We start from the raw sequence: 109,540 nt of genomic DNA, 5'->3' as shown, positions 1-109,540 counted from the left end.
AACTCCGCCCGAACACGATTGACTTCATGTGCGTCCACACAGTCCTCATGCCCCTGAACACTGCAGGCAGACAGACCTAACGGAGTCCTACTAGTGTGATGCGCCAGAAATCCTGAGGGTTAGTAAGTACCCTGTTGTCATGTCGCATTCGGGGCCTTCTGCTGTGGCGATCGCGTTGTCCGAGGCGGAGCGCGCCGAGTTGGTGCGCCGCACGAAAATGCCGCACCGGCGCTCGGCTGAGAAGGCCCGTATCATCCTGGCGTGTGCTGACGGCATGTCAAACGCGGGTGTCGCACGGCTCGTCGGTGTCCAGGCCAAGACGGTCGGCAAGTGGCGTCGGGCATTCGCCGCAGAGCGGATGGCTGGACTTGAGGACGCCGGCTGGATCGGCCGGCCGAAGGCCGACCTGATCCTCGACGATGCTGAGCGCAGACAGCTGCAGCAGTGGGCGCGGCAGGCCAAGACCGCCCAGTTCCTCGCGTTGCGGGCCAAGATCGTGCTGCGCTGCGCGGAGGGCGGGACGAACCAGCAGGCTGCGGCCGACCTCGGCATCGACAGGTCGACCGTGGACCGCTGGCGGGCCCGGTTCATCGCAAACGCCTCGATGGTCTGCATGACGAGCCGCGCTCGGGCCGGCCGCCTTCGATCCTCCTCGACCAGGTCGAGGAGGTCGTCGTGGCCACCCTGGAGTCGCTCCCTGGACAGGACAGGCACTGGTCACGGGCCTCGATGGCCCAGCGCACCGGCCTGTCGAAGTCGACGATCGGGCGGATCTGGAAGCGGTTCGACCTCAAGCCCCACCTGCAGGACTCCTTCAAACTGTCCACCGATCCGCAGTTCGTCGCCAAGGTCGTCGACGTTGTCGGCCTGTACCACCACCCGCCCGAGAAGGCGGTCGTGCTCTGCGTGGACGAGAAGTCCCAGGTCCAGGCGCTGGACCGGTCCCAGCCGGTGCTGCCGATGATGCCGGGCATGCCCGAACGGCGTACCCACGACTATCTGCGGCACGGCATCACCAGCCTGTTCGCCGCCTTCAACATCGCCGACGGCACTGTCATATCGGCACTGCACCGCCGCCACCGGGCGATTGAGTTCAAGAAGTTCCTGATCCGGATCGACAAAGCGGTGCCCGCCGGGCTCGACGTGCACCTCGTCTGCGACAACTACGCCACCCACAACACCGCCGAGATCAGGACGTGGCTCGGCAAACACCCCCGCTTCCACGTCCATTTCACCCCCACCGGCTCCTCTTGGATGAACCAGGTGGAGCGGTGGTTCGGCATGCTGACCGACAAGCTCATCCGCCGCGGCGTCCACACCTCCGTGAAGGCACTGGAGGACGACATCACCGCATGGATCGACACCTGGAACGAGAACCCGCGAGCTTTCACCTGGACCAAGACAGCCGACGAGATCCTCTACTCCCTCGCCGACTACCTCACCAAGGTCGGAACCACCGGCCAGATAACAGAGCAGAACTAATCCTCAGAATTTCTGGCGCATCACACTAGTCGAGGACGCCCAGCTCGGTGTCGGGGCGGCAGTGCGGGCACGCCGGCACCTGCTGCCGGAGCGCTTCCACCGCCTGTTCCCGGGTCACCGGTCGGCACGCCCGCTCTTCCTAGCCGCCCAGCAGTCACCGACATGCACGGCGTCCACGTTGGTCTTGTTGAGGCCGTACTGGATCAGCCAGTCCGCGGCCCGGGCCTTCCGCGCCACGGCGGCTCGCTGCCGTGCCTCCCGCTGCTCCTCGTCCGCGATCCACCGGTCGATGAGGGCCAGCTCCCAGGTGGCCTGCTGCTCAACGACGCGGCGGACGAAACGCAGCATGTCGAGACGGGCCAGCGGACATGCTTCGTTCAGGTGTTCGATTCTGGTGGCTAGTGTGTCCTCTCAGAGCGACGGGCAGAGGGGCCGGGTGGACATCGAACGCATGACGGTCGACGACCTGCTGGCCCGCCACGCTGTGGATCCGGCCCGCCTGGATCCCGCGCCGGCCGCCCCATCCCGCGCGCAGACGAGGGCCCGATACGCCCTGCACCTGGAGAAGCCGTGTTCGGCCTGCGGCAATGAGGAGGACTGCCGTACCTCCTGCGTGATCGTCTTTCCCGATGCCGGCCCGCGCTGGGTGGACCTGTGCCGGGATGATTCGCTGGCGACGATGCCGCGGTGGACGGGGCCGACCACGATCGAGGGGATCCTCGCCGACCTGCGCTGGGCGGCTGGCACGATGAGCTTCATGGATGAGCCCGGCCGCTACCACCTGCTCCTCACCTCCGCGGGCCAGCCCGTACAGCACGGCTGGTGGGGTCGCGAGGAGACCGCGCGCAGCAAGTTCAGCCGTTGGATCGGCGAGTACAGCGGCATGCCGGCGCCGTGATGCTCGTGGATGACGACGGCTTTCGCCGAGTTCCTGATGGTTCTGCGTCTCGGGGCTGGGGGCGGGTTTGTGCGGCCCTTCCCGGGTCGTGTCGTCGTGCTCAGGTGTGGGTGAAGAGCGGCTGGGTCAGGTCGGCGATGCGGGTGGTGCGTCCGAGCAGGGCGACCTCGCGGAACTGCCATAGCAGGGCGCCGGTCGGGGCGTGGATCACCATGCCCCGTCGCAGTGGCATCTGCAGCAGCGGTCGGCCCTGCGGATCCGTCCGCCAGCGCGGAACGTCCGGATCCGTGAGCCGGCGCAGCGGGATCGGGTGCAGGGAGTGGACCTCGTCAGGGTTGCGTTGCAGTCGTAGCGGGAGCCGCGCCAGTACCACTACGGGTGTGATGACGAATCCCGAGTCGGTGACGTAGTCGTCTAGCTGTCCGGCCACTTCGGCGGGGCCGGCGCAGATGCCCGTCTCTTCGGCGAGCTCGCGCAGCGCCGCCTGTTGCGGGGTCTCGGTGCCGTCGAGCCGGCCGCCGGGCAGCGCCCACTGGCCCGCGTTGCGGCCGCGGGCGACCCGTTTGATCAGCAGCACGTGGGGTTCGTCGCGGTGCGGGTGGAGGGTGAGGCACACGCCCGCGCGACGGGCGTTGGGCGGTGGCGCCGCGGTACGCCGCGGGAAGGCGGCGAGGTTGGCGCGGACCTGCTCCTCCAGCCGGTCCATCCCGCTTCTGGCCGGCTCGTTGGGATCAGGCACCGGCATGTTCCACCTCGCTCTTGGGCGCGTTCTTGGGCGCGAGGAGCTCGCGGTCGATGAAGTCCAGCAGGACGCTCCGCATCCGCTCGGGCGTCACTCCGGGCGCTCCGGTCAGTACCTGGATGGCCAGGCCGTCGGTGAGTGCGGTGAGGCCGAGCGCGAGCTGTTCGGCGTCGGTGTCGGCCCGGAACTGCCCCTGGTGCTGGCCCCGGCGCACGATGCGGACCACGGCCTCGCGCCAGCGGGCGTAGAAGTCGTTGTGGATGGAGCGCAGTTCGGGGCGCAGGGCGGTCTCGGCCCAGAACTGCAGCCAGACCAGCCATTCGTCCCGGACCCGGCCGCCGGCCGGAAGCTGCATGTCGATCAGCCGCAGCAGCCGTGCGTGTGCGCTGTCCACGCTTCTCAGCTCGTCGCTCTGCCGCTCGAAGGCGCTCTCGACGCAGTGCAGCAGAGCGGCGTTGAGGACGTCCTGCTTGGTCGGGAAGTAGTAGTGCACGGCGCCGCTGCTGGTGCCGCAGGCGCGGGCGATGTCGGCGATCCGTACGGCGTGGTAGCCGTGTTGCGAGATCAGCCGCCAGGCGGCCTCGAGGAACTCGGTACGGCGCGCGTCCGTTCGGTCCGGGTCGCCGGGCGTTGTCCCGAGCGGGCCGGCTCCCTGTTCGGCGGGGCCGGGGCCGACCCCGTGCACCAGCCAGTCGACGCTCACGCCTGCGGCCGCTGCGATGGCCGCCAGCTCGCCGGGTGTGAAGCGGCGGTGCCCTTTGAGGGACTTGGACAGTTTGGTCGGTTCGAGGTCGATCCGGGCCGCGAAGTCGCGGTGCGTCTCCGCGACCGCGTCGATGATCCGGCGTACGCGCTCGGCTGTCTCGTCCATGCTGCCGAACCGTAGCGCCTGCGTTGCCAAAATCGCAATACAGCCGGTCGCGGCAGGGTGGCCCCCACCGCGACCGGGATTCGCAAAAGTCCAGCTAATACAACCTATTGACACTCCGCAAAGGGCGGGCTCACAGTGATGCCGACTTACCGACCAATGGATCAGTCAGTTGATTGCGATCTGGGTCGCAACCCGCTGTGGGCCCCCGCTGGGGGCACGGAAAGAGAGCGCTGTGGGATCGACACCGCTGCGCCCGGATGTACACGACGGCAAGGTCGTGCTCGTCACGGGCGGAGGCACCGGCATCGGCCGGGCCGTGGCCATCGACTTCGCCTCCTTGGGGGCCCGCGTCGTGGTGTGCGGCCGCAGGCCCGAACCCCTTCAGAAGGTGGCTGCCGAGATCGAGGCCGCCGGCGGCACCTGCCTGGCCGTGCCCGCCGACATCCGTGCCGAGGGCGGGGTCGAGCGTGTCGTCGACACGGCCCTTGAGGCCTTCAGCCGCATCGACGTGCTCGTCAACAACGCGGGCGGCCAGTTCACCGCCCCCGCCGAGGAGATCACCCCCAAGGGCTGGCGCGCCGTGCACGACCTGGCCGTGGACGCCGGCTGGGCGATGACACGCGAGGTCGCCGTCCGCTCCATGATCCCCAACCGCTGCGGAGCCGTCTTCTTCATGGCGTTCTCCCCGCGCCGCGGCATTCCCGGCATGGTGCACGCCACCGCCGCCCGCGCCGCGCTGGAGAACCTCGCCGCCGGACTGTCGCTGGAGTGGAGCCGCTACGGCATCCGCACCGTCTGCGTCGCCCCCGGAACCATCGCCACCGAAGGGCTTCAGGCCGCGTACGACGAGGCGGATCGCCGTCGCTGGGAGCAGGCCGTGCCGCTCGGCCGGCTCGGCCGCCCCGAAGAAGTGTCCGGCCTTGTGTGCTTCCTCGCCTCGCCCGGCGGCTCGTACATCACCGGAACCACGATCACCGTCGACGGCGGTGTCGACGCCTGGGGCAGCGGACATCCGGTCCCGGCACGGGAAACCGAGGACGCCCCCCACGGCGCGGAGGAGACCCCGTGACGATCCTGACCGATGCGACGGCCCCCGCCGTACGCGACCTGTCCGCGCTCTTCGACCCCTCCTCCGTCGCCGTCATCGGTGCCAGCAACGATGAGACGAAATACGGCAACTGGCTCAGCGTCCAGGCGCTGCGCGGCGAACACCGCCGCCCCGTCCACCTGGTCAACCGCCGCGGCGAACCCGTCCTCGGCCGCGCCGTCCACCGGCAGGCCGTCGACGCCCCCGGCGGCGTCGACCTGGCCGTCATCGCCGTACCCGCCGCCGGCTTCGCCGACGCCGTCGAGGACGCCCTCGCCGCCGGAGCCCGCGCCATCGTCGGTATCACCGCCGGCTTCGCCGAACTCGGTGAGGAGGGCCGAACGCGCGAGGCCGCCCTGGCCAGGCGCATCCGCCGGGCCGGCGCCGTGCTGCTGGGCCCCAACTGCCTCGGCGTCCTCGACACCACCACCGAACTGCGGCTGGCCTCCAACGATATGCCTGCCGGAGGCATCGGCTTCGTCTCCCAGAGCGGCAACATGGCCCTGGAGCTCAGCCGCTTCCTCGAACGCGACCAACTCGGGTTCTCCCGCTTCGCCTCCCTCGGCAACCAGGCCGACCTCACGGCCGCCGACCTCGTGCGCAGCTACACCGAGCACGACGGCACCGAGCTGATCGCCCTGTACTGCGAAGACTTCGGCGACGGCCGCGCCTTCGCCCGGGCCGCCGCCGACGCCGTACGGGCGGGGAAGCCCCTCGCGCTGCTCACCGTCGGCGCCGGCCAGGCCTCCATGCGCGGGGCCCGCTCCCACACCGGCGCGCTCACCAGCGACTCCGGGGTGATCGACGCCGCCTGCCGGGCTGCCGGAGTCGACCGCGTCGCCACCGTCGCCGAACTCGCCCACCTGCTGGGCGCACTGCACCGCAACCGGCGCGGCGGCGGACGCCGCCTCGCCGTCATCGCCGACGGCGGCGGCCACGCCTCGCTCGCCAGCGACGTCGCCGAGGCCCAGGGCCTGCAGGTCCCGGAGTTCGACGACGACCTCGTCGCCGGGCTGAAGGCCGAACTTCCCCCGTCCGCGGGCACCGCCAACCCGGTCGACCTCGCCGGGGCGGGGGAGCAGGACATCACCTCCTTCGGCCGCGTCCTCGACCTCGCCCTCGGCGCCGAATCGGTCGACTCCGTGCTGGTCACCGGCTACTTCGGCGGCTACGGCGGCTATGGCGAGGCCCTCGCCGAGGCCGAGGTCGCCACCGCCCGCGTGATGGCCGCGCGGATCCGCCACCACGGCAAGCCCGTCGCCGTCCACACCATGTACGCCGACGCGCCCGCCGCCGCCGAACTGCGCCGCCACGGCGTCTGCGTCTTCCAGTCGGTGGAGCACGCCGCCCAGGTCCTCGGCCGGATCGCGGACCGGGCCGAGCGGATGGCCCCGCACGTACCGGCCGTGCCCGCCCCGGCGGCACCCGTCATGGCCGACGACTACTGGAGCGCACGCGAACTGCTGCGTCAGGGCGGGCTTAAGTTCCCCGCCGCCCACCTGGTCCGTACGCAGGACGAGGCCGCCGCGGCCGCCGCCCGGATCGAGGGGCCCGTCGTCCTGAAGGCCATGGGCTTGCTGCACAAGTCCGACGCCGGAGGCGTCGCCCTCGGTCTTGCCGACGAGGCGTCCGTCCGCGCCGCGCACGCCGACATGGCCCGCCGCCTCGACCCGCCCGGCTACTGCGTCGAGGCCATGGCCGACACTCGCGACGGCGTCGAACTCATCGTCGGCGTACGGCGCGATCCGCGCTTCGGCCCCGTGGCGCTCGTCGGCCTCGGCGGCATCTTCACCGAGGTGCTGCGCGACGTCCGCCTCGGCCTGGCACCCGTCACCGCCACCGACGCCCGCGCCCTGCTGGAACGCCTCACCGCCGCCCCGCTGCTGCACGGCGTACGCGGCCGCCCCGCGGTCCACCTCGCCGCCGCGGCCCGCGCGATCGAGGCCATCACCAGCGTCGCGGCCGCCCACCCGGAGATCGCAGAGCTGGAGGTCAACCCTCTGCTCGTCACCCCGCGCGGCTGTACGGGCCTGGACGCCCGCATCGTCCTCGACGCCTGACACACCACGCACTCACGCACCCATACACGTACTCGTACTCACGCACCCCAGCAGGGAGAAACACAGATGGAATTCGCCTACACCCCGCACCTGGCCGAGCTCAAGGAACGGGCCGCCGCCCTCGCCGACAAGATCATGATCCACGAGGACGCGTGCGAGATGGACAACGGACTGTCCCCCGAAGTCCACCAGTCCATCCGCGAAGCGGTGCTGGCCAGCGGCCTGCAGGCGATCAACATGCCCACCGAATGGGGCGGCGCCGGACTGAGCGTGCTGGAGCAGGTCGTCGTCCAAGAGGAGCTCGGCAAGCTCACAGGCGCCCTCTGGGACACGGTGTGGAGGCCCGCCAACGCGCTGGCCGCCTGCACCCCCGAGCAGCGCGAGCGCTACCTCATCCCCGACATCCTCGGACAGCGCCGTGACGCCGTCGCCATCACCGAGGCCGACGCGGGCTCCGACCCGCAGGGCATCACCACCACCGCCACCCCCCACGCCGACGGCACCGGCTACCGGCTCGACGGCGAGAAGTGGTTCGTCACCGTCGGCGACGCCGCCGACTTCTTCCTCGTCCTCGCCCTCGTCGGCGACGAGAAGGCCCCGACCCTCTTCCTCGTCGACAAGGACCTGCCCGGTGTGCGCATCAAGCGCGTCCCGCGCTACATGCACACCTTCGTCTACGAGCACCCCGAGTACGTCTTCGAGGGCGTCGAGGTCGCAAGCGACGCTGTCCTGGGCGAGATCGGCGGCGGCTACGACCTCACCCGCAGCTGGTTCACCGAGGAGCGCCTGATGATCGGCGCCCGCACCGTCGGTGCCGCCGAGCGCGCCCTCGCCCTCGCCACCGAGTGGGCCCGCGAGCGCGTCCAGGGCGGGCAGCCGCTGATCGAGCGCCAGCTCATCCAGGCCATGCTCGCCGACTCGGCCGTCGACATCGCCGTCAACCGCGCCTTCGTCCACCAGGTCGCCTGGGAGTTCGACCAGGGCGGCGACCGCAAGACCCTGCACGCCAAGGCGGCCATGGCCAAGCTGTCCGCCTCCGAGGCGGCGGGCCGCGTCATCGACCGCGCCGTGCAGATCTTCGGCGGCCGCGGCTACATGCGCGACTACCCCGTCGAGCGGCTCTACCGCGAACTGCGCGTCGACCGCATCTGGGAGGGCACCTCCGAGATCCAGCGCCTCGTCATCGCCAACGAGATCGGCAAGCGCGGCCTCGGCTTCCTGAACTTCCCCACCAACAAGGCCCCCCAGGCATGACGGGCGCCGGCAGCGTCGACATCCGGCGCAGCGGGGGCACCGCCGTGCTGACGCTGCGCCGCGAGGCCAAGCTCAACGCCCTGTCCACCCACCTCGAACGCGAACTGCTGCGCGCCCTGGACGACAAGGCGGTCACCACCGCGCGAGCCGTCGTCCTCACCGGCGGCGACAAGGTCTTCTCCGCCGGAGCCGACACCGGCGAACTGCGCGAGATGACCCCGGAGGCGATCGCCGCCTACTACCGCGACTGCGGCGCCGTCTACGAAAAGGTCGCCGCGCTGGCGCAGCCCACCGTCGCCGCGATCGCCGGATACTGCCTCGGCGGCGGACTGGAACTCGCCCTCGCCGCCGACTTCCGCATCGCGGATGCGACCGCGACGTTCGGCCTGCCGGAGGTCGCAATCGGCATCCTCCCCAGCTCCGGCGGCACGTACCGCACGACCCGGATCGTCGGCCCGGCCCGCGCCCGCGAACTCGTCCTGCGCGGCCGCCGGCTCACGGCCGGCGAAGCCCTCGGCTGGGGCCTGCTCACCGAGGTCACCGACGACGGCGCGCACCTTGAGACCGCCCTGGGGCTCGCCGAGGAACTGGCCGCGCTGCCCCCGCTCGCCCTCGCCGTCACCAAGCGGGTCATCGACGTGGCGGCGGACTCCCCGCGCGAGGCCTCCCTGCTCCTGGAGCAGCTGGCGTACGCCTCCCTCAACCAGGCAACCCACCCACCGAACGAGGACCCGAGATGACCGTCACCTCGAACTCGACATCCGCCACGCCGACCACGCCCCCCGGCAGCCGCCCGGTCATCGAAACCCGCTCGATCGACTACGTGCCCCTGGCCGAGCGCCACGGCAAGGTGTGGCACCTGTTCCCGGTGTGGTTCGCCGGCGACGCGCACCTGGCCACCGTCGCCACCGGCGCCATCGGCGTGGCGCTCGGCGGCAACCTGATCTGGACGGCCATCGCCGTCGTCCTCGGCTCCGCCTTCGGCACCTTCTTCATGGCCTTCCACTCCACCCAGGGCCCGCAGCTCGGTCTGCCGCAAATGGTGCAGTCCCGCCCGCAGTTCGGGTACGTCGGCGCCCTCCTGGTGTGGATCACCGCGCTGGTGACGTACATCGGCTACACCGCGTTCAACCAGATCCTGGTGGGCCGCACCATGGAGCATCTGGCCGGGGTGCCCAACCCGGTCAGCTACATCGGCTACGCGGTGGTGGGCATCGTGCTGGCGGTAGTCGGCTACGACTTCATCCACCGGGCGTCGCGCTGGCTGACGTACCTCATGTTCGTGGCACTGCTCGTGTTCTCCGTGGGCATCCTCGCGGTGAACCCCTTCAGCCCCGAACAGCTCGACCTGGGCACCTTCGCCCTCGCGCCCTTCCTGGTCCAGTTCTTCACGGCCGCGGTCTACCAGCTGTCCTGGTCCATCTACGTGTCGGACTACTCGCGCTATCTGCCGCCGACGGTGGGCGTGCGCTCCTCGTTCTGGTGGACCTACCTCGGCGCGACCATCGGCGGCGCCTGGATGATGCTCGTGGGCACCGTCGCCGCCGGGCTGTTCCCCAAGGCGGCCCTCGTCGAATCGGTCATCTTTGCCGGTGACGAGATCTTCCACGGGTTCGGCATGACCCTGCTGCTGGTGTCCGTGGTGCCGCTGATCACCATCGGCACACTCAACTTCTACGGCGGCAGCCTGACCCTGCTGTCCAGCATGGACTCGATCCGGCAGATCCGGCCCACCGTGGCCAAGCGGGTGGTCACGCTGGTCGTCATCGGCCTGCTGTCCACGGCGATCGCGTTCAGCTCCGACGAGACGTTCCTCGAGCAGTTCGAGCACTTCCTCGTCGTGCTCGGCTACCTCTTCACCCCGTGGACGGCGATCAACCTGGTCGACTTCTACGTCGTGCGCCGCGGCCACTACTCGATCCGCGAGATCTTCAACCCACGGGGCATCTACGGACGGTGGAGCTGGCGCGGCCTCGTCTCCTACGTCGTCGGCTTCGCCTCGATGATGCCGTTCGCGGTCGTGGGCGACAGCATGGGCCCGCTGGCGAAATGGCTCGGCGGCCTGGACGTCACCATGATCGTCGGCCTGGTCGTCTCGGCGGGGCTGTACCTGCTGGTCTGCCGGTCGCTGGACCTGACCGCCGAGCGGGCCGTGGTCGCCACCGCCGACGAGGGCCTGGACCCGGACGCGCCGGCCGGCACGTCCCCCTCAGCGCACTCCGGGTAAGCGCCGGGTGAGTACGGCCGTCCCCGTGCCGTTCGGTACGCCCATCCCGCAGGCGGAGCCCCACCGGGTGCGCCTGCCAGACGGCGTACGGCTGCACACCGAGGTCCACCTGCCCCCGTCGCCCACGCGGCGCCCACGGCTCCCAACGGTGCTGATCCGCACCCCGTACGACAAGACGCACCCGGACACCCTGCTGCCGGACATCGCGGCCCGGCTGACCGAGGCCGGACTCGCCGTGGTGACGCAGGACGTCCGCGGCAAGATCCGCTCCGAGGGACGGCCGGTCCCCTTCACCGCGGAAGTCGCCGACGCCTGGGACACCCTGGACTGGATCACCGCCCAGCCCTGGTCCAACGGCACGGTGGGCTGCTGGGGCAACTCCTACTTCGGCTTCACCGCCTGGGCCGCGGCCGCGTCCGGCCACCCGGCCGTACGCGCACTCGTGTCCCGTCTGACCACCACCGACATCGGCCAAGAACTCGTCCACCGGGGCGGGGTATTCAGGCTCGGGCCCATGGTGGAGTGGCTGACGTCCACCTGGGCCGGCCGCGCCAATGTCCTGCCCGCCCCCGACTGGTCCCGGCGGCCGCTCGCCGAACTGCTCGACGCCCTGCCCGAAACCGGCTCCCCGCTGCCACCGGCCGAATGGGCCACCACACCGCCCGGCGACGCGCGCTGGCAGCAGCTGGCGTTCGGCGGCCGCGACCCAGGGCACGGACGGATACCCACCCTGCACTGCACGGGCTGGTACGACCTGTTCCAGCGCGGCCAACTGCGCGACTGGCAGCGGGCCCGAAGCTCCGCGAGCGCACCGCAGCACCTGCTCGCCGGCGCCACCGACCACCAGGACGACCTGTTCACCCCGAGCGGGCGCAGCCCCGACCACCTCACCGATCCGGCCGCGCGCAAGGCCATGCTGGACCGCTCACTCAGCCCGGCGACCGACTTCCTGCTGCGCCACCTCAAAGGGGGCGCAGCGGGCGCGCCGCTGCCGCCCGTCCGCTGGCAAAGCTCGAGCGGCAGATGGCATACGGCCAGGTGCTGGCCCCCGCCCAAAGCGGTCAGCGTCCGGCTCCACCTCGTCGACGCATCTGCCGCGGCCACCGGCCCGCACGGCGGAGCGCTGTCCGCACGGCCCGACACCACACCGCACACAGCGTGTTGGGACCACGACCCCGCGAACCCCGTACCGACCACCGACCTCAACTGGTGGCGCCCCCTGCTCGCGCTGCCGGACGAGCGGACGGTGGAACGCAGGCCGGACGTCCTGACGTTCACCGGCCCCGCCTTAGGCGACCCGCTGCAACTGGCCGGCCCGGTCCGGCTGGTGCTGCCGGTCACCTCCACCGCAGCCGTCAGCCACCTCGTCGTCAAGCTCTGCGAGGTGGCGCCCGACGGCACCAGCCGACGCATCCTCGAGGCGCCGTACCGGCTGTCCGGAGCCCACGAGTGGCACCGCGTCCCCATCCACCTCGGCGACACGGGACATCGTGTGCAACCGGGCCACCGGCTCCGCGTCCAGCTGGCCTCCAGCTGCTTCCCCCTCTACCTCCCGCACAGCGCAGGCACCGCGCACCCATGGCGGGCGCGCCGCCCCACCGGCAGCACCCAATGGCTGCTGACCGGCGGGCACGACGGCGCCCACCTGGAGCTCACCGTGCTCCCCAGGCCTACGTACTCCTGAAGGGACGAACGACCCTATGGACACCATCCGCCGTATCGGCGTCGTGGGCGCCGGACTGATGGGCTCCGGCATCGCCGAGATCTGCGCCAGGACCGGGCTGGACGTTCTCGTCGCCGAGAGGGGCCCGGACACACTGGCCGCCGGGCGACGGCGCGTCGAGCGGTCCCTCGCACGCGGCGTCAGCAGCAAAAAGCTGTCGCACGCGGACCGCGAACGGGCGCTCGCCCACGTGCGCTTCACCACCGACCTCGGCGAGTTCACCGACCGGGATCTGGTCGTCGAGGCCGTAGCCGAGACCGAACGGATCAAAATCGACGTGTTCGCCACCCTCGACAAGGTCGTGCAGCGCGAGGACGCCGTTCTCGCCTCCAACACCTCCTCGATACCGATCATGAAGCTCGCCATGGCCACGGCACGGCCCGAACAGGTCGTCGGCATCCACTTCTTCAACCCGGTGCCGGTGCTCCCCCTGGTGGAACTCGTGCCGTCCCTGCTCACCGGCGAGGACACGCAGCGGCGTGCGGAGCACTTCGTCACCGCGGTGCTGGGCAAACACATCATCCGTTCCACGGACCGCGCCGGCTTCGTGGTGAACGCGCTGCTCATCCCGTATCTGCTCTCCGCGGTCCGGAAGCTGGAGTCCGGCTTCGCCACCGCCGCGGACATCGACCAGGCCATGGTGCTCGGCTGCGCGCACCCGATAGGCCCGCTGGCGCTCGCCGACCTGATCGGGCTGGACACGACGCACGCGATCGCCGAGTCGATGTACGCCGAGTTCAAGGAACCGCTGTACTCGCCGCCTCCGCTGCTGCTGCGCATGGTCGAGGCCGGTCTGCTCGGCAAGAAGACCGGCCGAGGCTTCCACGACTACGCGACCGCGTAGGCCTCAGCGGCGGCAGGCCGGCTCTGACAGCAGCGCCGGGTGGTCCGCGACCACCGTGCGGGAGCCTGGAGCGATCTCGGTGAAGCCCCGCGTCCCGGGACGAATGGGAGCCCGCTCGCCGTGAGCGAACCGGTCTGCTACGAGCTGCGCCGGTCGGCCGAGATCGGCCAGCAACTGCTGCGGGACGCCGCCGCCCTGCTCTCAACCCAGGGAAGTTGGCGTTGCTCCCCCGCTTTTCGGTCGCCCCGAGCGGCCGGTAGGACCGTGGGGAGGGCTACGAGGAGAGCACGCGCGCGTGAAGGGCGGTGACCGCCTTGCGCGCCGAGGTGAACGCGCCGTGCTGCCAGGCGTCCGTGTAACTGAGCCAGTCGCCCGCGAAGTAGACACGTCCGGTGGGCTCGTTCAGCGGCTTGTAGCGGGGGTCGTCGGGACCGCCGGGGGTGTCGTGCCAGGCGGCCTCCAGGTGGGGTGTCTGGCGCCAGTGGTGCGAGAAGGAGGACGCGAGCTCGCTGTGGTACTTCTCGCCGTAGATCTTCACGCCCGCGGCCACCGCCCGCTTCTCGCGCTCCGCGGGGGTGAGCTTCGCGTATGAGTCCGCGTCGTCGCCGTAGTTGTAGTAGCCGATCACGACGCCGCGCTCGCCGTGGAACCCGTACGAAGGGTGCCAGATGTGGGTGACGTCCTGATCGGTCTCGGTGATGCCGCCGTAGATGCGGTGGTCCAGCTCCCACCAGCGCGACCTGTACTCCAGGCCGATCTTGGCGGCGGACGACGGCGTGATCGCCTCCAGGGCGCTCTGTACGCCCGCGCCGAGGTTGTGCGGGACCTTGGCGAAGATGTTGGGCGGCAGGGCGCCGATGCAGTAGTCGGCGTCGATGACCTTCGTACGACCGCCCTGGGTGTAAGTGACGCTGACGCCACTCCCCTTGTCGGTGATTTTCGAGACGGCGGCCCCTGTGCGTATCCGGTGGGTCCCTATCGCCCGGGTCAGGGCCTTAGGTATCTGGTCCATGCCGCCCACCGGCTGGAACATCAGCATCGCCTGGTCGAAGCCGAACTCGAAGGAGAAGTAGCGGCCGACCCCGCTGGCGAAAATGTCGGAGGCGGACGGGATGTCGCCGAGCAGCACGCCGGGGGTTCCCGCGGCGGCCGGAACGGTGGTGTATCCGCGGCGCTCCCCGCCCTCGTACGTCAGCTTGTCACCGAGTTCACCGAAGTCCTTGAGGAACTCGATCAGTTTCTCCTGGTCGGTGGCGGTCAGCTCCTTGTCGAGAGCGCCCTTGCCCGCGGCCTTGGCGAGCAGCTCCGACACATAGCCGTAGACGTCGGCCTTGGCGGTCCGGTACCGCATCGGCTTCGTCATGCCGGCCGACTCGTTGAAGATGTACGCGTCCGCGTTGACGTTGGTGAACACCTCTACGGGGACGCCCAGTTCGCGGCAGTAGTCGAGGGTGACCATCCACTGTGCGAGGCGGGCGGGGCCCGCGTTCATGTAGTGGCCCTCGCTGAAGCGGGCCGTCTGTGTGTTGCCGTAGAGGTCGGTGGTCGAATCACCGCCGCGGACCGTGAAGTTGCGGCCGCCGGTGCGCTCTCTGGCCTCCAGGACCGTACAGTCGTAGCCCGCCTTGCCGAGTTCGTACGCGGAGGCGAGCCCGGCGATGCCGCCGCCGATGACGACGACCTTGGCGGCGCCGCGTCCGGTGAGTGTGAAGTCGCTCTGCTTCAGGGGGCGGAAGGGCTGTTCACGCTGGGCGGCCTGCGCGGTGGGGGCGAGCCCGAGGGCGCCCATGGTGGCGAACATCGTGCCCGCGCCGCCCGTGAGGCCCACATTGCGCAAGAACGCCCGCCGACTCGTACCCGAACCGCTCTGAGTCTGTGCCATGCGTCGGACTCCCTCTCGATCTTGAATCGAACGGGGGAAGCGTGCCAATGGCCTGTTACAGCCCATCAGTTACTCGTGTATCCCACGCGTTTCTCTGGGCGCACATGTCTAACGGGCTGGATACCGGTGGGTAGACGCACTGAGGCCGTCAAGGGGAAGACGTCTGTTCTTGCCCGTCATGACCAGTGCGGCGAGTGTGCGCGGATGACCGGCCAGCCGCGCATGACTCTGGCTCCACTCATCAGCTCCCCTTGGAATCGATCATCTAGGCTGGCGTGGTGACTGATGAGCAGGAGCGGGTGCAGCCGTCGGGAGTGTGGGCCACGGCGGTGGGGGTGGCCAGGGTGCGGGCGCTGGAGACCGAGCGGGAGAACGCGCTGTTCCGCGACCCGCTGGCACAGGCTTTCGCCACCGCCGGCGGTTTATGGCCCTCTTCGCCGCCGCTGCCCGATGACGAGGCCGCGCGCCGCCGCTGGCTGGGCGTGGCGTTCTCCATCGTCATCAGGACGAAGTTCCTCGACGACCTGTTGCAGCAGGCCTCCGAGTCCGGGGTCCGGCAGGTCGTGCTGCTCGGAGCCGGCATGGACAGCCGGGCCTTCCGGATGGACTGGCCCGAGGGCACCCGGCTGTTCGAGGTCGACACCGCCGCCCCACTGGACTTCAAGGCTTCGGTGCTGCGCCAGGAGCGGGCCGTCGCACGCTGCGAGCGGATCACCGTCGCGGTGGATCTGCGGGAGGACTGGCCAGGCGCGCTGGCCGCCGCAGGGCACGACCCGGCCGTGCCGACCGTGTGGATCGCCGAGGGACTGCTGATCTATCTGCCCGAGGACGCGGTGGAGCTGCTGCTGGCCCGGATCAGCGCGCAGTCGGCGGCAGGCAGTCGGATGGGGCTGACGTTGGGCTCGCGCGGCGTGATCGAGCGCTTCGGCGCGGATGCCGTGCCGGGATCGGCGGCGTCCATGTGGGTCTCGGAGATGCCCGACGACCCGGTGGGCTGGCTGGCCGGGCACGGCTGGGAGGCCGACTGCCACACCCTGCGCGAGCGCGCTGCCGCCTACGGCCGCCCGATCAGCACCCCGCCGCAGCGCGAGGAGCGGCCCGGCGGACTGATCTCGGCGGCCCGCCGGTAGAGCGCCTCCCGGTTCCCCACCGAGTACGTAAGCACCTGACCGGAGTCAGTTCTCATCGACATTTTCCGGCCCTGTGATCATCAAGTGCTGCCCGGACTCGGTGATAAACGGTGTCGCACGTCAGTTACGAAGCCAGCCCCCCTACTGGCCGAGGTCGTAGACGTGGAATGCCTGGTAACCGTTGTAGAACGAAGGCCCATTCTCGATGTAACAGCGCAGCCCATACTGCGAGGAGTAATCCAAAGACTCATAGTTGGGGTCATCGGCAGCCTTTACGCGCAGCTCAGTCGCTCCCACCCCCTTGTACTCCGTGCCGTACAGGGGTACCCATGCCTGGTAGCCGCCATTGAAGCTGCTGAAATTACAGGGGTATGCCCGCAGCTTGTAGGCGAGCGAATAGTCCAGACACTGGCCGGTCTTGACATTCTGAAGCATCGTCGCGCCGTAGGTGCCGGAGACGGGGTCGTAGCCGACGTTGTAGGCGTACCACGCCTGGTAGCCGTTGGCGATGCTCGCACTGTTGCACGGGTAGATCCGGACACCGTACTGGGCGGAGTCATCGACGCACCCTGCGCCCAAGTCGCTGGAGATGCTGTAGTAGTGGTTGGAGGTGAAGTGGTAGACCTCTGATCCGCTTGTGCCGTAGGCCGACGCTGGCGATGCGCCGAGCAATACCGAAGCGATAATGCTTGCGGCAGCGATGAGTGCCGCGAGCGTTCTACGTACCTTGTGCATGGGATTGACCCTTCCCGCACTGATGACGGTGGCCCAAAAGCAGCCCAGATTGTGGATGGTGTCCGTGGTCGAACAGCGGAGGCATGCCGAGCGACACGGCCTAGATCAATGCTTTTGACGCAGGATGCAAGATCTCAGGCGAGAATCAGCGACGCCGGGCCCTCGGTCTCATGCAGAGCCCCCGATGTCTGTTGTGTGGAGTGCCGATATCGAGGCGCTTGTGGCGCTGGATCGCCGTTGGGTACGAGGCGAGCCGCGCGGCGCCGACCAGACCAGAGCCTATGACGGCTGCGGGCGGCGCGAGGGGTCTGTTTGCACAGTGAAGCGCTCCCTCCAGTGCCGGACTGCACAGCGAGCCCGTTGTTCACCCTGCCCGGACGCGCTGAGCGCCGACAATGTCTACAGCTGACGCCGCGTACGCATCTAGCTGCTCAAGCGTCAGATCCCGCACAGCATCCCCGAGAAATGGACCCCATCCGGCTGCCCGCCCCGGCTCTCCAGCCACCCCGTCAGGACCACGGCCCACTCCTCGTCAGTCATATCCGACTACGCCTGTCACGGAAGCGCGCCTCTATGGATTGCCCATCACCCGCATCGTCCACTTGACCGCCGACCAGTTCCACGAGGACGACAACGGCGCCTACTTCACCTTGGGTCTGCTGCAGGTTCGGGTGACAGGTTCGGTCACGCGGCCTGGAGGGCCGGTGTGGTCATGACGGTCTCGAATTCGACGGGTGTCAGCCGGCCGAGTGCGGCTTGTCTGCGGCGTCGGTGGTAGGTCCTCTCGATCCAGGACACGATCGCGATCCGCAGTTCTTCACGGGTGGCCCAGGTCCGGCGATCGAGGACGTTCTTCTGCAGCAGGCTGAAGAAGGACTCCATGGCCGCGTTGTCGCCGGCCGCCCCGACTCTTCCTATCGATCCGGCCATCCGGTGGCGATCGAGAGCCCGGACGAACTTCCGGGACCGGAACTGCGATCCGCGATCGCTGTGCAGGATGCACCCGTCGACGTGTTCACGCCGGGCCACGGCGTTGTCCAGGGCAGTCACGGCCAGGCGGGACTGCATCCGCGTGTCGATGGAGTAGCCCACGATCCTTTTGCTGAAGACGTCCTTGACCGCACAGAGGTACAGCTTGCCTTGGCCAGTGGCGTGTTCGGTGATGTCGGCGAGCCACAGCCGGTTCGGGCCGGGGGCGGTGAAGTTGCGGCTCACGAGATCGTCGTGCACCGGCGGGCCGGCCTTCTTGCCCCGGCCACGCTTCTTCCCGAAGACACTCCACCAGCGGTTGTCCCGGCAGATCCGCCACGCGGTTCGCTCGGCCATGCCGGCCCCGGCACCACGTGCTTCATCGGCCAGGAACCGGTAGCCGAACTCCGGGTCGTCGCGGTGGGCGTCGAACAGTGCGTTCGCGCGATATGCCTCCTCCAGGTCAGCGTCGGCCACCGGCTTGTCGAGCCAGCGGTAGTAGGGCTGTCTGGCGAGCTTGAGCACCCGGCACGTCACCGTGACGGGCACCCCGTCCACGGCCAGCTCTTTCACGAGCGGGTAGATCCTTTTCCCGGCAGATGCGCTTGCGACAGGTGGGCCGCGGCCCAGACCCCCACCTGGCGCCAGTTCACCCCCTACGGCGCACCTCGCGGTACCACCGTCACCTGGAGCGACAACCGCGGCTTCCTCAACGCCCCCAACGACACCAGCACCGGTCTGACCATCGTCGGAGCCCGCCAGTACGACCCCACCACCGGCCGCTTCATCAGCCTCGACCCCCTCTTCGAAGCCACCAGCCCCCAAGAACTCAACTGGACGACCAGATCGTGGCCGCTGCCATCGCCACTCACTGCCTGGACATCAGCGAGCCGAAGACCGTGCGCGGCATGGAGTCCGGCTACCGCCTCTACACCGCACGGTGGGCGCTGTCCGATCTCCCCGCCCCGGGCCGCCCACCGACCCCCAGGCCCGACCTGGATCGGCAAGCCCCGGCCGATCCCGGCGCGACGGCTGCGCCCCGGGCCCCGGGCCAGACAGCGGGGGAGTGGGAGATACCCCGCCTCCCGCTGAGCTACGACCGGGCCGCCCTCGCCGGTGCGGTGGTGCGGGAGAAGCTGCGCACCACCACCGCCGTGCGGGGCCGGGCGTACGACGTCGTCCCGCACCAGCAGGCGGCGATGCCCGAGCAGTTGCTGGCGTCTTCGGCCGTCGACCCTGAGCACGACGACCAGGAGCCGGAGGCCGAACCTCAGGAGGTGGTCGACATGACGGCACTGCGGGCCTTGCGGGAGTCCCGCACGGACGTGGAAGCCCTCGATCTCACGGCCGAGCGGCTGCGTCACCCTAAGGACGCGTTCACCAAGGCGGCCGACGCCTCCCGCGCTCGCACGGACCGCTACGCTGAACAGGACGATGCCGATGGAGCGTACCCGGTGCGGCCGAACGACCAGCAGGCGCACCGCCCGCAGGAGCCCGCACCGCACCGCGGCCGGGAGGCCGGCCATTGAACGGCAGGCTGAAGCCGAGCCTCAATTGCGGCGGAGGGCCGACCGAGACCGGAGCCCCGGCCGCGGCTACGGCATACGGGCTGAATGCCTACGATGTAGCCCGCGAGGGTACGTACTGCGCGGCAGCGGGTGTGTTACAGCATTTGGGTTCCCCCAGGGTGCGGGACACCGGCATCACCCGGATCGACGCGCCCGCCGATACGGACATCTCCACGCTAGGGCGCCTCGCCGTCGAACCGGTCCTCACCCCGGGCATCCGCGCGGGTCTGGCGCACCTCAAGACCGCGGGCAAGGGATTCACCAGGAACGAGCCCGCCCCGCAGGACACCAGGCCGACCCCCGAGACCGTGGCCGGGGACCAGCCCGTGACCGTTACCAGCACGGCCACCGCCACCGGTGAGAAGGTCACCCAGTCGGTCGCGGACACGACGGCACCGAGCGGGAAGAACCCCAGCCCCGCTCTCCCCATCGCCGGCGGCAAGGGCAAGGGTTCCTCGGTGGCGCGGGGCAACGACCCCACCACGGCGACGGACCCGCGGGACACCGACCGCATCTGCGCCATCTCCCGCAACGACGTCAACGCCCAGGCGTTGCAGCCGACGCCGAACCAGGTCGAGTGGGCCGTCGACATGGCCGTACGCGGCCAGCTGCGCTCCCAGTACCTGCGGCAGGGCGGATACCGCAGCCAGACCGGACTGGGCACGATCGACCCCCAGGGCCTGTTCAAGGTGCCGACGCTGGCGGGCGGTGACGGCAACGGGCGGATCCCGGCGAACGTGCTGCTCGGCATCATGGCGCAAGAGTCCAACCTGTGGCAGGCCGAGGGCGGTTCAATCCCCGGCCAGATGGGCAACCCGCTGGCCGCGATGGACGGCTACTACGGCCGAAAGGCCGTGGAGAACGACCCGGACGCCTACTGGAAGATCCACTGGGACAAATCCGACTGCGGGTACGGCGTCGGACAGGTCACCGACGGCATGCGCCTGGCCGGCCACGAGAAGACGGACGACAACGGGCACAAGGAGAAGGCGCTGGACCCGGGCCTGCAGAAGGCCATCGCCGTCGACTACGCCACGAACATCGCCGCCGCGATGCAGATCCTGGCCGACAAGTGGAACGAGGTCCACGCCGCCGGGCAGACGGTCACCGTCAACAACGACGACCCCTCCATGGTCGAGAACTGGTTCACCGCCGTGTGGAACTACAACCTCGGCTACAACCCGGCCGCGGACGCGGGCAAGAACGCCGGTCACTGGGGTCTGGGCTGGTACAACAACCCGGCCAACCCGCTTTACAAGAAGAGCTGGGGCCATCCGTTCATGGACACCGACGTGGACGGCCCCACCGCGAACAAGGACGCCGCGCATCCGCAGGACTGGCCCTACGAGGAGAAGGTGATGGGCTGGGCCGCCTGGTCCATCGACACCGGCTTCTCCTACGGCACCGACGGCAAGCAGGACTGGCCCGGCGACTCCGGCTTCAACTCCGCGGGTTTCCAGCCCGCCTGGTGGACCAGCAAGGACTACCGCAGCCATGTCTCCCCGCCGCTGGACACGTTCTGCAACACCAAGAACAACTGCGACCCGAACGTTCCGCCGAACTGCCCGAACATCGACTGCTACAAGCAGTACTGGTGGAACCAGCCCAACGCGACCTGGAAGCCCGACTGCAAGAACACCTGCGGGCACGAGAACATCAAGTACCAGACGCTGATCTCGGAGCCCGGCCAGGGACATCGTCTGCAGGACGGCACCCCGGTCTGCAAGGGAGCCCCCTCCGGGGCGAAGGTCGTGGCCTCTGTACCGGACGGCACACCGACCTGGTCCGACTGCGGCAACACCAGATCGGCGGGAACCTTCGGCTTCCGATTCTTCCCTGACTCCGACGGCCACTACGAGGGCAAGGAGGACCTGCACCAGGTCGGCGGCGGTTACGGCGGCCACTACTGGTACGCCCACACCCGCAACGCGGATCACCTCGGCGGCGACGGCGGCCCGATGGCCATCAACGGCGTCTGGACCCTCGGACAGGATCTCGGCTGGGCACGAATCCTGGTGCATCTGCCCGACACCGGCGCGCAGACCAGGCAGGCCAAATACCACGTTCTCAACACCGACAGCACGAGCCCCGCTCGGTCCGTGCAGCAGCGTGCGGGACGCTGGGTGAGCCTGGGCGCCTTCCACTTCACTGGGCGGCCGGCGGTCATGCTGTCGAATGTCACCGACGACGGCACGGCCGACGAGGACATTGCCTGGGGCTCGGTCGCCTTCCAGCCGCTGCCGGACAAGCCGAAGAACGTGGTCGTCGCGATGGGCGACTCCTACTCCTCCGGCGAAGGCGCCTCCGAGGGCGACCGGGACTACTACACGGAGACCAACTACCGCAGCAAGCTCGACGACAACGCCCGCAACGCCTGCCACCGCTCCACCCAGGCGTGGTCGCGTCAGGCCACGATGCCCGGTGCGTCGCAGTCGATCGGTCAGCTGGACGACTCACTGGACCCGAGCATGGACTACCATCTGATCGCCTGCTCGGGCGCGCGCACCTACAACGTTCTGCCCAAGGACGTGGACGACAGCGCTCTGTCGAAGGGCGAGAGCCAGAACGGCGAGGAGCCCCAGATCGACAAGGGCTACCTGGACCAGAACACCACCCTCGTCACGATCTCCATCGGCGGCAACGACTCCCGGTTCTCCCAGATCGTCCAGAAGTGCCTTCTATCCGTCGGCAACGGCAGTTGCAAGGGCGAGACCTTCGACAAGACAGACGACAGCGTCAACGGCCGGGACAAGCCCTTCCTCGGACAGCCGCTGGAGACGGCCGTTCCGGGCCTCATGAACCAGGTCGTCCGACCGGACATCACACGGGTCCTGAAGGAGATCCACAGGAGGGCGCAGAACGCGAAGATCGTCCTGATGGGCTACCCACCCCTGATCTCCGACAAGGGATCGTGCCTGAACATCGGCGTCAGCGGCATGGCCATCGGCCTGTCCGAGGCATCCGCGGCCTGGCTTGACGACACCGCCGACACACTGGCGGCAGCGATGCAGGGCGCGGCCGACGACGCCAAGGCCTCGGGCATCAACGTGTGGTTCTCCAACCCCAAGAGCGACTTCGCAGGCAAGGGCGTGTGCGGTGACCCGGAACAGGTCCACGGCATCGTCAAGACCCTGACCAAGTCCGACGAGCCGATCAAGGACTGGCCGCTCATCAACCAGTACGGCCTGTCGGCCCAGTCGTTCCACCCGAAGATCGGGGGCGCACGCCTGTATGCGAACGCCCTCGAGCGCACGATGGCAGGCATGAGCCTGTAGCCGTCTGAGTACGAGTACTCATGCCCGGCCCGGCCGTCCTGGTGGACAGTGATAGTCGGGCCGGGCCTACGACGATGTGGAGACAGCTTCTGATGAGGGGCGGACAAGCATGAGGACTTTCGCGCGGCGAGCCGCCGGCTCGAAGAGCGTGTGGGGCTCGTTGGCGGTGCTCGTCCTGTTCGCCGTCTCGGGCTGTTCTACGACCCCGGACCGTGCCGTCAGCGACAAGCAGCTGCGCAAGCTCGGGGAGAGCGGCCAGGCGGTGAAGGCCCGGGAGCGGAAGGAGCAACGGCTTCGGGGCGTGGCGCGGGCGTACGCCGATCGCACGCCCCTGTCGCTCGGCCTGGTCGTGGTGCACGACGTGTGCGTACCGGGATCGGGACCGGGCTGGTTCTTCCAGCAGAAGACCGACGACTACAAGGTCGTTTGCTCGATGAACATTACCGCCTACTACGGCGCCGACCCCGGGCACGTGGGCGACACCCTCGACGGGATTCTGACCGCGGGCGACCACGCCCGTTCCGGGCCGGCGGGATCCGGAAGTCCCATACCCTTCACGCATGACGACCACGGCAAGCGGCTCGTCGCCTACTACCGGGGGCACGGCCCAAACCCTCAGGGCCCCAAGGCCTCCGAGCCGACCAGGCTGGCCGTCTTGGGACAGACGCTGACCTGGGACACGACACGCGACGGCGCCCCGCGTCGGCTGGTCGAGGAGCCCTACGCTGGGCTAGTCGACGATCCGCCGGTGTCCCGCGTGGTACGTGACCCGAATACCGCTACGGTCGCCGCCATCCGGAAACGGTACGGCCTGGTGTTCAAGCTGGAACTCCCCTACAGCGACTATTACGGGGTGCTCAAGAACGGTGGCACGCGCACGGAGTGACGGCGGTGCCGGCCGGGCACGGCGTCATCAGCTCCCGCAAGCACGCGCGTAGCCAGACGTGCGGGGGTTGGCGTCGTGGCGGAGGTGTCAGGCGAGGGCGAAACCTCGTCGTGAGGCCCACGACGCCCGCAGCAGGCCGAGTACGAAGCCTGCAAGCAGGAGTTCAAGGAGCAGCTGCGCCGCGCGGCCGAGCAGCAGAGGACCGATCGGGAGGCCCGTCGTCTCGTCTGCGTCAGCTGGGACACCCGGTTCACCGACCAACGGTGGACGGCCATCGAGTCCGCCGGATGGGACGCCTTACAGGACACCCACCCGAACCTGTGCGACGACTGCAAGAAGCGGCCCTGTCCGCCGAACGTCAAGCCGAGCAGGCCGAGTTCGAGGACCAGGCGTACGACCAGGCCGTGACCCAGGTCACCGCGATCGAGCTGTGGTGGCCCTGCGAGGGCCACCCCCTTCACCACGCGCGTCCTGCTCGAAGGGGACGAGGTGTTCACCGCTCCTGGCGAGGACCCCCTCCGGCATGCTGCTGAGCGGGGCTGGACGGTCGACAGGTCGCAGTCGAGTACCCGGTGATACCCGGGGTATCGCTGGGCTTCATCTAGCCGACATGACAGGAGGTTCAGCAGGACTCCGACGGTCTGCTGAAGCACGTCACTTCTGTCTTGGTGGGTGGCAAGGACTACTGCAAGTACCGCTATCAGGACGCTGGTCGTATCGGTTGGTGCCGAGGCCGGTGTCGGGCCGACAGTGGGTGCGGGCGTCTGGTCCAGCCCTGACGGGGCCGCGGTGTGCGCGGCCCCGTGTTGCCGCATGGCAGGGGTCAGGGCCGGGTCATCGTGCGGTTGTGTTGGTGCCGGTGGCCCACAGGGCGCCGCCCTTGCCCGGGCCGCCGGTGCTTTTGTAGACGACGAGGTTGCCGTCGTTCTGCATCATCGCGTACGCGCCGGAGTGGCCGCTGGTCCCGCTGGACCACAACGCCCCGCCCTTGCCCGGGCCCCCGGTGCTCTTGTAGACGACGAAGTTGCCGTCCGACTGCATCACGGCGTACGCGCCCGCATGGCCGGAGGTATGGGCGGACCAGATGGCGGCGCCGTCACGCCGGCGGTACATCACGAGGTTGCCGTCCATCTGCATGACCAGGCGGGTGTAGGTGCCCTGGGTCCACCAGCCGGGCTTGAGGGCGGTGCCGGAGGCGATGGTCTGCGATCGGGCGTAGGTCCCGCTCGACCACAGCGCTGAGGTGCTCGCCTTGCCGTAGACGACGATGTTGCCGTCCGTCTGCACGGTGGCGTACGCGTCCGGTTGGCCGTAGGTGTGGCTCGACCAGAGGGCGCCGCCCTTGCCGGGGCCTCCAGTGCTGGTGTAGACGACGAGGTTGCCGTCCGTCTGCATGATCGCGTACGCACTCGAGTTGCCGCTCGTCCCGGTCGACCAGACCGTCTGGCCGCTGCCACTGCCGGTCTTCAGGCGGGCGACGAGGTTGCCGTCGGTCTGCATGGTCAGCGTCATCGTGGAACTGCTGAGGCTGTGCCCCGCGGCCAGCTGCTGGCCGGGATACATGAAGGAACCGGCGGCGGGTGCGGGGGTGGAGACGGGGATGTGGGGGTCGGCGAGGTGGATGTTCTTGCCGCTGTCCAGGTAGGCGATCTCGCCCTGTTCCTTGTCGACGGCCCAGGTCACGCGGCGGTCGTCGGTTACCGGCCCGGCGGGAAGGTCGGTCAGGTCGCTGGTGGTGGCGGTGTCGGTGTGCACGTCGGTGAGGGTGAGTTTGCCCGCCGTCGTGTCGTGTTCGACGACGATTCCGTCGCCGAGCTGGGCGAGATGGGCGGGTACGGGGACGTCCTTGCCGGTGGCCAGGTCGTGCACGCCGGCCGGGCCCGAGGGCCCGCAGGACCAGTACACCCAGTGCTGGGCAGCGGCCTGCAGCTCACTGGGCACGCACGGGGCGTCGGTAGAGACGGTCTGGACGGTGCGCTGAGTGGTGAGGTCGATCTGGGTCAGCGTGCCCGCCGTGCTCCCGGGGACCCACACGGTGGAGCCGGACAGCGCGGCCGCAGATATCGGGCGGCTGAAGAGCACGTGGCTGGTGCCGCCCGCGTCGGCGTCACCGATGTACTGCTTCTTCGTGGAGCCGCCGTCGTAGACCACGTAGGGGCCCTCGGCGTCGACGAGGGTGCCGCCGGTGGCGCCGGGGGTGACCATCACGGCGGAGTCGCCGGGAGACTGCACGGTGACGGCGTCGCCCTCGGAGTTGGCGTCGGCCCACAGCTGGGAGATGTTGCCGTCGCCGGTGGCGATGGGCGGGTTGCAGGTGGCCGTGGTGTCGCAGTGGGTGGGGGCGAAGGGGGAGCCGAAGTTCTGCTCGGTGCCGTAGGAGGGTGGGGAGCCCGGCTGGACGCTGCGGTCGTAGACGAGGTCCCCAGCGGCGGACGTGCGCCGGACCGTGAACAGCTTCCCGCCTGCGAGGGTCAGCCCGTCGATGGGGGCGGGCATGGCGGGGTCGGAGTCCACGGCGGTTCCCGTCGGGGTGCCCGCGGAACCGGCGGTGAACCGGCGGGCCGCCCAGTCGGTGACCGACGAGCCACCCACGACGACGGCCCCGCCCGGCTCCTGCCTGACGCTGCTGGTAATGACGTGGTCCAGGACCGGCGTCAAGGCCGTTGAGCCGGACAGGGGCATCGTGTAGAGCGGGTAACCGATCGTGTCGTCTGCGCTGGACGGGCCGGTGTGCGACGCTGCGTACGTGATCAGCAGGGAGTCGCCCGCGATGCCCACCTGGTAGAGGGTGCTGGTGTACGTGCTGCCCAGCGGTGCCGGCGGGACCTGGATGGTGTTCTCCGTTCCGCCGGGGGCGGAACGGGACACGACATGGACCTGGCCCCCCGAGGTGGTCCCGTTGGCACCGTACGACGAATACCAGGCGATGTACGTGCTGGACAGCACAGCGCGGGCACCGGAGACCAGCGGCCCCATGACGGGCGTGACCGCACCGGTGGCCAGGTCCACCAGCGCCAGCCGGTTCTCCGTGGTGCCGTTGGTGCTCTCGGTATAGCGCAGTACTACCGAGTTGGCGTCACCGGCCATCACCACAGCCTGCAGTGTGGCGCCCGCAGGCCAGCCCGTGACCGGTGTGTCGGTCTGCTGCCCCTCCGCCACGCCGAGCACGTGAAAGCCCGTCACGGCTCCATCAGCGGCCTTGGTGACCGTCAGCAGGCGTGAGCCGAACGTCCCGACGTAACTCTGGCCAGAACCGGGCTTGATGGTCGTGGTCGTATCCGAGTCCATGTCGTGCAGGTGGTAGCCGTCGGCCGACGGTGTCGCCACCACGTCGGCGCCCGCGCCCCAGTATCCGGGTGCAGGGTTGGCCGTGACCTGCGGTACCGGGAGGTCCGGTCCGCCCGCGTACTTCGTCCAGACGAAGGCGGACTGGTTATCGGACTGGTGCAGGAAACCGCCGGTGCCTGCGAAGACGACGACGTCCTTGGGCGGATTGCTCAGCAGCGCGGCCGGAATGACCGTCTCGCTGGGGCTGTCGGCCGAGGCCGTCGCGGTGGTCAGGGGCAGGGCCCCCGATGCGAGGGCGCATGCCGCGGCAACCGCGATGCATCCGCTCCTCAGGGTGTGCTGGGCCACCCGTTCCTCCTGGGCGTGAGCCGGGCCGGCCCCCGTGCAGGGTGCCCGGTCCGATTGTTGCTTGGCGTGTTGCGTTGTTACTGGTCGGTGTAGTGGTGGACGGGTGGGGCGAAAGCACCGTTGCCGGGGGCGGGGGTGCACACGGCCGGGGTCGGGACCGCGTGGTTGTAGCAGAGGACGAGGTGGCCTAGCCGTCGCCCTCGAGATAACTGGCCGTCATCACCTTCGTGTTGGGGCCGAAGGCGGTGTTGTCCGATTGCTTGACAGTTGCGGCCGGAGCGCCACTGGTGGAGGACGCGGCTCGTACACCGTTCAGAGGCAGTCTGGTCATGTTCTGTGCAAGCGATGCAGAGGTTCCCATGAGGTGACTGCATGTATGAAGAAAGTATTTGCAACAAGATCGCAAAGAAGTGGATGGATGAGGGTGAAGGAGAAAGGAATGTTCATGTAGCAGGTCCCGATGTGGGATTTTTGCTTGCTTGATCTTGAGACGGCTCGGTGTGCGGTTCGTGGTAGCCGGATTGGCTTGGCCTGGTGTTGGTGCGGGACGACCCGCGGTGAGCGGCGGCTGCGAACGGCGGTGGAACGGCTGTGCGGGAACTTGTAGGTCGGGACGTGGGGGAGCGGCCGCGGGAACGGCGGGCCCGCTGCAGCAAAGCGGGCCCCGGCTGTGGGAAAGCCGGGGCCCGCATGACGTGGTTGTCTAGCTGAGTTGTGTGTAGGGCGTCTGGTCGTAGTCGAGTGCGCTGACCTCGGATGGGGGGAGCGCGGTGTTGTAGAGCTGGACGTCGCTGATGTCGGCGTTGGCGTATTCGCCGTAGGTGCCCTGGTAGAGGCGGCGGCCGATCTGGACGGGGCCGGTGGCGGGCCAGGGGGTGCCGGCGAAGGTCTTGGTCGCGGTGAGGGTTCCGTTGACGTAGAGGTTCAGGGTGTTGGTCGGGCCGTCGTAGACGCCGACGAGGTGGGTCCATGTGCCGGTGGTGGCTTTGGAGCCGTAGACGGCGGTGAAGTCGGTGCTTGTGGTGTCGTCGTTGTGGCGGCTGAAGGCCCATTTCTGGGAGCCGGAGGAGTAGTACAGCTGGTAGCCGTTGGCGTTGCCGGCACTGTCGGACTGGGAGACGAAGGTGGAGTTGCTGGTCAGGCTGTTGAGCTTGACCCAGGCGGAGACGCTGAAGCTGTTGTTGTCGGTGGTGGTGCCGTCGGCGGGGTCGGTGTGGGTGCCGGTGGGCAGGGCGCTGGAGGCGCTGGCGGCGTAGCCGGTGGTGCCGTCCAGGCGGAGGACAGTTCCGCGGCTGGAATCGTTGGTCCAGGTGGCGGCGCCGTTGAGGGTGGCGTCGTTGCTGCCGACGGAGTCGGTTGCGGTGGTGCCGGTGGCGTCGTTCAGGGGCCAGGCGGCGCTCGCGGCGTTGTAGTAGCCGACGGTCATGGGCGAGCCGAAGGTGGCCGTGCCGTTGGTGTCGGGGGCGGCGCCGGGGTATTCGATGAGTTCGCCGGCGGGTGTGGTCGTGTAGAGGTCGGGGTAGCCGGCGGTGGTTCCGTTGAGGTTTCCGGGTGAAGCGATGGTCGGGTAGTCACTGGTCGCGAGCGTGACGGGTAGAGCGGTGGCGGCATTGCTGGACCAGGTGCTTGGTGTGCTGGAGGTCCAGCTTTGGGCGTTGGTGCCGTTGCAGGTGTGCAGCTGCAGCTGGGTCCCGGTGGTGGTGGAGGAGTTGGGGTCGTCGAGGCACTTGCCCGACTCGGGGTTGATCAGTGAGTGGTTGGAGCCGAGCGTCCACTGCTGGGCGCCGGTGCCGTTGCAGTTCCACAGGTCGATCGGGGTGCCGTCGGTGGTGCCGCTGTGGGTGACGTCCAGGCACTTGCCGAGCACGCGGATCGAGCCGTCCTTGGCGGGGGTCCAGGACTGGGCGAGGGTGTTGTTGCAGCCCCAGATCTGGATCTTGTTGCCGTTCTGGGTGGCGGAGTGGTAGTCGTCCGCGCACAGGCTGGAGCCGTCTGATGCAGTGAGCCCAGAGGTCAGCGCGGAAGAACTGGGCGCTGTCAGCAATGGGGGCAGACCGTTGCTGTCAGCGGTGAGTGGGAACGTGTAGAGGGTTCCGGTGTTGTTGTCCCGGGCCCAGAGGGTGGGGGTGTTGCCGACGGTTCCGGGTGCGATGAGGGTGAAGTGGGACCAGTCGCCGGTGCCGAGCAGCACGGGTGTGGTGCTGGTGGTGCCGCCGGTGGCCGGGCCGAGGTAGCTGCTGTCCTGCGCGGAGCCCTTGTAAAGCCAGAGTTGCTTGTTCTCGATCGTGATCAGATCGGGGTAGCCGGTTCCGTAGACATCGCCGGGGGCGATCATCTGGGCCACCGAGGACCAGTCGGCCGCGTTGTACGTATCGCAATTGTGGGCGTTGTCCGCCGTGGGAAGGCACTGAGGTCTGTCGAGCGGGCCGTAGACGTCCGCGGTGTTGGTGAAGTGGCCGGCAGTGCCTGAAGAGATGGCCCCGTCGTTTTTGTAGACGTACAGCTTGTCGCTGTTTTTGTTGTAGGCGAACAGGTCGTCCAGGCCGTCCTGCTTGAGGCTGCCGCGGTGGGTGATCAGGTAGTCGTTCCAGCGGCTCTTGCCGTCGGGGCTCTGAGATGCGGTGGAGGCGACGGTGGGGGAGTTGCCGGGGTCGGTGTTGCCCGGCAGGAGCGTGAGGTCGCCGCTCTTGGTGGTGCCGAGCAGATCGGGGACGCCGTCGCCGTTGAGGTCGCCTGCGGCGACCTTGGTGGCCGGGTACCAGGGGGCGTAGAAGGTGTATGTGGTCGGCAGTGCCTGGGTGTTGCCTGCGTGGTCCTGGGCTTCGACGTAGAGGGTGTGGGTGCCCCATGTCGTCGGGTTAAGCGGGATGGATGCGCTGGGTGTGCCACTGGAGTTGGTGGTCGCGGTGACGTAGTCGGGGCAGTTGACGGCTGGCTGGACGTCGAGTGCGTAGCAAAAGCGCCAGACGTCGCTGGACAGGCAGGTGCCGCGGGTGCAGCCGGTCGGGGTGGGGTCGCTGCTGGTGACGGTGATGCTGCTGGTCTGGCCGGCGTACCCGGTGGGTGTCTGGCCGCTTCCGGAGGGCGGGAACACGGTACTCGGTGCGGTCACGGTGGGCTGGGACGGCGGGGTCAGGTCGACCTTGAAGCCGCACGGACTGTTCCAGGCGGAGTAGTTGATTCCGTCGTAGGCGCGGACCTGCCATCCGTACTGGTGGCCGTCCTGCACCGTGGTGCCGATGTTGATGTGCACCGTGGTGAGGGAGGCGACGTAGCCGCTGCTCGGTGTCGCGACGGTGGCCGGGTTTCCGGTGCTGTTGGCGGTTTGGTCGTCCCAGACCGTGTAGTCGGCCTTGACGTTCTCGCCGCTGACGTTGGATTTCAGCTTGGCGTTGAGGGTGATGTCGCTGGTGTTCCCGTCCAGTGCCGTCTGGCCGATCCAGCCGCGGGTGCTGCTGCCGCAGTTGGCGCCGGAGGGGTTCTGTGCGTCGGGTGTGGTGGTCTCGTCGGTCGGGGTGTCGGGCGGGATGTCGTAGGTGGTTTGGATGTAGGGGTTGGTGGAGTACCGCATGAAGTCGATGTCGCTGGTGGAGGAGTCCTCGTCGCCGTACAGGCCGACCGTCCACGTGTCGTAGTTGCCTGCGGCGACGGACGCGATCTCGCCGGTCACGGTGAACGTCACGCTCTGATCGCCGCAACTAGTGGGCTGGTTGACGTAGGCGCCGTTGTAGGCACTGGCCGGGTTCTGGGTGCCGATGGTCGAGAGCGCCTTCGGCTGGGTGTCCCAGTACATACCGGAGGAGATGCCTCCGGTCCACTTGAGGGTGACGGGTGCGGTGTGTGTGCAGCCGTAGGCCTCGGCGTAGGTCTCCGTCAGATGCAGCTCTGCCTTGATGATGTCCATGCTGCTGTTGAGATTGCGGGTGTCCAGTTGGTAGAAGGTGCGCTGGGCGCCGATGCAGTCTCCGTTGGACGAGGAGTAGCGCTGGTAGCCGACTCCTTCGCCGTAGCGTTGCGCGTAGTCGTACTCGTGGGAGCTGGCGGAGGAGGAGTCGCAGCCCTGCTGGGCCTCGAAGTAATGGTTGGTGGTCTCGCTCGGCAGGACACTGGGGTCGATGTACACCGGCCAGGTGGTGCTCGAGCTGGTGAGCATGGAGGAGTCGGGGGCGAGGGTGAGGCCGCTGCTGGTGGTCGTCATGGTCACCGGCGCGACGTCGGCCCCCGGTGCTGGCCCGTCGGCGGGCGAGGTGGTGGACGTGGTGTCGTCCAGGCGCATGGACGCGGTCTGAGGACTGGCCGTTGTGGTTGTGGAATCCCACATGACCGGGGCGCTGCTGGTGTAGGCGGTGGTGCCGTCCGCCGCCTTCGCGGTCATCCCGCCGTCAGCCGTACCGGCAAGGGTGAGTCCCTGGGTGGTGGCTGCCAGGGTCAGCCGGCGCAGATCGGGGTTGGCGGCGGCCGTGGCGTCGTGGACGATCAGCACGTCGCTGAAGCCGCCCTGGTCGCTGATGGTGGCCTGGAGATCAACCCCGGGCAGGACCGAAGAGTACAGCGCGGTGTCCCCGCTGACCGCCGGGGCGGGCAACGTGAACGGCATGGAGAGCGCGAGGTTATGGCCGGCCGGGTCGGTGAGGCTGACGAGCGGACCGCTGCCACCGCCTGAGAGAGTGACGCCACTGGGTGTTGCCGCTGTACTGAACGAACCGTCCGAGTTCTTCACCAGCGATGCGTCCACCGGCGTCCAGGTGTCGTTCTTCATCACTCGCACCGGCTGGACGTACTCGGTCGTTGTGAGTGATCCGTCCGGATTGGCGGTGGTGGTCGACGTTTCGCTGGTCAGCGCGTCGACCGGGACGGATTTGCCGGTGGACTGGGCCTGCAGGAGGGCGCTTTGGGTGGGGTTGCCGGGGGTGGGGTCGCTGCTGTCCGCGGATGCGGTCGGGGCTGCCCCGAGGACCAGCGCCCCCAGGACCGCCATGACGGCCAGGTGGTGCGGCGCGGTGGACCATCGCCTGCGGTGCAGGTGCGTTCTTCCCCCCATGGGAACCCCTTCGAGGTGTGGATCAGGACTGGTGTCCGGTCCGACGAGGCATCAGTGACGTAGGCGTACGCGGGTGGACTGGACGTGCCCCGTGTGTCGTCGCCGGGCGCTGATGGGCGAGTTGAGTGACTGGAGCGGCCGTAGTTCCTGGTGGGACCGCCGGCACAGGGTATTGCCGAACTGATGTCTGATCAATAAGGTTCCTCCGTTTCCATCGTCACGGCGCCGTTGCGGGTTCCTTACCGTTTCTTCACCTTGAGGCGCTCAGCAAGAGGGGGCTTTGAGGTGGGTTCTGGCGTGCGCTGGTTCGCGACCGTGCGCAGACGGATATGGGGTCGCGGGCTCACGGTGGCGACAGCAACCGTCGCCGCTTCCACGCTTGTTGTATCGGCGGCTGTTGCCCAAGGGGTGCCGGAGTATCACTACGACGGCAAGCTGTGGAGCGCCGGGGCGACCTACAAGACGCCCAGCGTCGGCGGACATCCCCTGACGAGACACACCGTCAAATCACTGAAGCCGGACAAGCCGTTGCCGACCTACCGGCCGTCCCGCCCGTCGTGGCCGAGCGCCGGCAGCAGCACGGTCGTGCTGACAGGCAAGACCCAGTCCTCTGCCACCACGTCAGCCGCAAAGCGCAAGAGCGGCAGTGAGCCCACAGCTTCCTCCTCCGCCCGGGCCGGCAACCTCCCCGTGTGGGTCGCTCCGGCCAAGCAGGTGGCGGCGAAGAGGCACGGTGCGGTTCCGAGCGCGCCGAGCTCGGTGCGCGTACAGCTCGCGAGCCACGCCCAGGCCCAGTCCGCTGGAGTCGACGGCATGCTGGTCGGCTTCGCACGCGGCGACGGCGCACGGTCGTCGGGTCGGGTGGCGATCACCCTCGACTACTCCGCCCTCGACAAGGCATACGGCGGCGGGTTCGCCTCCCGCCTGCATCTGGTGACCGTCCCCGGCTGCATTCTGACGACCCCCCAGAAAACCACCTGCCGGGTACGCACCCGGCTCGCCTCGACCAACAACCCGGTCGCCAAGAAACTCACGGCCACCCTCGACCTGCCCCGCGCCACGACGTCTGGCACGGCCGGCACAGGCGTCCACAACGACGCCACGGCCGGGTCCGCCTCGATGGCGCCGATGACCGCCGTCGAGGCGATCTCCGGAACCTCCGGCTCGCAGGGCGACTACACGGCCACCAGCCTGAACGCCTCGGGCAGCTGGAGCACCAACGGGACCGGCGCGTTCACCTACTCTTACCCGATCTCCGTACCGCGCTCGCTCGGCGGCGCGGCTCCTTCCGTCGCCTTCTCCTACGACTCCCAGTCCGAGGATGGCGAGACATCCGCCCGCAACTCCCAGTCGTCGTGGATCGGTGACGGCTGGTCGTACTCGCCCGGTTTCATCGAGCGCTCCTACAAGCCGTGCAAGCAGGACGGCATCAGCGACTCCGCCGACCTGTGCTGGGGCGGCTGGCTCGCCACCCTCTCCCTGGGCGGCCACTCCGGCACCCTGGTCCGCGACGACTCCAGCAACTCCGCCACGCCCACAGCCGCCCAGACCTGGCACCTGCAGGGCGACGACGGAACCAAGATCGAGGAACTCGGCGGCGCGGACAACGGCCTGTGGAACGGCGAGTACTTCAAGGTCACCACGACCGACGGCACCACCTACTACTTCGGGCGCAACCACGCCCCCGGCACCACCTCGGACGCGGCCACCAACAGCGCCTGGGGTGAGCCTGTCTACAGCCCCAAGTCGACAGATCCCTGCTACGACTCCGGTCAGGGCAAGGACTCTCAGTGCACGATGGGCTACCGGTTCAACCTCGACTTCGTCGTCGACCCGCACGCCAACGTCCAGCGCTACACCTACGCCGACGAGACCAACTACTACGACCGCGGCGGCGGCCAGGTGGCCGGCTCCGGCGGTTCCGGAACGCTGACCAAGTACGTCCGCGGCGGCTACCTGACCGAGATCGACTACGGCTACCAGCTGGCGGACGAGGCCGCCGGCAGCAAGCCCGGCGCACGCGTGCTGTTCAAGACGGCCCAGCGCTGCCAGACCTCGTCGACGTTCACCGACTGCTCGTACTCGAACCTCAACGACTCGACCGCCACCAACTGGCCGGACGTTCCCTACGACCTGAACTGCGCATCGACCGACACGACGTCCGGCACCGGGTCGAACGTCTGCCTGACCACGGCTCCGTCGTTCTGGTCCACCGATCGGCTGGACTCGGTCGTCACCCAGGTCAACGTCGGCGGCACCCTGACGGATGTCGACAGCTATCAGCTGACCCAGACGTACTCCGATGCAGGCGGCACCGTTGACCCGGTCACCGGCCAGTCCGGCAAGGACGCGGCCGACGAAGGTGAGCTGCAGTCCGTGATGTGGCTCAGTTCCATCCAGCACACCGGTAACGACACCACTGGCGGCGGCAGCAGTAGTCCGATCACGCAGCCTAAGGTCAGCTTCCTCGGCACCGAGATCGACAACCGGGTCGACGGCGGCAACGAGCCGTCGCTGTTCCACCCGAGGATCTCCTCCATCACCACGGAGACCGGCGAGTCCATCGCCGTCACCTACAGCGATCCGGACTGCTCCCGGCTGAACAAGACGATGCCGTCGGCGCCCGATGCCGACACGATGTCCTGCTACAACGTGTACTGGACCGTCCCCGGCGGGGTCACACCGGTCTCCGACTGGTTCAACAAGACCCGGGTCAAGACGGTCGACGTCTCCGACATGACCGGTACGGGCTCGCCCATGCAGGTCTCGAACTACACGTACTCCGGGCCTGCCTGGCATCGCGACGACTCCGAACTGACTGACGACGCCTACCGCACGTGGGACCAGTTCCGCGGCTACCGCACCGTCACCGTCACCACGGGCGCATCCCCCGATCCGATCACCCAGAAGACCACCACGTATCTGCAGGGCATGGACGGTGATGTCCGCGCGGACGGGTCCAAGCGCTCGGTCAGCGTGACGGACAGCGTCGGCGACACCGTCACCGACAGCGACTGGCTGAGCGGAACCCCGCTGGAGGACGACACCTACACCCAGGCCGGCGGCAGTATCGTCGCCAAACAGATCGACCTCCCGCAGTCCTTCACCACCACGGCGACCCACAGCAGCGGCTCCTCGCTGCCCGCCGTCGTCGCCCGCATGATCAAGACCAGCCAGCAGCGGACCTACGGGCTGCTCGCGAGCGGCAGCTGGCGCGAGGCTGAGACCGACACCTCGTACAACGGAGATGCCCTGCCCACCATCATCGACGCCAAGGGCGACGTCAGCGTGGCCTCCCAGGAGAAGTGCGCCACCACCAGCTACGCCACCCCGCCCAGCGGCAACCCGATGATGCTCTCCTACCCGGACGAGATCCTCATCGTCGCCGGACCCTGCAGCACCACACCAGGCGCCAGCACCACCATCTCTGACAAGCGGATGTTCTACGACGGCGACGGCACCGTCGCCAACGTGGGAACGTTCGGTCATCTGGGCACCACCGGCGACCTGACAGCCACCCAGATCATCACGGGCTACAGCGGCACGACCCCCTCCTACCGCACGACCCAGGCGACCGCCTACGACGCCTACGGGCGCGCCGTCCAGGTCCAGGACGCGGCCGGCAACACCACCAAGACCACCTTCACCCCCACCACCGGACAGCTGCCGACCCAGCTCGTCACCACCAACCCGCGGAACTGGACCACCACATCCGTCATGGACCCGCTGCGCGGCCTGACCATGACCAGCACCGACCCCAACGGCCGCACCACCACCATCGACTACGACGCTCTCGGGCGCCGCACCGCGATGTGGCTGCCGGGACGCCCAATCTCGCAAAGCGCCAGCCGAACCTTCGCCTACGCCGTCAACGGCACCGTACCCAACACCGTCACCACCAACACCCTGCGCGACGATGGCAACTACAGCACCGCCATCAACATCTACGACGGCATGCTGCAGCTGCGCCAGACGCAGTCCACCACCGCCAACAACCAGGCCGGACGGCTGATCTCCGACACCTTCTACGACAGCCACGGCTGGGTGCGGAAGACCAACAGCTCCTACTACGAGAGCAGCACGTCCCCGACGACCACCATGTGGGTCGCCGACGACAACCAGGTTCCCTCGCAGCAGATAGCCGTCCACGACGGGCAGGGACGCACGACCACCACCCAGCTGTGGTCCAACGGAACGCAGCAGTGGCAGTCCACCACCGCCTACCCGGGCGTCGACCGCACCGACACCACCCCGGCCGCCGGTGGCACGGCGACCTCGTCCTTCACCAACGCCCTCGGCCAGACCACCGCCACCTGGGCATACGACGACACCGCCACACCGACCGGCAAAGCATCCGACGCGGTCGTCACCAGCTACACCTACACGCCCGCCGGCCAGGTCGCCACGATGAGCGACAACGCGGGCAACAAGTGGACCTACAGCTACGACCTGCTGGGCCAGGAGACCAAGCAGACCGACCCCGACACCGGCACCAGCACGTTCGACAAGTACGACGACCTCGGCAACCTGCTGCAGGCCACCGACGCGCGCGGCCAGATACTCTCGTACGCCTACGACGCCCTGGACCGTAAGACCGCGGAGTACTCGGGCGCCTGGTCCGCGACCCCGGACCCGAGCAAACAACTCGCGTCCTTCACCTACGACACCCTCGCCAAGGGATACCCCACCTCCTCGACCCGCTACGTCGGCGGCACCGGCGGAGACGCCTACACCCAGGCCATCACCGGCTACACCACCGACTACCAGCCCACCGGCGCCTCCACCACCATCCCGACATCAACCGGCTTCCCCAGCAACGGCACCGGCAGCAACTCCAACACCTACACCGTCAAATACAGCTACACCCCCGTCATGGGGCTGCTCTCCGAGGCCGACTACGGCGCGGACGGCGGCCTTCCCTCCGAGACCGTCGGCTACGGCTACGACCTGCAGGGCCTGCTCGACGGATTCGGCGGCAACGGCACCTACCTCGACACCACCGACTACACCCCGCTCGGGCAGGTGACCGACACCCGGTGGGGACTGTATGGGGAACAGGTCGAGCCGACCTTCTCCTACGACGCTGCCACCGGCCGCGTCACACAGTCCGAGGTGAACCTGCAGACCAGCGCCACCTCCGCGCTCGACGTCACCAGCTACCGCTACAACCAGGCGGGCGACGTCACCGCGGTCTCCGACGCCCAGTCCGGCGGTACCACGGACACCCAGTGCTTCACCTACGACCACCTCAACCGGCTGACGACGGCCTGGACCGACACCGCAGGCCTGACCACGGCTGGCGTCGGCAGCACCGGCGGATGCACGACCAGCACCCCCGCAGCCTCAACTATCGGCGGCCCGGCCCCGTTCTGGCAGTCGTACACCTACAACGCCCTGGGGGATCGCACCCAGCAGGTGCAGCACGACACCTCCGGCACCACCGCGAACGACGTCACCCAGACGGCAACCTACCCTGGCAGCGGAACCTCCCCCGCCACCCTGGCGAACGCCGCAACCAAAATCACCACCACCGGGCCGGGCGGCACGGCCACGATGACGCCGGCCTACAACAGTGCTGGCGACACCACCGGCCGAACGGTCACCACGACGGGCCCGCTCGTGTCCGGCCTGACCCGCTCGGGCACGAAGCTGTGCGTCGACGACTCCTCCTCCGCCACCACCGACGGCAACAAGATCGACCTCTGGACCTGCAACGGCTCCGGCGCCCAGCAGTGGACAATCGGCACCGACGGCACAGTGCGCGTGCTCGGCAAGTGCCTCGACGCATCCGGTGGCGGAACGACCAACGGCACCAAGACCGACCTGTACACCTGCAACGGCAGCTCTGGCCAACAGTGGAAGGCCGGCGCGAACGGCTCCCTGGTCAACACCGCGTCCGGCAAGTGCCTGGACGACCCGTCCTCCTCGACCACCAACGGCACCCAGCTGCAGATCTGGACCTGCAACGGAACATCCGCGCAACGCTGGACGAACGCGACCATGGGCGCCGTCCTGCCCGGCGCCACCCAGTCCTTCGCCTACGACGCCGAGGGCCGCACCGCCTCAGTGACTACGCCATCTGGCGGCAAGGACCAGACCACCAGCTACCTCTACGACGCCGGCGGCAGCCTCCTGCTCCAGACCACGCCGACCAGCAAGATCCTCTACCTCTTCGGCGGCGCCGAACAGCTCACCCTCAGCACCGGCCCGGGAACGGTCAAGGGCCAGCGCTACTACCCCGGCCCGGACGGCATCACCGAGGTGCGCTCCTCCGACGGCACGCTGACCTACGAGGTCTCCAACGCCCAGGGCACGGCCACCGAAGACCTCGCCGCCTCGAACCTGGCAGTCACCCGCCGCTACTTCGACCCCTACGGCAACCCCCGCGGCCCCCAGCCCACCACCTGGGCCGACAACCACGGCTACCTCGGCAAACCCGCCGACCCCACCACAGGCCTCGATCTGCTCGGCGCCCGCAACTACGACCCCATCCAAGGCCGCTTCCTGACCGCCGACCCCCTCATGGAGGCCGGCGACCCCAACCAGATGAGCGGCTACTCCTACGCCGGCGACAACCCCAGCACCGGCAGCGACCCCACCGGCCTGCGCCTGGCCTGCGGTGACGGCCCGGAGGACATCCCCTGCCCCACACACGGCTCAGTCGGCGGTGACGACTACTCCCCAACTACCAGCGGGGGAGGAAACGGCGGAACCACGACCTCCAGCGGAGGCACCACAGCGGCACCGTCCAGCGGCTCCGCCTGCAACGTCGCGTCGAAGTTCGGGTGCGACGTCGCCGAGGGCCAGCAGATGGGCACCTACGGGCCGCCGACGTCGGGAACCCTCCGCGACGCCATAGCTGGTGCGCTAGATGAGGTCGTCAAGCTGATTTGGGAGACCTCGCCTCAAGCGCAAATCCTGGACGAAGCGCATAAGGCGTTGAGTCCGTTCGGTATCTCGGTGCCGCTCGACATATTCCCTCGCCACCCGATGGCGAAGATCCTGCACGCGCATACCAATACGGATGCGTACAAGGGGGCCGAAGCATCGGTAGTCATTGCGACGGTGGCACTCAGCGACGGCGGCGATGCCGCAGAGGCAGCCGCCGCGGCCGAGAACGGGGCCCGCGACGCCCAAGACGGCCTCGCGGCTGCGGCTGATGCCAAGAACGTTGTCAGCGAAACCACTGAAGAAGCCACAGCAACCGCTGCAAAACCCAGCGAACCTGATACCGGCGCTTCCGGGAGCGGCGAAGGTGGCTGCAGTTTCAGCCCGTCGACCCGCGTATTGCTGGCGCACGGCAAGACCGAGGCGATTGCCTCGGTCAAACCCGGCGATAAGGTAGAGGCCGCCGACCCCCACACCGGCAAACACCGAGGCCCCCGCACCGTTCAGCACGTGTGGATCAACCACGACCACGACCTCCTCGACGTCGCGATCCGCACCAGGGACGGCCACACCGCCACCCTTCATACCACCGCCAACCACCCGTTCTGGGACGACACCACCCACAGTTGGGTCCCCGCCGGCGAACTCCACCGCGGAGACGCCCTCAACACAGCGGGCAATGGTCACGTGTACGTGGTCACCACCCACATCACACCTGGCACCGCAAACCGCTGGAACCTCACCGTCCAGCAACTCCACACGTACTATGTCGTGGCGGGCGGCGTCCCGATCTTGGTCCACAACACCAATGCGGGCTGTCCGACGGGATATGATCCTGAGTTCCCGACCATCAAGCTGACCAATTATCGAGGGAGGTTCAATGCCTGGCTCAATAAGAATGGATTCCAGCGTCTTCCGGATGATTGGGATGCCCACCATGCCATTCCGCAGGAGTTCCGCGATCACCCGGACTTTGCGGGCTTTGACTTCGACGCCCCCTCGAATATGCGTGGCATTCCTGGGAGCAGGATGAATTCGAGGCTCGCGAATGTTCACCAAGAAATCACCAATCAGTGGAAATGGTTTGGTGACATGAACCCGAATGCCACGGGTGCTGAAATTCAAGACTTTGCTGATCAGATAGATAGGGGCTATGGCGACTATTACTGGCGAGAACCTAAACCGGTGGGCGGACCAGGTAGCTGATCTTGCCTCGAAGTTCACTGCCGGCTTCGAGGCCCGGTTCGGGTACCCACCTGGGGTTAATGCGCTGGTCAGTGCTACGCCCCAGGCGGGCGAGCAAGCGGTCCAGGCGCTTTCGGGGCACGGGGTTCCGGAGGATCTTCTCCAGTTCTATGCGCGAGTCGAGAGCGTCTCGCTCCCTGATCTCGGCAATGGTATCTATATTCACTCTGCCGATTCGGTGGCCGATGGGATGGCTGGCAATCAGCCGACTGAAGTCGTAGGGGATGTCACCGCGCGTGTCGTTGTATTCGGTTCAGATGGTGGCGGCGGGCTTGTTGCCATGACTGTTCCGGATGGGCGCATTCTCATGCTTCGCGATGGAGTTTTGCTCGGTCCGCGCTACGAGGTTGAAGAATCTGGGGTGCAGATGCTCTCTGATGGGCTCTGGGGCTTCCTGGAGAGCGTCCGTGCGGACCTGGTAGAGGCACTTCGCTGAATTGAGAATTGCTACGCGAGTGGCCAGCCAGCCGTATTGACGCCCATGCGCGAGGCCCCGTCGATCGCAAGATCGACGGGGCCTCTGGGCCGTCTGACGGCAGTAGTTGACGGCAACGTTAGCGGACGGATGCTGCACAAAGCGGCGGGTCGTCGCCGTCGCCGGGCTCGGCGGCGGTCTCGGTGAGGTTGCCGAGGGCGTGTCCGAGGAGGTCGATGGCCTGGCGCTGGAGGCGGAGCCGGACGTGCGCGTAGACCGTCGCGGTCACGCCGATGTGGGCGTGACCGAGCAGCTCCTTGATGACGACGAGCTCGACCCCACTGGGCGAGCCCCACGAGCGGTACCGGTCCGTCCTCCCCAGGCGCTCCGGCCCCGGGCCACGGCCTGCTCGACGGCCAGGCGCCTGCGGCCCGGGCCCTGCGGATCTCGTCCGGCGCGTACCCCTCGGTCTCGCGCTGGTGCGGCTCGTGGCAAACCGGCCAAGGCTCGCCGTCCGGCCACAGCATCGGCCCACCGATATGGCTGTCGCGCATGCCGGGCCGCCCCGGCCTGGGGTGCAGCCGGGTCGTCCGGCCACGGTGGGCGGCCAGCTCCGGGAACACGGCCTCCACGGACACTGGTCTCGCTGGTGTTGTCCTCGTCATGCGCAGACCGTACGAGGCCGGAAGGACGCCACGCGAACGCATTGCCGACAGCCCGTTCACGAGGAAGCTCGGCGCCTGGTCACATCAGGCAGGGTTCTCCTCCGTCGCGTTGAGCACAGCCACCGTCCTGAAGCAAGCACCGAGGTGTTCTCGGAACTGGGCAACATCGATATCCGGAAGAGCGGAGCGTTCCTGCCGCCGAGCAACAGACGTTCTCGAAACCCACCTACATAGCCACCTCCGGCCTGGACAACGACGAGCAGGCCCGTGAGGACTTCGAGGCCGGCCGCTACCAGAAGGTCCTGGACCTGTACGAGGAAACCCGCCCAGACACCCGCCTCCTCCAAGTCCAGACGGCATTCCTGCAGTTCCCCGACTGAGTTGCCGAGGACCTCTGGCTCTGGTGTCCGCGCGGACTGCACAATCGGTGATCCAGCGCGACGCCGTCCGCGTCCGCATGGCCCCGGGGGGTGTTGTGTGTCACTGAGCTCTAGACGACTGCGCAGAACGGCGGAGCAGGAGAGCATGGCCGCCATCCAGCACATGCGGGGCCGGCGGCCTCGGCAGGCGCTGGAGAGCAGTCGCGCGGCGGAGGCCGCGGTCCGGCGATTGCGGCAGATGGAGCCCGACGACGCACAGCATGTGCGGGTGCTCGCCTCGATCCTCTACAACCAGGCGATGATCCAGGCCATGAACGGCGCCGTCGCCGACGGCATCCTGGCCGCCCGCGGCGCTGTCGAGGCTTACGAGTCCTTGATCCCTGGTGTCGGCCCCGATGAGGCCGCCGCGTCCGTCGCGCTCCGGTCCGCCGGGGGCTTCCTGCACGGGCCGCCGGACGGCGGCGTGCCCGTCCACGAGACGGCCCTGGAGGCGGCCGATGCGAAGGCCCGCCTGTGCGGCCTGCTGGCCGAGGCTCACGGCGAGCAGGCCCTGACGGAGGTGCGCCGCCTGGGCGAGGAGGCCGTCGCCGTGTACGAGGCGGTCGCCCGTGTGCTGCCGGGGCACGAGGCCGGACTGCACCGGGTGCGGTCCCTGTGTGCGGTGGCCCTGGAGGCTGCGGAACCCGAGGAGGATCTGCAGGAGGTATCGCACCTGCGGGGCCTGGCGCGCTTTAGGGTGCCGGCGCACTGGGCGGTGCTGGCCGCCGACGGCGCTACGACCGCGGATGCCCCGGGCATCGGACGGTTGTCCGTGCGGGCCAGGATCGCCGATGCGGACCCGGCCCCTCCCGGCACCCCCGGCGCGGCCTTGGACAACGGCTGCACTCTGTGCAGCACGGACACCGAGGCACCTCTGCCGAACCGCCCCGCCCGGCGGATACGGCAGTGGGAGCTGGTCCAGCCGCTGGCCGACCAGGTCCGGGTGGTGACCTTCACCTTCGACTACGACGCCGCGGGGGGCCACGCCGGGGCGCTCGCCGTGTTGGAGCGCGAGGTCCCGGCGGTCGTGCTCGGCCCCTGAATTCCTGGCCGACAGGGGCTAAAGAGGCGATTCCCACTGTCCCGGCCGGGATGAAATTGGGGACGGTGCGGGAGATGAGTGTGGCGACAGGGCGATAGATGATCGACGGATCCGGCCATGCCAACGGCAGCCTTGGGGTGCGCTCGGGCGGGTCGGTAGATCGGTGAGAGGCGGGAGGGGGAGGATGCGGATCCATGACCGACAGCCGTTCCTTGCTGACTCAGCGTGAGGCCGCCGACGCCTGCGGCGTGAGCCGTACGACCATCCGGCGCCGCCGGGAAGCCGGGGAGTTGCCCGGGTCGGTGCTGGACCCGGAGCGGGGGTGGCTGATCCCCTCTGAGGGTCTGGTCGGCGCTGGGTTCCGGCTGAACTCGTCGTCGCCGTTGAGCGGGAAGGCCAAGCCTGGCCGGGACGTGCCGCTCGATGGCGATGCTGGAGCAGGAGCGCGGTGCGAGGGGAAGCTGCTCGCCGAGGAACGCGCGGCCCGGGTAGCAGCCCGTACCCTTCAAGGAGGCTCGATCGGGCATGAGCTACGACCTGGCTGTCTGGGAAGGTGAGCGTCCGGCGAATGACAAGATCGCCAGACGGGTCTTCGATGACTTGTACGACCGCTATCTCGATGGTGAGACCCAGGAGCCTCCGTCCGAGCGCATCGCGGCCTATGTCGCCGCTCTTCTTGAGCGGTGGTGCGACATCACCGAAGACGAGGAGGAGACCTCGCCCTGGTCGGTCGGGCCGTTGATCGACTGTGCAAGTGGGCCGCTCATCTACTTCGGGATGGGCTGGAGCAGGGCCGAGGAAGCGTCGGCCTACGCGTCAGACCTGGCGGATTTGATGGGGCTGGTCTGCTTCGGCGTGCAGCAAAACCAGCTCAGGCTCTGAGTAGGGTGGCCAATCGGCGGTAGCCGATGAGGGACGAGGCCAGGGGCAGTTCCAGTCCGGGTCGATCGCGGCCGGCTGTGCCGCACGCTGCTCTGCCCGCTTCGGGTCCTTGCCCAGGCCGTTCTTGGCTCCCTTGCGGCGGAGGTTGGCCATGTGCTGCCCGACGGGCACCATGGCCTCGCCCTCGCCCCACACGGCGTCCTGGCGCGGGGCGAAGTGCCCGGTGGCGCGTCGGTAGGACCGGAGCGCGGCGAGCTTGGCTTCCCACGCTTCCTCGCCGGGCTGCCACACCATCCCGGCCTCGTCGAGCAGTTCCTGGCGGTGGGGGTCGAGTTCGCCGGCGGGCAGCGTCTTGCGCTGCTGGTGCACCCACCGCTCCAGGGGGAAGTCCTTGGTGACGCCGACTTCGGTTTCGGTGTCGTAGGGGACGGCGTACAGGCGGGTGATCTCGTTCTCCTTGCGCCAGCTCAGCAGGGCCTGGTAGCCCTCCAGCCAAGCCAACGATTCCGGCCGGTAGCCCCGGGTGCGCAGGAACGCGGCGATGGTGGCGGCGTCGCGCGGGCTGGACAAGCGCAGCAGCGCGGACTCGGCAGCGCCGTCGGCGCGGTCCTGCTCCTGGTCCTCGCCGTCGGCCCCGACGATCCGCCCGTCCTCGTCGCGCCGGATGTGCACCTTGTGCTTGCCGTGGGTGAGGGCGCGGGAGGCGAGCTGCTCGACCAGGCGCTCATCGTGGCTGCGCAGGCCCTGGAGGACGTCTACCGGACCCGCGGCGCCCGGCCGGACCCGGTCTGTCCAGCGATGGCATCGGGGTCCGCGTCTATTGCGGTCCGCCGGTTGCCTGCCCTACGCCGTCGCCCATTCGAGTCCGAGTTCGGCGAGTGCGTCGAGCCGTTTGGTGGTGAGTTTGGCGCGTCTGGTCTTGGTGTTGCTGAGGAAGACTCCGAGTTTCACGGGGTGCTCTTGGCCGTCGATCACGATCGTCTCTACGTGGCCTCTGGGGACCCGCAGGTGTCCTTCCCGTGTCTTGTACTGGGCGAGGGCCGCGATGCCTCGTTCGAAGGCTCCAGAGGCCGTCTTGGGGGTCTTGGCGGGCTCCTCAGGCTCCGCCGGCAGTGGTGTGATGTCGAGCTGCTGGAGGCGTTCGCGTTGCTCGTCGGTCAGGGCCTGCCAGACGTCGTGCTGCCTCTGCCGGGCGAGCCATTTGCCGATGTCCATGCCGTGGACCGTGAACCCGGGCAGGACCTCCGCCTGGCCCTCTTCGTCGCGTAGGAGTTCGCGTAGTGCGGTGTAGTGGCGTTGCCAGTCGGCCGGCCATGAGGGGTTCCAGTCCTGGTCCACGGCCTCCAGCGCCGGCTTCCACTCGGGGTGGCCCTCCAGCGCACCGGGGCGGCGGAGGTTGGACAGCCACTGCCCCACCGGCCGGTCGAGCATGGTCGCGGTGCGGGGTGCGCACAGGGTCCAGTGCTGGTCGTAGTAGGCCTTGGCGGCTTCCAGGTTCTCCTGGAACCGTGCGTCCGCGAGGCTCCAGACCATGCCGAGCTTTTCCAGCCGGCGTGCGCGCAGGCCGTTCATCTGCCCCGCCCCGTACGCCCTTCGTTGTTCCGCGACCCATTGCCCAAGCGGTGTCGCGCCCTCTTTGTGCCCATATGGCACTCGGGCGTGCCGCTCGCGTTCGGTGAACTTCTTGAGTGCCGCCCAGCCGCGTGCCCAGTCCTGGCGTTCGGTGTCGATCACGTTGAAGCTGACCCAGTCCGCGACCATCACGGGGTCACGCGGTGCGGCAAAGCGAAGCAGGAGGCGGGATTCTTCCTCGCCTTCCTCGGGCGCTGCACCAATACTCACCGACGGCTGCGCCACGTCCTTCTGAGGCTCCTGCGGGATCGCAAGCAGCTCGATCGCCTCTTCATCGTGGGCCCGCAGGCCTTCCAGGACTTTCACCAGGGGCCGGTACGACCCGGAGGTGAACATGTCCTCCGGTTTTTCTCCGGGCTGGAGGAATACCGGCACGATCAAAGAGGCGAGCTTTCCCTGTCCCGGCTTCTGACGCAAAGCGCGGCCGATGGCCTGGACGATGTCGTGTGGGGCTCCCTTGGGGTCCAGCAGAGCGACACTGTCCACACTTCTGATGTCGACGCCCTCCCCGAGGACGCGGCAGTTGGACAGCACGGCGCGCCGCGCGGTGGTCCCGAACGAGCCCAGGACCTCTCGCCGGTGTTCGGGGACGTGTTCGCCGCACAGCCAGTTGGCCCAGATCCGCTTCGGGTATGTCTCGGGCTCGTTGGCGTGCAGCTTCGCCGCCACGCGCTCCAGGCCTTCCGCGTAGGCCTGTGCCTCTATGGTCCGGTGGTGGAAGGTGATGCAGGTCTGCAGGTTGTGCTGGGCCATGGTGTGCAACAGGGCGGCCTGGAGGGCTCCGAGGCGCTGTCCGCGGACTTCCTCGGTGTGCCGGTCCTCGCCCCTCAGCCGTTCCGGGGTGACGACCGGGTCCTGCAACTCGAGCACGATGATCTGGTACCGGGCCAGCAGTCCCCGCGAGACGGCCGACGCCAGCGACAGCTTGTACAGGACGGGCCCGAACACCTTCTCGTCATCCATTGTGGGTTCTCGCGTTGCCCTAGGTGGAGGAGAGCTGTTGCTCTCTGACTGACTCGGATCCCTGCCCGTGTATGAGATTGATCTTGTCTTTTTGCACAGGTTGTTCGCCTGCAGCTACAACGACACGTACGGCTCTGGCCATGGGTTACTGGGTACGTGAGCTGCGGTACCTCGATCTGTCTGAGATTCCCGGATGTCGTTGAGAACTGTTGTGTGTTTGGACAGTGGCCCTGCCAGACAGCCGAAGGCGCAGTACCAGTACCGCTGGCTTGTGTCGGCGGAGACCAGGCGGGGGCCTGTCCACGGCTCACCCCGCTCTTCGGGCTGGTCTCAACTTGGTGCTACAGGGCGGCCGGGAGCCCTGACAGGCGATGATGGCCCCGTGCCGGGCGCCCTTGCTCCGTGGCGGTCCTGGGCGCTTGGGCCGCTCCCAATCCAGTACCGCAGGGTGCCGCTGGCCCGGTAGCGTCCCCGGCCATGCACATCAACGTGTTGACAGATCGGGCATGGGAATGGCTGCGGGCCAGTCGGTCCGAGCCGCCCGGTAGAGCGAGCAGCGGGGCCCGCCGCAAGACCTATGCCACCGCGCTCGAACAGGCAGGGCAGATGTTCAAGGCAGCCGCCGCCGTCGGTCCAGCGACACGCCCCTTGCAGGTCTTCTACGGCTTGAGCCAGGCCGGTCGCGCCGTCGCGGCGGCGGCCTGGTCCCTCAAGGGCGAGGACTGGCGCCTGGAAGCCCACGGCATCAAGACCACCGGGTTCGACCGGGCTTTCCCCGACATCGAGATCCGCACGGACCCGCCCGATTCCCAGGGCAGCTTCACCCGAGTGAGTCAGCTGTTGGCCTCGCCCGTCTGGCAGTTGGCCCCGGTGCGTTTGGAAGACGTGTGGGACCTGTTGCCCGTGAACCTCGACTATCCCCTCACGGAGAGGGAACGGCTCACCCCGCTGGAGGTTTCCGAACACCACATCGGTCACCACGACCATCCACTGCTCAGCGTACCCGTGTCCGACATCCCCGACCGGGTCATCGACGCCGGCACTCGCGAGGCGCTCGCAGAGTTCATGGCCTCATACCCGGGCCTTGATCGGCATGAGAGTTACGTAACCACTCGGGCGCTCACCCTGGGACCGGATGCTCTGCCGGACTTCACCCGCTACGCGGAAGGCGGAGGCGCCCTGCAGGTCAACTGGCTCATGCCCCAGGGATCAGCGACCGAAGCGGAGCGGAGGGAGCACCTGCGTGCCATGACACATGGTCACGGCGGGCTGCGCTTCTTCTTCCCCGTCATCGCCCCGATGTCCCGGGAGCTGCACCCGCTCATGGCCTGGTGGGCGGTCCTCTACACGCTGTCCATGCTGGCCCGCTACGAGCCCGCACGATGGGCTGCGCACATCAATGTGGACAGCAGCCCGCACGCGGTGCCCATCGAACGGCTCCTGGAGCTGGCGATCGTACAAGTCCCTGTACTCATCCGGGACGCCATTGCCGAGGTCGCGCGCTGAGTGTGCAACCGCGTGGCAGTGCGAGGGCCGTGATGACGGAAGCCAAGGGCACACGGGCTGGTTGTGCTGCGCGGCAACGGTGCCTCGGGCAGGTCGTCCGTCACGGCAGGCCCCCGCGAGAGGCTCGGCCGCGGTCTGGCCCTGGTCGGTCAGGTCGAGGGTGTGCTCGGCGGCTGCCCCGATGTTTCCGTCCCCGTCGCACCGGCCCGCTGACCCTTCGGCCGTGCTGACTGCTGGGACGCAGAGGCGGGTGAGGATGGCCGGAGCAACTGCGACTCGCGGTGCGAGGCAGGAGTGCGGTCCCTCTGCGCGTGGTCTGCAGACGTGCCGATCTCGGACGGGGATTGCCCCGATAGGGGGATGCTGCCGTTGTTCCCGCACCGGCAATGGCATGCGGGCCTACTGTGAGGCGGATGAAGGCTGAGTCAGTGGAGTTGCTCCCGGTCGGCTTGATGGGTCGTCATGGCATGCCGGTTGGCCGGTTCTACGGTCAGCCGATGGACGCGGTCACGTGGGCCGATGACAGCTTTGTGCACAGCAATCCTGCATGCCGTGCCTCGGCGACGGTCAGTCCCGGGGAGACGTATCGTGTCCGCTTCGGTGCGTTCTTCGCTGCACGGATGTGCGGATGTTGCCGGGTGGAGTCTGCACCTGCGGACGCAGGTCTGGCGGATGCCGCCGCCGACCTCGTGAGTCTCTGCGAGGGCCTTGAAGAAGAGGACGAAGAAGCAGGAAACCGCCAGGAGCCGAGCTACGTGCCGGACTTCCTCGGGCCCAACTTCAACTGGGATCACTGGCGCTATCTGCAGTTCGAGCTGGCGGCGACCACCGACGGCTTGCGGGCGCACCCCTGGCTGCACAGCTGGGCGCGTACGGTCCTGGCGCGGACCGCAGCCTGCGCCGAACTCCGGTGTGAGGAACAACGGACTCTCATCGACAAGGCCACGATCGAGCAGGCTGCCGTTACGCTGCAGCGGCGCGAGAGGCCCACCGCGCACTTGGCGCAGGCCTGGCAGGTGTGGCGGCAGCGGCAGGACAGTGACTACAGTGCCAGCCCGGACTACGCCTGTTACGACAAGAACTCCCGTGTGCGGCCTCCCGGTTCGGCCGCCGCCGGGCACCACGCGGCGAACGTAGAGGTCAGTGTCCGGCTTCCTCCCTTCGGGCTCGACGTGGACGGGTTCCCCATGGTGGAAACACTGTCGGTGTGGGAGCTGGCCGTGATCGCCGCCTACAAGACCACCGCTGACTGGGCTGGAAGCATCGTCACCTTGGCTGTGCCGCCCGTCGTCGCGGAGGAGTTGCTGAGCCCAGCAAGGGCCCTTGACGTCACGCCACGTCCGTCTGGCGCGGACCGGGTGCCGTAGTCGATCCGCGCCTCCTGCCTCCACCCTCCCGCCCGGCCCACGCACGGTGGCGTTGCCGCCTGAGCCTCGCGTGCGACCGGGCCGCGTACAACCGGCACTCCCACACCACAGGTCCCACTTCGAAACGCTCACCCGCCGCGACGGTTCCCGTGCCCATCCCTCCGCAGGGTCCCTGGCCGGCGTGACCGGCTGGTCGCGACCGACGGAAACACCCCGCCGCCAACACGACACCACCGGGCCAACCGCCCCTCGCCGCCTCGTTGGGGAACACCTCTCCTCGAGGCGCACACCGCAGCGCCGGGGACTACGTGCAGGCCCAGAAAAGGAGGGGACGAGGGCGAGCACCGCGGACCGTGGACAGCTGCCGTACGGCAGGGACGTAAGAGGGATGGGAATGCCGGGAAGTTCGGTCGCTAGGCTCGCTGCATGAGCCTGCGTGACGCAGAATGTTCCTGGCTGCCCGACTACCAACTGCATGTGGTGGAGACGCTGGCCCATATCGATCACACGATCGAGCGGTTGCTGCGGCTGACGCACGATTACACGGAGCACGGGACGATCACGTTCGCCGAAGTGAGCAAGGGGGACCGTGTGGACGTCGTGGTCCGGGATGTCGCCCCGCTCCCGCAGGCGATACCCCGGCTCGTGGCCGATGCCCTCACCCAGTTGCGGGCCGCGCTGGAACACACCCTGTACGCGGAGGTCGAGGCCGCTTCCGGGCGGTCCCTGACGGAGGAGGAGGCGAAGGGCGTAGAGATGCCGGCCGTGTGTGACGCCGCCGCCCTCGCCCAGTGGTTCGGCAACCGCAGGCGACGACAGCTTCCGCCGCTGAATGCCGGCACCCCGCTCGCGCAGCGTATCGAGCGGCTGCAGCCGTTCCAGCGCCGCAATCCCGACGAGCATCCGCTGCGGCTCCTCGCCGTCTACACCAACGTGGCCAAGCACCGCGCTCCCGCTGCCGCGGCGACCCGGCTCGGCGCCGTGCACCCTGATGATCCGCGCAGTGACCTGACCGTTGCGCTTCCCCTTAAACGCGGGCCCCAGCCGGGTGACGGACTGCCCTTGCGCGCAGGTGACGTCCTCGCCAGCGCACCACGCGGCGCCCGCATCCCCTTCTCCGTGTGGCCGACCGTGTCCCTGCAGCGGCCCCACACCGGTGTGTGGGCTATCGCCGCCAACGAGCTGGAGCTTCTCGAGGAGTGGGTGCGCACCGTGGCCATCCCCATTCTGATCACCGGCCGCTGCGAGGTGAGCCCGCTGCCGCCGCACCTCGACATCACCGTCGGACACCGGGACGTGCGCGCAGCCTCGGCGACGGCGGACCGCACACCAGCGGTCGCCCGGGGCCGGGACAGGATCGCAGCCATCACCGGCCGTGCTGGCCTCGTCGAGTTCCTCGCCTTCTTCCCGGAACGACCCGCGGCGGAAACGGTCCGGGCATGGCTCGACTCGCTGGACGACACGCAGGTCGTCGAGCACGTCCTGCACCTGCGTACGGTGAGCGGCCGACCACGTGAACTCATCGAGGCGGGAAGGGAATTGCTCACCCAAGCCCGCAGGTACAAGCAACGCATCGGGGAGCTGTCCCGTACGGAGGCAGGCGCGTAGGGCACGGACCCCGCGCCGCCCGCAGGACGTCGGCACGCGGATCCGGGGGCCGGAAGGCTCGGTGCGGCCGCCTGCCGAGTCCCCGCGTTCCACGGGAAGAAGGGGGTGCGCTCATGCCGCCGACGGGTCTGGAGGCTCTTTGCGATCTGGGGCGGTGGGGACGGGCGAGGCAGGCGAGGAGCCGCGTGGGCTGCTCCGGCCGGCAGAAGGGGACCAGCCCGATACGGCGCCACCGGTGGACGTCAGTCCTGCGACGGTCTGCCACCAGGACGGGCTGGCCCGGCCGCGCCCCACGGAAGCGCTGATCACAGCACGTCGTCCTCGGAGCCGTCGGTCCGGCCGAGCTCCGCGTCGGTGAAGGGCTCGCCCAGGTCGGGCATCGCGAAGAGACCTGTTCGGGTGCTGGTTTCGACGAAGCGGACGAACCGGTCGACAGGCCGGTGGACCCGTTCTCTCTCCACCAGTGCCCGGCAGGCGCGGCAGCGCCACGGACGCCGGAGGGTGATCCACTGCGCCCGTGTGCACGCGGGGCATGTCACGAAGTACGCGGTCGATCCGAAGGCGGTGGCCCAGCTCGCGTAGCCGCTGCGGGGGCGGTGGCCGGGCTCGTTGAAGTCGGAGGCCAGGGACGGCTTGCCGAGGAGGACGAACTCGCCTCCGGGCCACCGGCAGGTGCAGGAACCTTCACACCGGCAGGCGCGGGTGCGGGCCAGTTCTTCCGTCTTCTCGGTGCGCGGTACGCCCGGGCCTTTGACTTCGATCCAGGTGCCGAGTTCAGGCAGCCAGAAGTCGGGGAGGTAGAGGGTGCCGGAGTCCAGGGTGATCGTCTCGGGTTCGTACTCCCACCGGATGCTGTTGCCGTCGAGGGTGGCGGCCCAGTCGGCTTCGAGGCGGGAGCGGAACGTGGTGTCGCCGTAGCGGGTCGGGACGGCATCCATGGACGGGCCGGGGACGTCGGGCGTGCTGGCCAAACCAGGTCTCCTGTCCTCCTGCTGCGACCGCGTCGATTATGCCGGTGCCCAGCCGGCGGACGGCATCGGGTGTGCGGACCGTGCATGCCGGCGGCGGCAGGACGGACCGCGCGGGCTGCTGTCGGCAGGGGCGAGGGCGTAGGAGCCGCGTTGGCTGTTCCGGCTTTCCGGCGGGGACTGGTCCGACGGGGCTCCGTGGACGAGCGCCGTCCCGACGGCGGTCCGGCAGGTGGTCTTCCTCGTGCGTGCCCCGGCCCCGTGGTGTCACGGATGCCGTACGTTCGCGTTCCTCCAGGCGGCGAGCGCGGCGTGGACACGCTGTGCGTGTTCAAGAGTTCCTCCGAACGCACCGGCCTGCAGGAGCGGCCAGGTGTCGCTGAGTTCCTTCGCGACGGAGCCGGCCAGACCGGTGTCGTCCCACCCCCAGGTGGAGTGGAGGAGGAACTCGCCCGCCCACGGGTGGCATTAACGGTCTGAGTCGGCCCGCAGCCACAGCCGGTCGTGACTCCCGTCGTCGTGGTGTTCTTTGGCCGAGCCCACGATCAGCGGACGGTCATCTGCCGTGACAGCAGCGGCAAGACGCCCGTATGCGTCCTCGATCGCACGCCACTGATCATGCCGGAGCCCTTCGGCCCGGGGGAGAGGTTCCTGCACCAGGTGTTGGATCACACCTCGCATTCTCCTTGCCGCTCCCGACGGACCTCAGGGGCCCGCCGGGTCGTCTGCGGCGCAGGCAGGGCGGCCGGACGGAAGGAGAGCGCCTGGTTGGCCGGGCACCGTCTGCGACCCGGCCGGCGCGGCTATTCGGGTCCGTCGTCCTCGCCGTCGGCAACGTACTGGGGATGCTTCTCGTCGGCGTTGCGGGCCAGGTGCAGCGGCAGTGGCAGCAGGGTGCGGCCGTTCCAGCTGGCGGACTGCTGGGAGAGACGGGCCGCGAGTCCGACAAGCCGTTCCTCCTGCCAGGCGCCGGCCCGGGCGACGGTGTACTCGGTGCGGGTGATGGCGTGGAAGTCGGTGCCGAGTTTGCTCTGCGAGGTCTCCGGCAGGGTGCGGCGGGTGTAGTCGGTGCCGGTGCGCTGACCACCCTTGTGCTGCCGCGTCTCCGCTGCGAACAGCCAGGAGTTGACCCCGCCGTGGTCCGAGACGTACAGGACCCTCTCCGGCATGGCCGCCTTGTCGGTGTCGCTGGGCCGTCTGCTGCTGCCGCCGGCGCGGTGGGTGGGCCGTGGGGTGCGGCTGCCGTGCGTGACACGGACGACGGCGATGTCCCGGCCGCGCGCGGCCAGCGACAGCCCGGGCAGCAGCCCGTCGCCCAGGGTGGGATTCGCCAGTCCCGGCCACAGGTCCCGGTGCTGCTCGGTGAAGACCACCACGCCGCGGTCGCCGGGCAGCTGCGCCAGCGCCTGCTCCACATGATCGCGTACCCGGGCGGGGCCGCCCTGGTCGTCGCGCAGATGGTGGCCGGGCAGACCGATCGGTCCCGCATGATGGCGGGTGCGGCCGGCCGCCAGCGGCAGCCACCGCTGGCCGCTGTACATCAGCGCCGGCCAGTACCTCTCATCCGGGTGGTGCGAGGCATTCAGTGCGACCAGGGTGACGGCCAGGACCGGGGGAGTGGCGGCACGCCCGCGGATGCGCGGGAAGCGGTGCAGGCGTGTCCACAGACCTACCAGCCAGGCCCGCCGGTCCAGCGCGGTGTCCCGGGTCAGGGGGTGGCAGGCGGCGGCTGCCAGCCGGTCGTCGATGACGCCGCAGTCCGTCAGCAGACCCCCGGTGGCGATCTGCGCCGCGGCGTCCTCCTTACGCGTCACCGCCGGCGGCTCCTGGCCGGCTCGGACCGCACGCGCCCGGGCGATCTTCTCGTTGAGGCTGGGCTGGTAGAGGTCGCCGAGCGAGGCCATCGTCAAGAACTGTGACGGCAGATCGCGGGCGGCGAACAGCGGCTTGAGCGCGGCCTTGGCATCCGCCTCGCCCCGGGCCGGAAAGGAGGTCTCCACGAGGGCGGCGACGAGCTCGCCCGGATCGGACGGCCGCAGCATCGCAAGACCGTTGAGGACGGGGGCCCGGTTGTGCGGGCCGTGCCGCACGAGTTCCGGAACCCGCACCATCAGCAACTGCAGCCCCGGTGCCAGCACCGTGGTGTGCCCGTCCTGGAGTGCGTGCAGGTCTGGCTGGGTGAAGTCGCGGCCCAGCTGGGCCAGGACCCGCTCCTTCCACGCCGCGGCCTCGTACAGGGCGACGATCCGCAGGCTCTGGAAACCGGCCGCCACGACGGCGGGCAGGACCTTGTCCGGGGCCACCACCGCGGACGGTTCGGGCGACAGCTGCGGAACCCTGACGCTGCTCCCGGCATAGGCCAGGGGAGCGGCGTCCAGCATCCGGCTGGCGTGTTCCTCCAGCCGCCGCATCAGCCGTGACCCGGCCCCCTTGCCGATCGGGTGCGAGGCCGTGGTGTGGATGCCCCGCACCGGGCCCGGCTTGTCGAAGTCGACCGTGAACGGGTCGGGCAGCGGAGCGATCCCGCACGCCTCGACGATCTGCGCGGTCGCACCCTTGTACTGCGCCGACCTCAGCACCCACTGGCCGTGATCGTCCTTGGTCCACCGTAGGTGCACCGGGGCCTTGAGCACGATGTCGGGGTTGGCGGGATGGCACACGTGCGCGTTCTTGACCCCGTACCAGCCGGTGGCGATCCGCGCGGTGCGTGCTTCCAGATGCGCGACCAGCATCCGGCCTCCGGGAGCCGGGTCGACGTCGATGTGGATGCGGTCCATGGCGTGCCCCACGCGGCGGCGCCGCTCCCCGGTGGCCTCGTCGATCCAGCTCGCCTCCCGCTCCATCGGCTGCGCCCATGTCAGCAGGTCGCCTTCCGATTCCAGGACGAGCTCGAGCGGCTCGGCCAGCGTGTCGACCTGCCAGGGCTCTCGGCGCAGCAGCTGGGCCAGGCGCCAACTCGCCACCCTGAAAGCCCAGTTCGGGCCCGTGATGCGGCCCTCGCGGTCGCGGTGCAGGACCTCTTCCAGCGGGTAGGGGCCGCCCGCCTCGTCGGCCAGGTACTGGCTGAGCGTGTCCCGGCCCTCCCAGCCGGGCAGCCGGCCCTCCCATTCCCGGACCAGCCGCCGCCACACCGTGAAGTCGAGGGGCTCCGACGTGACGATCAGAGCGCGCCTGGTCCACGGCCCGGTCAGCGGCGGGCGTTCCGGGTCGGTGAACACCAGCCGCCGTCCCGTGACCGCACGGGCCGCCGTCGCGAGCGAGGCGGTCGGGCGCTGCGCGTCGACCGAACGCGGCTTGGGCAGCCGCGACCAGGCCTGGCTGAACTCCCCGGGCAGCGGGTACACGTGCACCGCGCCCATCAGCTCGCCGGTCAGCGCGAACGACAGCGTGCTCAGCTCACTGGGGCTCTTGGCGGAGCGGGTCACTGCGTCTCCCCGGGAAGGTCGTGGTCGGCCAGGCTCAGCAGGATGTCGAGGGTGGAGCGGTAGATCCGGTCGATGAGGTCCCACTCACCGCGCCGCTGCCACTGCGTGCGCAGTGTGTGCAGCAGGTGGGGGAGGGTGGAGTCCGCCGTGGTCTCGGTGAACGCGGCGTCCGCCAGGTGCAGGCTGCCGTGGTCGCCGCCGCGGCGGGTGCGGCCGCCGAGCTGGATCAGACGGGTCAGGATCTCCGCCACGATCGCGGTCTTCACATCCTGGCCGAGGTCCTTGAAGTAGTGCGAGCCCCGCCTGATCTCCTCGAACGTGCGCCCCCCGGACAGCCGTAGCTGCTCCAGAATCACGGCCGGCTCATCGCCGGGCGGAGGCACATCGCGGTAGGCCAGCGAGTTGACCATGGCCAGCAGCACGGCCGGCTCTTCCATCACGAGCACCGGCCGCACCACCAGGCAGGCCACATGCAGAAGCGACCGCCCGCCCTGGTCGACGATGTTCAGGCCCCGCTCCACGCGCGCCATGGGCGCCAGCAGGAACCGGCACCGCCCATGGCCGACATGCAACGGGAACTGCTCCAGCCGGTCCGCCGGGACGGGCACCCAGCCCGGCGGATGCTTCTCGTAGCGGGGCACGTCCTGCGGCCGCACCGCCACACAGATCTCCCCGGCCGGCGCACCGGCCGACACCAGGCCCTGCGCCAGCAGAGGCCCGGCGTGGTAGGCCTCGAATGCCACCAGTACGTGCGCCCGATGCGCCCTCGCCGGATCAGCGGCGACCTCCGCCAGCTCGGCATCCAGCCGCGGCCACAGCGCCGCACCCATCTCCCGGTAGGCGTCCTCGCGCCGCTGTCCCCTCAGCCCCGAGACCCGCGCCCAGCTCCCCTCCTTGTGCTGCACCTTGTCCAGCACGGCACTGAGGCTGCCGTTGACGTCGTCCGGCACGTACCACGACGGAGGGGTGAGCAGATGATGCCGCGGTGCCCGCGGCATGTGCGCAGTGGCCGACAGCCCGATCACCACACGCCGCCGGCCGCCGTGGGCCAGCGCTGTGACGTCGCCGAGGTGGCTGATGTGACTGTGCGGGTCGCCCACGAAGCTCTTGAGGGTGAGCGCGGTCGCCGCCAGGTCCTGGTCGTTGAAGTGCTCACTGAACGCGAACAGCGGCCGTCCCAGCGGCCCGTAGGGTGCCGCACGCCACGGCACGTGCGACGACAACACCTCGGCCAGATCGTTGGAGGCCGTCATCCCCGCTCCCTGCAGGGCCGGTGCCGCCCCCACGATCTGCCGCAGGATCTCGCGGCTCTTCTCCAGGAAGGCCCGCCGGGCCGCGTACTGGACAAGATCGGTCACATCCTCCGGCGGGGCATCCCCGTCGTCCTCCGACGAGGCGTCTCCGTTCGTCTTCTCCGGCGGAGCGTCCCCGGTGACCGTGCGGAACCGGTCGGCGAGTTCGGCCAGGGTGGCGGCGCTCAGGCTGCCGTCGTCCGACAGGTCGGTCAGCGACGACAGTACGGCCCGCAGTTCCTCCAGCCCTTCGACCTCTTCGGCTCCTTCCAGCTCACCGGTCTTGCTGAACAGCCGGTTCACGGTGCGCATGTGTGCTTCGCTGGGCCTGTCCCCGGGCTTCAGCTTGAAGATCCGGTGGGCCAGCATCGCGTCCCACCGCCGCGGCACCACCAGCCTGCGCCGTTCCCTGTCCGGGGTGATGGCACCCCGCGCCAGGTGTGACACGTACGTCTCGGCCAGCCACGACAGCCGCTTGATCTTGGGGTGCAGATACTCCTCGACCTCGCGGCTCAGCCGCAGACAGTGGCGGCTGAACTGCTCCTCCAGCTCACGCACCGGACTGCTGGCCGATCCGTACCGGGCCAGCAGCACGCTCTTGGCGCTCTCGTCGAACGCCTTGGCCTGCAGCGCGTCGACCTCGTCCATCATCACCACATGCGCCCGGCGCAGCAGCAGCTCCTCCACGGTCACGTCCCGGCGCTCCACGCCGTGGTCGGCCAGCGGAACGTGCACACGCCCGATGAGGAAATTGGTGTGGTTGGTGACGATGATGTCCGCGCCCAGCGCGGCACGGTGATGACGGAACTTGCCGCAGGTGGCACGCCACGGACAGCACCGTGTCTTGCCCGCAGAGTCCTTCAGCTGGTCACACGGTTCGTTGCCGGGATCCCACGTCTCCACCCCCCGCGCCTCGGGCGCCGCGTGCGCGGTCAGGGCGCAGCTGTAGGACATTTCTGCGAACACCCAGTCACGGTGCTCGGCATCGTCGTGCACGTTGCCCGCGGTGTCCTCGGCGAGTTTTTGCATACCGCGCGTGGAGATCAGCGGCACCACCACCGGCACCCGGGTACCGTCGTCCTCCTTGTCTGTTTTGCGTAGAGTCTTCGCGTCCCGGCGCAGCCGCGCCACTGCCTGCATCACCTGCGCGTTCTGCGGCACCACCACAGCCGCCGTCAGACCCCGTCGCGCACACCACAGGGCGATCAGCTCCGAGGCGATGTTCTTTCCCAGCCCCGTCGGGGCGTGCAGGACGGAGATGGTCCCCGCCTGCGCATGAAACTCCTCGCCCAGCGCCGAGCCGTCCGCATGGTGCAGATGCTCTCGAAGGTCCGCGACGGCCTTCGCCCTGTGCTGCTCCTTGTAGGCGGCATCGAGACGCCCTGCCAGGTCCTCCAGGGCGTCGAGGGGGATCCGCAGATCATCGAGTCCTGCGCTGTCCTGTAGCACCATGGCCGTGGTTTTCCCCGGCTGGGCAACGCGCAGGTCGTAGTGGACGCCGACAGCCCGCCGCGACGGGCTCAGCGGGTCGGGAATCCGCAACTCGGAGAAGTAGCGCCCGGCTCCGGCCGGCAGTCGTCGCCGCGAGCGGGCAGTGCGGGCCACATGGCCGTCGATCTCCGCCAGCAGATCGTCGATGCGCGTCCCCGAGTCGGCCGCGGGCATCACCACGACCAGTCCGTCCTCGTCGGCCGCCGCGAACTCCGCACCCGCGCCGGCCGCCGCGACCTGGGCGGCTTCATCGAGGAAGACGGTGCGCTGGGCCAGTGAGGCGGGACGCCTGCGCAGCAACCGGGCCACCCGCAGCCGGTCGTCCTCGGACAGCACCGGCCACTGCTCCCACAACGACAGGTGCCCGGACAGCAGGAAGTGAGCGTCGTCCAGACGGGCCATCTGCCGCCACCCCGACTCCTCCTGCGCGGCCCGGTTGGGAAACAGCCGGGCCGCCAGCAAGACGGCGGCCCTGACCACCAGCGGCACTGCGGCACTCCGGCTGCCAGCCGTGCTGTTCATGCCGCCCCCTGCTGCAACTGAGTGCTGACCATGCGCTTGAACGACGCCACCGTGTGCACCGTGTATCCGCCCGGCTCCAGCGCCGCACGCAAGGGTTTGACCTGCTCCGACCGGTAGGACGGCACTACGATCGTCTTCGCACGCGGGGGACGGTCGACGATGTTCTGCTCGTTGGCGACGTCCTTGACGTCGACCAGGCACCGCCCGCTCGGCAGCGTCACCCCGACGTCCCAGGAGTCCATCTCACCCCACCGCTCCACCTCCAGCCCCTTGCGCTCCAGCCACCGCATCAGCTCCACCTCGGTCAGCCCAGGGACCGTCAGATGACGCCACACCGGCCAGTCCAGGCACAGCACACCCTCACCACGGCAAGCCGCCAGCCCTGCCGGCCCGTTCACCACCTCCGGCGGATCACCGGGGCGCCGCCCCGGCCGCAGCAGCGCACGGGCTTTGCGCTGGTGCGGCAGGAAGTCACAGCGCAGCAGCTCACCCGTCAGCCGCATCGGGTACGCACACACCGGGCACGGCCACCACCACACCGCACCCGCCCGCACACAACTGCGCTCGGCCGGCAACGGCCGGTAGACCTGCATACGCGCGCCACCACGCCGCGTGTACTCCTCGAGGATGCTGTCTTCGGTGCCGGTGGGAACCTCCACCAGCATCAGCCGGCCGGCTACGTACTGCGCCTGACTGCCGCCGGCCAACTGCCGGTAGACGGCGTGCTCGGTCTGCTCCGCCGTCTGCCACGACCAGGTCGGCAGCCAGTCCCGTCCGCCGTCCAGTCCGCCGGTAGCCGGGTCGAAGAGCACCTCGAGGTAGGAGCAGCCGACTTCGTAAGCCTCCTCGGTCAACTGCGCGGGCCGCTGGTCGTGTCCGTCCTCCAGAATCACGAGGTCGCCCATCTCGGCAGGCAGGCCGGACCAGTCCAGTGGGACCCAGGACCGCAGCGGACGGGTGAGACTGCCGACCAGGCCGGCAGGTGTCTCGGGGCCGGTGCCCAGAGGGAGGTGCCCCTGGATGACGCCGTGCATGCAGGAGATCTCATGCCAGGCCCGCGGCTCCTCCAGCCTCCGGGTCCAGGCCACCCCGGCGCGCAGCGCCGCACTGATCACTTTCCGCCCGAGGGCGTACTGAGCATCGCTCATCGCGAGGCCCCCCTTTCCCTGCCCCACCAAAGGTTTTGGGGCTACATGGGTTCGGAAACCACAGCGGAGACCGTACAAGGGGCCACTGACACCAGCGGGGTGACCTTCGACAAATGATCAATAGAAGCCAGGGTGTGAATCAGGCGGGAATAGAGACGCGCGATATCGATCACGATTGCACGCAAAGATATGCCGAGGTGGCCGACTCGGACATGCTCCCACCGCCCCCGGCTGCTCGGGCGAGTCATCACGCCACGGCCAACCCGCAGACTGGGCAACCCCGGTGTCCCCTCGAGTGCGGGACCAGCCACTGGTTGCAGTCGGGCGTCGGCCCCCTCGCCACACGTGCTGCGCCGCGAACTTCGTGCGCGATAGAACACTGGCGCAACAGCGGAATCGTCTCCATCGAACGAATCCTGGCCGAGGAAACCAGCCCCGACAGTGAATTCGACACCCTCGTCCGGCAGTTCCCCACCCGGGCCGGGTGAACACCGTTGATTCGAGCTTGATAGTCCAGTCAGTCACCGAACGGGCAAAGACGGCCGATAACCGAGGTGTCTCCAGTGCGGAACGCAGTCGCTCTGCCAGCGACACCCAGGCGATCAACCGCCGATGTCGATGCCCTTCAGCAGCTCCGGCGTGATGTCCTCGATGCCGTCTTCGATGGCGGTGATGGCTGCCTGGCAGATGAGCTGGGACAGGAGTTTGAGGTAGCCGCCGGTGCGGCGGTGCAGGTACTTGGCCTCACGGACGAGTGCGTGGGGCGAGAGCCGGTGCAGGCAGAGGGCCTCTTCGAAGCTGCGCAAGACGCTGGGCCAGGTCTCCTGGTCGCCGTCGTACAGCGGGATGGGGTCGAGCCAGGTCACCGGCAGCCGGCTGGGATCCGCCTGGGGGAGGACCTTGTGCTGCCTGCCGTCCTCGCCGGCGATGACCGGCGCCCGCAGACTCAGGCCCTGATATGCCTCGCTGAGGCCGTCCGCCTTCACGCGGGCCGCCCGTACGATCTCGCGGGCACCGGTGCCGCAGAAGACGGTCGTGATGCCGAGCTCCTCGCGTAGGTCGTCGAAGTAGTGCAGCACCGGCACGAGTTGGTCGGGGTGCACCCGCTGCATACCGTCCACGAGCAGCAGTTGGGTCCAGCGCCGCTCCAGAACGTGCCACACCGACTGCGAGAGGTCGGGCGTGCGCCTGGGCTGACGCACCTCGTCCTCGGTCAGTGGCGCCGGGGCCAGGCCCAGGAACTCGGCGATCGCCCATACCCAGTTCACGAGGCTGTCCGCATCCCGCGGGGCCATGATGTGCACCACGGGGATCCGGTCGTCGTGCGCTTCCTCGATGGTGGTCTGGAATTCCCGGCCGATGGCCCGCAGCAGGAAGGTCTTGCCGGTGCCGGGCGGCCCGTCGATCACCCGGTCCATCAACCCCTCGCGCCGGTTGCGGTTGACCAGAAGCAGCCGGTGCGTCTTCAACAGCGCCGCATCGAAGGGGGGATTGGGGACCAGCAGCAGATGCCCGTGGTAGCGCAGGCGGGGGTCGTCGGAGGTGACCGGGGTACCGAGCGGGGCAAAGTCCGCGATCTCGGGGCGCTCGATCATCTCGTGGACGTAGGCGTTCCAGCCTTGCAGGGTGAAGATCCAGCGTGGCGCCATCGGCGCGGCCCGTGCATGGTCAAGGATCTGTCGTTCCCGCTCGGCGCGTGCGGCGGTGCGTGCGGCGGCGGAGGTTGCCACGGTGTCCTCCTGGGGGACGGAAGGGGAGCCCGCCGTGCCCCCACGGGCGCGGTCGGTGGGCAGCTGTCTCTTACGGAGCGTCTGCGTCGTTGGGTGCCGGGGGCCGGTCGATCTCCCGGCCGGCGATGGGCAGGGCCGGGTAGGCGGTGACCGCCTCGATGTCGATGGACACTCCCGCATACGGGTCCACCACCGGCTCGGGCTCTACGGCCACTTCCAGCCCCTGGAACGGGATCTTGGGGGCGGCCTTCCCGGCGCGGCCGGGGCCCTGGCGCAGTGAACGGCGCAGTGCCCGCACCGCTTTGACGATCGCCAGCTGGTCGTCCTTGCGGCCGCCGTTGTCCACGACCGCCGCGGTGCCCCGCTCCCACAGATCCTGCGTCCACCGGTCGTCGAGCAGGTCCCGGTAGATGAACTCCACCTCGATCCATTCCTGCGTGTACAGGTGGTCGAAGAGGTGGGCCACCTCGGGGTGGTAGGGGTTGTAGCGCGCTTTGAACCGGTCGTTGTGTTCGTTGATCCCGGACCGCTGCTCGATCAGCAGCCGCATCCGTCGGTCCGTACTCTGGTAGGTGCGGTTCTCGATGGTGATGCCCTTGTCGGAGATCTTCACCCAGGCCGGGATCAGCATCTCGCGTGCCTCGGCCGCGGTGATCGGCCGCGGCCGGTAGCCCGTCATGGGCATCAGCTGCGCGTACATCTCGTTCGGCGACAGAACCAGGCCCGGGGTGAACGGGCTGCGCAGCCCCTTGTGCGGTGTCTGCTGGTAGTCGAGGGCGACCCACTGCTCGGCCAGGTCCTGCAGCGTGTTGATGGGATACAGAGGGCCTTTGTCGACCCCCAGCCCTCGGTGGGCGAAGCCGGTACCGGTCCAGCCCACCACGTGCTGGCTGAACCGGCTGCCCAGGGTGCGAAAGAACCGCTCCTTGATCGGCTTGTCGGTCGGGGTGTCCTTGCGCGCGTACACGATGGTGATGTCGAGCATCTCGCACACGTACTTGAAGTGTTCACTCAGGTAGGGGCTGCCCTGGTCGGTGATCACCGTGCGTGGATGGATGACCGGACGCGCCGCCACGGCACGGGCGAACCGCTCATCGGCGTCGCGCAAGTCCTGGTACGGCAGCGCCGAGTTGGCGGCCAGTGCCAGGGGATCCCAGTGCGGGCGCCAGGCAAGCGGGGCAAAGCACTGCGCCAGCAGCAGCACCAGGTCGTAGGCCCGAGTCGCCCGGCCGCCGATCCGCTTGCCCGGTGAACCCTCCCCGGTGACCACCGGGACAACCATCACAGCGCAGTTGGAACGTGACGCCACATCGATCGCCGAGGTCAGCTCGGCCGAGATGACCTCGGCGTTGTCCCCGAGCGCCCTCACCTTCAGCGGCGAGGTGTCGATCTGCACCACCTCACCCGGCCGCAGCGCATGAGAGGGCCGGTAGGGAGGAGGCGGTTTACTGGCTCGTTGGGCGCGCCGCTTCGTGGGGGCGGCCAGGTACTCGGCGAGCCCGGTGTCCTCCATCCGCCGGTAGAACGTGGCCCGCTTCAGCAGCAGTCGCTGCGCCTCCTGCGGATCCTCCAACTCCGCCTTGAAGCGGTCCTGGACGACGTCCAGCACCTCCTCCCAGACGGCCTGGATGTCCACCCCTGACCCGCGGCCGTGGCCCATCACCACTTCGCGCATGATCTCGATGACCCGCGGGTCGGTGCGATGCCCGACCTCGCGCGGGCGCCGCTCGATCAGAACCAGCGGATTTTCGCCCGCGCGCTTCCACTTCAGCCGCATCGACTCCAGCGTCTTGGCGCTGATCTCAATGCCTGCAGCCGCCAACTCCCGTGACTTGCACGCATAACGCTGGGCCAGCGTCGTTTCTCCCGGCTCGTATCCGGGCCGGGCCCGGCTGCTGCCAGGCAACAGCCCGGTGTCGAGCTCCTTCATATGCCGATGCCACCGCCTGGCCTCCTTGCGCTGGGCCTTGGACGGCGGAGCATCCAAGGCAGGCATCGGAGTCGACGTGACGGGGGAGCCGTCACCGTCCAGCACGGCGAAGCCCGGCACGGAGACCATTGCGGCGTACAGCACCTCCACCGGCGTGGACGTCTCCTCGGACAGGAGCACGACGTTCGCACCGTGAAAGGCCACCACCTGGTGGGCCACGCCCTGCCACAGCACCCGATCGCCCAGACGCACCTGCCCCGGTGTGAACGCGTCCGGCCCGCTCATGCCGCTCCATCGGCAAGCCACGCCGTCGCACGAGGCATCAGGGGCTGGTCCCAGTGGATCTCCAGACGGCGCTGCCACACCAGCCGGTACACCAGATCAAGTGCCGCGGCGTACGGCACGCCACTGGCCCGCGCGCCCTCACCGATGGGGCGCTCGCGGCGAAAGGCCTCCTCGACCGCATCCTGCTCCGCGGCCGGCACCCGCACCGCCTGCCGATAGTCGGCGGCCCACTCCAGATTGGCCAGGCGCATCCCCTCTGGCACATGCCGCACCGATACCTGCCAGCCGGCCGCCATCGCGACCTGGCGTGCGACCTCCAGATCCTCCCGCCACTGGGGGCCGTCCTTCTCGGGCTTTACGAGCACGATCCGGCGCGCCCCGGTGACCGTGCGCACCACGAAATCCGGGCGCCAGCGCCGCTTGCCCCGCGCGCCCTGCCAGTGCAGTTCCGCCGGCTCCCCGCCGATCCAGGCGATCTCCGGATCGAAGTCCAGCTCCAGCGCCACCCGACGGCGCCGCAGCGAACCGCACACCACGTGCCCACCGGTCGTGGCACACCACCAGTCGGAGAGCTTCCCGGGACGACCGTGAAAGGCCACCGGCTCGCTCGGCGGACGCCGCTCCTCCAACGCCACCCCCACCAGGCTGGCCGGTGCCGCCGACACCAGCTCCCCTCGCTCATCCAGATGACACACCCGCACGTCACGCATGGCACCTCCCCGCCGATCCCAGGATGGCCGCGTCCGGCAGCGCACAGCGGGCCGGCAGCGAGACGTCCCCCGTTCGAGGGGCATGCTCTTGACAGAACCGTCACGACGGTCCCCGCCCCTTGAGCGGGGCCCCGGCGGGCGGGGTCCCCGGCGCGTCGGCCGCGAGGCGGGAGAGCCGACATGCGCCACGAGGCAGCAGCGCGGCGGAGGGGGCCGTCAGCCGGCAAAGCGGCGCAGCGCGCAGGATGTTCCGCACGCCGGCACTCAGCCGTGCGGAGCGGTTGGGTCGGGGCGGCGTGCGCCGAGTGGCGCAGGCAGCTTTCGTCAGCCCAGAGTCTCCTCAAGGGCTCATACGGCGGGCATGCACGAGCGCTGCTGCAGGGAGCCGGTACGGGCGGCAATCCGGTTGTGCCGCTCCGCCAGCACGGGCTGCCGCCGTCCTGCCGCAGTGGGTATGGCTGCCGCGGCAGGACGGCTGTGGCGCTCGAGCCACTGCAACAGCGCGTTCTTGCCCGCGGAAAAGTCGATGTCCCACACGTCCGCCTGATGCTGCACCAGGGCCAGCCACCGGGCCCGGTCCTGCGGCGTGCGCCGCCCGGACTGCTCGAACCGCAGCATCAGCCAGGCCAGCCCGACCGCCTCGGGGAAGACGACCAGTGGGACGGCACGCGCCGAACGGGCCCCCAGCCCCGCCGTCCAGGCCCGCCGCACCCACACCAGCGTGTCGGGCGCATGCGTCCACCACTGGTACATGACCTGGCAGGCGTCGGCGAACAACTCCTCGCCGGCCGACTTGAATCTGCGCTGCAACCGCAGCCTGTCCCGGTGCGCTGTCACGCACTCCGCCAGCGCGGCCAACGACACAGCCTCCGGATCGGTGCTGCGCGAGTCGTCCGTCCACCGCAGATGCCGGCCGCACAGCTGCCAGCTGTCCGCCGACATCAGCCACACCCGCTCACCGACCCGCCGCCGGTGTCCGCACGACGGGCACCACGGCACCAGATGCCCGCCCTCCGCTTCCCACGGCCACTGCCACACCGCCGGCCCCGTGCCGGGCAGCAGCAGGTCATCCGCCAGTGACGGCAACGCCCACTGCAGCAGCTCCACGTCCAGGCCCGACAGCACCGACAGATAGGTGCGGCCCGCCGCGTTCACCTTCATCTCGGTGTACTGCGGATACTTCTCCACCTGCTCCGGATCCCGGGACGCTTCGCCCTGCCCGACACGCTCGAGGAACGACACCAGATCCAGACCGTTGGCCCGCCCCAGCCGCCGCACGAACGATCCGGTCGACTCTCCGCCCACCGGCCGTACCTGTACCGGCAGCGGACGGCTCGGCCCCAGCAAACCCGTCAAGTCCATGGGACTTCCCTCCCCACCACGGCACACCCCATCAGGACACTCGTGCCGCTTCGCGCAGGCAGTCAAGACCCGACAACTCCTTCGAGTGAACCTTTCCCGGCCCCGGTCACGGCCTGCCGGGAACCTCCTCACCCTCGGGCCAGGACCGCCACGAGAATCAGGGGAGGACCACACGTGGCCACACTGACCCTCAACGGACTCAAGACCCCGTTGCACGGTCACCAGGACATGGCGGTGGATGCCATCGTCACCGACTTCGCCGAAGGCGCCACCCGCGTCACCACGACCATGGCCACCGGAACCGGTAAAACCCATGTCGCCCTCCACGCCGTCCAGGAGACCGCACCCCAGGGCCGGGCCCTCGTCCTGGTCCCCTCGCAGGCCCTGCTGGAACAGACCGCGGAAACCTGGCGCAGGGAGGGACGGTCTGGCCGCTACCTGGGCGTCTGCTCGCCCGACGAGGCACTCAGCCGCTCCCTGGCCAAGACGCTGACCGTGGCGAACACGCCCGAGCGCCTCGCGGAGGCCGCCGCAGACACCGACGGCCCCCTCAACGTGTTCTGCACCTACCAGTCGCTCTTCAAAGTCGTCCAGGCACACGCCGACCACCACCTGCCGCACTGGGACGTCGTCGTCGCCGACGAGGCCCACCACACCGCGGGCCGTCTCGACAAAGCCTGGGGCGCCGTCCACGACAACGACGCCCTTCCCGCACGCCACCGCCTCTACATGACCGCCACGTTCCGCAAGTTCGAGCGCCGAGGGCCGGAACCCGACGTCGAAGTCGCCTCCATGGACGACCAGAGCCTGTACGGGCCCGTCGTGTACCGCCTCTCCATGGCCGAAGCCATCCAGCAGGGCCTGCTCGCGGACTACCGCATCAGCGTCATCACGATCACCGACAAGGATCTGCGCCGCATCCTGCGCAGCACCCTCAGCTCCTACACCGGCGAAGCGCTGCGGGCCGCCGCCGCCCAAGTCGCCCTCCTGGTGGCACAGAAGCGCTACGACCTCAGACGCACCCTCAGCTTCCACCCTTGTATCGCGGCAGCCGAGGCCTGCGCCGAAACACTGCCGCAGACCGCCGCCCGCATGCCCGGCTATGACACCTCACGGCTCCAGGTCAACACCGTCAACTCCAAACAGAAGCCCTTCGACCGCTACCAGAACTACGCCGCCTTCCGTACCGCCCCGCTCTCCACCCACCCGGCCGACACCCAGCCGCGCCGGGCAGTCTTGACCAACTGCCGCTGCTGCGCCGAGGGCATCGACATCCCCGCCATCGACTCCCTGCTGTTCGCCCACCCCAAGACCAGCACCATCGACATCGTCCAGTCCGTCGGCCGCTCCCTGCGCCAGACCCCCGGCGACGGCAAGGTCTCCACCATCATCATCCCCGTCTACACCGCACCGGGCGAGGAGATCGGGCAGGCCACCCGACGCACCCGGTTCCACCTGATCTACCAAGTCCTCATCGAACTCAGCGTCTACGACGAGCACGTCTTCCACCGCGTCGAATACCTCAGCGGCGACGGCGAACCCACCCAGCCCGAACTCGCAGCCCGTCCCGAACGCGTCGACGAGATCCTCGCCGTGCTGGGCCTCGACCACGTCGAGGCCCCCAACCAGGTCTGGGAGATGGGCTTCGAACAGGCCCAGCGCTACCACGCCGAACACGGCGACCTCGACGTCGCCAGCCGGCACAAGACCACCGACCGCTTCTACCTGGGCTGGTGGCTCGGCCAGCAGCGCTCCCTGCACGCCAACCGCATGCTCCTGCCCGACCGTGTCAAACGCCTGGCCGCACTCGGCATGACCTGGCAGCACCCGTCCCGCAGCATCGAATACAAACTCGACATCGCCCGCGACTACACCGCCCAGCACGGCCACCTGGCGCCCCGTAGCAACGAACACCACGCAGGCATCGCCCTGGGCCGCCACGTCGCCGACTGGCGCCGAGAAGCCCGCCAGCGCACGCTCCCGCACTGCTACCACCGCGCCCTCAACGACATCTACCCCTGGTGGGCCTTCCGGTGGAAAGAGGAGTGGAAACGCACCTACGCCACCGCCCTCAAGGCCGCCCGACGCGGCGACCTCGCCTTCCCCGACCTCAGCCCGGACAGCGACGACAGCTCCCTCACCCGCTGGCTCGACCACCAGATCGACCGCCTCGACACCCTCACCGAGATGCAGCACAACCTCCTCGGCGCCCTCCCGCTCGACCACCCCCTCGCCCTCCTGCTGCGCCCGCCGCGCGGCGCATCCGCGTGCGCCTTCACCCGCGGACTGCGCGCCGCCCGCACCTTCTGGCGCTCCCACCAGCACCTCAACGTTCCCCGCACCTACCCGTGCACCATCGACGGCTATCCCCTCGACCTGGGCCGCTGGATCAGAGAACGGCGCCGCAACCCCGCCCAGCTCACCCGCGAACAACTGGACGCGCTGCAGGCCCTCGACATGCGCTGGACCTGACCGGGCGCGGGGGCAGCAGCTCGGTATCCGGCACCAAGGCAGGTGCTGCTCCCGTGCGCCGTGGCTTCCACGGTGAGGCAACAGGCCATGAACCGAACCATCCATGGCACAGGGCAAGCCGGGAGCACCGAGGTATACCCTGACTCTCTGCGCACGATGTGCGTTTGACGTGTGATTCGATGTTCGTTTCAGGTAGGGTGGAGGTGGAGGTAGCTCTTGATGTCCGACGAGCACAACGGGCTCTTCGCATCGGTCGATGCCCTGCTGGAGCAGGCGGCAGCGGACGCGCTGCCGGATCCCGCCGAACGCAAGCGCCTGCGTGAAGCCGCAGGCCTGAGCCAGGACCAAGTTGCGAACGCATTGACGGTGCGACGGGAGACGGTCACCGGCTGGGAATCGGGACGCACCGAACCGCGCCCTCCCAAGCGGGCCGCCTACATCCGTCTTCTCGACGGCCTCGCTGCCCGCTTCCCCGCCCCCGAGCCGCCCTCCGGCTCGGCGTCGGGACCTAGCACCAGCCCAACTGTCATCTCGCAGCCGCAAGCGCCCACGTCGCCCGTCGTGCCCGCCTCAGACCGGGCAACCCCGGTTCGGCCGCCGGTGGCGGCGCGCCGACCAACGGTCAAGAAGACCGCGGCCCCGGCCGCCGGGGACGCGCGCTTCGCCAACGGGCCGCTCGCCGTCGTCGACGGGGACGGTTCGGCGTACTGCACCGGCGGCCTGGTCCTCGACTGCCCGCTCACCGATCTCCCCACGCTGGTTGAGTGGACGCTGCGCGAGGCGGACCTGGGCGCTGCCCGCCTGCACCGCTCGGGCAAGGACGCCGACCCGCTGATCGTGCTGACCACCTCCGCCGTCCAACGCCTTGGCCTGCCAGCCGTGTTGGAGGACCGGCGCGGCCTGCGCCTGCCCGACGACCACCCGGCGCTGAAACAACTCGCCGCGGCGCAATGGAAGTTGACGAAGCGCGGCTTCGGCCCGTGGGCGCGGGTCTACCGCACGGCCGACGGTGCACGCCGCCAGTGCGTGCAGTTCGCCGTCGTCCCCTGGGGCGCGCTCGACACCCGCTCCTGGGGGACAGCACACCAGCTGCAGCCGGCCGAACTCGCCCGCCTGCTGGGCACCTACGCCACTCGCGTGCTCACCCCGTGCGGCTCCACCGCCGTCACCGGACTGGAACTGATGACCGCGCTGCGCCCGCCTACCCGCGCGGTCAAGGACCCTGCCACCGGCAGCTGGATCTCCGGCCCGATGCCCGGCTCTCTGAGTGAACCGGTCGAGTGCGCCCCGCCCGAGGCTCCCGACGGCCATCCGGCCGTCGCCGCCCTGTATCCCCGCTTCCATCAGCGCACCCCCGACCAGGTGCTGGACGAAGAGGCCTACCAGTGGGCGAGGCCGCTGACGGACGCGGAATGCATGAAGCCCTACGTGGTCGGCATCGACGTCAACATGGCCTTCGCCGCGGCCGCCAACCGCCTGACCGTCGGCCTGTCCGCCCCCGTCCACGTCCACCAGCCGGTCTTCGACGCGAAACTGCCCGGCTCCTGGCTGGTCGACCTCTCCCACATCCACCTCGACGAGCGCCTGCCCAGCCCGTTCACCCCCCACGGCGAACGCCCCACAGGTCCGGCCTGGTACGCCACCCCGACCGTCGCCTACGCGGTCGAACTCGGCTACCCCGTCACCCCTCATGAGGCCTATCTGCGCTACGAGCACGGCCCCTATCTGGACGCCTGGTACACCCGACTGCGCGACGCCTACGTCGCCACGATGGCCGAACTCGGCATCACCCCCGGCATGCCCGAGGAGCAGTTCCTGACTGCGATGGCCGGCCACCAGCACACCGACCCCGTCCTTGCCGCCGTGCTCAGCGCCATCAAGGCCACCGTCAAGGGAGGAATCGGCAAACTGCGCGAGCGGGCCCGCAGCGGCGGCTGGCGGCCGGGTGAGCCCTGGCCTGCCCTCGCCCGCCCCACCTGGCGCCCCGACATCCGCGCCGCCGTCATCGCCAACGCCCGCATCAACATGCACCGCAAGATGCTCAAGCTTGCCGCCGAAGCAGACCTGTACCCGGTGGCGGTCCTCTCAGACTGCGCCGTCTACGCCTCCGACGGCCCCAGCCCCCTCGATTTCCTCCCCTACAAGGACGGCAAGCCCCTGCCCGGCGGCTTCCGGCTCGGCGTCTCGCCCGGCATGGTCAAACACGAGGGCACCCAGAGCGTGCTGTGGGCCGAAGGACTCACCGAGCAATACGGTCCGGACGTGAACATCGCCCGGCACATCAAGACGGGCATCGTCTCCGGCCAGGACGACGGGGAGTAGACCTCGATGGGCATCCTCGCCGACAGCCTCGACAGAGCCGACGCCGCGCACTTCACCCGCCCCATCCCCAAGTCGGCCAAGACACAAATGCAGTACCTGGTGAGACAGGCCAAGGGCACCAAAGCAGCAGCCGACCTGCTCGGCATCACCCAACGCACCGTCGAGCGCTACCTCAAGGGACAGCTCAAACAGCCCCGCCACGACCTTGCCGAACGCCTTGCCGCCGAGGTCCGCAAACGGTGGCAGCCCCGCGTCCGTGCCAGGGCGAAGAAGCAGGCCGCCACCACCGGCGGCATCTACATCGACACCCGAGCGCGATTCGGGTTCACCGCAGCCCCTGGCACCACCGACGACCCGCGGCTGCGGCCCATCACCCAAGGACTGCCGCCCGCCTACGCGACACGACTCTTCGACGCTCACGCCGCCGGCGCCACCGAGCAACAGTTGAAGGACATCGTCGCCGAAGGCCTCCAGGAGATCTACTTCAAAGACCGCGGACGCCGCGCGCAGGGCCTGCTCGTGGAATTCACCGACATCGACTACATCGACCTCGACTACTGACCGCCTTGCGATTTGGTACGCGGATCGGGCGTGTTGAGCCGAAGCACGCTAGTTTGTCGCATAGGCAGGCTTGTGGTCACCTGCGAGGCTTGACGCCGGCGGCGTGGCCGTCCGCCCAGGTCGTTTTCCTCAACTCTTGACGCCTCTGCGATCTGCTGGGCGGCCTGGGCGGGGGTGAGGCGCGTGGTGTCGACGACCTCGGCCTCGGCGTGCAGCCACGTACGGGCCGCCTCGGCGTAGGACTCAAGGTATTGGAGGCGGAATGGGGAGTTGGGGCCAAGAACAGTGTCGCCCGCGATGCGCCCGCGGAGGGTGTCCTGGTCGGCATGGAGGACGAAGTGCCGGACCGGAATGGCATGCTGGGCAAGGCCCGAGCTGATCTCGCGCCAGTACTGCTCGACCAGGACCGTCATGGGCATCACCAGGGTGCCGCCGGTGTAGTCGAGGATGCGTCGGGCGGTCTCGACTACGAGCGGCCGCCACGGCGGCCAGTGCTGAAAGTTGTCCGTCGCGGGCAGCCCTGGCGTGATGTCCATGAGCGTCTCGTCGACCTTCTCGGCGTCGAACACCCGTGAATCCGGGATCAGCTGCTGCACGAGCACACTGGTCGTCGCCTTGCCTGCGCCATGGGTGCCGTTGAGCCATACGATCACGAGACTCGACGCTAGCGTCGTGGGGCCGCGGGAACATGCATAGCAGCAATCCGGTATGGCTTCGGCGTGTCTCGGGGTGGTGTCAACCACCAAGATCAGGTGTCACCTATCTCGCAAGGTCGCGGTCGATCGCCTTGGCCAACTGCTCGGCGTGGACGTCGAGTAGCGGCTTGAGGGCTCGGTAGTAGGGGAGGCCGTCCCGTGTGTCAGTCTGCCTGAGTCAGTGGCAGACGTTGTGCCGCTGTCGGCTCCAGACGGTGCGGAGTTCGGGGTCGTGGGCGATGGGTGGTGGGCAGAGTGCGAACTCGCGTTCGCCTTCAGTAGACGCAGGTCCAGATGTAGACGCTGACGGCGAGGCGTTTGCGGTCATCGCTGATGGATGCGCGCTGCCCCAGGAGGATCGGCAGCTGGGTGACCATGTGAAGTTTCCGCCCGCCGGGTCTTCTCGCCGGCCGGCCACGCGTAGAAGGAGGAGCGGGCTTCCTTCAGCAGCCGGCACAGGAGAGCAACGCCGTGGTCGGCGGCCAGCCTCCGCAGCCGGCGCAGAACCCGGAGTTGGGATTCCACAGCGTCGTCGTTGCGGTCATCCTTGCCCGCCCCGAACGCCGCTGGGTCGGCGCGGCTTGGGCAGCCCGGCATGACCGGATCACGCCGGTGACGCTGCGGCTCGACGGCCCCGCCGGGTGACGCCACGTAGGAGGTCTGGCCCGCTAGAGCGAGCGGCGCCTTGCCTGATCCATCCTCCGGGGCGTCATTGCGTGAGTGCGGTCGCCCAACTGCCCACAGAACTCGCGCGTAGTGGCCGCCTTCGCGACAGACGCCCGATCGGGCCGTGACCTGCAGGAAAGCGTACGGCAGACCGGTTCCGGGAAGCGGGCCGTCTCGGATCGCTGGCGTCAGGCGAGGGTCCGGTTCACGGTGTCGACGAGATCTGCCAGGCACTGTTCAGCCTCTTGGCACGTGCGCGGGGCGTGGCCGGCGAGCCCGGTGTGCAGCAGGTGCCCGACTCGCTCGATGAACTGCTTCTCCTCCTGGCTGTGCGCTGTCCACGCTGAACAGCAGCGCCAGGCGAGAGCTGTCGCTGATGGTGACGGTGATGATGTCCGATTCCTGCATGGTGATCATCTCCTGTGTCATGGCTGGCCCCGTCCCACGGGCGGTGTGTGGCGGCGGCCTTCGTCGCGCAGGGTGAGAGCCAGCCGGGCTTACCGCCGCTGTAGTGATCGTTTTTGGAGCCTGATTGGCTAGGTCCAGTCGTCGTCGGGGTCGTTGCGGCCGACGAGCATGTCGTCGAGGAGTTCCTTGGTGATGGCTTCGATGTCGTCCTCGATGGCTTGCTGGGCGGTCTGGCAGAGGAGTTGGTCGAGGGTGTCCGTGTAGCGGATGAGGACGCTGAAACGTCTTCACTTCGCCGTGCCGGCCGCGGCGAGCGGGACCCTTTCGGTCTCGGTGAGCGCGGTGACGAAGTCGTCCAGGTCGGCTCCGAGGGGGGTGTCGCAGGCCCAGACCGCCTCGTAGGTGATCTCGATGGGTGTCCCGGCCTGGAGGAGGGGACGGCAGCTGGTGTGCTCGTGTGTGATCTTCGAGCGGGGCAGGAGTGCTGCGCCCAGACCCATGGCTGCCCACTCGTCCACCGCCCGGAAGCTGGCGGCTTCGCCCGGGTAGGTGCGCAGCGGCAGGCCGTGGCTGTGAAAGAGCTCAGTGGTGAAGGCGGTCAGTCCGCAGGTGCGGGGCCCGAGGATGTAGGTGGCGTCGGCTGCGGCCTTGAGCTCGACCGGACTGTCGGCCCCGGAGGCGGCGGGGTCGATCACGACCAGTGGTTCGCGGGCGATGACGCGGTGCCGGAAGGCGGGCATGCCGGGTACGGCGGGGACGAGGACGATGTCCAGGCGGCCTGTCTGAAGGTCGCTGCGCAGGGGGGCGAGGTCGGCCTCCCGCAGGACCAGATCGCGTGGACGGTCCAGGGCGCGGGCGGCCTGGAAGGCACGGCTGACGAGGTCGGGCCCGATCAGGGGCGAAATGCCCATGCGGATCGTTTCGGTGAGTGGACGGGCCAGCCGCTGGGTCTCGGCGACAAGCGTGTCCAGAGCGTCAAGGACCTGGTCGATCAGGGGCAGGATCTGTGCGCCGTGCACAGTGGGCTTTACCCCGCGCGGTGAGCGGTCGAAGAGTTTCACGCCGACTTCCGCCTCCAGCCGGGCGATGCCGTTCGACAGGGCCGGCTGCGTCACCCCGTAAGCCCGTGCAGCAGCACTGAACGACTCCGTGCGGGAGACGGCCTGGGCGTAGCGAAGTGCCTCGATGTTCATGCTCTCTCCTTGGCCATAACCATGGGCCATGCCCACATTCCTCATGATCCTCTACCGGCGTAGAGCGCAGCGTCCTACGGTCGGAGGCGTCTCCGCTGCGGCATCGGCCGTGTCCGACAGTGGGTAAGGCATCCTTCATAATCGGCAAAAAACAACTAACTGGACCTTTTGTTCTATTCCACCCACTGTGGGAGATGTGCCTGCTGGCGTCGGTTTCCGTGCCATGCGCCGCGCAAGTATCAGCAGCGGGGTTGCCGCCTCTCCAGGGACTTGTCGCTGACGTGCGTCAGTCGTTCCGGCAGCCGTCCACCTGTCCTGGGCGCAGGCCTGGCGAGACGACGGATCGGTCGGCCGCGGCCCGTACGAAAACTCCTCTGACATGTAAGAACGCACACTTAGGAGCACACCTATGCCCAACAACACGTTCGACTTCACCGGCAAGAAGGTCATCGTCATCGGCGGTACCAGCGGTATCGGGCTGGCTGCCGCCCGCCGTGTCCTTGAGGGCGGCGGCAGCGCCGTCGTCACCGGCCGGAGCAAGGCCAGCGCCGCCAAGGCGGTGGCCGATCTGGCTGAGTCCGGAAACGCTGTCGGCCTGGCGGCCGATCTGTTCGACCACGCCTGCGTGGAACGTCTGCGCGGCGACCTGACGGAGCATCATGCCGACGCCACTCTTCTCGTCAACGCCGCGGGCGTCTTCGAGCCGAAGTCCTTCCTGGAGCACACCCCGGAGGACTACGACCACTACCAGGCCATCACTCGGGCCTTCTACTTCCTGACCCAGACCGTCGCCGGCAACATCATCGCCCGCGGGAGCAAGGGGGCCATCGTCAACATCGGAGGCATGCTGGCGCATCAGGCCATGGCCGCCACACCGTCCTCGGCGTACTCGGTGGCCAAGGCCGGCCTGCACTCCCTTACCCAGCACCTGGCCATGGAACTCGCTCCGCACGGCATTCGCGTCAACACGGTGGCTCCTGCCGTGGTCCGCACCCCCATCTATGAGGCGTTCATCCCGAAGGACGAAATCGACTCCGCGCTCGATGCGTTCAACACATTCCATCCCCTCGGCCGCACCGGAGACCCCGACGACGTCGCCCCCACCGTGGCGTTCCTCCTGTCCGACCATGCCGACTGGGTCACCGGCGCCACCTGGGACGTCGACGGCGGGGTCAGGGCCGGGCGCAACAACTACTGACCGGCCGACCCCCCTATTCCCGCACACGCCCAGCAGGGCGGGCCGCCGCCACGCCCCGCATCTGTCCAGACGACAGCACAGGAGCGCATCGTGTCCTACCACGAGCACACCGACCATCAGTACGCCAAGAACATCCGTGCCGGCGCCCCAGAGGCCTTCAAAGCGTTCATCGCCTGGGACACCCAGGTCCTGCGCGGCAGCAACAACGTCATCCCGCCCAAGTACACCGAACTCATGGCCGTGGCCGTCGCGCTGACCACCCAGTGCGCGTACTGCATCGAGGCGCACACCAAGGCCGCCCACGCTGCAGGCGCAAGCCAGCAGGAGTTGGCGGAGACCATCATGACCGCCGCGGCGTTGCGTGCGGGCGGCAGCTACGCGCACGGCTTCATGGCCATGAAGTTCTTCGACCAGTCCGAGCAGGCCACTCCCCAGTGACCTGATGCCAGAGCGACACAGCGGCCGCCCCTTCGGCCTCCCGTGAGGGATGTGCTCGCGCACTTCATCACAGGAAAGTGGCCCAAGGGCGGCCGCCGCTGATGCGCGATGGCACTGCTACTCATCAAAGGAGTTCATCCTGATGTCCGTCATCAACGAGATCGATGTCCAAGCTCTGCAGGACAACGCCGACGCCATCGGGGCCAATCCCACGCTCGGCCAGGCCACCTTCGCGGTCGGTGGTTCATGGCAGGGCGGCTACCGGATCACCACACACACGGGCGTCTTGTCCCAAGCGGGCGAGCGCGACGAGACGCGTGTCGCGAAGTTCGAGATGGCCAGCGATGAGCCCACCGCGGCACTGGGCACCGACACCGCGCCCTCGCCTGCGGAGTATGTGCTGCATGCTCTGGCCGGCTGTTACACCGTCACGATCACCACGCATGCGGCCCTGAGCGGCATCGAACTCAAGGACATCCGCCTGGAGCTCGAAGCCGACATCGATATGCGCGGGTTCCTCGGTATCGACAACTCGGTCCGTCCTGGCCTGCAGCAGATCCGCGTCCGTGTCGGCCTCGACGCTCCCGGCGCCACTCGCGAGCAGCTCGAGGAGCTCATCTCCCTCGTCGAGAGTCGTTCGGCCATCCGGGATACGCTCGCCCACCCGGTCGACGTCGTCACAACGCTTGACTGATCGGGGCGGTGATCGTTCGGTATCACTCCGAACGCCGGCCAGGACAGGGACAAGATCACCGAAGCGTGAAGGCCGGTCTATCCCACGACCATTGAAGATGCCGCCCTGGAGCTGTTCGCCCTTCGCCGAGGCCTGGGGCGGCATCAGCGGGTGGCGGACCGCGCTCAACGCTTTCAGCGGCCGCATCTCGGCAGCCGGCCGGTATCCCAACCACCTTGGTTCAGGGTTGGTTTGACGGGCCTCCGGCGGCTGCGCGGGCGGAAGACGGCGTGTCTCATGGGGTCATCAGGTCACGGACACGTGGGGCCACCTTGGTTCCGAAAAGCTCGATGTTGGTCATGAGCGCCTCGTGCGGAAGACCGTTCATCCCGTACTTGAGGTCGAAACGGCTGGCGCCGAGTTCCCGGAGCGTGGTGACGATCTTCTGGGCCACGGTGTCGGGGGATCCGACGAACAGCGCACCTCCGGGACCGATATCGTGCATGAACTGCTCGAAGGTGGGAGGGCGGAATCCGCGTTGCCGGGCGACCTTGCGGATGGCCGTCTCGTAATGGGGCCAGAACTCGGCAATCGCCTGTTCGTCGGTCGCGGCGACATGTCCGGGGCTGTGCACGCCGACGGGCTGGTCGGGGTGGCCGTACTGCGTCAGGGCCTGCCGGAAGAGCTGTCCGAAGGGAGCGAACCGCGCCGTGGGGCCGCCGATGATGGCGAGCATGAGCGGGAATCCGTAGCGTGCGGCGCGGACCACGGACTGGGGGCTTCCGCCGACGCCGATCCAGGTCGGGATCGCCCCGGACTCGCTGTGTGGATACACGGGCTGGTCCTTGAGAGTCGGCCGGGTGCTTCCCGACCAGGAGACGGGCTTTTCCTTGCGTAGTTCGGCGAAGAGATTGACTTTCTCCTCGAAGAGGAGGTCGTAGTCGGCGAGGTCGTAGCCGAACAGGGGGAAGGACTCGGTGCTGGAGCCTCTGCCGAGGATCAGCTCTGCGCGGCCGTCGGAGACGGCGTCGAGCGTGGCGTAGCGCTGGTAGACCCGGACGGGGTCGTCGGAGCTGATGACGGTGACGCCGGATCCGAGCCGTATGTGTGAGGTGCGTGACGCGATCGCCGCGAGGACTACGTCCGCCGCGGACAGGGGCATCCAGTCGGTGTGGTGTTCCCCGATGGCGAAGTGGTCGAGCCCGACCTGGTCGGCGAGGACCCCCTCGGCCACGAGATTGCGGAGGGACGCGCCGTGCGGCAGGGGCCGGCCCTGGGCATCGTGGGACACGTCGCCGAACGTGTCCAGGCCGAGAGTGATCGGGTGCCCGTCCGCAGGGAAAGCAGCTCGGTTGGTCATTGACAGGCTTCTCACGTGCAGTAACGGCGGAAGGGTGGGTGCGGGCCGCCTGCCCGCACCGGCGTCATGCGCCGGTGCGGGCAGGATCGCTATGGGCCTGGGTGATTCTTGCGTCAGCTGGCGCGCAGCGGCGCGAGGGCCCTGCTCCAGGCGGCGACCTGGTCCAGGGTGGCGGCGAGGGCATCGGCCTGGGTGTCGGCGGGCTTGAAGACGCTGAAGTTCTCGAAGTCGGTGAACAGGGAGAGCGCCACCTGGGAGCGGACGTCCGCCATCTGCAGCTCGCCGGCGATCAGGCGCAGGTGCTCCACGGCCCGGGTGCCGCCGGTGGAGCCGTAGCTGACGAAGCCGACGGACTTGTTGGCCCACTCGGCCGCCAGGAAGTCGATGGCGTTCTTCAGCGCACCGGGCACCGAGTGGTTGTACTCCGGTGTGACGATCACGAAGCCGTCCAGAGAGGCGATCTTCGCGGCCCACTCGTGAGTGTGCGGCTGGCTGTACTGGCCCATCGCCGCCGGGTAGGGCTCATCCAGCAGCGGCAGCTTGTAGTCCAGCAGGTCGACGAGCTCGTACTCGGCGTCCGTGCGCCGTGCGGCGTGCTCGAGCACCCAGCGGGCCACGGCCTCACCGTTACGCCCGGGCCGCGTGCTGCCGAGGATGATGCCTATCTTCGTCATCTTGTGAACCTTTGCGAAGGATATCTACTTGACGTGTCAAGTAGATGCTCACGGAGTTGCTTGACAGGTCAAGTAAATTGGATATTTGATTGACTTGTCAAGGAGATATAGTGTGAGGCATGTCCCCTCGAGAGCAGTCCCTGCGCCCCCTGGATGCCGCCGAAGAGGCGCTTGTGCGGGCGCTGGGCGATGTCATGATGGCGCTGCCGCGCGCGGTCGACGCGGACATGGCTCGCGACGGAGGGCTGCGCTTGTCCGAGTACACCCCCCTGATGTTCCTGTCCGAGGCCCCGGACAGCCGGATGCGGATGAGTGAACTTGCCGAAGCCTGCAACCTCACTCTCAGCGGGATGACCCGCGTCGTCAGTCGCCTGGAGAAGCAGGGATTCGTCCAGCGGGTCCGGTGCGCCGAGGATTTGCGCGGCTGGAACGCCGTCCTCACCGAGGACGGACTTGCCCGCCTGCAAGAGGCCTGGCCCGCCCACCTGGCCAGCGTGCGGCGGCACGTGCTCGACAACCTCGCAGGCCATGACCTCGCGCAGCTCACAACCGGACTTCGAAGCATCGCGAAGGCGTGTTGAGGCCACGGCGCTGTTTCCGGCGTGGAGTACTCCATCACGGGATCGGATCCTGTGCTGTGCCGGCCGCGTCGGGCGTTTTTCCCGCGCAAGTGTGCAGACCTGGTCGGCCGCTGCACATGTGCCGGTGAGTTCGTGTCGGTTGCCGGTGAAAGCCGAGCACCGGCGGTCCTGTCGTCGACTGCGTACCGGTCCGTTGCCGCACACGTCCCGCGCCGCCTGCCCCGAGGGGGCGGCGCCCTGACCGACCCGATCTCCCGCGGCACAAGGTCCTGTCTCGGGGCGGTCGGCACCATCCGCCAGGCTTTCCGGTTCGGTGATGGCTCGGTTTGTGCCGGAGCGGGGTGCTGAGTCACCCCTTGCGACGACGGGGCGTGTCGATCGGTACGGCGGTCTCGATGGGGTCCGCCGCCCGCGACTGGACCACGAGGATGTCGTCGGGCGACAGCTCCCTGCCGTCCTCGGCGGTGAGCGTCATCGGTCGGGGCGGTTGTCCGGTGCGGGCGTCGATGACCCGGTTCATCGGCTCGTCGTCCTCGAAGAGGTGCTTCTGGCCCCACTGACGCAGTGCCGACAGGACGGTGTGGAAGTCCCGTCCCTTCTCGGTGAGGACGTACTCGTGGGAGTTGCCGAGTGCAGACTCGTGGATTTCGAAGATCCCGACTGCCACGAGTTTTTGCAGCCGCGCGGTCAGGATGTTGGTTGCGAGGCCGATGCTCTTGCTGAAATCCGTGAACCGGGTGACGCCGTGCATGGCATCACGGAGGATCTGGAGCGTCCAGGGGTCGCCGACCTCATACAAGGAGCGGTCGATCGGACATGCCGAATTGACCAGTTCTCCACGCTTCACCGGTACCTCCCGACCCCAGGCTACTTGCAATTTTAAAGCATGGCTCTGGCCTCCGTACGAGTCCTGATCCCGTCCGGAGGCCACAGCCTGGGGGAGGGGGCCCTGTCCCTCGGCGGGACACCCCGTCGACTCACACCGTCTGCAGATGCGAGCGGAAGAACCGCACCGCGGCATCAGTGCTCGCCTCGAAGCCGTCGAGGTAGGGGTCGAAGTGACCACCCGGCATGAGGACGAGTTCCTTGGGCTGGAGCGCGCGCTCGTAGGCGTCAAGGGCCAGGTCGGTGGGAGCCACGGTGTCGTGGGTGCCGACCACCATCATGAGGGGTGTCGGGGAGATCTGGTCGATCCAGTGGCCGGGGTCATAGGACCTGGCGCGCCGGTTGGACTGAACCGTGACGCGGTTTTCCCAGATCCCCTCGGGCAGATCGTGCTGCAGGTAGAACTTGATCGCGTCCGTGTTCCGGTAGGACGCGGTCACCTTCGGGTCGGCGTTCACGAACTCCTGCATGGCCGGGGACTCCCCCCGGGCCTGTGCGAGCCCGTCCGCGGCGAAGGACTCCTCCAGTTCGCGGGTCAGGTGCGGGGGAACGCGCCGCCTGCCACTCTGGGAGCCGCTGACAGTGGGCACCTGCGAATAGACGGCCTTGATGCGGCGGTCCGTCGCTCCGAGCACGAGAACATGCCCGCCCGCGTAGCTCGTGCCCCACACCCCGATCCGGTCGGCATCGACCACGTCGAGGGTCTGCAGGTGGGAGATGACCCGCCGCCAGTCCTCGATCTGCTGATAGGGGTCGATGTCATGGCGGGGCTCGCCGCCGCTCTCGCCGAAGCCACGGTGGTCGTGGAGCGACACTGCGAACCCGGCCTCCGCGAACTTGCGCGCAACCGGTTCGATGCCGTGGTACTTGGTGCCTCCGAATCCGTGAGCCATCGTGATGGTCGCGTGGGGCCCGGTGCCCTTCGGCAGGAACAGCCATGCGCTGAGCACGGTCCCGTCCGGAAGGTGAATGAGCTCTTCTGTGCGCTGGACCATGGTGATCTCTCCTTGCGTGATAACGGCATTGAGGTTGGTGAGCCGGGCATCTGACGCTGTGAAACGACGGGATTTCGGTGAAGACGGTCGCGTCGGGGCCCAGGCCTATGCGGCGGCGAATGTGCTGGACGAACGTCGCAACCAGGCCTACCGCGGCCGGGCGGCCGCGCTGATCGCCGACCCAGCGTCAGGTGAACGTGATGGCCGGACGCCCCTCTGCGACTCCCTCCCAAGCCACTTGCAAATCGCAAGTGGTGATGTCAAGGTAGCTGGGCTGCTTGCAAATCGCAAGCGACTTTGTCGAAGGAGCCGGCACCGATGTCCTGGAACTACGACACGATCCGAACGGAACTGCGCAACGGGGTCCTCTGGGCCACCATCGACAACCCTCCGATCAACCTGATCGACGAACGCTTCGTCGCGGACCTGATCGCTCTGCTCGACGACACCGACACCGACGGCAGCGCGCGAGTGGTCGTCTTCCGCAGCGTGGACCCGGACTTCTTCATCCCGCATGTGGACATCACACGGATCGCCGAGTACACGGCGACGGCGGCGACATCCGGCGGGCCGGACGACATCAGCCTCGGCGCGCTGTACCGTCGGCTCAGTGAGGCGCGCCCCGTCACGATCGCGGTCCTCGAGGGCCGGGCGCGCGGCGCCGGCGGAGAGTTCCTCTACGCGTGCGACATGCGGTTCGCATCCCTGGAGCGCGCGGTGATCGGCCAGCCCGAGGTGGGCATAGGCGCCTTCCCCGGCGCGGGCGCAGTCCAGCAGCTCGTGCGGCTCGCCGGCCGTGGCCAGGCCATGCAGGTGATCCTCGGCTCGCAGGACCTCGACGCGCGAGAGGCCGAACGCATCGGCGTCGTCAACAAAGCTCTGCCGGATGAGGAGCTGATCGCCCACGTCGAGCATCTCGCGGAGCGCATCGCCGGATTCCCGGAGGCCGCCGTGCGACTGGCCAAGCGCCGCATCAACGCGGCAGGCCTCCCGCCCAAGGAGGACGTCCAGGTCGACGCGGGCTTCTTCCAGATCCTGGCGCGCGACCCATCGAGCACCGCCCGGCTCGGCACCCTCATGCAGCGCGGGATGCAGGAACGCTCCCGCACCGAACTGGACTTCGGCGCAGCGGTCGGCGAACTCTGAGCACGATGCACCAAGCACCCCTTTTCAAGGCCGGACCGGACGACGGTACAGGGCAGGGGGGCTGCATACGCCCGCGTGGAGCGTGGCACCGGCATGGTCCACTGCGGCCTCCTGAGCGGCGCACCGGGCGACAGACTCCGGTGTGCCTCGACGCCCGGCTCGAGGCAACCTGGCGTGGGATTCGCCTGGCCAGGCGCGCGATGTCCATGTGCGTTCTCCCGGACTGTGGAGGGCGCGGCCTGCCAGCCCGCCGGTGCGGGGATCCTCAAGTCGACGTTCTCCCACCAGCTCAAGACGCTCCACGAGGCCGGCGTCATCCGCAACGACCCGCACGGTCGGCGCCGCCTCGTCAGCCTGCGCCGCGAGGACCTCGACAGACAGCCGCTTTCCCGTGCTGCTGGATGCCGTCCTCCGTCAGGCCGGGGCGGACACCCGGGCTGACACCTCCGGCCCCGTTGTCGCTGCCCGGGCACCCCGGGGAAGCTCGGGTGCAAGCACACAAGTCGTTGTCATCGACAGTGCTCTCGGCCGTTTTCCTCCTGCAGGATCGCCGTATCGGCTGCCTGCTGCAGGAGCTCCCCGAGGTAGCGGATGTCGGGGCGCCGTGACGTGCCGCTCCGGCTGACGGTGTAGACGGTGCGGATCACAGGGTGAAGGAGGGGGTGGAGGTTGATCGGCCCCGGCGTCGCCTCCGGGAGAGTCATGCGGGGCAGGAGGGCCGCTCCCGCTCCTGCGGCAACCAGCGCCGCCAGCACGGAGAAGTCGCTGCTGCGGGAGCGGACGGACGGGACGAATCCGGCCGCACCGCAGGCACGCTGGATCATCTCGTAACAGGAGGTCTCCGGGCCCGGTGTGAGCCAGGGGCTGTCGGACAGGCGCGCCAGGTCCACGGTTTCACCCGGCTCGATCCCCAGGCGGGCGGCATGTTCGGGGTGGAGCGCGAGCAGGACGGGTTCCTCAAGGAGCTTGGTCTGCTCGCATCCGGTGGGGAAGTCCCGCGGCAAAACCGTGTACCCGTGGACGACGGCCACATCCACGTCCCGTCGGCGCAACGACTCCAAGGCTGCGTCGGGCTCCTGCTCGACGAGTTCCAGTTTCAGCGAGGCGTCGGCTTCTTCCGCCTCCAAGATCTGCTTCCATACCGGAGCGATCAGGGCGCGGGCCGCGGAGCCGAAGGCGGCGATGCGGACGATGCCGTGACCGCCGCCGCGTATGGCCTCCAGATCGGATTCGGCGGCAGCCAGGTCGCTCAGCACGATTTCGGCGTGGGACACCAGCAGCTCACCGACTGGGGTCAGGCGCAGGGTACGCCCCTGCTTCTCCACGACAGGCAGCCCCACTTCCCGTTCCAGCGCTGCCAGTTGCTGCGAGATGGCGGGAGCGGTCAGATACAGCGCCTGCGCCGCGGCCGCGACCGTGCCATGGGTGGCCAGATACTGCAGAACCCGCAGTCGTCTCACATCAAGCATGAAGGTTCCCTTATGCAATGCGCCTGAACCATCAAGCATAGGCTTCCTTCGGGGGAAAGTCTCCCGGGTCGATTAATTCAGAGATTCTTCGTGATTTAGCAAGAATTGCTAACTGGACCTTCTGCGTTATCCGGCGCACCGTGGGACGGAAGGCGCGCATCGGCACCCGTAGCCGCCTCGTTGCGTACGTGCGTCAGCCCGGCGGAGCAGTCGTCTCATCCTCCGGGAGCCGTGCGGACGCTGACGCACATTCCACGGCTGCCGGCAGCCCTCTCCCGCTAGTCGAGGTTCGTGCGTCTTCCCATCACATGCCATAGCCAAGGACCGCAGGAGGTTCACCCATGTCCCGAAACATTCCGCCGCGCTCTCGGCGGGCACTCTACGACCCCAGCCGCACGGCGGTTCTGCTGGTCGACCCCTTCAACGACTTCCTCTCCGAGGGCGGCAAGGTCTGGCCGCGACTGGAGCCCGTAGCGAAGGAAGTCGGCCTCTTGGACAACCTGCGCTCCGTGGTCGACTCCGCCCGCGCATCCGGCGTGCGCGTGGCGTTCGTCCCGCACCGCCGCTGGCAGCCGGGCGACTACGAGACCTGGGATCACCCCAACCCCTCCCAGCGCAAGATCCAGGACGGTCACCACTTCGCCAAGGGCTCCTGGGGCGGGGAGTTCCACCCCGACTTCCAGCCGCAGCCGGGCGAAGTCATCGCCCAGGAGCATTGGGGGTCGAGCGGATTCGCCAACACCGACCTGGACTTCCAGCTCAAGCAGCACGGCATCACCCATGTGGCGATCGTGGGCCTGCTGGCGGACACATGCGTCGAGGCCACCGCGCGTTTCGCCATGGAGTTCGGCTATCACGTGACGCTGGTCCGTGACGCCACTGCGGCCCTCTCGCCCGAGCGGATGCACGCCGCACACGAGCTGAACGGCCCCACCTACGCCCATGCCATCGTCACCACGGACGAGCTCGTCACCGCGTTCAAGGAAGCACGGCCGTGAGTCTGGTCGGCGCCAGCCCAGGGAAGCGACCTCCACGGGCCGTCCTCACAAGGGCGATGATGCGCTGACCTCCCTCACGCCGCCGGGCGTACCGGCTCCCAGCGCGGTCCAGACGACACCCACACCATGTTTCCGTCCCCCTCCCCTTGTGATGCGCCCGATGCCCGGGCTTCCTGCTTTCCCAAAGGCCCGCACATGACTGCACCGCCCGCTGTCTTGGGCGTGAAGCGTGGCACCATCCCCGTCTTCGCGACCGCCACCGCCATCACCGTTTCCAACATCTACTTCACCCAGCCCCTACTCGAGCGGATCGCGCGGGGTCTGGGCGTCTCCTCCGCGGCGGCAGGCGTCGTCGCCACATTCGGCCAGATCGGCTACGCGCTGGGCATCGTCGCGGTCGTCCCCCTCGCCGACCGTGCCAGGCTGCGCAGAGTCTCCAGGGTGCTGCTCGCCATCACCGCACTGGCCCTGCTCGCAGGAGCGCTGGCCCCCTCACTCGCCCTGCTCAGCCTGGCGACCTTCGTCTTGTCCGTCACTACCGTGCTGCCGCAGGTCATCATGCCGACCGTGTCCTCGATGGCCGCGCCCGGCCAGGCAGGCCGTGTCCTGGGAGCCGTAGGCACGGGACTGACCCTGGGGGCGCTGCTCTCCCGGACCGTCTCCGGGGCTCTTGCCGAAGCGACCGGGACCTGGCGTGCCAGCTACTTCGCCGCCGCGGCCACCACCGCTGCCCTGTTGCTCGTCCTGCCCCGGTACATGCCGGAACACAGGGCCGGCAGCGGTCAGGACAAGACCGGCTACCTGAAGTTGCTGGCGTCCATGCCGCCGCTCATCTTCCGGCATGCCTCACTGCGCCTGTCCGCGCTTCTCGGGGTAGCTGGCTTTGCGGCCTTCTCGTCGTTCTGGGCAACTCTGGCCTTCCACCTGTCCCAAAAGCCCCTCGGGCTCGGACCAGCTGCGGCCGGCCTGTTCGGTCTCGGCAGCGTGCCCGGTGCACTGGCAGCCCGCTACTCCGGCCGGCTCACCGACCGCTACGGCTCCGACACCGTCAACGCCCTCGCCCTGGGGTCCGCCGCCATGGCCTTCGCCGTCTTCCTGCTCGCCGGCAACTCCGTGGCAGCTCTCCTGACCGGGTGCAATCTGTTGGGCTACGGCACGACGAGCGCTCAGATAGCCAACCAGGCCCGCGTCTTCGCCGGGCCCGTCGCCATACGTGCCAGGCTCAACACCGTCTATGTCTTCTTGCTGTTCGCCGGCGGCGCGACCGGCTCCGCCAGCGCCATCGCACTCTTCGAAGGACATGGCTGGACAGCGGTGGTCTGCGAGGGGTTGGCCTTCATCGCCGTCGGAGCGCTGGCTCTGATGGCCCACACCGTCAGAAAGCGCCGCGCACCCGGGATCGGACACTCCGAGGAAACGATCGACCTGATGCCTCCCGCGCCCGCCGCGAGCCCCAAACCGTGGTGACGCCGCCGGCACATGGGGCGTCACCGGGGCGGCGACAGCCACGTCATCCGAGATATGACCAGCGCCGGTACAAAAGCCGAAAGGCTCGCCCGGCAGATTGTTGCCTCATCGGTTGTTCGCCCGGACCTGGCCGTGGGCGACCAATGCTCGCCAACTCGCTCGGTGTGAGGCCGAGATATTCGGTGCCCCTCCTGTGGCAGGGCCGCGGCAGCCAGCATGGTCATCATGACCCGCCATCGCAGTGTCCAGGGGCCGGTGTGCACTGCCCGCGGCGCTCCCTCGCCACTCGGGCACCTGACTCAGGTGGTGGGCGCTGCCTTCGCGGGCTGCGACAGGGACGCTTCGGCATGCCTTGTCCCCTCGTCGGCGAGAACCTCGGACCGGTCGTGGGCCAGTGCCTGCATGGTCAGCTCGGCCACGGTGGCCGCGCTGATGCCAATCTTCTGGTTTCGTGGAGACCTTCCTGTGCAGCCAGCTCCTCGGTGAAGCCGGCCCAGTAGTCGTGTTCGTAGTCGATCGGGCTTTCCAGCGGCATACGCTGTGTAGCCGTCGAGCGTAGAAGTCGGTGATCCCGGCGGCGGGAGAACAGGCCGATGACCGTGGCCAGATACAGCTTGCCCTCGCCGGTGTCGATCTCCGTCGTGTCCCTGCACCACACGAGGCCGGGAGCCTCCGCGGTGAACTCGCGGCGCACGAAGTCGGGCTCGCCAGCCGCTTGCCGGGCCTGGGGCAGCCCCGGCGTCTGCGGACGGTGCGGCCCGCCAGGCCGAGCTCGGCCATGATCTTCGCGATGGTGTGCACCGAGATGCGCCAGCCCTTGCGGACCAGCGTGATCCAGATCTTCGGCGAGCCGTAGGTACCGCCGGAGTTGCTGAACTCTTCCCTGACCGCGTCGACCAGCCGCAGGTGGCGGATCTGCCGTGCGGTGGGCCTGTGCGTGCGGTGCTTGTAGAACCACGACTCGCTCACCCCCAGGGCACGGCACGAGACGCGGTGAGGAATGTTGCGCTCGGTCCTGAAGTCGCTGATCACCCCGACCACTGGGGACGGGTCCGCCACGGCTCCTTCACCCACAGGACCATACAGCGATTGAGTGCATCACGCTCCAGGATCAGTTCCTTGTTGTCCCGCTTGAGCTGGGCGTTCTCCCGCCGCAACCGCTCCAGCTCGTCGCCTTCACTGGCAGGTGCCGTCCCGTCCCGGCCCGGCAGGCCCGGGCCGGGCCGGGCCTGCCCGGGACACCCGGCTGGCCAGGGTGGTCTCGTTGATACCCAGGTCCTTCGCGTCCTCGGCGACCGTCTTGCCTGTCTGCGTCACGATCCGTACGGCGCTCTCACGGAACTCCGGCTCGAACTTCCGTCGCTTCTCCGCCATGACTCCCAACATCCCCTGCAGTCAGGCAACCCGGTCGCCGGCACAACACCCAACTGCAGTCCCCGGATGCGCCATCCGTGGTCCTTCGGCAACCGCATCCCACCTCTGTGCTTAATTCAGGCATTTTTCACAATTCGGCAAGAACAACTAACTGGAACTTTTGCTTCCTCGCGCGCACCGTAAGAGGTGTGAATGCACGCAGAGGCTTCCGCACCTTGCGCCTCCTGGCGGGCCGGCACAGTACCCCGCCTCGCATTCGGGTCAGGGCCGACGGCCTGGGCCGGACCGTGCCCCGCCCGTCGCTCACAGTCGGCTGGGCGGGCATCGTCGGCTGAGGCAGGCGCATGCCTTCCAACCCTGCGCCTAACGAAAAAGAAGCCATCCGCAGACCGGAGTGACAAGGAGTCACCATGCATAAGCACTGGCCCGCGTATCCGGGAGTGGAGTCACCGAACCGCGACGCTGTCCAGGCCGTGGTGCTCCATCCCCAGCAGAGCTGGTACCTGCTGTGCAACAAAGTGGTGCTGTTCAACGACTGTGGCGAACTGCTGCCCGATGGCACCACAGTGCGGTTGGACGGCTCAGTGGCCGAGACAACCTCTGTTGCGACAGGGCGCGCAGCGCCGGGCAACGTCCAATGCTGGGAAGCGTCATGAACGATCCACTTCCTGTACGGCGCATAGCCGGGCACCAAATCGGCTTCGACACCCCCTCGGGTAGTTGCATGAACCTGCCCGGCGCCGAAACCGCCCACCACACATTCACCTGCCTCGAGCGCAGACTCTCTGTCCCGGCGAAGAATGCGGCCGCGAGTGGCACCGGGCCACCTGCCGTAACCCGCCAACTGGGCGACATACCCGGCCGACACAGCAAGTCCCTGGCGGGCGTCACGGCGTGCGCCGCGACGGGCGCGCCGTCCGGTGCGGCGCTGACCACCGGGCCGCTGATCGCCGTCAGTGCCAACCGCCGGGTATCGCGGCACCGGGGGTTGCGATGATTACGGAAACTGTGGCCCACCGGATGCTGCCCCAGGTACTGCTGCAGGCGGCCATCGCCGCCGACGAGCGAGAGGTGGCGCGCGCCCGGCGCATGGTGGTCGAATCCCTGCACTCCTGGCGACTCGGCGGCGTGGCAGAGGCGGCTGAGCTGCTCATATCGGAACTGGTCACCAACTCGGTGGTGCACGCCGATGGCGCCTGCATCAACTTCACGCTGGAGTACGCCGACGAGGAGCTGATGATCAGGGTCAGCGACGACTCTCCTGGTGACTTCCCGGCCCCCCGCCAGCCCTCGGCGACCGCGGAGCACGGGCGAGGGATGATCCTGGTCGACCACTTCGCCAAGGAGTGGGGAACCAGCGCGAACGGCAATGGCACGAAGTCCACTTGGGTGTGCCTCGCGGCGGAAGACCCCTGCCCGTGACCAGCATCGCCGGACGCTCCGCGCGGACCTGCTCGCCATGATCGTGCAGGCCCGCAAGGCCGATCGCACGAAGAGCGCGAGGCTGAATGGGCCGGCTCGCGAAAGCAGCGGGGCAACGTCGCCGCCGCAGTACCACGTTCCGAACGGCGAGCACCACCTTCCGCCCGGCATGGGGCTCGCTGGCGCAACCGCACGAGTGATACCAGGTATTGCTCAACTGGGCCCAGATCCACTCTCTGAGGGCATCACAAGCATGCTGATCGCTGCCCCTTCTTCCCGAATCCCGCATGGGGTGCATGCCCGTCCGCTGCCCAACCGGGCACCCGCCACCGGCCCGGACGCGCACGCCAACGACCAAGTACCCAGCGAACCTCATTGCGGGGCACGAAGGAATGACTGATGGACAGTAATACCGAAACAGCAATCAGCGCAGCTCAGATGGCCTGTCCGACGGCTGGCGCAGCAATCGCCCTGCTCGACGCGCAGGGGACGGTGGTTGGGTGGACGCAGGCCGCCCAGCGGCTCGTGGGCTACTCGGCTGCGGAAATAGTGGGCCGTTCTGCTGCCGTCCTGCTGACTGCTGCTGCAGACCGGACGAGGGCATCGGCGTTTTCCGAAGCTGGCAGTGCCCCGGCTCGCTGGTCCGGCTGTGCCGACGTCCGTCACCGTGACGGCCACAGGATCGAGGTGCGCCTGTGGGTGCAGTCGCTGTCCGGACAGGACGGCCAGGCCCGGTGGATCGTCTCGGCGACCGACAAGGCTGCACCTATATCGGCACCGGCGGACGGATCGCTGCACCTGTCGGTCGGTGTCGTGATTCGCGATACCGAGCTGCGCTGCACCTGGGTGAACGACGCCCAGGGGTTCAGGGACGGCATCTCTGCCCAACAGCGGCTGGGGCGCACGTTGACGGAGGCGGCGCCCGGCACGGAGGCCACCACGCTCGAGGCGCTGATGCGCCAGGTACTGGAGAGCGGCGTCCCGACGATCAACGTGGAGTTCCGGGCCTTCGTGCCGACGGACGTGCGTGAGGACCGTACATTGACGGCCTCCTTCTTCCGACTCGACGACGCTGCCGGACGTGCGTTGGGCGTGTGCGTGGTGAGCGTGGATGTCACCGACAGCCGGCGGGCACGCGAGCGTCTGGCGGTCCTGGGGGAGGCGAGTAAACGGATCGGGACCACCTTGGATGTCATGCTGACAGGGCAGGAACTGGCCGACCTCGCGGTGCCGCTCCTCGCGGACTACGCCACCGTCGATCTGGCGGAGCCGGTCCCGCTAGGTGAGGGAGCCCGGGCCCGCGTCGGCCCGCAGGGCGGAGACATCCCCGCCTTCCGCCGTGCAGGCCTGGCCTCGGTCCATCCGGGGACACCGGAGCCCCTGTATGCGCGGGGAGAGCCCGTCGTCGTCCCACCGACGTCGCCCTTCATCAGCGTTCTGCGCTCGGGGCAGTCCCATTGCGAGTCGACGCTGGACGTCTCCCCGGACAGGTGGCTGGATCACCACGATCAAGCGCGGGCGCGCGTGACCGGCGGCCGCGCGATGCACTCTGCGATGGTCATTCCGATCCACGCCCGGGGCGCTGTGCTGGGCATGGCGGTCTTCGTCCGGACAGAGGACCGTGTGCCGTTCGACCAGGACGACCTGCTCCTGGCCGAGGAACTCGTCAGCTGGGCTGCGCTGGCCCTGGAGAACGCACGCCAGTACGCCCGCGAACGCTCCGTGGCCCTTGCACTGCAGCGCCATCTGCTTCCCCGCCGTGCAACGGGAGGGTCTGCCGCCGACGTGGCCTGGCGCTACCTGCCCGCTGACAGCCACCGCGGCGTCGGGGGCGACTGGTTCGATGTGATCCCCCTGTCCGGTGCCCGGGTCGCCCTGGTCGTCGGCGACGTGGTCGGGCACGGTATCAACGCCGCCGCCACCATGGGCCAATTCCGCACTGCTGTACGCACGCTCGCGAACCTGGACCTGCCTTCCGAGGAAGTGCTCGCCCGCCTCGACGAGCAGGTCATCCGCCTCGCCGAGGCGGATGCCGATCCCTGGGACCCCACGACCGGGACGATGGCCGCCACGTGCCTGTACGCCGTCTACGACCCGGTCACGCGACAGTGCACCATGGCGCGGGCCGGCCACCCCCCGCCCGCGATCATCGAGCCGCACGGTGGCGTCATGTTCCCGGAGCTGCCCACCGGAGCCCCGCTCGGCGTCGGGCTGGTTCCCTTCGAGTCCGTGACCCTGGAACTGCCCGAGGGAAGCGTGCTCGCCCTCTACACCGACGGCCTGATCGAGACCCGCGAACACGACATCGACGTCGGCATGAACCGCCTGGGCGCCGCCCTGACCCGCCCCGACCTCCCGCTGGAAGATCTCTGCTCGTCCGCGATCGACGCGCTGCCCCTCCAGGCACCGAGCGACGATGTCACCCTGCTCCTGGCACGGGCTCGCTCACTCGGCCCGAGCCAGGTTGCCACGTGGCAGCTGCCGCGGAACCCGGCCAGCGTCAGCCTTGCCCGAGCCCTGTCCACCCGCCAACTGAACCAGTGGGGACTGAAGCATCTGACCGAGCCCACGGAACTGATCGTCAGCGAACTGGCCACCAACGCCATCCACCACGGGGACGGCCAGATCCGGCTACGCCTGATCCGCCACCAGGTCCTGACCTGCGAGGTGCACGACTCCAGCAATAGCTTCCCGCGCCAACGCCACCCCCACATCACCGACGAGAACGGCCGTGGCCTGTTCCTCGTCGACCAACTAAGCCACAGATGGGGCACCCGCTACACGCCGAACGGGAAACTCATCTGGGCCGAACAGCAACTGACACCTGCCGTCAGAAACCATAGTTCCAACGATTGTGGTGAGCGCGGGTACGCGTCTGCTGACTCGGTACAGTGATCCCCGGCAATGAGGGCAGGGCTTACCGCGCAGATCGCGGGTGTCGCGTCCATGCGTGGCAAGGCCTGCCGCCCGAGGGAACGGAGCTCACTGCCCGACTGGTGGCCGGCTGACCGGCGACATCACGGTTGTCGCCGATCTCGAGGAACCAGCCGACGAGCGGCAGCCGTCCGCGGCCGATGCCCTCGATGCTCGCCCGACTCCAACGCACTCTCCCACCCGGCGCGCAGGCACGAGGCGGACATGAGTGGGGCTGCTACGTGCCCGATCGGAACCGACGCCGTCGCATCCTGCACCGCTGGCACGCCGCTGCTCTGTGCGAGACCCAGGAATAGATCAAGGGTCGCATTGGGGGTCTCGAGCACGCAGTGCCCGTCTCGCCACTTGTGGTCCTCGACCACTCGCTCCTGCCGGCAGGGCGGGCTCCAAGCGCAGGGCACAGACCAAACCGCACGCCGCCGACCGCCTTGTGGAGAACGGCGGTCAGCAGCCTGGAGACACCTGATGAGGCGTTGCGGCCGTCGTGTTGGGGTGCAGGCGGCCGGATGCTCAGCCAGACTCATAACCTCTGGTTAAATAAGCGCGAATTAACACTAACTGGACTTTCTTGAAGTGCAGGTTGAGGATGGTGGTCGAGTAGCAGCGCAGACGGCCGATGCATCGCCGCAAGCATGGAATATGGGACATGTCGAAATCCAGGAACAGCAAACGCCCGGTGTTCGTATGAAGACGGACGGTATCCAATCCACGGGTAGACCTGAAAATATCTGGGTTCCGGCTGGATCCTCATTCCTAAGGTCCGTGAGACCGGTCTGGGGCAGGCGATATCCGTGGCCCTGACCCCGTGGCGCAAGGCCGGGCGGTGCACGATCTGCGCAAGGTCCTGCTGGATGTCGTGCTCGCGGTGGCACTCGGCGGGAGTTGCCCCGGCCGACGTCGGCCTGCTGCGGCCGAGCCGGCCCTCTTCGGGCCGGTCGCCTCCGACCCGACCACTCCCGGTTCATCGGCACACTCGCCGCGGGCGGCGAGCGCGCCCTGGCGGCGATCCGCACCGCCCGGGCCGAAGCACGCGAACACCTCTGGACGTTGGCCGGTGAGCAGGGCCCTCCGCCGGTGGGCAGTTGACCGTGGACCTGGGCGGGGGTGCCCGTCGACTCCGGCTACGCCTGCTCTTTGCCGCCGCATCCTCCGCCTGGCGAAGCACTCGCCCTGAACCGGCGTGATCATGGACCTACTCGACCGCTCCACGCGCTGCCGAATCCGGTTGGCCAGCAACGATTCTTGACCCGACGGTCTACACCACCACGCCGGACCCGTGGCACCCCGCTCCCGCTTGGGACGACAACCGGGCCCCAGCCTTGCCCATGGCGGGCCCGGAGAGCCGAAACGGCCCGCCGAATAGTCCGACGGACTGTCACGGAAGATCGAGACCAGGACACGACCGTGTGCGTCCCCGGATAGTGGATTTACGGATCGCCGGAGACGCTCCGCATGTAGTCACGGGGCGTTACCCCGGTCGCTTTCTTGAACGCGACTGAAAAGTGCTGGGCTTGCCCGAACCCGCAGAGGTAGGCGGTGTCCGTAATCGAGTGGAGGCCCTCGCGGATCAGGCGCTTGGCGTTTCGGATCCGAATCTCCATCACGAACTGCATGGGTGTACGTGAGGTGGCGGCCCGGAAGCCTCGCGCGAAGTGCCGTTCGCTGAATCCCGCGATTGAGGCCAGGTGGGCGACCGACAGCGGTTCCGCGTAGTGGGTCTCTACGTATTGCTGTACGCGATCAATGCTTGCGGCGGGCAGCCAACCCGATGTCTGCGGGGTGGACGTTCCTGTCATGAGTCGCGCAATGGTCTGCAGGAACCATCCCTCGAGCATGAGGGAGAACAGATCCGGGTCCGGGCCGGGGAAACGGGTCAGCTCCTCCAGACTGGTCACGACTTGAGGGTTCCCGAACGTCATCATCGACCGTTGAGGCTGAAGGCTCGTGGGCAAATTCGAGGTGTCAAGGAAGATCAGCGTACAGTCGCAGACTTCCGCGGTCTCGAACTCGCCCTCGATCTGTGACTGCGCTGCGACCAGTCCGAGGTTGGCCAAGGGGGAGATCTTCGTTTCCACGTCGTGGCCGTCGACGCGGAGGCGAGCGGCATGAAAGCCCTTCTTGAACCAGAGCAAGGCAGCGACCGCCTGGCGGAACTGCCAGGCCAAGCTTCCCGTCGTCCGTCGTTGCAGCACCTCGAGTCGCGCCGACGGGCTGAGGACCACAGTTTTGCCGATGAGCTCCCCCCCGACATGACACCGCCGAAGCGGAGAGTCTGCGAAGTCCATCCCGGCAGGTTAACGCAACATCTGCGTGCTGGGATTGTCCCGATCACCGCCGCGTCCCCTCGGACTTCGGAGCCACGGCTGTCCCGAAGACCGCGAAGTCGCAGAACCCGTGATCGCGCCGGTTGCGCCGGCGACCGCAGTGCAGCGGCGCATGCCGATGCCCCTTGGCCGAGCGCCGACGTCCTGGTGAGGTCTGGCCGGTCCTGTGCGGTCTGAGGCCCGGCCCGAGGACTTCCGCACAAGGGACAGGTCTTCGCTCAAACGGACAAGTGTGCGGTTGAGATCGCAATCGCCGTCGACGTTCGCGTTACGTTCGGTGCCCACTTCCCAGACAACTCACCGCCACAAGGGGCTGCCGTGACGATTCCAGCCGTCATTCCTCAGACCATGACCACCATGGAGGGAGGCAACATCCTCGCCGCCGGGGCCGAAGACGAGTTCTGGAAGGTCCTGGAGAGCATGTACCCGATCGTCGCGAGCCAGCCGGGTTTCCTGTCGGTGATCGCCGGCCCGATCGCCAACTCGCCCTGGTCTTACGCCTCGGCCAAGTTCGCCACGCCCGACGATGCGGACAAGTGGTACCACAACCACCTGCACCAGCCCGTCATGCGCAAGGCCCGCACCACCTGGTTCGATGCCTATTACCTCCGCAAGTGGCGGCTGCCGGCCGACGGCGAGGAGCCCACCGGGCCGTTGTTGTGCGAGACCGCGATCGTGCCGTCGGCCGCTCTCGACGCCCCGGCCCTTGACGCGGTCGTCGCCTCGCTGACCGACGTGCTGACCCGGTACGGCGCCGTGCCCTTTGAGACGCTCCCCGGGCAGTTCGAGCAGCAACCGTTCCAGTTCATAGGCCCGGTCAAGGGGTTCCCGCAGGACGCTGCCCCGGTCCGGTACCTGCTGATCTCGCAGTGGGTCGGCGCCGGCGGGCTGACCGCCTGGCTCGACTCCGCCGAGTGCGCCGCGCTGGGCCGGCTCGGCGAGGTGACCAACCAGACCAGCGTGCTCGTCCGGCACCAGGCCGGCGAGCGCGAGGGGCTCAACGGCGACGGCTCGCTGCGCGGCTGGTCGAGGCATGCGGCGCTCGGCTAGCCAGGCGGTCGACGCTGTCACTCAGCCGGTTCGTCCCTGTCCCGGGCGCAGTACATGCGCGCGCTCGGTTCGAGAAAGACGAGGAACCGATCATGGGAATGGCGTCCGGTTCAGTCACAGTCGGCTGCAACATCCCGGGGGTTGCGGCCGTCGGCGAAGCCGGCATCGGTAGGTCGCAGGTGCCTTCCGTTCCCGCTCAACGCCCTCATTGCGGTCGCCGCGTCCAAGGATTGGAGGATCACAGATGATTATTGACGCTGCAGATCTCGATGCCACTTCGGCCTACAAGCTGCTGATCGGAAGCATCATTCCGCGCGCCGTGGCCTGGGTCAGCACAACCTCCCGCGACGATGTCGCCAACCTCGCGCCCATCTCCTTCTTCACTGCGGTCGGGCGGAAGCCGCCCATGGTCTCAGTGACCATAGGGCCGCGGTCGGACGGGGTGACGATAAAGGACACACTCGTCAACATCCGCGACACCGGTGAGTTCGTCACCAACCTGGCCACGCTGCCGCAGGTCCACAGCTTGCACAGCTCGGCGTTCGAGTTCGACCCGGCTGTGGACGAGTTCGAGGCACTCGGGCTTGAGAAGGAACCGTCCGAGGTTGTACGTGCGCCTCGGGTCAAAGGAGCCCCGATCTCGTTCGAGTGCGTCGTCGACCGGATCATTCCGGTCGGGGAGGCCGGGGTCGATCACGTGGTGTGGGGGAAGGTCGTCAGGTTCCACATCAGGGACGACCTCTATCTGGAGCGTGGACGGATCGACACCGCCGCGCTGCCAGCCATCGGCCGGCTCGCTGCCGAGTACACCCTGGTCGACAACGTCTTCACCACACCGCTCGATGAAGTGCTGCTCGCGGCTCGGTACGACCGCCGGATGGAGCGCCTGGACGCACAGCCCGCGAATTGGTCACCGATGGACGGTCCGAACTGGTCGCCTTCGGGCGCGACGGCAGGCCCTCGAAGGTGATGAGCACGGTGACGGGACCGAGCAACGCAGCCGCCGGCAGCGGCCTACGCCGCGGTCCGGGGACTCCGGACGCTTCACGCGCTCGCGATGCGCTGAACACGACGTGAGGGTGAACGTATGAACAAGGCTGTTCGTTCGGCCGACGAGGCCGTGGCCGACATCAGCCACGGTTCCTCGCTGGCCGTGGGAGGGTTCGGGCTCAGCGGCGTGCCCCAGGTGCTGATCGAAGCGCTGTTCCGCCAGGGCGCCGACAGCCTGAGCGTGGTCTCGAACAACTGCGGAGTGGACGAAGGCGGCTTGGGTATTCTGCTTGCGGCTGGGCGCATCGTCCGGGTTATCGGCTCGTATGTGGGTGAGAACAAGGAGTTCGCCCGCCAGTACCTGTCCGGCGAGCTGGAGCTGGAGCTCATCCCGCAGGGCACCCTGGCCGAGCGGCTGCGGGCCGGCGGCGCGGGCATCCCCGCCTTTTTCACCCCCGCTGGCGTGGGCACTCTGGTCGCCGAGGGCGGGATGCCGTGGCGCTACCACGCCGACGGCAGTGCCACCGTGTCCTCCCCAGCCAAGGAGGTCCGCGAGTTCGACGGACGTGAGTACGTACTGGAGCGCGGGATCACCACGGACTTCGCTCTGGTCCGCGCCGCCAGGGGCGACTGCCTCGGCAACCTGGTCTTCAACAAGGCCTCCCGCAACTTCAACCCGCTCGCGGCGATGGCCGGCCGGGTCACCATCGCTGAGGTCGAGCAACTCGTCGAGCCCGGCGAGATCGACCCGGATGAGGTACATGTGCCCGGTGTCTTCGTGCAGCGCGTCCTGGAACTGACGCCGGAGCAGTCCGCGAACAAGGGAATCGAGAAAAAGACAGTGAGTGCCGCCTGATGCCCTGGACCCGTAACGAGATTGCTGCCCGTGCGGCCCGGGAGCTGCCCGACGGCTCCTACGTCAACCTCGGCATAGGTCTGCCGACGCTGATCCCGAACTTTCTTCCTGAGGGCGTCGACATCATGCTGCACTCCGAGAACGGCGTCCTTGGCGTCGGGCCGTACCCGACTGAGGAACAGGTGGACCCCGACCTGATCAACGCCGGCAAGGAGACCGTCACAGTGGTGCCCGGCGGCGCCTTCTTCGACTCGGCGCTGTCCTTCGGCATGATCCGCGGCGGCCACATCGACCTCGCCGTGCTCGGCGCGATGCAGGTCTCCGACCGTGGCGACCTGGCGAACTGGGCCATCCCCGGCAAGATGGTCAAGGGCATGGGCGGTGCCATGGACCTGGTCCACGGCGCACGCAAGGTCATCGTGGTGATGGAGCACACCGCCAAAGACGGCAGCCCGAAGATCGTCGAGGACTGCACCCTGCCGCTCACCGGCATCAGCTGCGTCCACCGGATCATCACCGACCTCGGCGTCATGGACGTCACCGAGCAAGGTCTGCGTCTGGTCGAACTCGCACCCGGCGTCACCGCAAAGGAGCTGCGCGACCGTACCGGAGCCAAGGTCCTGGAGGAGGCCCAGTGAACAGCGCCCGCGACGTACATATCTTCGACGCCGTCTGCACCCCGGTCGGCAAGTACGCCACACCGGGGACTCCGGCCGGTACACCCGGGTCCGCGGGAACCCGGCGATCGTGGCGGCGTCACGCGGGCTGGAGAAGTGCAGCAGCGCCGCCTCGGTGCCGTCCTTCTACTGGGCCTCGCCGCCGGCCGTGATGATGCGGCCCTCTTCATCGCGCTTCACCTGCGCCTTGCGCGCGTGCTCGCTCTGTGACTCACGGCGCGAGAGGCGAGCTGTTCGGCGAGGCGTTCATCGCGGCTGCGCAGGCCCTGGAGCACGGCGACCAGGGGCGCGAACGAAGCCGAGGCGACCATGTCGGCCGGGTCCTCGCCGGGCTGGAGGAAGACCGGCACGATGATGCGCGCCGTCCTCTACTTGCCCCGGGCTCGGCCGGACCGCCCGGCCGATGTTCTGCACGATCTCCACCTGGGGGCGCGGGAGTCGGCGAAGCAGACTGTTTCTACGTTCCGTTCGCCGACGATGTCGACGCTCTCCCAGTCCTGACCCCGGCGGCTTTCGGCTCGCGCCTTGCCGGTGATCCGTCCGACCTCCACGGGGGCAGGCAGCCGACCGCGTTGTGCCTGCGCCGGGTGGTGAGAAGCCGGTGATCGGGGTGGGATCTTCAACGGACTCCATGATCGCGCACAGGCGCATGCCGGCTTTGAAACCGGCGCGATTTCCCGGGCGGCCTTTGGCTTCCGGGGCCGCCGGCCCGCCCAGGGCCGTGCCTCACCTTATTAAATAAGTTCGACTTCATTATTTGGGAAGGAAAAGTAACTGGACCTTATGCTTGGATGGGCGGATCGTAAGCCATGTGAACGCACGCACCGGCTCGCGCAGCTTCCTCGCCCTGGTGGGCGTTGTCGTGCTCTGGGCCTCGGCTTTCCCGGCCATCCGTGTCGGGGTCGACGGACTGGGCGTGGCGGCGCTGTCTTTCCTGCGGCTGGCCGTCGCCACAGTCGCCTTGTCGGTGGTGGCACCCTTCCTCGGTGTCCGTCGCCCCCGGCGCCGGGATCTGCCGTTGATCGTGCTCGCTGGCGCAACCGGCATGACCGCCTACCAGGTACTGCTCAATTGGGGCGAGGTTCATGTCTCCGCGGGCGCCGCGAGCATGCTGATCGCCATCGCTCCCGTCTTCAGCGTGCTGCTGGGCAGAGCGTTCCTGTGCGAACCGCTGACGCGCCATGTGCTCAGCGGCAGTGGGGCCGCCATCGGGGGCTCAGTGATCGTCGCGCTCGGAGGTGGCTCCACGGGGTTCTCCGCCGGTGCGCTCGTGGTCCTCGCCGCCGCCGTCGTGCAGGGCGTGTACCACTTCCTCTCCAAGCCCCTCCTGCGCCGCTACACCGGCGTGGAGGTCGCCACGTACGCAATGACGGCGGGGACTGTCCTTGCACTGCCGTTGCTTCCGGCGACGCTGCACGCCGTCGCCAGTGCCCCGCCGGGGGCGCTGGTATCAGTGGCGTATCTCGCTCTTCTGCCCTCCGCCGTGGGATTCGTCATCTGGGGTTACGCCGTGGCCCAGCTGCCGCTGGCTGTCTCCACGGCTGCCCTGTACCTGGTGCCGCCGGTCGCACTCATCGTCTCGTTCCTGTGGTTGGCCGAAGTTCCCCGCCTCCTGGAGGTGGCAGGCGGCATTGTCATCATCGGCGGTGTCGTACTGATCAATCGCCGCTCCCTCGTGGCCCCCCGCGAAGCACGCACTCAGGCCACCGCGCAGCAACAGGCGGATCCTGCCGCGGGGCTCGCCGCCCGGCTGCCCCAGCCCGTCGGTCCCCGCAGCGGTCCCTGACCCCGCGGCATACGAGCCTCGCCGGCCACGCCACTCACAGGGCCCGAACCGGCTCCAAGTCCGTCACCGCACGGCTGCCTGCCTCTGCAGCTGACGTCCGTCCAAGGAAAGAGCCGATGATCGACCTTCGCAGTGACACCTGCAGCCGCCCCGATACTGCGATGCGCAACGCCATGGCACGAGCGGAGGTTGGTGACGACGTCTACGGCGACGACCCCACGGTGAAGGCTCTGGAGGAGAGGACGGCGCAGCTGTTGGGCAAGGAGGACGCTGTCTACATGCCCACGGGCACGATGACCAACCAGGTCGGCATCCGTGTCCACACCGAGCCGGGAGATGCAGTGCTGTTCGAAGAGAGCGCGCATGTCTACCTACTGGAGGGCGGCGCTCCTTCGGCCTACTCCGGGGTCCTGCCCCGGCTGCTTCCAGGGACACGGGGAGTCTTCTCCGCCGATGCCGTTCACGCCGCCGCGGGTTCCCCTCACCCCTTCTTCCCCTGGACCATTCCGGCACCGGTGCGCCTGTTGTGCGTGGAGAACACGCACAACAACGGCGGTGGCACCGTCTGGCCACTGGAGGAGATCAACGAAGTCGCCGCTGCCGGCCGAGAGCGAGAACTGGCCTTGCACCTGGACGGGGCACGGCTGTGGCACGCAAGCGTTGCCTCCGGCGCCAGCGAAGCCGACTACGCCGCCCCCTTCGACACCGTCAGCGTCTGCTTTTCCAAGGCGCTCGGTGCCCCGATCGGGTCCTGCCTGGCCGGTCCAGCCGACCTGATCGCTCGCGCAAGGCGGTTCAAGCAACAACTCGGAGGCGGCTTCCGGCAGGCGGGCATCGTCGCCGCAGGCGCCCTGCACGCCCTGGACCACCACCGCGAGCGCCTGCACGAAACGCATGCGAACGCCCGGTGGTTCGCCGAAGGAGTGGCATCCCTCAACGGGGTCGATCTGGATCCGTCCACGGTGCAGACCAACATCGTGCGATTCCGCTTGACGAGCACCAAAGCCGCCGCCTTCGCCGAGGAAATGTACCGCCGGCGTGTCCACGTGTTGCCTTCGGGTGAGGACGAGATCAGAGCGGTGTTCTACCTGGACATCGGCGAGGGAGAAACGGACACGGCGATCGCGGCGGTCGAGAGGACTCTGGCCGAACTGAAGTGAACGGACCGATCAGCCGGAGCTCCGCCGCTGTAGCTGGTGGGACCGCGCCTTCTGCAGGTCTGCGCAGCGCTCCGTGACGTGGCAGCGATGGCTACGCAAGTGCGAACCCGCGGGGTTGAAGCACGCACGCCCACTACATCTACTTGACGCGTCAAGTAGATGACTTGCAGAATGCAAGCGAGATGCCGTCCGGCATCCGCCTTCCCCCTCAGGAGTCCCCATGTTCTCCAAGAAGCACCCCGAGACCGCCTCGGCCCCTGCATCCACGAGGCGCCGGTTGATCGGCGTTATGACCGGTCTCGCCGTCGCCGCCACCCTGACCGCCATAGCTGTCCCAGCTGAGGCGCAGAGCCAGGGATCTCACGCTGCCCCGTCCGTATCCTCGTCCCGCCATTACCTCTCGCCCCTGCAGGTCGCAGACAGGTTCTACGCCAGCTACAACGGGGACCTGGCCGCGGGCTTTGATCGCTACATCTCGAAGGACCTCGTCCTCCACGGGTTTGACGGCCCCAACGACCGCGACGTCTGGCTTGCGGGTGACCTCGCGCTGAAGAAGGCGCTCACTGGTTACAAGTTGGTCGTGCTCGACCAGATCGTGGAAGGCGACAAGGTCGTTACACGCTGGAGTTTCAGCGGCGTCTATAACGGGACGGTCTTCGGAATCCCCGCAACCGGCCGCGAGGTCCACCTCAGTGGCATCTCCATCGACCGTGTGGTGGACGGCAAGTCCATCGAGCACTGGTCGGAAGGGAATTTCGGTAAGTTCCTGGACGATCTCCGCAGTAAGACCCCTTCCGGCACCGCCACTTCCAGCTCCAAGTAGTGCTGCGCAGCGGCCTCCACACGGTTCAGGATGATCTCGACAGGGGCCGCCGCGATCGGCGCGCCGTGGTCGACGGCGCCCGCATGACGAGCGTGCTTTGGGCTGACATCGCCGATGGAGGCACCGGCAGGGTGTCCTAGGGTGTCCGCCGCGCGGCAGCCGAAGCTGCCCGGGCGGCGGGCACCCTGCCTGCGGCGCATCCGTCATGCGCATGTGGATCGATGAGAAACGGCCGTAACGGCGGTGGCCGTGGAACTCACGGTCACCGTGACCTTGCCGCTGACCGCGTCTGCGGAGATGGTCACGACCAGGCACGTTGCGTAGGCCGAGGTGATGCTCGCTGCCTTGTCGCCGCAGGTGACGGTGTTGCTGGCGGCGGTGGTTGACAAGCCGGTACCGGGCAGGGTGAATTGCTTCTGCTGTGGTGCATCCCGACTCAATCCGCATAGGACGGTGTGTGGTGTTGCCGCGTGTGGTGTCCTCGTGGCTGTACCGAGGAGCGGGCCTGCACGGGAAGGTGCCACAGGACCTCGTCGGTGTCCCGGTCATGGGTCCACGCTGTCAGTGTGCGGACGGCCACCAGGCGGTCCAGAAGTTCTGCGGTCTGGGCGGGGGAGTGCCCGCACAGCCGGGCGAGGACGTCCATATCGGTGCCGTGGCCGGTGGAGGTGGAGAGGTGCGCGGCCAGTGCCAGGGCGGTCAGCCGCAGGGCGGGCGGCGCGGCAGCCGGCAACAGCAGCGGTGCGGGACGCAGCGCCCAGTGTGCGGCGCGGTGACGCGCGCTGCGTCCGGGTGTCTGGCCCAGGACTGCCACATCAATCAGTAGAACCGTGACCGGTGTCGCTCTGAGGTCGGACAGCGCCAACCAGCCGGCCTGGGTGAGCTCTTCCCACAACTCGTGACGCCCGCGCAGGCGCATGCCGCGCAACAGACCGCCCGGCAGACGGACATGGCCTTGGGTGTCGGAGCGCAGGGCACACTGCAGGGCCAGGAGGCGGGCGGCGGGGGAGGTGAACCGGGGGAGCGCGGTGGCCAGATAGGTGAGCATCTCCCGCACCCTCACCTGCTCGTCGGGCCCGGAGCGAGGCGTGCAGTGGGCGGGAGTTGATGCGCGGGCAGGATGAAGGGGCGGGTGCGGGCCGAGCACCGTGTCCGGCACCACTGCGGTATTGCTGGTTGCTGCCGCGCAGGCCGCGCAGGTGTCGGCGAGCCGCCACGTGCGGCCGCTGCCGTCGCGGGTGAGGGCGAGCCGCACAGGTCCCGAGCAGCCGCGGTGGCGTGGATGCCATGAACAGCCCCGCTGCCTGCACTGACAGGTGCGCAGATGTACTGGCATCAGGTCGGTGCGGGCATGGCAGGCCAGGTGGGCCAGCGCGGCGGATCGTGCGGCCCCGGCCTTCGGGGCAGGGCTGGAGGCGCTGCAGTGGGCGCAGACGACACTCGGTCCGCCTGCCCGCGGACGCAGTTCCACCGTCCAGACGCGCCGCACTGCGGCGTGCGTGCCACCAAGCCTCATGGGCTGGTTGTCCTCCTGTCTGTCCGCGGCCGTGGCAGGGCTCACCGTGACCGGCGCCCCGAGACGACCGCACCGTAGTGCAGATTCCCACACCGCGAATATCACTCCCGCATCGAACGAATAGTGCAGAGGTCTGCACTGACAGGGCAGGGTCCTGCACCGTCGGATGGTGGAGTGACGATCTTGCCGCCCGACCCCGACCTCACTGGGCTGCGCGTCGTGCTCGCGCGCCTGCGGGCCGAGCGCGGCTGGACCTTCGACGAACTCGCCGACCGCAGCGGCCTGGCCCGCCGGACCCTGATCGATCTGGAGCACGGTCGCACCACCGGCAGCGTCACCACCTGGCACGCTCTCGCCCACGCCTTCGACGTCCCCATCGAGCACCTGTTGGGCACCCTGTGTGACGACCACACCCCGCCCGGGGCGAAGGGTTCCTGACCCCGCCGTGCATCCTCTATGAATCACCCGAACCGGCGAGTCGGCACCGAACAGTCACACGGCAACTCGCGTGTACGTTCGCACTGGATGGGCTGCCCGGGGGACACGCCCCCGCCACCCCCGCCGCTTCCGCGCGTCGCCTGGCACGGTCCGGGCCATGTGCCCCAACACCGCCTCCACCGGCCGCCACTGGGACGGCAGCCCCCGCATCACGCCCGCCCGCCGCCCGCTGCGAGTGGCCGCCACCAGCCCCACCCGCCTGCTTCGTTGCGGCCAGAGCGTCCGCTGCCGCCTGTGCGGCAACCGCATCGACGTCTACCCGCGCAGCGACCAGCGGCCCATCGGCCTGCACCCCGACGAACTGGCCACCGCTCAGATCCCTGAGCCCTGCCGCTGGCACCTGAGCTGCGGCATCGCCCACCCACACGGAGACGGCAGCGCCTGGTGCCGCATCCCGCACACCATGCTGTGCCCCGGCCGCCCCACGCCAGCAACCGTCCAGCTGAGCCCGCACGTCGAGGCGGTACGCCGTCAACTCGCTGTCCGCTCCCGCCGCCTGATCGACAGCGGGGCCTTCACCCCGCCACCCCCGTTCGCCCCCGCCTGCGAGGAGCCGGCCGTTGACACCCGCCGCCCCACTCGGCCCGTCGTGCAACTGCTACTGGGCCGCTATCTCGCCGCCCAGCCGCTGGAGGAAATCCGGTGCGTGGCCCAGACCCGCCAGCGCCGCCGCTGCCCCCAGCCCCTGCTCGCACCACACACGGCCGCAGGCCGCTGGACCCTGCTGCCCACCGGCCCGCAGCGCGGCCAACTGACCCTGCCCGCCACCCTGATGGCCGTCTACGACCTCAGCCGCCTGCCGTACGCCGAACAACTGCGCTGGCGCACCCAGCGCTGCCCCGCCCACGCCGCAGCCCCCGGCGCCGCCGACCTCGCCCTGGCCGACTGGCAGGTCTTCGACCCCCTCCTGCACGCGGCGCACATCCACACCCGCCTCCCACACGCCGCGCCCGGCCGCCGACGGGAGGCGTGACGATGGCGCACCACGCCCTCGAAGTCACCCTGACCCGGCCGCTCACGCCGGCCGAACTCCACCACGCCGCCCAGGTGCTGCCGCTCGCGGCCAACCACGATGCCACCCGCCTGATGACCCTCGTGCGTGCCAAGAGCCCCGGCCGGGCCGCGCACCGCCTGCGCCACCATGCTGGGCCACGGCTACCGGTGGACGTGATCACCACGCACTACCCGGACACAGACAGGCAGATCCTGCTCAACATCGCCTTCCCGCCCGCCGTGCACGCCGCCATCTCCGACACTGCCTGCCGCGCAGGACGGCTTCCGGAACCCTTCATCCGGCACGCCATCCACCGCGCCCTGGAACGGCACGCCGACGACGAGGCCGCCCGCCTCGACCAGGCGATCCACGGCCTGCTCGCCGGCGCCACGCCCGCCCACCTGCTGTCGGCCGTCGGACGTGCCCTCACCCACATCCCCGGAGCCTCATAGCCATGAATCCGACCGACGAACAGGCCACCGCGGCCGACGCCTTCCACACCGGCGGCCACCTGGCTCTGCAGGCCGGCGCGGGCACGGGCAAGACCACCACCCTGGCCCTGCTCGCCCACAGCACCAAGCGCCGCGGCCGCTACCTCGCTTACAACCGGGCCATCGCCCAGGACGCCCGAGCCTGCTTCCCGAACACCGTGCAGTGCAAGACCGCCCACGCGCTGGCCTACGCGGCCGTCGGTCACCGCTACACCAACCGCCTCAACGCCCCCCGCCGCCCGGCCTGGCAGACCGGACAGGCCCTCGGACTGACCAAAGCCGTCCGCATCGGCGACCGCGAGATCTCCCAACGCGCCCTGTCCAACGCCACCCTGCGCACCGTGGCCCGCTTCTGCCACACCGCCGATGAGGCCATCACCCGCCACCACGTACCCCGCCTGCGCGGCTTGGACGACACCGACCTGCACGCCCAACTCGCCGCTCACATCGTGCCGTTCGCCCGCAAGGCCTGGGCCGATCTGCAACATCCCGACGATGGCGCCGTCCGCTTCGACCACGACCACTACCTGAAGATCTGGGCCCTCACCCAGCCCCGCATCGAGGCCGACTTCTTGCTGCTGGACGAGGCCCAGGACACCAACCCCGTCGTCGAACAGATCTTCCTCGCCCAGCGCGACCATGCCCAGCTGGTCATGGTCGGCGACTCCGCCCAGGCCATCTACCACTGGCGCGGCGCCAAAGACGTCATGACCGGCTTCGACGGCACCCACCTGACGCTGTCCCAGTCCTTCCGCTTTGGCCCCCACCTCGCCGCGGAGGCCAACCGCTGGCTGCGCCTCGCCGACGCTCCGATCCGCCTGACCGGCACTCCCGCCGTGACCACCGAACTCGGCCCCGTCATCCGGCCGGACGCCGTGCTGTGCCGCACTAACGTCGGCGCCATGGCCCAGGTCATGACCCTCATGACGGCCGGATGCCACGTCGCGCTGGCCGGGGGAGGGGACAGCCTGCAGAGCCTGGCCCTCGCCGCCCGCGACCTGAAAGAGGGCCGCCGCACCCACCACCCCGAACTAATCCTCTTCCCCTGCTGGGGAGACCTGCAGGACTACGCTGCCCACGACCCAGCCGGCCGCGATCTGCAGCCTCTGGTCAACCTCGTTGACAGCTACGGCGCTGACGCCATCCTCGCCGCCGTCGCCCGCCTCGCCCCCGAGCCGCACGCCCAGGTCACCGTTTCCACCGCCCACAAGGCGAAGGGACGCGAATGGCCTCGCGTCCTCATCGCAGACGACTTCGCTCGTCTCCAGGACACCAGCGGTGACGACCAAACCGGTGCCACGCCACCACCCGATCCCGTTGATGACGCCGAAGCCCGCCTGGCCTACGTGGCCGTCACCCGCACCCGCCAGCGCCTCGACCTGGGAGGCCTGTCCTGGATCCACGACCATCCCGACGGCTCCCCGCCCGGTTAGCGCAGACGCCGCGTTCGCCCCGGCCCGATGAACGACAAACTCGCGCTCCGTGGCCCAGTAGAGCGAGGCCAGGACGGGCAGGGCGGCGCCGAGGGCGGTCACTGCCGTCCAGCCGGCGGCGTGGTAGACGATCGAGCCGAGCTGCGGTCCGACCGCGCCGCCGACGAAGAAGGGGCCCGCAACCGCGCACCTCGGCGGCCTCCGCACGCGATTCCTCAAGCCCACTTCATCCCGACGGCACTGAGCTCCTGCACCCGCTCAGGCGCCAGGCGTTGCTTGCGGGCCTGGCAGTTGGCGATGAACACGCCCAGCGCACGGTCGTCGCCGTCCACGGTTTCCACGTGCTGGCGAGGGACGTTCAAGTGTCCTTCTCGCTGATGATATTGGCGGGCAGCGGCAAGGTTGTCGGCCCACATCTGCGCCCGCGTCCTGCCCACAGCTTTCTGCCGGCCTGGCGCAGGTCCGACCTGAGGCTGCTCCTGGTCCGGCGTCAGGTGCAGCACCTGAGTGAGCAGCCACTGCTGCGCGGGCAGCAAGCCGTCCCATACGGCAACGGTGCGCTGGACGCTGGCCCACCGCCCGAGGTCCTCGCCCTGGACGACGATCTCCCCTGGCACAGCGGGCAGTTCCCCGCCGCCGTTGACATGGGCGCGGGCGAGGTGGAAGCACCGCTGCCAGGCGATGTCCCAGGCCGGGCACCAAGCGGGATCGATCTTCTCCAGTTCCCGCCACCGCCGCGCACTGTTGGACTTCCCCGATGCCCGGCCCCCGGCAGGGCCGTTCTGCGCCGCTCGTTCTCGTCGCGCGGCGGCACGCTGGTCACGCAGCCAGATCCCCACGGGATAGCCCTGCCAGGTTGCCTCGGTGGGGGCGAGGAGGTGCCCGTGTTCTCCTGCCCAGCCGCGCGCGGCGGCCAGGCCCTCGGAGAAGGCCACCTCGAGATGGGACCACACCATCCCGGCCGCATCCAGTTCCCTCACCCGTTCCTCAGCCAGGGTGCCCTGGCGGTAGGCGACGCGCTGCTTGGCGATCCACACCCCCAGCGCGAAACCATCGGGAGCGGTATACCCGTAGGGGACCCGCAAGTGCCCGTGATCGGCGGCGTAAGCGATCGCGGCCTGCAGCCCCCGCCGCCAGTACTCGCCCTCGGGCCGCAGCACACGTGCCCTGATGAACGCCGCCAACTGCACCGGATCCCGGGCCGTGGAGAACCGCAGCAGCCCCTGCGCCGCCCCGCTGACCACCCCACCCGCCGTCCCGCCCGAGGCCGAGGCAGCCTGCCGGCTGGGGGACTGGGGGACGGCCAGCTGCTCGACAGCCTCGGCATCGTGCGCCCGCAGCGCGGTCAGCACCTTCACCAGATGCGTGTACGACCGTGAGGCCAGCATCTCGTCCGGCTCCTCACCCGGCTCCAGGAACACCGGCACCACCAGCGAGGCCACCTTGCCCTCGCCGGGCTGCATCCGCAGCGCCCGGCCCACCGCCTGCACCACATCGGGCGTCGAGCCCCGCGCATCCACGAATACCACTGCATCACACTCCGCGGTATCGACCCCCTCGCCGAGCACACGCGCCGATGACAGCACGCACAGTTCCATCACGGCATCCTGGACCACCCCCGCGGAAAAGGTCTCCAGCACCCGCCGCCGGTGCACCGCCCGATGCTCCCCGCACAGCCAGTCCGCCCACACCGCCTCCGGCTCCGCGAACGATCCCCCGTCGGCCTCCCACAGCGCTGCGGCCACCTGCCCCAGCCCGCCGGCGAAAGCCTCCGCCTCACTCGTGCGGTGATGAAACGTCAGCACCCGCCGCAGCCGGTGCTCCGCAGCAGTCTTCAAAACCGCCGTCTGCAAGGCCGCCAACCGCACCCCCCGCACCTCATCCGTAAACGCCTCCGCACCCACCAACCGCACCGCCGGCAGCTGCGGATCGGCAATATCCACGCAGACCACCTGGTATTGCGCGATCAGCCCCCGCTCGATCGCCTCCGACATCGTCAGCCGGTACACGACCGGCCCGAAGATCTCCTCATCGTCCATCGACGCCACCAGCTGCCCCGCCCCATCGGCTGCCCCCTCCAGCCCCGGCACCCCCCACAACCGCGGAGTCGCGGTCATGTACAACCGCCGCACCGCCGGCAGCCGCCGATCGTCATGCACCACAGCCCACGGCTTCCCCAACACCCCCGCCGTCCGGTGCGCCTCATCCACCACCATGAGATCCCAACGCCTTGCACCGGCCGCATGAGCACGCTCCAGCACCCCCAGACCAGCCGCCGCATAGGTGGCGAACACCGTCACCCGGCCCCCACCCGCGAGCCACCCCGCCAACTCACCGGCATCCGTGGTGCACCGCACCCCCGCAGCAGCCTTCTCGCGCTCAGAGCACACCCCGAACAACCGACCATCACGGCCACCAGCACGCCATACACCCACCATCTGACCCAACAGGTCGAGCGTGGGCACCAGAACCAACACCCGCTCGGCACGGAGCCCCTGGGCCGCAAAAACCGCGATCAAACTCTTGCCAGCTCCCGGAGGCGCAATCACCTGAGCACGCACCGCCGCGTCCGCGAGCTCCCCGCTCACCGAAGACCCGAGGGCGCGGACCACCGCGTCAACTGCCTCGACCTGATGAGGACGGAGCCGCTGCTTCCTCGGCATGAGATTCCGCCTTTCGATCTACGGGGGCAGTGAGCCCTCAGGGTAGAGTCTCTACAGGAAAATTATGATGCAAGACCTCAAGATGCGAGGCCATCACACGCTACAACCGAGCGTGCCTCACACATGACAGCCTCTGTACCTGAACCCCGAAGACACCCATCCCGCCACCAGCAATATGGGACAATAGAAACCGTCAGATGTGACGGATCGTCAGACATGTGATGGTGCGTCAAGTACTTGGGAGCAAAAGAAGACAGACACGCCACACCCCCGACACCTGCAGCCAGCCAGGCTCGCGCTAGCGAGCCTTTTCAGCAGGGAAGCGAAGCGGACCTGCCTCGAGTCGCGAAGCGACTCGACCGGCGGCTTTGCCGCCAACAGGCCCGCAACGCGGGCCTGTCACATGTCAGTTGAAGCGAAGCGGAAACTGACAGGGCGTGGCTTGCCACGCCTGCCGCTGGACGAGATGAACGCGGTGGCGCGGTCGATCTCCGAGGGCGACTACACCCGCCGGGTGAGCGAGGGCCGCCGGGACGAGCTGGG

General features: G+C 68.6%; 73 protein-coding genes and 11 pseudogenes. 50 read left to right on the top strand and 34 right to left on the bottom strand.

The genetic code is table 11. From position 1 onward, the window contains the following. Positions 1-163 precede the first annotated feature (163 nt). Positions 164-1,482, top strand: a pseudogene (locus ACWCQS_RS41490) (IS630 family transposase). A gap of 25 nt (positions 1,483-1,507) precedes the next feature. On the opposite strand, the gene ACWCQS_RS41485 reads toward ACWCQS_RS41490, so the two are convergent. Together ACWCQS_RS41485 and ACWCQS_RS41480 are read right to left on the bottom strand one after the other, a co-directional pair. Next, entirely contained in the window at positions 1,508-1,582 is a 75-nt protein-coding gene (locus ACWCQS_RS41485) for a DUF6233 domain-containing protein (RefSeq protein WP_451009308.1), read from the bottom strand. A gap of 14 nt (positions 1,583-1,596) precedes the next feature. Then, a complete protein-coding gene (locus ACWCQS_RS41480; RefSeq protein ID WP_451009305.1) occupies positions 1,597-1,830 on the bottom strand; it encodes a hypothetical protein in 234 nt (77 codons plus the stop codon). 55 nt (positions 1,831-1,885) lie between these two features. Between ACWCQS_RS41480 and ACWCQS_RS41475 the strand changes: the two genes are divergently transcribed. Then, a complete protein-coding gene (locus ACWCQS_RS41475; RefSeq protein WP_451009304.1) occupies positions 1,886-2,380 on the top strand; it encodes a hypothetical protein in 495 nt (164 codons plus the stop codon). A gap of 100 nt (positions 2,381-2,480) precedes the next feature. Here ACWCQS_RS41475 and ACWCQS_RS41470 read toward each other — a convergent pair whose 3' ends face one another. Beyond that, entirely contained in the window at positions 2,481-3,119 is a 639-nt protein-coding gene (locus ACWCQS_RS41470; protein WP_451009303.1) for an NUDIX hydrolase, read from the bottom strand. Further along, entirely contained in the window at positions 3,112-3,993 is an 882-nt protein-coding gene (locus ACWCQS_RS41465; RefSeq protein WP_451009302.1) for a TetR family transcriptional regulator C-terminal domain-containing protein, read from the bottom strand. The genes ACWCQS_RS41470 and ACWCQS_RS41465 overlap by 8 nt, the downstream gene beginning before the upstream one ends. Before the next feature lie 232 nt (positions 3,994-4,225). Here ACWCQS_RS41465 and ACWCQS_RS41460 point away from each other — a divergent pair, with 232 nt between their 5' ends. The 7 genes from ACWCQS_RS41460 (at position 4,226) to ACWCQS_RS41430 (ending at position 13,188) form a co-directional block, all read left to right on the top strand. Next, positions 4,226-5,062 (top strand): SDR family oxidoreductase, encoded by an 837-nt coding sequence (locus ACWCQS_RS41460; RefSeq protein WP_451009301.1) that lies wholly within the window; start codon positions 4,226-4,228, stop codon positions 5,060-5,062. Continuing rightward, positions 5,059-7,140 (top strand): acetate--CoA ligase family protein, encoded by a 2,082-nt coding sequence (locus tag ACWCQS_RS41455; protein WP_451009300.1) that lies wholly within the window; start codon positions 5,059-5,061, stop codon positions 7,138-7,140. The genes ACWCQS_RS41460 and ACWCQS_RS41455 overlap by 4 nt, the downstream gene beginning before the upstream one ends. A gap of 66 nt (positions 7,141-7,206) precedes the next feature. Beyond that, the gene (locus tag ACWCQS_RS41450; RefSeq protein WP_451009299.1) at positions 7,207-8,394 is read left to right on the top strand and encodes an acyl-CoA dehydrogenase family protein; all 1,188 of its coding nucleotides are present in this window, start codon (positions 7,207-7,209) and stop codon (positions 8,392-8,394) included. Then, positions 8,391-9,134 carry an enoyl-CoA hydratase/isomerase family protein gene (locus tag ACWCQS_RS41445; protein WP_451009298.1) on the top strand — a complete coding sequence of 248 codons (744 nt, stop codon included), beginning with the start codon at positions 8,391-8,393 and terminating at the stop codon, positions 9,132-9,134. The genes ACWCQS_RS41450 and ACWCQS_RS41445 overlap by 4 nt, the downstream gene beginning before the upstream one ends. Beyond that, entirely contained in the window at positions 9,131-10,621 is a 1,491-nt protein-coding gene (locus ACWCQS_RS41440) for a purine-cytosine permease family protein (RefSeq protein ID WP_451009297.1), read from the top strand. The genes ACWCQS_RS41445 and ACWCQS_RS41440 overlap by 4 nt, the downstream gene beginning before the upstream one ends. A gap of 7 nt (positions 10,622-10,628) precedes the next feature. Continuing rightward, entirely contained in the window at positions 10,629-12,305 is a 1,677-nt protein-coding gene (locus ACWCQS_RS41435) for a CocE/NonD family hydrolase (protein ID WP_451009296.1), read from the top strand. A 16-nt stretch (positions 12,306-12,321) separates the two neighbouring features. Beyond that, positions 12,322-13,188: a 3-hydroxybutyryl-CoA dehydrogenase gene (locus ACWCQS_RS41430; protein ID WP_451009295.1), complete on the top strand. Its 867-nt coding sequence runs from the start codon at positions 12,322-12,324 to the stop codon at positions 13,186-13,188. 274 nt (positions 13,189-13,462) lie between these two features. Here the strand turns inward: ACWCQS_RS41430 and ACWCQS_RS41425 are convergent, their stop codons facing one another. After that, positions 13,463-14,989 (bottom strand): flavin monoamine oxidase family protein, encoded by a 1,527-nt coding sequence (locus ACWCQS_RS41425; protein ID WP_451009307.1) that lies wholly within the window; start codon positions 14,987-14,989, stop codon positions 13,463-13,465. A 395-nt stretch (positions 14,990-15,384) separates the two neighbouring features. Here ACWCQS_RS41425 and ACWCQS_RS41420 point away from each other — a divergent pair, with 395 nt between their 5' ends. Next, positions 15,385-16,200 carry a class I SAM-dependent methyltransferase gene (locus ACWCQS_RS41420; RefSeq protein WP_451009306.1) on the top strand — a complete coding sequence of 272 codons (816 nt, stop codon included), beginning with the start codon at positions 15,385-15,387 and terminating at the stop codon, positions 16,198-16,200. Between the two features lie 141 nt (positions 16,201-16,341). Here the strand turns inward: ACWCQS_RS41420 and ACWCQS_RS41415 are convergent, their stop codons facing one another. Beyond that, positions 16,342-16,935: a hypothetical protein gene (locus ACWCQS_RS41415; RefSeq protein WP_451009294.1), complete on the bottom strand. Its 594-nt coding sequence runs from the start codon at positions 16,933-16,935 to the stop codon at positions 16,342-16,344. A 684-nt stretch (positions 16,936-17,619) separates the two neighbouring features. After that, positions 17,620-18,495: pseudogene (locus ACWCQS_RS41410) on the bottom strand (IS3 family transposase); the annotation flags it as partial. Here ACWCQS_RS41410 and ACWCQS_RS41405 point away from each other — a divergent pair. The 4 genes and pseudogenes from ACWCQS_RS41405 to ACWCQS_RS41390 all read left to right on the top strand — a co-directional run. Then, positions 18,409-18,708, top strand: a pseudogene (locus ACWCQS_RS41405) (RHS repeat-associated core domain-containing protein); the annotation flags it as partial. The pseudogenes ACWCQS_RS41410 and ACWCQS_RS41405 sit on opposite strands and share 87 nt — an antisense overlap. A gap of 44 nt (positions 18,709-18,752) precedes the next feature. Continuing rightward, positions 18,753-19,433, top strand: a complete 681-nt coding sequence (locus ACWCQS_RS41400) for a hypothetical protein (RefSeq protein WP_451009293.1) — start codon at positions 18,753-18,755, stop codon at positions 19,431-19,433. A gap of 143 nt (positions 19,434-19,576) precedes the next feature. Continuing rightward, positions 19,577-22,747, top strand: a complete 3,171-nt coding sequence (locus ACWCQS_RS41395) for an SGNH/GDSL hydrolase family protein (protein WP_451009292.1) — start codon at positions 19,577-19,579, stop codon at positions 22,745-22,747. 109 nt (positions 22,748-22,856) lie between these two features. After that, the gene (locus tag ACWCQS_RS41390) at positions 22,857-23,633 is read left to right on the top strand and encodes a hypothetical protein (RefSeq protein ID WP_451009291.1); all 777 of its coding nucleotides are present in this window, start codon (positions 22,857-22,859) and stop codon (positions 23,631-23,633) included. Positions 23,634-24,467: 834 nt separating this feature from the next. Here the strand turns inward: ACWCQS_RS41390 and ACWCQS_RS41385 are convergent. Together ACWCQS_RS41385 and ACWCQS_RS41380 are read right to left on the bottom strand one after the other, a co-directional pair. Beyond that, a complete protein-coding gene (locus ACWCQS_RS41385; protein ID WP_451009290.1) occupies positions 24,468-27,269 on the bottom strand; it encodes a hypothetical protein in 2,802 nt (933 codons plus the stop codon). 703 nt (positions 27,270-27,972) lie between these two features. Then, positions 27,973-32,310: a LamG-like jellyroll fold domain-containing protein gene (locus ACWCQS_RS41380; protein WP_451009289.1), complete on the bottom strand. Its 4,338-nt coding sequence runs from the start codon at positions 32,308-32,310 to the stop codon at positions 27,973-27,975. A 408-nt stretch (positions 32,311-32,718) separates the two neighbouring features. On the opposite strand from ACWCQS_RS41380, the gene ACWCQS_RS41375 reads away from it, so the two are divergent. Together ACWCQS_RS41375 and ACWCQS_RS41370 are read left to right on the top strand one after the other, a co-directional pair. Continuing rightward, the gene (locus ACWCQS_RS41375; protein ID WP_451009288.1) at positions 32,719-40,404 is read left to right on the top strand and encodes a ricin-type beta-trefoil lectin domain protein; all 7,686 of its coding nucleotides are present in this window, start codon (positions 32,719-32,721) and stop codon (positions 40,402-40,404) included. Next, positions 40,352-40,879, top strand: a complete 528-nt coding sequence (locus ACWCQS_RS41370; RefSeq protein WP_451009287.1) for a hypothetical protein — start codon at positions 40,352-40,354, stop codon at positions 40,877-40,879. Before ACWCQS_RS41375 ends, ACWCQS_RS41370 begins: the two co-directional genes overlap by 53 nt. A gap of 118 nt (positions 40,880-40,997) precedes the next feature. Here ACWCQS_RS41370 and ACWCQS_RS41365 read toward each other — a convergent pair. Continuing rightward, positions 40,998-41,198, bottom strand: a pseudogene (locus ACWCQS_RS41365) (site-specific integrase); the annotation flags it as partial. A gap of 850 nt (positions 41,199-42,048) precedes the next feature. Between ACWCQS_RS41365 and ACWCQS_RS41360 the strand changes: the two are divergent. The 3 genes from ACWCQS_RS41360 (at position 42,049) to ACWCQS_RS41350 (ending at position 43,866) form a co-directional block, all read left to right on the top strand. Continuing rightward, the gene (locus ACWCQS_RS41360) at positions 42,049-42,984 is read left to right on the top strand and encodes a hypothetical protein (RefSeq protein ID WP_451009286.1); all 936 of its coding nucleotides are present in this window, start codon (positions 42,049-42,051) and stop codon (positions 42,982-42,984) included. Positions 42,985-43,178: 194 nt separating this feature from the next. Then, positions 43,179-43,541, top strand: a complete 363-nt coding sequence (locus ACWCQS_RS41355; RefSeq protein WP_451009285.1) for a helix-turn-helix transcriptional regulator — start codon at positions 43,179-43,181, stop codon at positions 43,539-43,541. Then, positions 43,510-43,866 carry a hypothetical protein gene (locus ACWCQS_RS41350; protein WP_451009284.1) on the top strand — a complete coding sequence of 119 codons (357 nt, stop codon included), beginning with the start codon at positions 43,510-43,512 and terminating at the stop codon, positions 43,864-43,866. Before ACWCQS_RS41355 ends, ACWCQS_RS41350 begins: the two co-directional genes overlap by 32 nt. Positions 43,867-43,902: 36 nt before the next feature. Here ACWCQS_RS41350 and ACWCQS_RS41345 read toward each other — a convergent pair. After that, positions 43,903-44,628: pseudogene (locus ACWCQS_RS41345) on the bottom strand (helicase associated domain-containing protein); the annotation flags it as partial. Between the two features lie 81 nt (positions 44,629-44,709). Beyond that, positions 44,710-46,461: a Helicase associated domain protein gene (locus tag ACWCQS_RS41340; RefSeq protein WP_451009283.1), complete on the bottom strand. Its 1,752-nt coding sequence runs from the start codon at positions 46,459-46,461 to the stop codon at positions 44,710-44,712. 402 nt (positions 46,462-46,863) lie between these two features. Between ACWCQS_RS41340 and ACWCQS_RS41335 the strand changes: the two genes are divergently transcribed. The 4 genes and pseudogenes from ACWCQS_RS41335 (at position 46,864) to ACWCQS_RS41320 (ending at position 50,942) form a co-directional block, all read left to right on the top strand. Further along, positions 46,864-47,967 carry a YaaC family protein gene (locus ACWCQS_RS41335; RefSeq protein ID WP_451009282.1) on the top strand — a complete coding sequence of 368 codons (1,104 nt, stop codon included), beginning with the start codon at positions 46,864-46,866 and terminating at the stop codon, positions 47,965-47,967. Between the two features lie 57 nt (positions 47,968-48,024). Beyond that, positions 48,025-48,120: pseudogene (locus ACWCQS_RS41330) on the top strand (kinase); the annotation flags it as partial. A gap of 260 nt (positions 48,121-48,380) precedes the next feature. Continuing rightward, the gene (locus ACWCQS_RS41325; protein ID WP_451009281.1) at positions 48,381-49,334 is read left to right on the top strand and encodes a hypothetical protein; all 954 of its coding nucleotides are present in this window, start codon (positions 48,381-48,383) and stop codon (positions 49,332-49,334) included. Positions 49,335-49,760: 426 nt separating this feature from the next. Next, positions 49,761-50,942, top strand: a complete 1,182-nt coding sequence (locus ACWCQS_RS41320; RefSeq protein WP_451009280.1) for a hypothetical protein — start codon at positions 49,761-49,763, stop codon at positions 50,940-50,942. A 305-nt stretch (positions 50,943-51,247) separates the two neighbouring features. Here the strand turns inward: ACWCQS_RS41320 and ACWCQS_RS41315 are convergent, their stop codons facing one another. From ACWCQS_RS41315 to ACWCQS_RS41280, 8 genes are all read right to left on the bottom strand, one after another. Beyond that, a complete protein-coding gene (locus tag ACWCQS_RS41315; protein WP_451009279.1) occupies positions 51,248-51,913 on the bottom strand; it encodes a hypothetical protein in 666 nt (221 codons plus the stop codon). A gap of 800 nt (positions 51,914-52,713) precedes the next feature. Continuing rightward, positions 52,714-55,335 carry an RNaseH domain-containing protein gene (locus ACWCQS_RS41310; protein ID WP_451009278.1) on the bottom strand — a complete coding sequence of 874 codons (2,622 nt, stop codon included), beginning with the start codon at positions 55,333-55,335 and terminating at the stop codon, positions 52,714-52,716. After that, complete coding sequence (locus tag ACWCQS_RS41305) at positions 55,332-58,640, bottom strand: hypothetical protein (RefSeq protein ID WP_451009277.1); 3,309 nt, start codon at positions 58,638-58,640, stop codon at positions 55,332-55,334. Before ACWCQS_RS41305 ends, ACWCQS_RS41310 begins: the two co-directional genes overlap by 4 nt. Then, complete coding sequence (locus tag ACWCQS_RS41300) at positions 58,637-59,788, bottom strand: restriction endonuclease-related protein (protein WP_451009276.1); 1,152 nt, start codon at positions 59,786-59,788, stop codon at positions 58,637-58,639. The genes ACWCQS_RS41305 and ACWCQS_RS41300 overlap by 4 nt, the downstream gene beginning before the upstream one ends. A gap of 602 nt (positions 59,789-60,390) precedes the next feature. After that, entirely contained in the window at positions 60,391-61,518 is a 1,128-nt protein-coding gene (locus ACWCQS_RS41295) for an AAA family ATPase (protein ID WP_451009275.1), read from the bottom strand. Between the two features lie 70 nt (positions 61,519-61,588). Further along, complete coding sequence (locus ACWCQS_RS41290; RefSeq protein ID WP_451009274.1) at positions 61,589-63,733, bottom strand: transposase; 2,145 nt, start codon at positions 63,731-63,733, stop codon at positions 61,589-61,591. Next, positions 63,730-64,443: a TnsA-like heteromeric transposase endonuclease subunit gene (locus tag ACWCQS_RS41285; protein ID WP_451009273.1), complete on the bottom strand. Its 714-nt coding sequence runs from the start codon at positions 64,441-64,443 to the stop codon at positions 63,730-63,732. The genes ACWCQS_RS41290 and ACWCQS_RS41285 overlap by 4 nt, the downstream gene beginning before the upstream one ends. A 348-nt stretch (positions 64,444-64,791) precedes the next feature. Beyond that, positions 64,792-65,805 (bottom strand): TniQ family protein, encoded by a 1,014-nt coding sequence (locus ACWCQS_RS41280; protein ID WP_451009272.1) that lies wholly within the window; start codon positions 65,803-65,805, stop codon positions 64,792-64,794. A 174-nt stretch (positions 65,806-65,979) separates the two neighbouring features. On the opposite strand from ACWCQS_RS41280, the gene ACWCQS_RS41275 reads away from it, so the two are divergent. From ACWCQS_RS41275 to tpg, 3 genes are all read left to right on the top strand, one after another. After that, on the top strand, positions 65,980-68,277 hold the full coding sequence (locus ACWCQS_RS41275; RefSeq protein ID WP_451009271.1) for a Helicase associated domain protein: 2,298 nt from the start codon (positions 65,980-65,982) through the stop codon (positions 68,275-68,277). 219 nt (positions 68,278-68,496) lie between these two features. Next, on the top strand, positions 68,497-70,599 hold the full coding sequence (gene tap, locus ACWCQS_RS41270) for a telomere-associated protein Tap (protein WP_451009270.1): 2,103 nt from the start codon (positions 68,497-68,499) through the stop codon (positions 70,597-70,599). A 6-nt stretch (positions 70,600-70,605) separates the two neighbouring features. Then, positions 70,606-71,160: a telomere-protecting terminal protein Tpg gene (tpg, locus tag ACWCQS_RS41265; RefSeq protein WP_451009269.1), complete on the top strand. Its 555-nt coding sequence runs from the start codon at positions 70,606-70,608 to the stop codon at positions 71,158-71,160. 140 nt (positions 71,161-71,300) lie between these two features. Here tpg and ACWCQS_RS41260 read toward each other — a convergent pair. After that, a pseudogene (locus tag ACWCQS_RS41260) lies at positions 71,301-71,813 on the bottom strand (ATP-binding protein); the annotation flags it as partial. Positions 71,814-72,326: 513 nt separating this feature from the next. Between ACWCQS_RS41260 and ACWCQS_RS41255 the strand changes: the two are divergent. Continuing rightward, positions 72,327-72,500: a hypothetical protein gene (locus ACWCQS_RS41255; protein WP_451009268.1), complete on the top strand. Its 174-nt coding sequence runs from the start codon at positions 72,327-72,329 to the stop codon at positions 72,498-72,500. A 716-nt stretch (positions 72,501-73,216) separates the two neighbouring features. On the opposite strand, the gene ACWCQS_RS41250 is transcribed toward ACWCQS_RS41255, so the two are convergent. Further along, entirely contained in the window at positions 73,217-74,122 is a 906-nt protein-coding gene (locus ACWCQS_RS41250; RefSeq protein ID WP_451009267.1) for a LysR family transcriptional regulator, read from the bottom strand. Between the two features lie 409 nt (positions 74,123-74,531). Here ACWCQS_RS41250 and ACWCQS_RS41245 point away from each other — a divergent pair, with 409 nt between their 5' ends. From ACWCQS_RS41245 to ACWCQS_RS41235, 3 genes are all read left to right on the top strand, one after another. Next, positions 74,532-75,320: an SDR family NAD(P)-dependent oxidoreductase gene (locus ACWCQS_RS41245; protein ID WP_451009266.1), complete on the top strand. Its 789-nt coding sequence runs from the start codon at positions 74,532-74,534 to the stop codon at positions 75,318-75,320. Between the two features lie 90 nt (positions 75,321-75,410). Next, complete coding sequence (locus ACWCQS_RS41240; protein WP_451009265.1) at positions 75,411-75,758, top strand: carboxymuconolactone decarboxylase family protein; 348 nt, start codon at positions 75,411-75,413, stop codon at positions 75,756-75,758. Positions 75,759-75,900: 142 nt separating this feature from the next. Continuing rightward, positions 75,901-76,452, top strand: coding sequence for an OsmC family protein (locus ACWCQS_RS41235; RefSeq protein ID WP_451009264.1), 552 nt, complete (start codon positions 75,901-75,903; stop codon positions 76,450-76,452). A 274-nt stretch (positions 76,453-76,726) separates the two neighbouring features. Here ACWCQS_RS41235 and ACWCQS_RS41230 read toward each other — a convergent pair whose 3' ends face one another. Together ACWCQS_RS41230 and ACWCQS_RS41225 are read right to left on the bottom strand one after the other, a co-directional pair. Beyond that, positions 76,727-77,791, bottom strand: a complete 1,065-nt coding sequence (locus ACWCQS_RS41230) for an LLM class flavin-dependent oxidoreductase (RefSeq protein WP_451009263.1) — start codon at positions 77,789-77,791, stop codon at positions 76,727-76,729. 113 nt (positions 77,792-77,904) lie between these two features. Next, positions 77,905-78,465 carry an NADPH-dependent FMN reductase gene (locus ACWCQS_RS41225; protein WP_451009262.1) on the bottom strand — a complete coding sequence of 187 codons (561 nt, stop codon included), beginning with the start codon at positions 78,463-78,465 and terminating at the stop codon, positions 77,905-77,907. Positions 78,466-78,584: 119 nt separating this feature from the next. Between ACWCQS_RS41225 and ACWCQS_RS41220 the strand changes: the two genes are divergently transcribed. Beyond that, entirely contained in the window at positions 78,585-79,046 is a 462-nt protein-coding gene (locus ACWCQS_RS41220) for a MarR family winged helix-turn-helix transcriptional regulator (protein WP_451009261.1), read from the top strand. 349 nt (positions 79,047-79,395) lie between these two features. Here the strand turns inward: ACWCQS_RS41220 and ACWCQS_RS41215 are convergent, their stop codons facing one another. Then, positions 79,396-79,893: a winged helix-turn-helix transcriptional regulator gene (locus ACWCQS_RS41215; protein WP_451009260.1), complete on the bottom strand. Its 498-nt coding sequence runs from the start codon at positions 79,891-79,893 to the stop codon at positions 79,396-79,398. 130 nt (positions 79,894-80,023) lie between these two features. Next, positions 80,024-80,926 (bottom strand): alpha/beta hydrolase, encoded by a 903-nt coding sequence (locus ACWCQS_RS41210; RefSeq protein ID WP_451009259.1) that lies wholly within the window; start codon positions 80,924-80,926, stop codon positions 80,024-80,026. A 318-nt stretch (positions 80,927-81,244) separates the two neighbouring features. Here ACWCQS_RS41210 and ACWCQS_RS41205 point away from each other — a divergent pair, with 318 nt between their 5' ends. Further along, positions 81,245-82,072: an enoyl-CoA hydratase/isomerase family protein gene (locus ACWCQS_RS41205; protein WP_451009258.1), complete on the top strand. Its 828-nt coding sequence runs from the start codon at positions 81,245-81,247 to the stop codon at positions 82,070-82,072. A gap of 509 nt (positions 82,073-82,581) precedes the next feature. On the opposite strand, the gene ACWCQS_RS41200 is transcribed toward ACWCQS_RS41205, so the two are convergent. Next, positions 82,582-83,541, bottom strand: coding sequence for a LysR family transcriptional regulator (locus ACWCQS_RS41200; protein WP_451009257.1), 960 nt, complete (start codon positions 83,539-83,541; stop codon positions 82,582-82,584). Positions 83,542-83,882: 341 nt separating this feature from the next. Here ACWCQS_RS41200 and ACWCQS_RS41195 point away from each other — a divergent pair, with 341 nt between their 5' ends. Next, positions 83,883-84,539, top strand: a complete 657-nt coding sequence (locus ACWCQS_RS41195) for an isochorismatase family cysteine hydrolase (protein ID WP_451009256.1) — start codon at positions 83,883-83,885, stop codon at positions 84,537-84,539. Positions 84,540-84,761: 222 nt separating this feature from the next. Next, positions 84,762-86,006, top strand: a complete 1,245-nt coding sequence (locus tag ACWCQS_RS41190; RefSeq protein WP_451009255.1) for an MFS transporter — start codon at positions 84,762-84,764, stop codon at positions 86,004-86,006. Positions 86,007-86,412: 406 nt separating this feature from the next. Here the strand turns inward: ACWCQS_RS41190 and ACWCQS_RS41185 are convergent, their stop codons facing one another. The 3 genes and pseudogenes from ACWCQS_RS41185 to ACWCQS_RS41175 form a co-directional block, all read right to left on the bottom strand. Further along, a complete protein-coding gene (locus ACWCQS_RS41185; RefSeq protein ID WP_451009309.1) occupies positions 86,413-86,700 on the bottom strand; it encodes a hypothetical protein in 288 nt (95 codons plus the stop codon). 56 nt (positions 86,701-86,756) lie between these two features. Next, positions 86,757-86,975: pseudogene (locus ACWCQS_RS41180) on the bottom strand (transposase); the annotation flags it as partial. Between the two features lie 207 nt (positions 86,976-87,182). Further along, positions 87,183-87,380: a transposase gene (locus ACWCQS_RS41175; RefSeq protein WP_451009254.1), complete on the bottom strand. Its 198-nt coding sequence runs from the start codon at positions 87,378-87,380 to the stop codon at positions 87,183-87,185. A gap of 410 nt (positions 87,381-87,790) precedes the next feature. On the opposite strand from ACWCQS_RS41175, the gene ACWCQS_RS41170 reads away from it, so the two are divergent. The 4 genes and pseudogenes from ACWCQS_RS41170 to ACWCQS_RS41155 all read left to right on the top strand — a co-directional run. Beyond that, entirely contained in the window at positions 87,791-88,036 is a 246-nt protein-coding gene (locus tag ACWCQS_RS41170) for a DUF5999 family protein (RefSeq protein WP_451009253.1), read from the top strand. Positions 88,037-88,373: 337 nt separating this feature from the next. Continuing rightward, positions 88,374-88,802: an ATP-binding protein gene (locus tag ACWCQS_RS41165; protein WP_451009252.1), complete on the top strand. Its 429-nt coding sequence runs from the start codon at positions 88,374-88,376 to the stop codon at positions 88,800-88,802. A gap of 399 nt (positions 88,803-89,201) precedes the next feature. Next, positions 89,202-91,697, top strand: coding sequence for a SpoIIE family protein phosphatase (locus ACWCQS_RS41160; RefSeq protein WP_451009251.1), 2,496 nt, complete (start codon positions 89,202-89,204; stop codon positions 91,695-91,697). Positions 91,698-92,497: 800 nt separating this feature from the next. Then, positions 92,498-92,839: pseudogene (locus tag ACWCQS_RS41155) on the top strand (IS1380 family transposase); the annotation flags it as partial. Between the two features lie 324 nt (positions 92,840-93,163). Here ACWCQS_RS41155 and ACWCQS_RS41150 read toward each other — a convergent pair. Next, positions 93,164-94,021, bottom strand: a complete 858-nt coding sequence (locus ACWCQS_RS41150) for a helix-turn-helix domain-containing protein (RefSeq protein ID WP_451009250.1) — start codon at positions 94,019-94,021, stop codon at positions 93,164-93,166. A 357-nt stretch (positions 94,022-94,378) separates the two neighbouring features. Between ACWCQS_RS41150 and ACWCQS_RS41145 the strand changes: the two genes are divergently transcribed. From ACWCQS_RS41145 to ACWCQS_RS41130, 4 genes are all read left to right on the top strand, one after another. Further along, entirely contained in the window at positions 94,379-95,110 is a 732-nt protein-coding gene (locus ACWCQS_RS41145; RefSeq protein WP_451009249.1) for a hypothetical protein, read from the top strand. A gap of 244 nt (positions 95,111-95,354) precedes the next feature. Next, a complete protein-coding gene (locus tag ACWCQS_RS41140; protein ID WP_451009248.1) occupies positions 95,355-96,080 on the top strand; it encodes a flavin reductase family protein in 726 nt (241 codons plus the stop codon). A gap of 117 nt (positions 96,081-96,197) precedes the next feature. After that, complete coding sequence (locus ACWCQS_RS41135; RefSeq protein ID WP_451009247.1) at positions 96,198-96,956, top strand: CoA transferase subunit A; 759 nt, start codon at positions 96,198-96,200, stop codon at positions 96,954-96,956. After that, the gene (locus ACWCQS_RS41130) at positions 96,956-97,594 is read left to right on the top strand and encodes a CoA transferase subunit B (RefSeq protein WP_451009246.1); all 639 of its coding nucleotides are present in this window, start codon (positions 96,956-96,958) and stop codon (positions 97,592-97,594) included. The genes ACWCQS_RS41135 and ACWCQS_RS41130 overlap by 1 nt, the downstream gene beginning before the upstream one ends. A 57-nt stretch (positions 97,595-97,651) precedes the next feature. On the opposite strand, the pseudogene ACWCQS_RS41125 reads toward ACWCQS_RS41130, so the two are convergent. After that, positions 97,652-98,124 (bottom strand): annotated as a pseudogene (locus ACWCQS_RS41125) (DEAD/DEAH box helicase); the annotation flags it as partial. A gap of 320 nt (positions 98,125-98,444) precedes the next feature. Between ACWCQS_RS41125 and ACWCQS_RS41120 the strand changes: the two are divergent. The 3 genes from ACWCQS_RS41120 (at position 98,445) to ACWCQS_RS41110 (ending at position 101,402) form a co-directional block, all read left to right on the top strand. After that, a complete protein-coding gene (locus ACWCQS_RS41120; RefSeq protein WP_451009245.1) occupies positions 98,445-99,419 on the top strand; it encodes a DMT family transporter in 975 nt (324 codons plus the stop codon). A gap of 116 nt (positions 99,420-99,535) precedes the next feature. Next, a complete protein-coding gene (locus ACWCQS_RS41115; protein ID WP_451009244.1) occupies positions 99,536-100,579 on the top strand; it encodes a threonine aldolase family protein in 1,044 nt (347 codons plus the stop codon). A gap of 220 nt (positions 100,580-100,799) precedes the next feature. Continuing rightward, the gene (locus tag ACWCQS_RS41110) at positions 100,800-101,402 is read left to right on the top strand and encodes an ester cyclase (RefSeq protein WP_451009243.1); all 603 of its coding nucleotides are present in this window, start codon (positions 100,800-100,802) and stop codon (positions 101,400-101,402) included. A 436-nt stretch (positions 101,403-101,838) separates the two neighbouring features. Here ACWCQS_RS41110 and ACWCQS_RS41105 read toward each other — a convergent pair whose 3' ends face one another. Continuing rightward, complete coding sequence (locus ACWCQS_RS41105; protein ID WP_451009242.1) at positions 101,839-102,657, bottom strand: hypothetical protein; 819 nt, start codon at positions 102,655-102,657, stop codon at positions 101,839-101,841. Positions 102,658-103,092: 435 nt separating this feature from the next. On the opposite strand from ACWCQS_RS41105, the gene ACWCQS_RS41100 reads away from it, so the two are divergent. From ACWCQS_RS41100 to ACWCQS_RS41085, 4 genes are all read left to right on the top strand, one after another. Beyond that, positions 103,093-103,356, top strand: a complete 264-nt coding sequence (locus ACWCQS_RS41100; RefSeq protein ID WP_451009241.1) for a helix-turn-helix transcriptional regulator — start codon at positions 103,093-103,095, stop codon at positions 103,354-103,356. Between the two features lie 157 nt (positions 103,357-103,513). Continuing rightward, positions 103,514-104,389, top strand: coding sequence for a DUF6083 domain-containing protein (locus tag ACWCQS_RS41095; RefSeq protein WP_451009240.1), 876 nt, complete (start codon positions 103,514-103,516; stop codon positions 104,387-104,389). Next, complete coding sequence (locus ACWCQS_RS41090; protein WP_451009239.1) at positions 104,386-104,862, top strand: hypothetical protein; 477 nt, start codon at positions 104,386-104,388, stop codon at positions 104,860-104,862. The genes ACWCQS_RS41095 and ACWCQS_RS41090 overlap by 4 nt, the downstream gene beginning before the upstream one ends. A 2-nt stretch (positions 104,863-104,864) precedes the next feature. Then, the gene (locus tag ACWCQS_RS41085; RefSeq protein WP_451009238.1) at positions 104,865-106,334 is read left to right on the top strand and encodes a UvrD-helicase domain-containing protein; all 1,470 of its coding nucleotides are present in this window, start codon (positions 104,865-104,867) and stop codon (positions 106,332-106,334) included. A 215-nt stretch (positions 106,335-106,549) separates the two neighbouring features. Here ACWCQS_RS41085 and ACWCQS_RS41080 read toward each other — a convergent pair whose 3' ends face one another. Next, positions 106,550-108,997 (bottom strand): Helicase associated domain protein, encoded by a 2,448-nt coding sequence (locus tag ACWCQS_RS41080; protein ID WP_451009237.1) that lies wholly within the window; start codon positions 108,995-108,997, stop codon positions 106,550-106,552. Positions 108,998-109,451: 454 nt separating this feature from the next. Between ACWCQS_RS41080 and ACWCQS_RS41075 the strand changes: the two are divergent. Continuing rightward, positions 109,452-109,540, top strand: a pseudogene (locus ACWCQS_RS41075) (HAMP domain-containing protein); the annotation flags it as partial.

It is taken from the genome of Streptomyces sp. NPDC002076 (genome assembly GCF_053593835.1).
Note: the sequence above shows the minus strand (reverse complement) of the source record. Positions and strands in the feature narration are given on the sequence as shown.

Coding starts and splice junctions, on each gene's coding strand:
- ACWCQS_RS41095 (WP_451009240.1), top strand. CDS start 103,514: ATGTGCCCCAACACCGCCTCCACCGGCCGCCACTGGGACGGCAGCCCC.
- ACWCQS_RS41115 (WP_451009244.1), top strand. CDS start 99,536: ATGATCGACCTTCGCAGTGACACCTGCAGCCGCCCCGATACTGCGATG.
- tap (WP_451009270.1), top strand. CDS start 68,497: ATGTCCGACGAGCACAACGGGCTCTTCGCATCGGTCGATGCCCTGCTG.
- ACWCQS_RS41465 (WP_451009302.1), bottom strand. CDS start 3,993: ATGGACGAGACAGCCGAGCGCGTACGCCGGATCATCGACGCGGTCGCG.
- ACWCQS_RS41320 (WP_451009280.1), top strand. CDS start 49,761: ATGAGCCTGCGTGACGCAGAATGTTCCTGGCTGCCCGACTACCAACTG.
- ACWCQS_RS41280 (WP_451009272.1), bottom strand. CDS start 65,805: ATGGACTTGACGGGTTTGCTGGGGCCGAGCCGTCCGCTGCCGGTACAG.
- ACWCQS_RS41220 (WP_451009261.1), top strand. CDS start 78,585: ATGTCCCCTCGAGAGCAGTCCCTGCGCCCCCTGGATGCCGCCGAAGAG.
- ACWCQS_RS41380 (WP_451009289.1), bottom strand. CDS start 32,310: ATGGGGGGAAGAACGCACCTGCACCGCAGGCGATGGTCCACCGCGCCG.
- ACWCQS_RS41445 (WP_451009298.1), top strand. CDS start 8,391: ATGACGGGCGCCGGCAGCGTCGACATCCGGCGCAGCGGGGGCACCGCC.
- tpg (WP_451009269.1), top strand. CDS start 70,606: ATGGGCATCCTCGCCGACAGCCTCGACAGAGCCGACGCCGCGCACTTC.
- ACWCQS_RS41390 (WP_451009291.1), top strand. CDS start 22,857: ATGAGGACTTTCGCGCGGCGAGCCGCCGGCTCGAAGAGCGTGTGGGGC.
- ACWCQS_RS41250 (WP_451009267.1), bottom strand. CDS start 74,122: ATGAACATCGAGGCACTTCGCTACGCCCAGGCCGTCTCCCGCACGGAG.
- ACWCQS_RS41440 (WP_451009297.1), top strand. CDS start 9,131: ATGACCGTCACCTCGAACTCGACATCCGCCACGCCGACCACGCCCCCC.
- ACWCQS_RS41305 (WP_451009277.1), bottom strand. CDS start 58,640: ATGAACAGCACGGCTGGCAGCCGGAGTGCCGCAGTGCCGCTGGTGGTC.
- ACWCQS_RS41110 (WP_451009243.1), top strand. CDS start 100,800: ATGTTCTCCAAGAAGCACCCCGAGACCGCCTCGGCCCCTGCATCCACG.
- ACWCQS_RS41300 (WP_451009276.1), bottom strand. CDS start 59,788: ATGAGCGATGCTCAGTACGCCCTCGGGCGGAAAGTGATCAGTGCGGCG.
- ACWCQS_RS41245 (WP_451009266.1), top strand. CDS start 74,532: ATGCCCAACAACACGTTCGACTTCACCGGCAAGAAGGTCATCGTCATC.
- ACWCQS_RS41450 (WP_451009299.1), top strand. CDS start 7,207: ATGGAATTCGCCTACACCCCGCACCTGGCCGAGCTCAAGGAACGGGCC.
- ACWCQS_RS41205 (WP_451009258.1), top strand. CDS start 81,245: ATGTCCTGGAACTACGACACGATCCGAACGGAACTGCGCAACGGGGTC.
- ACWCQS_RS41355 (WP_451009285.1), top strand. CDS start 43,179: ATGACCGACAGCCGTTCCTTGCTGACTCAGCGTGAGGCCGCCGACGCC.
- ACWCQS_RS41170 (WP_451009253.1), top strand. CDS start 87,791: ATGCATAAGCACTGGCCCGCGTATCCGGGAGTGGAGTCACCGAACCGC.
- ACWCQS_RS41175 (WP_451009254.1), bottom strand. CDS start 87,380: ATGGCGGAGAAGCGACGGAAGTTCGAGCCGGAGTTCCGTGAGAGCGCC.
- ACWCQS_RS41415 (WP_451009294.1), bottom strand. CDS start 16,935: ATGCACAAGGTACGTAGAACGCTCGCGGCACTCATCGCTGCCGCAAGC.
- ACWCQS_RS41195 (WP_451009256.1), top strand. CDS start 83,883: ATGTCCCGAAACATTCCGCCGCGCTCTCGGCGGGCACTCTACGACCCC.
- ACWCQS_RS41150 (WP_451009250.1), bottom strand. CDS start 94,021: ATGGACTTCGCAGACTCTCCGCTTCGGCGGTGTCATGTCGGGGGGGAG.
- ACWCQS_RS41290 (WP_451009274.1), bottom strand. CDS start 63,733: ATGAGCGGGCCGGACGCGTTCACACCGGGGCAGGTGCGTCTGGGCGAT.
- ACWCQS_RS41130 (WP_451009246.1), top strand. CDS start 96,956: ATGCCCTGGACCCGTAACGAGATTGCTGCCCGTGCGGCCCGGGAGCTG.
- ACWCQS_RS41225 (WP_451009262.1), bottom strand. CDS start 78,465: ATGACGAAGATAGGCATCATCCTCGGCAGCACGCGGCCCGGGCGTAAC.
- ACWCQS_RS41080 (WP_451009237.1), bottom strand. CDS start 108,997: ATGCCGAGGAAGCAGCGGCTCCGTCCTCATCAGGTCGAGGCAGTTGAC.
- ACWCQS_RS41325 (WP_451009281.1), top strand. CDS start 48,381: ATGAAGGCTGAGTCAGTGGAGTTGCTCCCGGTCGGCTTGATGGGTCGT.
- ACWCQS_RS41135 (WP_451009247.1), top strand. CDS start 96,198: ATGAACAAGGCTGTTCGTTCGGCCGACGAGGCCGTGGCCGACATCAGC.
- ACWCQS_RS41425 (WP_451009307.1), bottom strand. CDS start 14,989: ATGTTCGCCACCATGGGCGCCCTCGGGCTCGCCCCCACCGCGCAGGCC.
- ACWCQS_RS41340 (WP_451009283.1), bottom strand. CDS start 46,461: ATGGATGACGAGAAGGTGTTCGGGCCCGTCCTGTACAAGCTGTCGCTG.
- ACWCQS_RS41230 (WP_451009263.1), bottom strand. CDS start 77,791: ATGACCAACCGAGCTGCTTTCCCTGCGGACGGGCACCCGATCACTCTC.
- ACWCQS_RS41350 (WP_451009284.1), top strand. CDS start 43,510: ATGAGCTACGACCTGGCTGTCTGGGAAGGTGAGCGTCCGGCGAATGAC.
- ACWCQS_RS41085 (WP_451009238.1), top strand. CDS start 104,865: ATGAATCCGACCGACGAACAGGCCACCGCGGCCGACGCCTTCCACACC.
- ACWCQS_RS41235 (WP_451009264.1), top strand. CDS start 75,901: ATGTCCGTCATCAACGAGATCGATGTCCAAGCTCTGCAGGACAACGCC.
- ACWCQS_RS41285 (WP_451009273.1), bottom strand. CDS start 64,443: ATGCGTGACGTGCGGGTGTGTCATCTGGATGAGCGAGGGGAGCTGGTG.
- ACWCQS_RS41140 (WP_451009248.1), top strand. CDS start 95,355: ATGATTATTGACGCTGCAGATCTCGATGCCACTTCGGCCTACAAGCTG.
- ACWCQS_RS41210 (WP_451009259.1), bottom strand. CDS start 80,926: ATGGTCCAGCGCACAGAAGAGCTCATTCACCTTCCGGACGGGACCGTG.
- ACWCQS_RS41430 (WP_451009295.1), top strand. CDS start 12,322: ATGGACACCATCCGCCGTATCGGCGTCGTGGGCGCCGGACTGATGGGC.
- ACWCQS_RS41165 (WP_451009252.1), top strand. CDS start 88,374: ATGATTACGGAAACTGTGGCCCACCGGATGCTGCCCCAGGTACTGCTG.
- ACWCQS_RS41370 (WP_451009287.1), top strand. CDS start 40,352: ATGGCGACTATTACTGGCGAGAACCTAAACCGGTGGGCGGACCAGGTA.
- ACWCQS_RS41480 (WP_451009305.1), bottom strand. CDS start 1,830: ATGCTGCGTTTCGTCCGCCGCGTCGTTGAGCAGCAGGCCACCTGGGAG.
- ACWCQS_RS41360 (WP_451009286.1), top strand. CDS start 42,049: ATGGCCGCCATCCAGCACATGCGGGGCCGGCGGCCTCGGCAGGCGCTG.
- ACWCQS_RS41160 (WP_451009251.1), top strand. CDS start 89,202: ATGGACAGTAATACCGAAACAGCAATCAGCGCAGCTCAGATGGCCTGT.
- ACWCQS_RS41200 (WP_451009257.1), bottom strand. CDS start 83,541: ATGCTTGATGTGAGACGACTGCGGGTTCTGCAGTATCTGGCCACCCAT.